Origin of the sequence: Salinibaculum sp. SYNS191, from assembly GCF_037338445.1 — an archaeon.
GTDB lineage: Archaea > Halobacteriota > Halobacteria > Halobacteriales > Haloarculaceae > Salinibaculum > Salinibaculum marinum.
Genome location: NZ_CP147838.1, coordinates 766589 through 875090, shown reverse-complemented (window position 1 = coordinate 875090; position 108502 = coordinate 766589). Strand labels below are relative to the sequence as shown.

Annotated in this window: 127 protein-coding genes, 1 tRNA gene and 1 pseudogene (2 of these 129 cut by a window edge); 64 read left to right on the top strand and 65 right to left on the bottom strand. The window is 65.5% G+C overall.

Translation table 11 applies throughout. The features are described 5' to 3' along the window. Together WDJ57_RS04755 and WDJ57_RS04750 are read right to left on the bottom strand one after the other, a co-directional pair. Positions 1 to 318, bottom strand: partial view of a hypothetical protein gene (locus tag WDJ57_RS04755; protein ID WP_338904371.1) — the 5' portion only. 273 nt of this gene lie to the left of the window's left edge; the window shows 318 of its 591 coding nt (coding positions 1–318); it begins with the start codon at positions 316 to 318; the stop codon falls past the left edge of the window. A 193-nt stretch (positions 319 to 511) separates the two neighbouring features. Beyond that, positions 512 to 1240, bottom strand: coding sequence for a hypothetical protein (locus tag WDJ57_RS04750; RefSeq protein WP_338904369.1), 729 nt, complete (start codon positions 1238 to 1240; stop codon positions 512 to 514). Between the two features lie 235 nt (positions 1241 to 1475). On the opposite strand from WDJ57_RS04750, the gene WDJ57_RS04745 reads away from it, so the two are divergent. Then, positions 1476 to 2198: a homing endonuclease associated repeat-containing protein gene (locus WDJ57_RS04745; protein WP_338904367.1), complete on the top strand. Its 723-nt coding sequence runs from the start codon at positions 1476 to 1478 to the stop codon at positions 2196 to 2198. A 129-nt stretch (positions 2199 to 2327) separates the two neighbouring features. Here WDJ57_RS04745 and WDJ57_RS04740 read toward each other — a convergent pair whose 3' ends face one another. After that, a complete protein-coding gene (locus WDJ57_RS04740; protein ID WP_338904365.1) occupies positions 2328 to 2930 on the bottom strand; it encodes a site-specific integrase in 603 nt (200 codons plus the stop codon). A gap of 367 nt (positions 2931 to 3297) precedes the next feature. Between WDJ57_RS04740 and WDJ57_RS04735 the strand changes: the two genes are divergently transcribed. After that, a complete protein-coding gene (locus tag WDJ57_RS04735; protein WP_338904363.1) occupies positions 3298 to 4269 on the top strand; it encodes an NAD(P)-dependent alcohol dehydrogenase in 972 nt (323 codons plus the stop codon). Positions 4270 to 4445: 176 nt separating this feature from the next. After that, entirely contained in the window at positions 4446 to 5435 is a 990-nt protein-coding gene (locus WDJ57_RS04730) for a hypothetical protein (RefSeq protein WP_338904362.1), read from the top strand. A 402-nt stretch (positions 5436 to 5837) separates the two neighbouring features. On the opposite strand, the gene WDJ57_RS04725 is transcribed toward WDJ57_RS04730, so the two are convergent. From WDJ57_RS04725 to WDJ57_RS04625, 21 genes are all read right to left on the bottom strand, one after another. Continuing rightward, positions 5838 to 8138: a hypothetical protein gene (locus WDJ57_RS04725; protein WP_338904360.1), complete on the bottom strand. Its 2301-nt coding sequence runs from the start codon at positions 8136 to 8138 to the stop codon at positions 5838 to 5840. Continuing rightward, the gene (locus WDJ57_RS04720) at positions 8131 to 9813 is read right to left on the bottom strand and encodes a hypothetical protein (protein WP_338904358.1); all 1683 of its coding nucleotides are present in this window, start codon (positions 9811 to 9813) and stop codon (positions 8131 to 8133) included. The genes WDJ57_RS04725 and WDJ57_RS04720 overlap by 8 nt, the downstream gene beginning before the upstream one ends. A 2-nt stretch (positions 9814 to 9815) precedes the next feature. Then, on the bottom strand, positions 9816 to 11084 hold the full coding sequence (locus WDJ57_RS04715; RefSeq protein ID WP_338904356.1) for a hypothetical protein: 1269 nt from the start codon (positions 11082 to 11084) through the stop codon (positions 9816 to 9818). Beyond that, positions 11081 to 11278, bottom strand: a complete 198-nt coding sequence (locus WDJ57_RS04710; RefSeq protein ID WP_338904354.1) for a hypothetical protein — start codon at positions 11276 to 11278, stop codon at positions 11081 to 11083. The genes WDJ57_RS04715 and WDJ57_RS04710 overlap by 4 nt, the downstream gene beginning before the upstream one ends. Continuing rightward, a complete protein-coding gene (locus WDJ57_RS04705) occupies positions 11278 to 11760 on the bottom strand; it encodes a hypothetical protein (RefSeq protein WP_338904353.1) in 483 nt (160 codons plus the stop codon). The genes WDJ57_RS04710 and WDJ57_RS04705 overlap by 1 nt, the downstream gene beginning before the upstream one ends. Then, complete coding sequence (locus WDJ57_RS04700; RefSeq protein ID WP_338904352.1) at positions 11736 to 12284, bottom strand: hypothetical protein; 549 nt, start codon at positions 12282 to 12284, stop codon at positions 11736 to 11738. Before WDJ57_RS04700 ends, WDJ57_RS04705 begins: the two co-directional genes overlap by 25 nt. Continuing rightward, positions 12281 to 12568 carry a hypothetical protein gene (locus WDJ57_RS04695; RefSeq protein ID WP_338904350.1) on the bottom strand — a complete coding sequence of 96 codons (288 nt, stop codon included), beginning with the start codon at positions 12566 to 12568 and terminating at the stop codon, positions 12281 to 12283. The genes WDJ57_RS04700 and WDJ57_RS04695 overlap by 4 nt, the downstream gene beginning before the upstream one ends. After that, on the bottom strand, positions 12565 to 13101 hold the full coding sequence (locus WDJ57_RS04690; RefSeq protein WP_338904348.1) for a hypothetical protein: 537 nt from the start codon (positions 13099 to 13101) through the stop codon (positions 12565 to 12567). Before WDJ57_RS04690 ends, WDJ57_RS04695 begins: the two co-directional genes overlap by 4 nt. Continuing rightward, positions 13101 to 13322: a hypothetical protein gene (locus WDJ57_RS04685; RefSeq protein WP_338904347.1), complete on the bottom strand. Its 222-nt coding sequence runs from the start codon at positions 13320 to 13322 to the stop codon at positions 13101 to 13103. Before WDJ57_RS04685 ends, WDJ57_RS04690 begins: the two co-directional genes overlap by 1 nt. A 31-nt stretch (positions 13323 to 13353) precedes the next feature. After that, the gene (locus WDJ57_RS04680) at positions 13354 to 13626 is read right to left on the bottom strand and encodes a hypothetical protein (RefSeq protein ID WP_338904346.1); all 273 of its coding nucleotides are present in this window, start codon (positions 13624 to 13626) and stop codon (positions 13354 to 13356) included. Next, on the bottom strand, positions 13623 to 13865 hold the full coding sequence (locus WDJ57_RS04675) for a hypothetical protein (protein ID WP_338904344.1): 243 nt from the start codon (positions 13863 to 13865) through the stop codon (positions 13623 to 13625). Before WDJ57_RS04675 ends, WDJ57_RS04680 begins: the two co-directional genes overlap by 4 nt. A 2-nt stretch (positions 13866 to 13867) precedes the next feature. After that, positions 13868 to 14734, bottom strand: a complete 867-nt coding sequence (locus WDJ57_RS04670; RefSeq protein WP_338904343.1) for a hypothetical protein — start codon at positions 14732 to 14734, stop codon at positions 13868 to 13870. After that, positions 14731 to 15177: a hypothetical protein gene (locus WDJ57_RS04665; protein ID WP_338904342.1), complete on the bottom strand. Its 447-nt coding sequence runs from the start codon at positions 15175 to 15177 to the stop codon at positions 14731 to 14733. The genes WDJ57_RS04670 and WDJ57_RS04665 overlap by 4 nt, the downstream gene beginning before the upstream one ends. A 1-nt stretch (position 15178) precedes the next feature. Then, the gene (locus tag WDJ57_RS04660) at positions 15179 to 15409 is read right to left on the bottom strand and encodes a hypothetical protein (protein ID WP_338904340.1); all 231 of its coding nucleotides are present in this window, start codon (positions 15407 to 15409) and stop codon (positions 15179 to 15181) included. Between the two features lie 7 nt (positions 15410 to 15416). Further along, positions 15417 to 16061: a hypothetical protein gene (locus WDJ57_RS04655; RefSeq protein WP_338904338.1), complete on the bottom strand. Its 645-nt coding sequence runs from the start codon at positions 16059 to 16061 to the stop codon at positions 15417 to 15419. A 77-nt stretch (positions 16062 to 16138) separates the two neighbouring features. Next, on the bottom strand, positions 16139 to 16375 hold the full coding sequence (locus tag WDJ57_RS04650; protein WP_338904337.1) for a hypothetical protein: 237 nt from the start codon (positions 16373 to 16375) through the stop codon (positions 16139 to 16141). 234 nt (positions 16376 to 16609) lie between these two features. Continuing rightward, on the bottom strand, positions 16610 to 17530 hold the full coding sequence (locus WDJ57_RS04645) for a hypothetical protein (protein ID WP_338904336.1): 921 nt from the start codon (positions 17528 to 17530) through the stop codon (positions 16610 to 16612). Positions 17531 to 17663: 133 nt separating this feature from the next. Further along, entirely contained in the window at positions 17664 to 18380 is a 717-nt protein-coding gene (locus WDJ57_RS04640) for a twin-arginine translocation signal domain-containing protein (RefSeq protein WP_338904334.1), read from the bottom strand. A gap of 1 nt (position 18381) precedes the next feature. Continuing rightward, positions 18382 to 19938 (bottom strand): S8 family peptidase, encoded by a 1557-nt coding sequence (locus WDJ57_RS04635; protein WP_338904332.1) that lies wholly within the window; start codon positions 19936 to 19938, stop codon positions 18382 to 18384. Then, on the bottom strand, positions 19935 to 22511 hold the full coding sequence (locus WDJ57_RS04630) for a hypothetical protein (RefSeq protein ID WP_338904331.1): 2577 nt from the start codon (positions 22509 to 22511) through the stop codon (positions 19935 to 19937). The genes WDJ57_RS04635 and WDJ57_RS04630 overlap by 4 nt, the downstream gene beginning before the upstream one ends. 2225 nt (positions 22512 to 24736) lie before the next feature. After that, positions 24737 to 25261, bottom strand: a complete 525-nt coding sequence (locus WDJ57_RS04625; RefSeq protein ID WP_338904329.1) for a hypothetical protein — start codon at positions 25259 to 25261, stop codon at positions 24737 to 24739. Positions 25262 to 25556: 295 nt separating this feature from the next. Here WDJ57_RS04625 and WDJ57_RS04620 point away from each other — a divergent pair, with 295 nt between their 5' ends. Next, a complete protein-coding gene (locus WDJ57_RS04620) occupies positions 25557 to 25700 on the top strand; it encodes a hypothetical protein (protein WP_338904328.1) in 144 nt (47 codons plus the stop codon). Positions 25701 to 25745: 45 nt separating this feature from the next. Here WDJ57_RS04620 and WDJ57_RS04615 read toward each other — a convergent pair whose 3' ends face one another. From WDJ57_RS04615 to WDJ57_RS04605, 3 genes are all read right to left on the bottom strand, one after another. Then, on the bottom strand, positions 25746 to 26237 hold the full coding sequence (locus tag WDJ57_RS04615) for a type IV pilin N-terminal domain-containing protein (RefSeq protein WP_338904327.1): 492 nt from the start codon (positions 26235 to 26237) through the stop codon (positions 25746 to 25748). Between the two features lie 341 nt (positions 26238 to 26578). After that, positions 26579 to 27403 carry a hypothetical protein gene (locus WDJ57_RS04610; protein WP_338904326.1) on the bottom strand — a complete coding sequence of 275 codons (825 nt, stop codon included), beginning with the start codon at positions 27401 to 27403 and terminating at the stop codon, positions 26579 to 26581. A 25-nt stretch (positions 27404 to 27428) separates the two neighbouring features. Further along, the gene (locus WDJ57_RS04605) at positions 27429 to 27839 is read right to left on the bottom strand and encodes a type IV pilin N-terminal domain-containing protein (RefSeq protein ID WP_338904325.1); all 411 of its coding nucleotides are present in this window, start codon (positions 27837 to 27839) and stop codon (positions 27429 to 27431) included. A 306-nt stretch (positions 27840 to 28145) separates the two neighbouring features. Here WDJ57_RS04605 and WDJ57_RS04600 point away from each other — a divergent pair, with 306 nt between their 5' ends. Next, a complete protein-coding gene (locus WDJ57_RS04600) occupies positions 28146 to 29165 on the top strand; it encodes a Cdc6/Cdc18 family protein (protein WP_338904324.1) in 1020 nt (339 codons plus the stop codon). Between the two features lie 154 nt (positions 29166 to 29319). Further along, positions 29320 to 29607, top strand: coding sequence for a hypothetical protein (locus WDJ57_RS04595; protein WP_338904322.1), 288 nt, complete (start codon positions 29320 to 29322; stop codon positions 29605 to 29607). 263 nt (positions 29608 to 29870) lie between these two features. Here WDJ57_RS04595 and WDJ57_RS04590 read toward each other — a convergent pair whose 3' ends face one another. Continuing rightward, the gene (locus WDJ57_RS04590) at positions 29871 to 30095 is read right to left on the bottom strand and encodes a type IV toxin-antitoxin system AbiEi family antitoxin domain-containing protein (RefSeq protein ID WP_338904320.1); all 225 of its coding nucleotides are present in this window, start codon (positions 30093 to 30095) and stop codon (positions 29871 to 29873) included. 347 nt (positions 30096 to 30442) lie between these two features. Between WDJ57_RS04590 and WDJ57_RS21580 the strand changes: the two genes are divergently transcribed. The 5 genes from WDJ57_RS21580 (at position 30443) to WDJ57_RS04565 (ending at position 33648) form a co-directional block, all read left to right on the top strand. Next, on the top strand, positions 30443 to 31084 hold the full coding sequence (locus tag WDJ57_RS21580) for a PadR family transcriptional regulator (protein WP_338906497.1): 642 nt from the start codon (positions 30443 to 30445) through the stop codon (positions 31082 to 31084). Beyond that, positions 31081 to 31269 (top strand): hypothetical protein, encoded by a 189-nt coding sequence (locus WDJ57_RS04580; protein ID WP_338904318.1) that lies wholly within the window; start codon positions 31081 to 31083, stop codon positions 31267 to 31269. The genes WDJ57_RS21580 and WDJ57_RS04580 overlap by 4 nt, the downstream gene beginning before the upstream one ends. Before the next feature lie 311 nt (positions 31270 to 31580). Then, positions 31581 to 31985 (top strand): hypothetical protein, encoded by a 405-nt coding sequence (locus tag WDJ57_RS04575; protein ID WP_338904316.1) that lies wholly within the window; start codon positions 31581 to 31583, stop codon positions 31983 to 31985. Beyond that, on the top strand, positions 31982 to 32611 hold the full coding sequence (locus WDJ57_RS04570) for a J domain-containing protein (protein ID WP_338904315.1): 630 nt from the start codon (positions 31982 to 31984) through the stop codon (positions 32609 to 32611). Before WDJ57_RS04575 ends, WDJ57_RS04570 begins: the two co-directional genes overlap by 4 nt. Next, positions 32608 to 33648 carry a site-specific integrase gene (locus WDJ57_RS04565; RefSeq protein ID WP_338904314.1) on the top strand — a complete coding sequence of 347 codons (1041 nt, stop codon included), beginning with the start codon at positions 32608 to 32610 and terminating at the stop codon, positions 33646 to 33648. Before WDJ57_RS04570 ends, WDJ57_RS04565 begins: the two co-directional genes overlap by 4 nt. A gap of 801 nt (positions 33649 to 34449) precedes the next feature. On the opposite strand, the gene WDJ57_RS04560 is transcribed toward WDJ57_RS04565, so the two are convergent. Beyond that, entirely contained in the window at positions 34450 to 36258 is a 1809-nt protein-coding gene (locus WDJ57_RS04560; protein WP_338904313.1) for a PAS domain S-box protein, read from the bottom strand. Positions 36259 to 36273: 15 nt separating this feature from the next. Beyond that, positions 36274 to 37053, bottom strand: coding sequence for a response regulator (locus WDJ57_RS04555; RefSeq protein WP_338904311.1), 780 nt, complete (start codon positions 37051 to 37053; stop codon positions 36274 to 36276). Between the two features lie 660 nt (positions 37054 to 37713). Between WDJ57_RS04555 and WDJ57_RS04550 the strand changes: the two genes are divergently transcribed. From WDJ57_RS04550 to WDJ57_RS04540, 3 genes are all read left to right on the top strand, one after another. After that, positions 37714 to 38184, top strand: a complete 471-nt coding sequence (locus tag WDJ57_RS04550) for a hypothetical protein (protein WP_338904309.1) — start codon at positions 37714 to 37716, stop codon at positions 38182 to 38184. Positions 38185 to 38254: 70 nt separating this feature from the next. Beyond that, positions 38255 to 38449, top strand: a complete 195-nt coding sequence (locus tag WDJ57_RS04545; protein WP_338904307.1) for a hypothetical protein — start codon at positions 38255 to 38257, stop codon at positions 38447 to 38449. Between the two features lie 49 nt (positions 38450 to 38498). Beyond that, positions 38499 to 38774: a hypothetical protein gene (locus WDJ57_RS04540; RefSeq protein ID WP_338904305.1), complete on the top strand. Its 276-nt coding sequence runs from the start codon at positions 38499 to 38501 to the stop codon at positions 38772 to 38774. A gap of 1 nt (position 38775) precedes the next feature. Here WDJ57_RS04540 and WDJ57_RS04535 read toward each other — a convergent pair whose 3' ends face one another. Further along, on the bottom strand, positions 38776 to 39117 hold the full coding sequence (locus WDJ57_RS04535) for a glutaredoxin family protein (RefSeq protein ID WP_338904304.1): 342 nt from the start codon (positions 39115 to 39117) through the stop codon (positions 38776 to 38778). A 47-nt stretch (positions 39118 to 39164) separates the two neighbouring features. Continuing rightward, a complete protein-coding gene (locus tag WDJ57_RS04530; RefSeq protein ID WP_338904303.1) occupies positions 39165 to 39410 on the bottom strand; it encodes a BolA family protein in 246 nt (81 codons plus the stop codon). Between the two features lie 105 nt (positions 39411 to 39515). Between WDJ57_RS04530 and WDJ57_RS04525 the strand changes: the two genes are divergently transcribed. Beyond that, entirely contained in the window at positions 39516 to 40691 is a 1176-nt protein-coding gene (locus WDJ57_RS04525; protein WP_338904301.1) for an inorganic phosphate transporter, read from the top strand. 4 nt (positions 40692 to 40695) lie between these two features. On the opposite strand, the gene WDJ57_RS04520 is transcribed toward WDJ57_RS04525, so the two are convergent. Further along, entirely contained in the window at positions 40696 to 41352 is a 657-nt protein-coding gene (locus WDJ57_RS04520) for a helix-turn-helix domain-containing protein (RefSeq protein WP_338904300.1), read from the bottom strand. Between the two features lie 131 nt (positions 41353 to 41483). Here WDJ57_RS04520 and WDJ57_RS04515 point away from each other — a divergent pair, with 131 nt between their 5' ends. Continuing rightward, positions 41484 to 41906, top strand: a complete 423-nt coding sequence (locus tag WDJ57_RS04515) for an SRPBCC family protein (protein ID WP_338904299.1) — start codon at positions 41484 to 41486, stop codon at positions 41904 to 41906. A 28-nt stretch (positions 41907 to 41934) separates the two neighbouring features. On the opposite strand, the gene WDJ57_RS04510 is transcribed toward WDJ57_RS04515, so the two are convergent. The 7 genes from WDJ57_RS04510 to WDJ57_RS04480 all read right to left on the bottom strand — a co-directional run bounded on the left by WDJ57_RS04510 (position 41935) and on the right by WDJ57_RS04480 (position 47164). Next, positions 41935 to 42435 carry an HTH domain-containing protein gene (locus WDJ57_RS04510; RefSeq protein WP_338904297.1) on the bottom strand — a complete coding sequence of 167 codons (501 nt, stop codon included), beginning with the start codon at positions 42433 to 42435 and terminating at the stop codon, positions 41935 to 41937. 66 nt (positions 42436 to 42501) lie between these two features. Beyond that, positions 42502 to 42975 carry an HTH domain-containing protein gene (locus tag WDJ57_RS04505; RefSeq protein ID WP_338904295.1) on the bottom strand — a complete coding sequence of 158 codons (474 nt, stop codon included), beginning with the start codon at positions 42973 to 42975 and terminating at the stop codon, positions 42502 to 42504. An 84-nt stretch (positions 42976 to 43059) separates the two neighbouring features. After that, positions 43060 to 43398, bottom strand: a complete 339-nt coding sequence (locus WDJ57_RS04500) for a lycopene cyclase domain-containing protein (protein ID WP_338904293.1) — start codon at positions 43396 to 43398, stop codon at positions 43060 to 43062. 34 nt (positions 43399 to 43432) lie between these two features. Then, positions 43433 to 43693: a hypothetical protein gene (locus WDJ57_RS04495; protein WP_338904291.1), complete on the bottom strand. Its 261-nt coding sequence runs from the start codon at positions 43691 to 43693 to the stop codon at positions 43433 to 43435. Positions 43694 to 43737: 44 nt separating this feature from the next. Further along, a complete protein-coding gene (locus WDJ57_RS04490) occupies positions 43738 to 46149 on the bottom strand; it encodes a heavy metal translocating P-type ATPase (protein ID WP_338904289.1) in 2412 nt (803 codons plus the stop codon). Positions 46150 to 46151: 2 nt separating this feature from the next. After that, positions 46152 to 46976, bottom strand: a complete 825-nt coding sequence (locus tag WDJ57_RS04485) for a sulfite exporter TauE/SafE family protein (protein WP_338904287.1) — start codon at positions 46974 to 46976, stop codon at positions 46152 to 46154. Between the two features lie 2 nt (positions 46977 to 46978). After that, positions 46979 to 47164 carry a hypothetical protein gene (locus WDJ57_RS04480; RefSeq protein WP_338904285.1) on the bottom strand — a complete coding sequence of 62 codons (186 nt, stop codon included), beginning with the start codon at positions 47162 to 47164 and terminating at the stop codon, positions 46979 to 46981. Between the two features lie 101 nt (positions 47165 to 47265). Between WDJ57_RS04480 and WDJ57_RS04475 the strand changes: the two genes are divergently transcribed. The 6 genes from WDJ57_RS04475 (at position 47266) to WDJ57_RS04450 (ending at position 51887) form a co-directional block, all read left to right on the top strand. Beyond that, entirely contained in the window at positions 47266 to 47499 is a 234-nt protein-coding gene (locus tag WDJ57_RS04475; protein WP_338904283.1) for a hypothetical protein, read from the top strand. 6 nt (positions 47500 to 47505) lie between these two features. Beyond that, positions 47506 to 48024, top strand: a complete 519-nt coding sequence (locus WDJ57_RS04470) for a cytochrome c oxidase subunit II (protein WP_338904281.1) — start codon at positions 47506 to 47508, stop codon at positions 48022 to 48024. After that, a complete protein-coding gene (locus WDJ57_RS04465) occupies positions 48021 to 49784 on the top strand; it encodes a b(o/a)3-type cytochrome-c oxidase subunit 1 (protein ID WP_338904279.1) in 1764 nt (587 codons plus the stop codon). Before WDJ57_RS04470 ends, WDJ57_RS04465 begins: the two co-directional genes overlap by 4 nt. Further along, positions 49781 to 49999, top strand: coding sequence for a hypothetical protein (locus tag WDJ57_RS04460; RefSeq protein ID WP_338904278.1), 219 nt, complete (start codon positions 49781 to 49783; stop codon positions 49997 to 49999). Before WDJ57_RS04465 ends, WDJ57_RS04460 begins: the two co-directional genes overlap by 4 nt. Continuing rightward, entirely contained in the window at positions 49996 to 50622 is a 627-nt protein-coding gene (locus WDJ57_RS04455; RefSeq protein ID WP_338904276.1) for a DUF7546 family protein, read from the top strand. Before WDJ57_RS04460 ends, WDJ57_RS04455 begins: the two co-directional genes overlap by 4 nt. 122 nt (positions 50623 to 50744) lie before the next feature. After that, positions 50745 to 51887, top strand: a complete 1143-nt coding sequence (locus WDJ57_RS04450) for a CBS domain-containing protein (protein WP_338904274.1) — start codon at positions 50745 to 50747, stop codon at positions 51885 to 51887. A gap of 157 nt (positions 51888 to 52044) precedes the next feature. Here WDJ57_RS04450 and WDJ57_RS04445 read toward each other — a convergent pair whose 3' ends face one another. From WDJ57_RS04445 to WDJ57_RS04435, 3 genes are all read right to left on the bottom strand, one after another. Continuing rightward, positions 52045 to 54564 (bottom strand): efflux RND transporter permease subunit, encoded by a 2520-nt coding sequence (locus WDJ57_RS04445; RefSeq protein ID WP_338904273.1) that lies wholly within the window; start codon positions 54562 to 54564, stop codon positions 52045 to 52047. Between the two features lie 159 nt (positions 54565 to 54723). Next, entirely contained in the window at positions 54724 to 55383 is a 660-nt protein-coding gene (locus WDJ57_RS04440; RefSeq protein ID WP_338904271.1) for a DUF998 domain-containing protein, read from the bottom strand. Between the two features lie 113 nt (positions 55384 to 55496). Further along, positions 55497 to 57722, bottom strand: coding sequence for a CDC48 family AAA ATPase (locus WDJ57_RS04435; protein ID WP_338904270.1), 2226 nt, complete (start codon positions 57720 to 57722; stop codon positions 55497 to 55499). Between the two features lie 171 nt (positions 57723 to 57893). On the opposite strand from WDJ57_RS04435, the gene WDJ57_RS04430 reads away from it, so the two are divergent. The 5 genes and pseudogenes from WDJ57_RS04430 to WDJ57_RS04410 all read left to right on the top strand — a co-directional run bounded on the left by WDJ57_RS04430 (position 57894) and on the right by WDJ57_RS04410 (position 61170). Then, entirely contained in the window at positions 57894 to 58322 is a 429-nt protein-coding gene (locus WDJ57_RS04430) for a universal stress protein (protein WP_338904269.1), read from the top strand. Between the two features lie 63 nt (positions 58323 to 58385). Continuing rightward, positions 58386 to 58769, top strand: coding sequence for a hypothetical protein (locus tag WDJ57_RS04425; RefSeq protein WP_338904267.1), 384 nt, complete (start codon positions 58386 to 58388; stop codon positions 58767 to 58769). A gap of 60 nt (positions 58770 to 58829) precedes the next feature. Then, positions 58830 to 59510: a CDGSH iron-sulfur domain-containing protein gene (locus tag WDJ57_RS04420; RefSeq protein ID WP_338904266.1), complete on the top strand. Its 681-nt coding sequence runs from the start codon at positions 58830 to 58832 to the stop codon at positions 59508 to 59510. 49 nt (positions 59511 to 59559) lie between these two features. Continuing rightward, positions 59560 to 60834, top strand: a pseudogene (larC, locus tag WDJ57_RS04415) (nickel pincer cofactor biosynthesis protein LarC); the annotation flags it as partial. A gap of 24 nt (positions 60835 to 60858) precedes the next feature. After that, entirely contained in the window at positions 60859 to 61170 is a 312-nt protein-coding gene (locus tag WDJ57_RS04410) for a DUF952 domain-containing protein (RefSeq protein WP_338906249.1), read from the top strand. An 18-nt stretch (positions 61171 to 61188) separates the two neighbouring features. On the opposite strand, the gene WDJ57_RS04405 is transcribed toward WDJ57_RS04410, so the two are convergent. After that, positions 61189 to 61917 (bottom strand): hypothetical protein, encoded by a 729-nt coding sequence (locus WDJ57_RS04405; protein ID WP_338904265.1) that lies wholly within the window; start codon positions 61915 to 61917, stop codon positions 61189 to 61191. 79 nt (positions 61918 to 61996) lie between these two features. Here WDJ57_RS04405 and WDJ57_RS04400 point away from each other — a divergent pair, with 79 nt between their 5' ends. The 3 genes from WDJ57_RS04400 to WDJ57_RS04390 are packed head-to-tail and all read left to right on the top strand — an operon-like array spanning position 61997 to position 64782. After that, a complete protein-coding gene (locus WDJ57_RS04400; RefSeq protein ID WP_338904263.1) occupies positions 61997 to 62383 on the top strand; it encodes a hypothetical protein in 387 nt (128 codons plus the stop codon). A 60-nt stretch (positions 62384 to 62443) separates the two neighbouring features. Further along, the gene (gene radB, locus WDJ57_RS04395) at positions 62444 to 63136 is read left to right on the top strand and encodes a DNA repair and recombination protein RadB (protein WP_338904261.1); all 693 of its coding nucleotides are present in this window, start codon (positions 62444 to 62446) and stop codon (positions 63134 to 63136) included. Between the two features lie 50 nt (positions 63137 to 63186). Further along, a complete protein-coding gene (locus WDJ57_RS04390) occupies positions 63187 to 64782 on the top strand; it encodes a hypothetical protein (protein WP_338904260.1) in 1596 nt (531 codons plus the stop codon). 2 nt (positions 64783 to 64784) lie between these two features. On the opposite strand, the gene phoU (WDJ57_RS04385) is transcribed toward WDJ57_RS04390, so the two are convergent. The 6 genes from phoU (WDJ57_RS04385) to WDJ57_RS04360 form a co-directional block, all read right to left on the bottom strand. Continuing rightward, positions 64785 to 65459, bottom strand: coding sequence for a phosphate signaling complex protein PhoU (phoU, locus tag WDJ57_RS04385; RefSeq protein WP_338904258.1), 675 nt, complete (start codon positions 65457 to 65459; stop codon positions 64785 to 64787). 63 nt (positions 65460 to 65522) lie between these two features. Beyond that, positions 65523 to 66191 (bottom strand): phosphate signaling complex protein PhoU, encoded by a 669-nt coding sequence (gene phoU, locus WDJ57_RS04380; RefSeq protein WP_338904256.1) that lies wholly within the window; start codon positions 66189 to 66191, stop codon positions 65523 to 65525. Beyond that, a complete protein-coding gene (gene pstB, locus WDJ57_RS04375) occupies positions 66192 to 67112 on the bottom strand; it encodes a phosphate ABC transporter ATP-binding protein PstB (protein WP_338904254.1) in 921 nt (306 codons plus the stop codon). Beyond that, positions 67105 to 69756: a phosphate ABC transporter permease PstA gene (gene pstA, locus WDJ57_RS04370; RefSeq protein ID WP_338904252.1), complete on the bottom strand. Its 2652-nt coding sequence runs from the start codon at positions 69754 to 69756 to the stop codon at positions 67105 to 67107. The genes pstB (WDJ57_RS04375) and pstA (WDJ57_RS04370) overlap by 8 nt, the downstream gene beginning before the upstream one ends. Then, complete coding sequence (gene pstC / locus WDJ57_RS04365) at positions 69753 to 70874, bottom strand: phosphate ABC transporter permease subunit PstC (RefSeq protein ID WP_338904251.1); 1122 nt, start codon at positions 70872 to 70874, stop codon at positions 69753 to 69755. Before pstC (WDJ57_RS04365) ends, pstA (WDJ57_RS04370) begins: the two co-directional genes overlap by 4 nt. 79 nt (positions 70875 to 70953) lie before the next feature. Next, complete coding sequence (locus tag WDJ57_RS04360) at positions 70954 to 72129, bottom strand: substrate-binding domain-containing protein (RefSeq protein ID WP_338904249.1); 1176 nt, start codon at positions 72127 to 72129, stop codon at positions 70954 to 70956. Positions 72130 to 72386: 257 nt separating this feature from the next. Between WDJ57_RS04360 and WDJ57_RS04355 the strand changes: the two genes are divergently transcribed. Continuing rightward, positions 72387 to 72542: a hypothetical protein gene (locus WDJ57_RS04355; protein ID WP_338904247.1), complete on the top strand. Its 156-nt coding sequence runs from the start codon at positions 72387 to 72389 to the stop codon at positions 72540 to 72542. A gap of 24 nt (positions 72543 to 72566) precedes the next feature. Here the strand turns inward: WDJ57_RS04355 and pstB (WDJ57_RS04350) are convergent, their stop codons facing one another. Genes pstB (WDJ57_RS04350) through WDJ57_RS04335 form a run of 4 tightly spaced genes read right to left on the bottom strand, consistent with a single transcriptional unit; the run spans position 72567 to position 77172 of the window. Then, on the bottom strand, positions 72567 to 73466 hold the full coding sequence (gene pstB, locus WDJ57_RS04350) for a phosphate ABC transporter ATP-binding protein PstB (RefSeq protein WP_338904246.1): 900 nt from the start codon (positions 73464 to 73466) through the stop codon (positions 72567 to 72569). A 3-nt stretch (positions 73467 to 73469) separates the two neighbouring features. Next, positions 73470 to 75170 (bottom strand): phosphate ABC transporter permease PstA, encoded by a 1701-nt coding sequence (gene pstA, locus WDJ57_RS04345; protein WP_338904244.1) that lies wholly within the window; start codon positions 75168 to 75170, stop codon positions 73470 to 73472. A gap of 25 nt (positions 75171 to 75195) precedes the next feature. After that, positions 75196 to 76125 carry a phosphate ABC transporter permease subunit PstC gene (pstC, locus tag WDJ57_RS04340; RefSeq protein ID WP_338904243.1) on the bottom strand — a complete coding sequence of 310 codons (930 nt, stop codon included), beginning with the start codon at positions 76123 to 76125 and terminating at the stop codon, positions 75196 to 75198. A gap of 51 nt (positions 76126 to 76176) precedes the next feature. After that, entirely contained in the window at positions 76177 to 77172 is a 996-nt protein-coding gene (locus WDJ57_RS04335; protein ID WP_338904242.1) for a PstS family phosphate ABC transporter substrate-binding protein, read from the bottom strand. A 340-nt stretch (positions 77173 to 77512) separates the two neighbouring features. Between WDJ57_RS04335 and WDJ57_RS04330 the strand changes: the two genes are divergently transcribed. Continuing rightward, complete coding sequence (locus tag WDJ57_RS04330) at positions 77513 to 78511, top strand: PhoU domain-containing protein (protein WP_338904241.1); 999 nt, start codon at positions 77513 to 77515, stop codon at positions 78509 to 78511. Here WDJ57_RS04330 and ppk1 read toward each other — a convergent pair whose 3' ends face one another. The 4 genes from ppk1 to WDJ57_RS04310 form a co-directional block, all read right to left on the bottom strand. Beyond that, the gene (gene ppk1, locus WDJ57_RS04325; protein WP_338904240.1) at positions 78512 to 80974 is read right to left on the bottom strand and encodes a polyphosphate kinase 1; all 2463 of its coding nucleotides are present in this window, start codon (positions 80972 to 80974) and stop codon (positions 78512 to 78514) included. A 1-nt stretch (position 80975) separates the two neighbouring features. After that, entirely contained in the window at positions 80976 to 81707 is a 732-nt protein-coding gene (locus WDJ57_RS04320; protein ID WP_338904239.1) for a metallophosphoesterase family protein, read from the bottom strand. Positions 81708 to 82013: 306 nt separating this feature from the next. After that, positions 82014 to 82451, bottom strand: coding sequence for a GNAT family N-acetyltransferase (locus WDJ57_RS04315; protein ID WP_338904237.1), 438 nt, complete (start codon positions 82449 to 82451; stop codon positions 82014 to 82016). Positions 82452 to 82574: 123 nt separating this feature from the next. After that, positions 82575 to 82949 carry a 30S ribosomal protein S8e gene (locus tag WDJ57_RS04310; protein ID WP_338904235.1) on the bottom strand — a complete coding sequence of 125 codons (375 nt, stop codon included), beginning with the start codon at positions 82947 to 82949 and terminating at the stop codon, positions 82575 to 82577. Between the two features lie 93 nt (positions 82950 to 83042). Between WDJ57_RS04310 and WDJ57_RS04305 the strand changes: the two genes are divergently transcribed. Both WDJ57_RS04305 and WDJ57_RS04300 read left to right on the top strand, forming a co-directional pair. Next, complete coding sequence (locus WDJ57_RS04305; protein ID WP_338904233.1) at positions 83043 to 83483, top strand: DUF2240 family protein; 441 nt, start codon at positions 83043 to 83045, stop codon at positions 83481 to 83483. Next, positions 83483 to 83809: a hypothetical protein gene (locus WDJ57_RS04300; RefSeq protein ID WP_338904232.1), complete on the top strand. Its 327-nt coding sequence runs from the start codon at positions 83483 to 83485 to the stop codon at positions 83807 to 83809. The genes WDJ57_RS04305 and WDJ57_RS04300 overlap by 1 nt, the downstream gene beginning before the upstream one ends. 3 nt (positions 83810 to 83812) lie before the next feature. Here the strand turns inward: WDJ57_RS04300 and WDJ57_RS04295 are convergent, their stop codons facing one another. Next, positions 83813 to 84469: an HAD family hydrolase gene (locus WDJ57_RS04295; RefSeq protein ID WP_338904231.1), complete on the bottom strand. Its 657-nt coding sequence runs from the start codon at positions 84467 to 84469 to the stop codon at positions 83813 to 83815. Between the two features lie 110 nt (positions 84470 to 84579). Here WDJ57_RS04295 and pyrF point away from each other — a divergent pair, with 110 nt between their 5' ends. The 3 genes from pyrF to WDJ57_RS04280 all read left to right on the top strand — a co-directional run bounded on the left by pyrF (position 84580) and on the right by WDJ57_RS04280 (position 87060). Further along, the gene (gene pyrF / locus WDJ57_RS04290; RefSeq protein ID WP_380630201.1) at positions 84580 to 85428 is read left to right on the top strand and encodes an orotidine-5'-phosphate decarboxylase; all 849 of its coding nucleotides are present in this window, start codon (positions 84580 to 84582) and stop codon (positions 85426 to 85428) included. A 61-nt stretch (positions 85429 to 85489) separates the two neighbouring features. Further along, positions 85490 to 86143 (top strand): sensor domain-containing protein, encoded by a 654-nt coding sequence (locus tag WDJ57_RS04285; RefSeq protein ID WP_338904229.1) that lies wholly within the window; start codon positions 85490 to 85492, stop codon positions 86141 to 86143. 95 nt (positions 86144 to 86238) lie between these two features. Further along, positions 86239 to 87060 carry an SIMPL domain-containing protein gene (locus WDJ57_RS04280; protein WP_338904228.1) on the top strand — a complete coding sequence of 274 codons (822 nt, stop codon included), beginning with the start codon at positions 86239 to 86241 and terminating at the stop codon, positions 87058 to 87060. On the opposite strand, the gene WDJ57_RS04275 is transcribed toward WDJ57_RS04280, so the two are convergent. Next, on the bottom strand, positions 87057 to 87266 hold the full coding sequence (locus tag WDJ57_RS04275) for a hypothetical protein (protein WP_338904226.1): 210 nt from the start codon (positions 87264 to 87266) through the stop codon (positions 87057 to 87059). The two genes, WDJ57_RS04280 and WDJ57_RS04275, sit on opposite strands and share 4 nt — an antisense overlap. A gap of 86 nt (positions 87267 to 87352) precedes the next feature. On the opposite strand from WDJ57_RS04275, the gene WDJ57_RS04270 reads away from it, so the two are divergent. The 3 genes from WDJ57_RS04270 to WDJ57_RS04260 all read left to right on the top strand — a co-directional run bounded on the left by WDJ57_RS04270 (position 87353) and on the right by WDJ57_RS04260 (position 90431). Continuing rightward, positions 87353 to 87895 (top strand): J domain-containing protein, encoded by a 543-nt coding sequence (locus WDJ57_RS04270; RefSeq protein WP_338904224.1) that lies wholly within the window; start codon positions 87353 to 87355, stop codon positions 87893 to 87895. A 37-nt stretch (positions 87896 to 87932) separates the two neighbouring features. Continuing rightward, entirely contained in the window at positions 87933 to 88634 is a 702-nt protein-coding gene (locus tag WDJ57_RS04265) for a phosphoglycolate phosphatase (RefSeq protein WP_338904222.1), read from the top strand. Positions 88635 to 88787: 153 nt separating this feature from the next. After that, positions 88788 to 90431, top strand: coding sequence for a GTPBP1 family GTP-binding protein (locus WDJ57_RS04260; RefSeq protein WP_338904220.1), 1644 nt, complete (start codon positions 88788 to 88790; stop codon positions 90429 to 90431). 10 nt (positions 90432 to 90441) lie between these two features. On the opposite strand, the gene WDJ57_RS04255 is transcribed toward WDJ57_RS04260, so the two are convergent. Genes WDJ57_RS04255 through WDJ57_RS04240 form a run of 4 tightly spaced genes read right to left on the bottom strand, consistent with a single transcriptional unit; the run spans position 90442 to position 92939 of the window. Continuing rightward, positions 90442 to 91116 (bottom strand): HAD family hydrolase, encoded by a 675-nt coding sequence (locus WDJ57_RS04255; RefSeq protein WP_338904218.1) that lies wholly within the window; start codon positions 91114 to 91116, stop codon positions 90442 to 90444. A 43-nt stretch (positions 91117 to 91159) separates the two neighbouring features. Continuing rightward, positions 91160 to 91648: a hypothetical protein gene (locus tag WDJ57_RS04250; protein WP_338904217.1), complete on the bottom strand. Its 489-nt coding sequence runs from the start codon at positions 91646 to 91648 to the stop codon at positions 91160 to 91162. A gap of 1 nt (position 91649) precedes the next feature. Then, positions 91650 to 92579 carry a methenyltetrahydromethanopterin cyclohydrolase gene (gene mch, locus WDJ57_RS04245; RefSeq protein WP_338904216.1) on the bottom strand — a complete coding sequence of 310 codons (930 nt, stop codon included), beginning with the start codon at positions 92577 to 92579 and terminating at the stop codon, positions 91650 to 91652. A 45-nt stretch (positions 92580 to 92624) separates the two neighbouring features. Further along, positions 92625 to 92939, bottom strand: coding sequence for a thiamine-binding protein (locus WDJ57_RS04240; RefSeq protein WP_338904214.1), 315 nt, complete (start codon positions 92937 to 92939; stop codon positions 92625 to 92627). 85 nt (positions 92940 to 93024) lie between these two features. Between WDJ57_RS04240 and WDJ57_RS04235 the strand changes: the two genes are divergently transcribed. The 4 genes from WDJ57_RS04235 to WDJ57_RS04220 all read left to right on the top strand — a co-directional run bounded on the left by WDJ57_RS04235 (position 93025) and on the right by WDJ57_RS04220 (position 97309). Then, positions 93025 to 93576, top strand: a complete 552-nt coding sequence (locus WDJ57_RS04235) for a HalX domain-containing protein (protein WP_338904212.1) — start codon at positions 93025 to 93027, stop codon at positions 93574 to 93576. Between the two features lie 70 nt (positions 93577 to 93646). Beyond that, on the top strand, positions 93647 to 94741 hold the full coding sequence (locus WDJ57_RS04230; RefSeq protein ID WP_338904210.1) for a radical SAM protein: 1095 nt from the start codon (positions 93647 to 93649) through the stop codon (positions 94739 to 94741). 131 nt (positions 94742 to 94872) lie between these two features. Further along, positions 94873 to 94943, top strand: a tRNA-Gly gene (locus tag WDJ57_RS04225). Between the two features lie 221 nt (positions 94944 to 95164). After that, positions 95165 to 97309, top strand: coding sequence for a PAS domain S-box protein (locus WDJ57_RS04220; RefSeq protein WP_338904209.1), 2145 nt, complete (start codon positions 95165 to 95167; stop codon positions 97307 to 97309). 34 nt (positions 97310 to 97343) lie between these two features. On the opposite strand, the gene WDJ57_RS04215 is transcribed toward WDJ57_RS04220, so the two are convergent. After that, complete coding sequence (locus tag WDJ57_RS04215) at positions 97344 to 97799, bottom strand: ferritin-like domain-containing protein (protein WP_338904207.1); 456 nt, start codon at positions 97797 to 97799, stop codon at positions 97344 to 97346. Positions 97800 to 98013: 214 nt separating this feature from the next. On the opposite strand from WDJ57_RS04215, the gene WDJ57_RS04210 reads away from it, so the two are divergent. The 20 genes from WDJ57_RS04210 to WDJ57_RS04115 all read left to right on the top strand — a co-directional run. Then, positions 98014 to 98859 (top strand): RNA methyltransferase, encoded by an 846-nt coding sequence (locus tag WDJ57_RS04210; protein ID WP_338904205.1) that lies wholly within the window; start codon positions 98014 to 98016, stop codon positions 98857 to 98859. A gap of 4 nt (positions 98860 to 98863) precedes the next feature. Beyond that, positions 98864 to 99874 carry a 50S ribosomal protein L3 gene (locus tag WDJ57_RS04205; RefSeq protein ID WP_338904204.1) on the top strand — a complete coding sequence of 337 codons (1011 nt, stop codon included), beginning with the start codon at positions 98864 to 98866 and terminating at the stop codon, positions 99872 to 99874. A 3-nt stretch (positions 99875 to 99877) separates the two neighbouring features. Beyond that, the gene (gene rpl4p, locus WDJ57_RS04200) at positions 99878 to 100618 is read left to right on the top strand and encodes a 50S ribosomal protein L4 (RefSeq protein WP_338904202.1); all 741 of its coding nucleotides are present in this window, start codon (positions 99878 to 99880) and stop codon (positions 100616 to 100618) included. Continuing rightward, positions 100615 to 100866, top strand: a complete 252-nt coding sequence (locus WDJ57_RS04195; protein ID WP_338904200.1) for a 50S ribosomal protein L23 — start codon at positions 100615 to 100617, stop codon at positions 100864 to 100866. Before rpl4p ends, WDJ57_RS04195 begins: the two co-directional genes overlap by 4 nt. Positions 100867 to 100868: 2 nt before the next feature. Then, positions 100869 to 101594, top strand: coding sequence for a 50S ribosomal protein L2 (locus tag WDJ57_RS04190; protein ID WP_338904198.1), 726 nt, complete (start codon positions 100869 to 100871; stop codon positions 101592 to 101594). After that, entirely contained in the window at positions 101591 to 102013 is a 423-nt protein-coding gene (locus WDJ57_RS04185; protein WP_338904197.1) for a 30S ribosomal protein S19, read from the top strand. The genes WDJ57_RS04190 and WDJ57_RS04185 overlap by 4 nt, the downstream gene beginning before the upstream one ends. Before the next feature lies 1 nt (position 102014). After that, the gene (locus WDJ57_RS04180; RefSeq protein ID WP_338904195.1) at positions 102015 to 102482 is read left to right on the top strand and encodes a 50S ribosomal protein L22; all 468 of its coding nucleotides are present in this window, start codon (positions 102015 to 102017) and stop codon (positions 102480 to 102482) included. Further along, positions 102482 to 103417, top strand: a complete 936-nt coding sequence (locus WDJ57_RS04175; protein ID WP_338904193.1) for a 30S ribosomal protein S3 — start codon at positions 102482 to 102484, stop codon at positions 103415 to 103417. The genes WDJ57_RS04180 and WDJ57_RS04175 overlap by 1 nt, the downstream gene beginning before the upstream one ends. Beyond that, entirely contained in the window at positions 103414 to 103641 is a 228-nt protein-coding gene (gene rpmC, locus WDJ57_RS04170) for a 50S ribosomal protein L29 (RefSeq protein WP_338904191.1), read from the top strand. Before WDJ57_RS04175 ends, rpmC begins: the two co-directional genes overlap by 4 nt. Next, on the top strand, positions 103641 to 103937 hold the full coding sequence (locus WDJ57_RS04165; protein ID WP_338904189.1) for a ribonuclease P protein component 1: 297 nt from the start codon (positions 103641 to 103643) through the stop codon (positions 103935 to 103937). The genes rpmC and WDJ57_RS04165 overlap by 1 nt, the downstream gene beginning before the upstream one ends. Further along, on the top strand, positions 103928 to 104254 hold the full coding sequence (locus WDJ57_RS04160) for a 30S ribosomal protein S17 (protein ID WP_338904187.1): 327 nt from the start codon (positions 103928 to 103930) through the stop codon (positions 104252 to 104254). Before WDJ57_RS04165 ends, WDJ57_RS04160 begins: the two co-directional genes overlap by 10 nt. Continuing rightward, on the top strand, positions 104254 to 104652 hold the full coding sequence (locus WDJ57_RS04155; RefSeq protein WP_338904185.1) for a 50S ribosomal protein L14: 399 nt from the start codon (positions 104254 to 104256) through the stop codon (positions 104650 to 104652). The genes WDJ57_RS04160 and WDJ57_RS04155 overlap by 1 nt, the downstream gene beginning before the upstream one ends. Beyond that, complete coding sequence (rplX, locus tag WDJ57_RS04150) at positions 104649 to 105011, top strand: 50S ribosomal protein L24 (RefSeq protein ID WP_338904184.1); 363 nt, start codon at positions 104649 to 104651, stop codon at positions 105009 to 105011. The genes WDJ57_RS04155 and rplX overlap by 4 nt, the downstream gene beginning before the upstream one ends. Beyond that, positions 105008 to 105790: a 30S ribosomal protein S4e gene (locus WDJ57_RS04145; RefSeq protein ID WP_338904183.1), complete on the top strand. Its 783-nt coding sequence runs from the start codon at positions 105008 to 105010 to the stop codon at positions 105788 to 105790. Before rplX ends, WDJ57_RS04145 begins: the two co-directional genes overlap by 4 nt. Next, positions 105787 to 106317, top strand: coding sequence for a 50S ribosomal protein L5 (locus WDJ57_RS04140; RefSeq protein ID WP_338904181.1), 531 nt, complete (start codon positions 105787 to 105789; stop codon positions 106315 to 106317). Before WDJ57_RS04145 ends, WDJ57_RS04140 begins: the two co-directional genes overlap by 4 nt. Then, complete coding sequence (locus WDJ57_RS04135) at positions 106314 to 106517, top strand: 30S ribosomal protein S14 (RefSeq protein WP_338904179.1); 204 nt, start codon at positions 106314 to 106316, stop codon at positions 106515 to 106517. Before WDJ57_RS04140 ends, WDJ57_RS04135 begins: the two co-directional genes overlap by 4 nt. Continuing rightward, positions 106514 to 106906, top strand: coding sequence for a 30S ribosomal protein S8 (locus WDJ57_RS04130; RefSeq protein WP_338904178.1), 393 nt, complete (start codon positions 106514 to 106516; stop codon positions 106904 to 106906). The genes WDJ57_RS04135 and WDJ57_RS04130 overlap by 4 nt, the downstream gene beginning before the upstream one ends. Positions 106907 to 106908: 2 nt before the next feature. Beyond that, positions 106909 to 107445 (top strand): 50S ribosomal protein L6, encoded by a 537-nt coding sequence (locus WDJ57_RS04125; protein WP_338904176.1) that lies wholly within the window; start codon positions 106909 to 106911, stop codon positions 107443 to 107445. A gap of 236 nt (positions 107446 to 107681) precedes the next feature. Continuing rightward, on the top strand, positions 107682 to 108356 hold the full coding sequence (locus WDJ57_RS04120; RefSeq protein WP_338906248.1) for a 50S ribosomal protein L32e: 675 nt from the start codon (positions 107682 to 107684) through the stop codon (positions 108354 to 108356). After that, on the top strand, positions 108353 to 108502 hold the beginning of the coding sequence (locus tag WDJ57_RS04115; RefSeq protein ID WP_338904175.1) for a 50S ribosomal protein L19e. It continues 300 nt past the right edge of the window; the window shows 150 of its 450 coding nt (coding positions 1–150); its start codon is at positions 108353 to 108355; its stop codon lies off the right edge, out of view. Before WDJ57_RS04120 ends, WDJ57_RS04115 begins: the two co-directional genes overlap by 4 nt.

The window sequence follows — 108502 nt, the reverse complement described above, 5'->3', positions numbered from 1 at the left end:
ATCATACCCAATAGTGATTGAATGTGCAATAGTGTCCTGGTTGAGAATAGAGAATGCCGGGAGTTCGTAAGGATCACCAGACCCCGCACTTTCTGGTGGGTAGATTTTGTCTTCTGGGGGCATCCAGTCGTATTTCCCGAAATAGCCAACTTGGTACCGCGAATCAACATTAACCCCCTGTCCCTCTACGACACCATCGTCATTATGATCACTTGTGAAATCAATCACCAAGCTACCAGAATCATAATAGACACGTTCGTCAGCTTTTGCTCCCGGTTGAAGCGTAATTAGGCCATTTGCATCATTCACGACATTCATGTTCGCGGAACGGTCCGCAGTCATCGTCGTAAACGCCCCCGTACCTATTGTAGCCGCCCCGCCCGCGGCGAGCGATCCGATTCCGATCAGGAACTTTCGTCTGTTTGTCATTGGTATTTGTAATATCAGGAGAGGGAACTGTCACTAACCGAACGCGAGCGTCTCAGTCTCTCCCTGAAGTTCTGATTTTGTTTTAGTTGGCGCTCACGGTGATACTTCCTTCCGCATCCACCGTACTGTCACCCGCTAAGACGACGAGCGCGACAGCAACGATCTCCCCGGCACCGACATCCTCGAACTCGATATACAACTCGTCGCTACCGTCGTCTATGTCTATGTCCATAGTCTCGCCAAGAGCCACGACGATCTCATCGTCAAACGTCAATCTGATATCGTGGGCTTGCGAGTCATTATTTTGCACTGTAAAGAAAGGTTCAATCACCGTGTTAGAGCCATCGCCAGGGAGGGAAGGAAGAGAACTGGCAGAACCCCAGGCGCGGGCAGTTTCCTTTTCAGTTTCGCCCGAGAAATGGGTTCCATACCACTCAGCATAACTATCGTCTTTGCTGTCAACGTCGAAGTAACCAGCTGCACCCGCCCCTTCACCACGATACTTTTCAATATCCCACGTTGCGTCCTCAGTTTCACCGAATTGGTATGTGGAGTCTTGGTTCACACCGTAACTCCCCTCATTGTTCCCGGCATCGCCATCGCCAATACTCGTGTTAATATAGAGTTCGCCGTTATCTTCCCAGACCTGTTCACCATCCGGAATGAGACTGACAAGACCGGATGAATCATTCACGACATTGATATTCGCACTCCGCTCTGCGCTCATCGTAGTGAACGCACCGGTACCCATTGCAGCCGCCCCGCCAGCGGCGAGCGATCCCATTCCGATCAGGAATTTGCGTCGTTCCATAGTTGTTCACCGCGCGCCTTACCGCAGCGCGCTTAGCAGGACAATCACTCCATTACCTCATTGTATTCAGGCCCAAGAGCGAGGTATTCCACCGTTTGAAGCAGATTCAGGCTCCCCCTGGAAGCCGTTCATCACGCCCGTGAAGCCAGTCATGGCTCCTTTGAAGAAGGGAATTTTACCGCTTCCTGGCAAACGACCAGTAGTAATTACACCAGTGACAGGGGAACACTTCTCTATGTCATCTCAACGGGAGCAGATGCTCCATGATTTACAGAGTTTGACTGACGACCTCGGGAGAGGACCACTTCCCAACGAAATAGAGAAACACAGTACTTACGCTATCTTCGATTACAGAGACGAGTTCGGTTCATGGGCCAATGCGCTTGATGCCGCGAATATTGACAAACCGACTGGCATTCGAATTCCAGATAATGCGTTACTCGCTGAAATCCGGCGGTTAGCGGAGGACCTCGACAAGACTCCCTCGGAGCGGAATATGAACAATCACGGCCATCACGGCATTGAAACGTACAAAAACAGATTCGAATCCTGGAACCAGGCTATCGAAGCCGCAGGGCTCGAACCGAACCCAAATCGTAATGAACGGTCACGCGAGGCCTTGCTGGCCGACCTCAGTGATGCAGCGGATGATCTAGGACGGTCTCCGACCCGTCGCGAGATGTCTGATTATACCGAGTACGACGTAGTCACCTACCGGAACCGATTTGGTTCGTGGAACGAGGCGCTTGAGGCTGCGGGACTGAAGCCACGAACAGCACAGGAGAAAGTCTCAGACAACGAACTACTGCGGGAATTGCAGCGCCTTGAAGAGGAACTTGGGAAGCCCCCGACAACGACTGAAATGAAAAAGATGGGTGAGTTTAGCCCGGGTACCTACTACAAGCGATTCGACACATGGACCGATGCGCTCGACACCGCCGGGTGTGATCAGTCGTAGGTGTAAACATACACGTCAAAATTTTTGTTTGAAATCTAAGTGAAATCTCGGGAAGACACATACAGTGTTGAGTGCATGAATTTGAGGATCTCAGCTGCATCTGGAAAACTTGAGTAATCCGCTCACCAATCAATCGACGGAAGCTTCAGCAAACGCTTGGTCGACGACCTCGGGCGTGGGCGCGTTCAGATACGGCTCGATGGCCGCGAACGAGTCCCAGCCGCCGACCTGCATGACCACTCGCGGGTTCATGTTCTCGTCCACCAGCAGGCGCTGTGCGAAACGCCGGCGGAGATCGTGACTGGAGACGTGCTCGAAGTCTGGGTCACCTGTCTCGTCGGCAGCCGCCTCTGCCGTCCGCTTCACCGCGGCACGGACGCCCCGCTCGGACAGATCGATAAAGGGGTCTCGTGGCGCGATGTTCTCGGCGTTCTGGTACTGCTGTAGTGCGCGCTCGACGTCGGCCGGTAGATAGGCGTCGCGGGGCTTGCCGCCGCTCCCGGTCGTGTCCTTCCCGCGTGGCACCCGGAGTCGGTACTGGCCGCTGTCGGTGGTCTTGATGTGCTCCGGTCGGACCTGCGGCATCTCGAACGCGCGAAGTCCGACGTACGCGCCGAGTTGGATGATGATGTCGTCGCGATAGCTGACCGTCGCTCGTCGCAGGTCCTCGACCTCGCTGTCGGTCAGCCAGACCTTGACCTCGTTGTCGGCACTGGTCGCTTCCAGACGCATGTTGCTTTGTTACCTTTCCGTCGCCTGGTATCTAGTGGTCGATACGAAACGCCGGGGTATCCGGCGTGATCACGCCGGAAACATGGGCTGCTTCGCAGGTTCGTTTCCGACTTGTGCGTGAAGTCGGCACTGGTAGGGATTAGCAACAGAACCCATAGATTCGAGCGCGAGGAGTCCGGCCGCTGTTAGAACTGCTGTGCGAGATACACCGTGCGTCTCGGTCATTGTCTCTGCACGCAGCGTACCGGAACCAGACCTGCCCAGTACAGCCCCCAACCGAGCACTCAACTTACGACACTCGCTGCCCTACTTCTTCTTCGAAATGCCGACGATTGCCACCGAACGAACGACTAAGACCGACACGAGAATGAAAGCCGTCGCAGCCAAAGAGTACGGCGGCCCGGAGGTCCTCCAACTCTACTCGGCGCCGAAACCCACCCCGGAGCCGGACGAGGTGTTGATTCGTGTCCGGGCGTCCACCGTCGGACCGGCCAACTCGGCCATGCGCGAGGGACGACCGTTCCCCGTCCGCTTCTTCAGCGGCCTCCGACGACCTACGTCAATCCCAGGCGACGCGTTCGCCGGGGAGATCGCGGCCGTCGGCAAAGCCGTCACCCACTTCACCGTCGGCGACCGGGTGTTCGGGACGACCGCACCCGAGTCGGGCGCGCACGCCGAGTACGTTTGTGTTCCCGAGGACGGCACGCTCGAACTGACGCCCCCGGGCGTGAGCGACGCCGAGGCCGCCGCGGTCGCCGACAACGGCCTCACGGCGATGCTTTTCCTCCAGGACGTGGCCGACCTCCAGCCGGGCCAGTCCATCCTCGTCAACGGCGCCTCGGGCGGCATCGGGACGTTCGCCGTTCAGATCGCCGCTCACATCGGCGCCGAGGTCACTGGCGTCTGCAGCACCAGGAACGTCGACCTCGTGCGCTCGCTCGGCGCCGACGCGGTCGTCGACTACACGACCACCGACGTCGCAGGAACAGGCGAGACGTACGATGTCATCTTCGACGCCGTGGGCAAGGGGTCGTTCGCGCAGTTCAAGGGCATGCTGAACCCAGGCGGGCTGTATGTGACGACGGTCCCGTCGGGACGAATCCTCTTCAACATGGCCCGGACGAGGCTGGTCGGCGACAGGCGGGCCGTCTTCGCGGCCACGGGGATGAAGTCGGCGGGCGTGCGGAGAAAATATCTCAAGGAGCTAAGAGAACTCCTCGACGCCGGGGAGATCCGCTCGGTGATCGGGCGACGGTACCCAATAGCGGAGATCGTCGAGGCACATCGATACGTCGACACTGGACACAAGCGCGGCACGGCCGTGATTACGCTCGATTGACAGGGTCCCCTCAGACGAGTACGACCAGATGCGCTCGTTCGTGACCCAATAGCGTCGTAATCCCGCCTGGTCGGACGATGTGGAGAACCCATCGGGAAGAACTGTCGAGCCATTTTGGTATTTTAGTGGGGCAGTGTGTCCAAGCACCCTTGTAGGGGCCAGTCCTACTCACCGCCATGTCTGTAGGCGGAACCTGGGCAAATCTCCGCGACGAATGTGACGAGCTTGATGGGGACGCAACCCTGTTGAGTCCACTCTCTGGAAAGCAGTTCACCATTACGAGCGTCCAGGACGCTCGGATCGTCATCCAATATGCCGAAAGCGGGGACAGCCAACCCCTCCAGCGCGACCAGTTCGAGACGCTGATCCGCCGCGTCGAAGACGCTCCTGGCGGGTTCGATATCGACCGCTTGCCGCCAGACGCTGATCCCTACGCGGCGGTGCTGACACTCCATCCACGGTTCGAAATCGACGCGCAGGCCGGCATGATTCGCGCGAGTGACAAGCCAACCGGCTCTCAGCGGGTCCCCGCCGAGGAGGAGACAGCCGCAGGTGACGAACGGGCAGAACCCGACCGCCCGGTCTATGCGGACCTGCTATTGCTCGTCGACGCGATGGAACGCCACGACGTCGACGACCTCGAAACGATGGAGACACCAGCGCTGGTTAATCTCTACACGCTTTTGTCTGATGTCCAGCGCGGCACTGACGACCTGCGCAAAGACGTGGCGGACCTCCTGCTGGACCGTGTTCATCACGACCAGCCAGTCCACGGTCAGTTCGGTTCCGTCCAGCGGACCAGTCGGGAATACCGCTCGCTCAAAGACGATCCGGACGTGCTGGCAACGCTCGAAGAAGCGGGTATCGACCGCGAGCGCGTGACCACAGTCGATGCCGACAAAGTCGACGAGGCCCTCGAGGTGACCGAACTCTCGCCCGAGGAGGTCTACGAGATCGACGAGAGCGAGTACGTTCGCAAGGCCGAGGTTGACGAAGACCGCAAAGAGACCCGACTCCAGGGACTCAAGGACCAACTCGCTGCGACCGACGACCCAGAAGCCGACGAACTGCGCGAGGAAATCGAAACGCTCGAAGCCCGAATCGACGAACTCACGCAGTTCTCCCCAGGACAGAAATTCCACACTCCATCCGGTGGCGAGACCTGACGTCGCCTGGTCGACAATCTGGGTTGTCAAACAAGACGGCACCGGGGTTCGTATCGCGTGGGGAGATTGCGTGGCCAACACTCCCATTTCATCCCTCAGAACAGTGGACAGACTCTGTTTGCCAGCTCGTCGAGGTCGAAACCCGATGATTGACCGGTTTCCCCCCGCTATATCCGGGTTCAGCCGGCGAAAATCGCCCCTCTCGAACTGTTGAGCGGGATATTGTCATGTATTTCCAGTCCGTCCACCCCGATCTCCCGATACACACGCGAACTTTAGACTGTATACCCTACGGCGGGACCCACGGGAACGCGGGAACGCGCATAAGCAACCCAATCCCTTCTTTCGATTATCCCTCTCTCATCGGTTGGGAAAGCCTGTGGTCGGCTGGGGAAAGTAACATCAGTCGAGATAGTCACGCCACGGGAAACTCAATGCTCTCTTCCCAGCGTTCGTCAGTTGATAGATGTCGCCACGCTTTGCAGCGATTCCCTGGAGCGGCTGTTCGCCACGGCTGAAGTAATTCCCGACGGTCGACCCGCTCTTGCCGCACTCGTCACCAATTTCAGCGTAACTCGTGTGCGTACCATCCCGAATCGCCCGGAGAACGTTGAGAAGTTCGTCGATCCGGCCTAAATCATAGTCGAGCCAGGTCTCCAGTTCCTGCGGAAACTCGTGTTGGTCACGGATCCGCTGCAGCAGACGCTCCCGTGCGTCCTGTTGCGAGAGCAGTTCGAGCTTCCGGTCAGTGTCGATGTCAACAGATTCGAGTAGCAGCGTGCTCGTGACCTGGTTTTCGCGACGTTGCTCGACTGCTGCCTCGAAACCACCAGCCTCCTCGACGTCGTCAGTCGTGAGATACCACTCGCCGGCATCTGGCGACCGGTCCGTGACCTTCGTCCCGGAGACATCGTACCACGGCCGCTCCCGTGTCGAGCGCGTCGCCACGCGGAAGCCCGCCGCTCGTCCGTACCGGTCGCGCCACGGGATGTCGCCCATCCCGAGGCCACAGTGCGCGCCGGCCCACTGAATCGGCCACTTCCAGGATCCGAGGTTGTAGATCATCCCCCAGCCCGTCGGATAGTCCTTCAGTTGGTTCTTCTGCCGCGGACTCAGGTTGTAGCCGGCGTTCTCAAGTGCCGTGATCTTCTCCGGCCCCAGCTGCAGCAGTATCTTGATCGGCATGTTCCCACGGACCGGCTTGTAGACGTCGTTGAGTTTCTGCGTCGAGCCGGCGATGAGGATGCGACGGCTGCCACCCTGTGACGAGAGGAAGAAGAACGTCTGCTGGAGGCTCTTGACGATGTGGGAGTGCGCACTGTCGCCAAGTTTCGACGGCGCGAGGTCCTTCAACTCGCGGATTTCCAGGGCTACTCGTGGGAGTCGTGGGTCCTGGTCGCGAGCGCGGTAGATGAGTTGGAGCCAGAGGTCCGTGAGCAGGTACTTCAGCGAGTCCGTGACGAAGTTCGCGTTGAGGACGGCCACACTCTCGTTGTCGGCGATGATCTCCCGCATGTCGATGTTCGTCTCTGCCCCAGAGTCCCGGAGCAGGCCCTCCGCGGCCAGCAGCATCAGCGACTCGGCGATGTTGCTCAGCAATTCGTCCTCGCCCATGTGGTACGAGTGCGTAGCATCCTCATCCTCGGCGTCGTCGAGGTCATCCTCGTCGCGCAGCCCCGTGACCTGGACTTCTGCCGTCGTCTCATCGGCGTAGGTCTGCAGCCGGTCGATGAGCGCCTCCACGGATCCATCTGCGCCACGCGCTTCCGAGAGTGCCTTCTGGATGCGGCGTTGCGTGGACTCCGACGAGATCTCTTCACCGGCGAGTTGTGCGACCAGTTCGGGCGACAGTGCGTTGAGGCCGATGGAGAACGGCTCGTGATTCGCCGGGAGTTTGTCGGGCAGCGACTCGACAGCTGGGACGAAGACCGTCGTCTCGTAGCCGCGTGGCTCCTGGCCGAACTCGTCGAGGACGTCGTGAATCGCCGGGTCTTCGTTCGGCAGGGCGATCATCGGCGTTTCGTTGCGACCGTCGTCGTACAGCGAGATCCACTTGTATCCGTGTTCCCGCTTGAGGTTCCCGCAGATGCGTGCGATGGTCGAGTCCTTCCCCTGGCGTGGATTCGCGACTGCCATGATGTGCTCGCAGTCCTTGTGTGGGATCTCGACTCTGGCGTCATCGAGGTCCTGCGTCGAGTCGGCACTGAGTCGCCGGCGGCCGATGGGCGTCTGCTCCCCCTCTCGAACCTTGCTGTTTGCCCCAGGCACGTCCAGTGTCTCCATGACGACTGCGGTGTAGCGGCTCTTGTCGGCGTACCCGCCGAGGTAGCCCAGTTCGCGTGCGACGTGCACGATCGCCCGGAACACACGCAGGCGATTGCGGGGTATCTCGCCCTTCCGGCGGTACTTCTTGAGCGTGACCCGGCTCCAGCCCGGGACATCGGTGTCTGGCTGGAGGGCGTCGTCGAGGTCACCGTCACGCTCCAGCAGCTCCAGCAACTCGGTCAGGAGGTCATCGACGTGGACGTCTGTGTCCCGCTTGCCCGTGAGTTTGCCCTCGATGGTCCGGATAAGCTTCCGGATGGCCGCCTCGCGCGTGAGTTCAGACTCGCGCTGGACGTGCTCGCGACGACTGGCGATGAGACGCTCAACGACTTGGTCGACGTCGTCGTCCTCTGGCTGGAGTTGTTCGTAGCTACTCACCTTCGTCACCCCCGTCGGCGCGGACAGGTGATTCTGTCACTCCGACAGCCATCTGGTCGGCGTCTCGCGTCTCCAGTGGGTGCGGCGGCATCTGGATTTTCGGCGACGGCGGCAGTTCGTAGCGTGGCTCTCGCGTGGCGTACTCGCGGAACAGCGCCGAGAACTCCGCACGGACCTGCGCCCGGTCGACCGGCATCGGATCCAGTGTCGACTCGACTGCGATGAGAGTCTGTGGGCCGTTCTCGGTGTCGACCGTGACCTCTACCTCGGTCAGCGCCCCTGGCACGAGGTCGTCGTAGGCCACGCGGACCAGGCCCGGGTCATAGCCCATGCCCTCGCGATAGATGCCGCCGGCGCGCTCTTCCATCCGATGCTCGACCGTGTCCTCGATCAACTGCTGTTTCGGGACGAGGCCGTACTGACTCTCGCGAACGCGGTCGATGAGTTCGAGCTGGATATCGTGGCGCTCCTGGTCGCGGAAGCCGGCGAGGTCAGGGTAGTAGTCCGCCAGTTGCTCGGCGTTTTTCTCCATGATCGACGGCGCGGCGTATCCGCGGTCGACCTTCTCGTGCGTTCGCTTCGCCAGGTCGCTGACGAAGCGGTCGCGATCGTAGCTGGCATAGCGGCGGCCGGCGAGCCAGCCGTAGTACGCAGTTGTCTCCTGCGTCTCGACCTCTTTGACCAGCGCCGCGACCATGCTCCAGTCTCTGCCCTCGGCGTCGTCGCGAAGGCTGTCGAGCCGGCGAGCTTCCTTCCGGCGATGGCGATAGTAGTTGACAGCGCCGACGAACAGCCCCAGCAGGGCGACCACTGGGTACCAGGCCAGACCGACCCAGACGCCCAGCAGCGAAAGGACGATCGTCGCCGTGACGAGGGCTGGCAGGAGGAACTGCCAGAGGATGTTCGAGAAGTTGATGGCCGACGCCAGGTCCAGCCGGTAGTGTTTGAGTTCCGTCCAGAAGCCGACGTCGTCGGTCGTGGGTTTTGGGTCCGGGTCTGTCTCGTGGTCGCCCGTCCCCGGCTGCAGTGGTCTGTGCTCGGTTAGCTCGTCATCGAGAACGTGTGACCACGCAGAGTTCTCCAGCCGCGTCACGAGCGACTGCGCCTCTCTCTCGGCAGCGTAGATGTCGTTCCACACTTCTCCCGGATCTGCGGCCGGCGTGAGCGTGTCGTCTTCGCCAGTCCGGAGCGTCTCGTCGATTCGGCGCTCGATGTCGGTGAGCGTGTCGTCCGCGGTCGCGACCACGCGTGCGGTCCCGTCGGGCGAGCGCGCCTCCGCGGCCAGGTGCTTGATGCTGCGTGTGTCCATGCCCGTCTGCGCGGCCGCCTGCTTGGCGTACCGGCCGCGGCGGAAGACGATGACCTTCCGCAGTAGCAGTGCGCCGACGATGACGTACGTCCAGGGCGAGGAGTAGACCGTTCCGACGAGGTTCAGGATCGGGTAGGCGCTGGTCTTCGTCGAGACACCGTTTACGAGAACGGCGATCAGGCCAACGACGGCGGCGACGAAGAGGACGATCGCTGCCAGGCCGACCAGTCGCTTCGCCCGTCGGCCGCGACTCCGTCGGAATGTGGAGGTGAGGAGCCAGCGGCCGCCGTAGTACAGTCCGAAGCCCACACCGGCCAGCACCAGCAGGCCACCGAGAACGAGGCCCACGGTATCGAGAAGCGCCACAGTCAGTCACCTCCGGACGGGCTGCCGCTGACGTCGAAGTCGTGGCGGCGGCCGTAGCCAGCGTTCTCGTCGAGTTGCTCCTGGAGGTCCCGAACCTGTTCGTAGGTCTCTCGGTACTCCAGCGCCATGCCGTACTTCGACATCATCCGATGCAGCGCGGCCGCCCCATGCGAGAGTGCAATCTCGACACTGGCGAGGCGGCCATCGCGAACGACGGGTTCGAGCCACGAGCCGTGAATGTTCGACGGCGAGAGGTCGTCGACGCCGCCGATGTGGTAGATCTCGCCCTCGTCCTTGTCCTTGACCGGGATACCCTGCCTGAAGAGTTCGGCCAACTCGTAGACCGTCGCGACGGTGTAGGCGTCGTCCCAGTAGACCTCGCCCATCGTCCCGATCTCGGACAGTTCGCTCAGATGTTCGTCAGCGGCCGTCGCGATAGCTTCCTGCCGGTCGAGTTCGATGCGTTCCCGCCGGCGCTGGCTCTTGCCTGGGTCTGACGAGATGATATCCAGGACGCGGCCGTGATTCCGGTACAGCCAGGTCGCCGCAAGTGCCGCGGCCATGATCGTGAATCCGAGACCCACAGGGTTGCGGATCCAGGTCCAGATCAGCAGCATCGCCTGGACGAACTTCTCCGAGAAGAAGTTCTGGAAGAGCTGGCTTCGCTCTTGCAGGTAGTCCAGGTAGTTCTGTGCGCCCTCTGGGTTTCGCTCGAAGCCTTCCTCCTCGGCGCTGTCGAGCATGTCCTCGACGAACGGTCGGTACCCAGTGAGTTCGCCACCCGTGACGCTGACGTTGGTCTGCGAGGCGTACAGCGACACTTCCTGCTGGCCGTCGGGATAGTACAGCCGCAGGTGATACAGCGACTGCTCGCCCGGCGACGCGCCCTGGCTGTACTCGACTTTCACGAGCCGACCGTCGGCGAGGAGGTTCGCCCGAGCGCCGGGCTCGACGATCTCCACCTGGTCGGCTGCCCGACCCAGCTCGAACGTCGCGAAGGGGCCGGTCGTTTCGATTCCCTCGGTCGTCTGTCGGGCCGAGAGGTAGTCTGCATCGTAGTGGACGGGGATGATGCGGACCGAGACCGTCGACTCGAAGCCATCCGACGGCGTTGCTGTCGGCGTCGCCGCAGTCGGCGTCTCCGTGGTCGTGGCCGTCGGCGTCGCGGACACGTTGCCCGCGGTCGCGTTCGCGGCCGCAGCGGGCACGGGCGCGAACGCAGTCATGCACAGGAGCGTGAGGACGGCCGCGAGTGCGACGACTCGTCTCACGAGTTGTCACCCCCATGACCACTAATTTCCATTTCAATAGTGAGGTCGACAGGATGTCCGTTTGATTCGATGACTTCATCAACTCGTTCAGCAACAGCAAGTGCGATTTCTCTAGCCGCCCGATTGTGGTCGTCTGGGCTTTCGATTGTTTCTTCAATAAAATCGAGAGTTGCTTTTTGGTCTTTGTTCGGCATCACTCGTCACCCCCGTTCGCGATGGCTTCGGCCGGATCCGGCCGGTGGCCGTTGGTGTTGTTGTCGTAGTGGTCGTTGAGGATCGGCGCGAACTGTTCAAGCAGTTGTCCGAGGTCTGTGATGAGGTCCTCGCGTTCGCTGTACTCCTCGTTCTTGATTTTCTTCCGGAGTTGGCGAATCTGGCGCATGAGTTCGGCGTTCGTCGCGCGGACGTTCTGGAGTTCGGCGTTGATGCGCTGGCGCTGTTCGCGGAGTTTGATGGCTTCCTCGCGGGAGAGTTGCCGCGGTGAGGAGTAGGTCTTGTCCGGCTCCGTCGCGCCGGTCAGGACCTGGTCGCCTTCCGCGTGCGTTCGGATGACGACGTTGCCGTCAGGACACTCCCAGGCGTGTTCCGGGACCATGTGCTCGACGATGTCCTCGGGGAGCGATTGGGACTCGCGGAGGCCACGCCGCTCTGCTACCTGGCGGTAGCGCCACGCCAATCCGAAGAGGCGCGAACTCGCGACTTCCTTGATGATTTCCGCGCCGTCGCGGAACTCCGGGAGTCAGTCATGAACGGGATGCGCTCGCTGTCTGGGTCGCCGCCTTCGCGTTCGTAGAAAACGTACGCGTACCGGACGCGGTCGCGCGACCAGCGCTCCAGCCAGAGGCCGCCGCCGATACCGATGAGGCCGATGGTCGCTGCAGCCATGCGGATGTCGACGACCTGCCCCAGTGGCTTGCCGCTCTGGAGGATCTGGTACATCAGCGCTGCCAGCGCGACCACCAGGACGACGATGGTCGCGACGAGCATCCGGGCCGGCCCGGGCAGTGCCTTGTAGCGGCGGCGGAGTGGGACCGACCAGTCCTCGGCGCGCTGCCGTGCAGAGAGGTTTGCGCGCTCGTCGCCGCTGTCAGTGTTCGTGGCGTCTGGTTCGAAGGTCCCGCGCTTGACCAGCCAGATGATGAACCCGATGCCGACGAGGAGTGTTCCGCCGACGATCAGGATCAACACGAGTGGGCTCACGTGTCAACACCTCCGAAGGGAGAGTCTCTCGTCCGTTGCAGTCGCCTGATGACGCGTACAGCGATCCAGAGTAGGACTGCTACGATGACCCAGGACAGCACCGAGACGACGAAGAGATACAGCTGGATGTAGGAACTCACACCGACATCGCTGAATGTGAACGTCGATGCGACGGCGAAGCCGAGTGAGTCGGCCACCGGGTTCACACCCACGACGAACAGCAGCAGATGTAGCGCGGTCGATGCAGCGAGGTAGTTCGCTGCTCTCTTCAGTTCCGATATCACACCTCAACACCTCCGTCATCGACCCGGAGATCGTCCGGGTCCTGGATGTCCTGTTGAGCCCTGTACAACAAGTCATCACCACGACGGACGAAGTCGGCGTGCTCTTCGTCCCACTCTTCGAGGAACTCGGGGATGCGCTTGCAGCCCGTGTCGATGGCCTGTTGCTGGAACACCTGTCGCTGCTGGGACTCCGTCTCGGCTTCGGCCAGGCGTCGCTCTCGAAACTCCGGTTCGACGGGGCCGACCAAGACCGGACAGGCGCTGCCGTAGTGGCGACAGTCCGAGCAGTCATCCGGGAACGCTTCGCCAGGGCTGTCGACCTCCGAGGAGTAGAACATCTCGTAGTCCGAGAGCATCTGCGTCAGGCGGCCGTTCATGAACTCGGCGATGGTGTCTGCGTCGACGCGCTCGTGACTCTCGTCGAGCCAGTCGTGGATCGCTTCGCGGAGGTCCGGATCGTCGACTTCGTTGCGGTAGTCACGAAGTTCGAGACGGATCTGCTCCAGCTCGGCGAGGTCGTCATCGTCGGGCATCAGAGCACCTCCTTTTCGATGACGTCGGCGACGGTCTCGACGAGTGACGAGCGGCGTTGCGGGACGACCAGGACACACGGCCCGACGACGCGCAGTTGCACGTCCAGGCCGGCGGCCAGTGGGTAGTCCGAGTCTGTGCGGATGTCTTTCGGGATGTACAGCCGGTGGTGCTGTTGACTCTCACCGAACGATTCGACTGTTGCTGCATGTTCGAGTGCCATTTTTCCAATCACGTTGGAAATGAGAAGTTCGCTACTGGTCGGGTGCGACCGCGTTCCGGACGAGGTCCTCTCGGAGTGAGAGGAACGCTGACGTCCCGAGGAACACGAACACCGCGATGACGATGCTGCCGACGATGACGAAGCCGCCGAGGATGAGCGACACCCCAGCGAGGACGAAAAAGCCGTTGCGGATGACCGACAGGGCATCACGGAAGGTGCCGCCGGTCGAGCCCCAGCGTGCGTACGCCAGCAGACCGACCGCGACGGAACCAATGATCGCACCGAAGATCAACCAGTTGCTCATCGGCGGTACCTCTCGTCGTCGGAGCCAGCGAGGCGGTCGCTGACTTGCTTTGCTTTCATGCCCGATTCTCTGCTCTTCTTGAGGTCGAACACCTCGCGGACGGCCCACGGCCCGGCCAGTGTGAGGACGAGCCACAGCGCGACGAGACCGGCGGCGAGCATCCAGCCCGCCGGCGTCACGAGCACTGGGAGCGCGATGAGGGCCGCACCCACGAGGATGATCCAGTATTTGCCTTGCATGCTCAGAACGGGAGTGAGTCGGCGAGGTCACCGAGGCCGTCCCAGCCGGCGGAGTAGCCCGACCACTGGTAGCTGATCTTCTCAGCGAAGGTCGGGTTCGCCGTCCAGCGGACGGTGGTGTCCTCGTTGTAGTGCAGTCGGAGGGCGTCCTCCGACGGTTCGGTGTAGTAGACCGCTGCTTCTGGGTCCTGGCCGACTGGTTGCCAGCTGCCGTCGGCCGTCCGGTACTCCGCGATCCAGTCGGTGACCGTCGCCGACGTGTTTGCACTCGTCAGCGGGACTGTCTTCCGGTTGCCGGGCTGGCCCTCGATCGTGTACGTGCGCTGGTCGAGGGCGTCGTCGCCGCGGAACAGACCGCTGATGCGGTCGACGATGCTGTTTGACTGGCGCTTAGTCTCGGTCACCCAGGCCAGCGTGACGACGCGAGCCTTGTTCGGCGCGAAGGCCGCGCTCTGGCCGGCCGCCAGGGTGAACGTGATGCGGGTGAACTCCGCACCGGTCGAGAAGTTCTGGACGGCGCGCCAGTCTGCTTCGACAGTCTCGTTGAGCGAGTCGACCGTTCCGAGGTCCGACGGCGTGACGATGTCGGCCGGGAGTTCGACCGTGAGTGTCGTGCAGTAGCCGTTCGGGTTCTCGCCGGCGACGCGAACGAAGCCCGTGCCGTCGGCGACGCTGACCTGCGTGTTCGACTCCGTGCTCGCGACGTCTGCCGTCTCGTTCCAGGTCGTCTCGGCGCTGGCCGTCCGGAACGAGTGTGTCACCGACTGGTCGCAGGCCGTCGTGGTCTCAGTCTGGGCAGTGGCGGGGACAGCCATCGCGACGGTCGCGATGATGATCAGCACCACGAGGAGTGTTCGTCTGGGCGTCATTCTCGGATCCACTTCGCCGGTTTGCTGCCCTGTTCCCGCAGGCCGTCGTAGCCGTCGTTGACCGCCGGGATCATCCGCAGGAGGCCGATGATGACCAGCGGGACGAACACTGCAACGGCGATGACTGTGAGGACGCCAAACGACGCGATCGTCAGCGAGAGTGCCAGCGCGGCCGCCGCGTAGATCTGCTCCCGTGGCGTCCCCGCGATAGCCCACTTCACGAGCTGGCCGTAGTAGCGGATCGGAGCCAGCACAGTGAACGCGAACCAGCCACGGGCGCGGTCCTCGAACCACTCTCGGTCCGAGAAGAAGTCCCGCCAGTTGCCGGCCGCGCCCCGCATCTGGCTCCAGACCCAGCCGACGAGCGAGCCGAGCGCGCCAACGACGGCCATCCCGGCCGCGGCGAGGCTGCCGAGAACGTTGCGGGCAGTCTCCGCCGGCATCTTACCAGCCCCGGCGCGAGAGTGCGTAGTGCAGCCCTGTGTTCGCCCCACCGATCAGGATGATGGCGAGCAGGAGCGAGCCCGTTGACCCCTGGCGACCCATCGCCGCGAACATCAGCAGTGCGACAAAGAACACCAGGCTGAACAGGAACAGGACGCCCAGGAACTTCCCGATTTGTTTGATTGCGGTGCTATCGACGCTGTCAGTTGCTTGCTGTAGTTTCGTACTCATGTGTGGTTCAGGTTAGTTTGAGGAACGAGCAGGACACGTCGGGCAGGTACTGCGTGTTGAGTTCGGCGAGGCGCTTGGTGTCGATATCCTCGCCAGGGATGACGTACGTATCCAAGACCGACCGTAGCTCCTCGATGGCCTTCGCGACAGCCTGGTCTTCGAGTTCGCACCTCTCGTCGACTGTGCGATCGGTCGTCGCGACCATCCCGCCGTTCGTGTAGTTGCCGTCGACGACGTCGGCGACCAGGTACCGCGTGTCGCTGCCACTCTCGTCGATGAACTCGATGGCAACGACATCGAAGTCCGTCGTCGCCGTCGTTCGGGCGTTGATGTACCGCTCGAAGGACTCGTTGTGCTCGTTGACGAATGTCTGAACCTCCTGTGCTGTCAGTTGTGCATCCGCCGTCTCGCCCAGGTTGAGGAGTCGCTGATAGCCGCCTTCGGCGGTTCCCTTGTAGCCAGCCCAGATCGTCTCCAGGCTGTCGATACTCAGCAGGCCGTCGTCTGTCTCGTTGTCGGCCGTTGACTCGTCGTCGCCGAAGATGCCGTCGAGGAAGCCGCCGTCGTCGGCCGCGACGCTGCCGACTGCGACGCCGGTCGTGGCGGTCGCGAGGACGAGCGCGGCCGCGAGGACGGTCGCCCGCCTACGCATGCTCGTTCCCTCTGTTGGTGCCACGAGCGCCGTCTCTCTCGGGCTCGTGGCGCAGTGTGTCTGTGTGCATGGTTACTTCAGTGGTCGATCGCCTTCGCCAGTCGTGACGTACCCAGATAGGCACGCTGCCAGTCCAGGATCGACATCACGACCTTGCGGCCCGGGATGGGGCTGCTTCCCAGCAACACCTGTGCGAGAATGTCCAGGATCGCGAACGGGAACACGATGACCAGGAACAGAATCGACACGGCGATGTTGACCGGGTACAGCAGGATCCCGAAGACGATTCGGATTGCGCCTGTTTTCCGTGACATGGTTGGTGCGTCTCCCCGGACTGAGCCGCGGAGACTCACGTGACGCCGGCTGGATTCCCTGCCCGGGATGCCGGCGTCGTCAGATGAACAGAGTGTGGCAGTCGGGACGGTTGCAGTGGGGTGTGTTGGGGTAGCAGTCAAGCCGGATACGATGCCTCCGAGCCGGGCAATGCCTGCGGCCCGTCGCGACCGGGCTGTCGACCGAATCGAGCGCAGGAAAGATGGAGTTGGCAGTTACCAGAACGCGCCGAAATCGCTGACCAGGGTCCACCAGCCGTACTTGTTGTTACCGACCGCACGGATGTCAACTGAGGAGTCGTCTGCAAACTCCTCGCCCAGCTCGACGCGGACGAGGTTCGCATCCTCGTCGTAGACGCCGTAGGTGCCCTCCGCGTCCGAGGGGGCGGAGTCGTAGAACACCTTGATCGGCGTGCCGTCGACGTAGACCTGCTGGGTCTTCAGCCAGTCGCCGCTCTCGACTTCTTCGGGGACGGCGTTGGCGAAGCGCTGCTGGACCGACGTGTCGGTATCGCCGGCCTCGTCTTCGAGCGTCAGGATGACGCTCGTGTTGTCGCCGTCGACTGTGACGTCGCTCTGGTCGAGTTCGGCGTTCTTGTCGACGCTCCAGTTGAAGCCGAAGGCACTGAAGCCGTCACTGCCGAACTCCATCGCCCCAGCGTCGCCCCGCAGGACGGTTCGCTCGTCCGTGTTTTCGAGGTACACCGTCGTGTTCGTCATGTCGCTACTGGTCGGGTCGTCCAGTGACGAGTTGTCGATGAATCGCAGCGTCACCGACTTGTTCTCGTTGGCGGCCATCGGCATCCGCTCGAAGTCACTCTCGGCGAAGGTCGTGTTGTAGTAGTACGTCGTCCCGTCGTCCCCGGTTTTCGTGAAGTAACCTGGATCCGACGCGTTCGTGACCGTCTTGATGACGGTGTCCGTCTCCGGATCGATGATACGAATTTCCGGCTTGGTCGTCGCATAGCTTGCCTGAATCGTCGAGAGGTTCACCCCGTCAGACGCGTTGAACGTCGTCTGCGTTTCGCCGTCCGCATAGGCGGAGGTCGTCGAGGTCACAGTCGTTTCGGAGTCGATACTCGGGGCTGCCATCGCGACGCCTGCCGTCAGCAGCAGGAGCGCGAACAGTGCAGCCACGCCTGTCTTGATTGAGTGTCGCATGAATCAGGATGGTTGGGTCGCAGTTGGTGAGCGAGCGATACAGTGGGCGTCTCTCGGCGGAGGCACCGGCGGCGGGGGCGGGGAACGCCTCCCGTGCTCCATCGGATGCTCATGTCAGGTCACTCTCCTGTGCGCCGCGCACGTCGATGCCGGTCGACTGTGAGATCCCCAGCAGCGTGTCCCAGTAGAAGGCCCGTCGAGAGTACCCGAACGTGCCGTCAGGCCACCAGTGCTTCCGCGACTTGACTTTCCAAGGGTTGAGCACGGCCGGTTCGTGGACATTCCAGCCGTTGCGGATCCACGGGCCGTAGCGGTCGTGCATGTCCGCGAGGTCGACCGTCTCGCCCACCTCTGTCGTCGCGACGTAGAAGTGATACGGGTTGACCGCTTTGAGTGTGGGGTGCGTCTCGCCAGTCGTCGGTACTGCGCTCGGATATGACTTGAGCAGGTAGTGGTAGCCGTCGACGTGTACGGATTCGATCGCTCCCGTCTCGTCGACCTCGACGTAGACGGGCTCCCGGTCGTACAGGTGTGAGTCTGCGCCAGAGAGTCCTTGCTGAGTAACGTAGTACGTCCAGTAGCAGGCCATCGTGGTACTCCTCTCCGTCGAGTCGACGCGCCAGGCGTACATCTTCGAGGGCTTGACATCCAGCGTTCGCGTGACCAGCCGCGGCTGGTACTCTGAGAGGAAGTCCTCGTCGTAGGAGATCGTCACGAAGTCCGGCTGGGTCTCGTAGGGATCGAGTTGGCTGGCCGTGACTGTTCCAGCGCCGGCGACGGCCCCGCCGGTGGCGATGGTCGTCAGGAACTCGCGGCGTGAGAGCATCTTAGATCCCTACCTGGATACGGCGCAGTGCCTGGAAGCGCCAGTCGAGCCCCAGCGAGCGGTTGGCCTGGTCTCTCCGTTGTGCAGGCTCTGTCCGAGCATCGGTCTGGCTGGTTCCCGACGTGTTGTCGGCGACGAGCTTCGCGGCGTCGACCATTCCCGCGCCGACCTCCGTCGTCCCGGCCAGTGGGATCGGCCGCGTCGTGTTCGTAACCGCCGACACGAACGCGTCGGTGTCGTTCTCCAGATCTGGCCGGGCATCGAGGCTGAGTGTTCCGACCGCCGCGACGATGGGCGTGCTCATCGACGTGCCCGACAGTGTCTCGTTGCGCCGGTAGCCGTCCGCGCTGAAGACCGGCACCGTGACGCGCATCCCTGGCCCGGCGATATCAGGGCCAGCGCCGCGAGTGGTCCCGGACGAGAGGTCCGAATAACCGTTGTCCGAGCCAGTCTGTGAGAAGTACGCCGGCCCAGCCTGTGAGGCATTGGTCGCGTTGGTCGCCGCGACGGAGACGATGCCTGGTTCGGGGACGTCCGACGGCGAGGCAATCTGGGCTGGCCGCGTCATGCGGGAGTTCCCGACCGCGATGAACGCCGCGGTGCCGTTGCCGGCGACGAAGTGTCGCAAGGCATCGGCCAGCGACTCGTCGTAGACGGCACTCCCGAGCGACATCGAGAGGAGGTCCGCGTCCTGTGCCTCAGCCCAGTAGATGCCGTCGACGATATCCGCGGTCGACCCGCTGCCGTCGTCGGCGAGCGTCTTGCCGACGAGATAGTCCGCGCCGAGAGCGATGCCGTCGTACGTGTTGTTCGTGGCGTTTGCGGCCATCGAGGAAAGGACCCAGCTACCGTGTCCGTTGCCGTCAGACACGTTCGCGTAGTCGTTGCTCGCGACGGCGGGCTGGTCGGTGACGAAGTTGCGAGCACCGACGATGCGTTGGCCGTACAGCGGGTCGTCGGTGCCGTTGACGACGTTCGCCCCCGTGTCGAGGACGGCGACGCGGACGCCGCTGCCGTCGGCTGCAACCTGGTCGGCGTTGAGGTCGGTCGCGACTGCGCCGATGGTCGACTGATTCGCGTCGCCGTCGAACGCGATGCCGTCGGTGTTGAAGCCACCGTCGACCAGCCAGTCCGACCGCGGGGCTTCGTAATCACTCTCGCTGGCGAGCGCGCCGACTGGCTCTGGGAGTGCATGCCGGTAGTTCGGGTCGACCGACTGGACGTACGAGCGCGATTGGAGTGGCATCGGGGCGATCGTTCCGCCGCCGAGGGCGACCAGTGGGTTCTGCAGGAGTGTCGGTGCGACGACCTCGTAGCGCGGCCCGGAGACGACTGCCGTGTTGTCAGCAGTCGCGTTCTCCACAATGCTGTAGCCGGGTGCCGATTCAGCCCAGGCCTGCAGACTCGCGAACTCGCCGTCGTCGTAGGTCACGAGGAACGAGGGTTGCCCGTCGGTGCCGTATTCGACGATGTCGCTGCTGCCGTCGGCCGCGGTCACCGGGACGGTGACTGTCGAGACGAGCATGAGCGCGGCGAGGGCGATTGCGCGACTGTTCATGGCATCACCTCCCGGCGGCGAAGGGAGACGAACAGCCACAAGCCACCGAGTGAGACGCCGACGCCGCCGAGGGCGTCGGTGAAGCCGCTGACCTGCAGCTGCAGTTGTGCCAGCTGCCAGCGGATCGACTCAACGGTGCTATCGACGAGGCCGCTGGGTCGGCGGATACTCAGGTCGACGGTGCCGCTGTCGTCGGTGTAGGTCCTGATGAGTGTCTGATTATCCATGTGTGTGACGCGTCCGAACTGCGTGCCGTCGGTCGTGATGGGGTTCTCCCCGCGGTAGATGTAGGTGCCGTCGTCAGGCGTCGCCTGGGCGTGGATGACGATCTCCGAGCGCGTGGTGACGCTCTTCCTCTCCTCGCCGCGGAGGACGCGCACCGTGAGGTCGCCCATCGGATTCTGGTCGATATCGCTGGTGTAGGCATGGATACTCGACGGGACGTCCTGTTGTCGACCGACGACAGCGGCGATGGTGATGTCGGTTCCGTCGCGCTGAATATCGCCGGCGTCGAGGCCGTCGCCGGCTGGTGCGTAGCGGCCGGTCGGCCCCGATTCCGCACGGATACTCGGCGGCCGGTTGACGTCGTTGGCAGCCGCCTTGATCGGGATGCGGCGGACGTACTGGTTGCCGTCGAGATCGCTGTAGGTCAACTCGACCAGGTGGCGGCCCTGGCCGGCCGTCGTGAACGAGGTCTGTCGGCCGTTCTCGATGCCTGTCGTCGACAGTGTCGAGCCGTCGGGGCCGTAGACCGTCGCGTCGGTCAGGTTGCGGTACGTCGAGTCTGCTGCCGGGTTGAGTTCGACGGTAACGCTGTCGTCTGGCCCTGGTGCGAGCGACGAGACGCGGACGGAGTTGACTGCCGGCGGGTCGGCATCGACGAGCGGATTGCTCACTCGTTCGGTCGCGCCGGCGATTCCGTCTGGCGTCGCCGCCAACCACTCGAATTGCACGCTGGTCGCATCGCCGAGTGGGAAGTCCTCGATGCGGACGACCGTCTCTCCCTGGCCGACTGTCGTTGCCGCGGACTGGTCGATGCTGATGTACTCCTCGGGGACTGGGCGGTCGGTCCCGTTGCTGAAGTGCGCGATGACGGCCACCTCTTCGGAATCGATCGGCCCGTCGAAGCGCGCCAGTGAGGAGACGGTTTCGGCGGCCGTCGAACTGTCTGTCTCCGTCGGAATCGAGTCGCGCGTCTCATCGATAGCCTGTTCCAGTGCCGCAATCCGCTGGGTGAGTTCGCCGTCTGTAAGGTCGCTGGCGTTGATGTCCAGGTTGATATCCTCCGTGGCGTTCTGGTTCTGGAGAAGATCCCGGACGCGCTGGTCGAGCTGGTCGTTGCGCTTCCGGAGGTCGTTGAGTTCGCTGTAGGCTTTTTCGAGGTCGTCGTGGGCGGTGCTCAGGTTGCCCACGAGGTCGGCGATGCGTCGCGACTGGTTCTCCACCAGGTTGCGCAGGCCGTCGATGCGGTCCTGATAGCGCGAGAGGTTCGTGGAGAGTGACGGCGAGGAGAACTCACGCAGTTCCAGGTCGACGTTGGACTCGGGGGGAGAGGCGCGGACCGAACTGGTTGGGAGATAGACCGACGACTGCACGTCTGTCGTGTCGTACAGCGTCCGGATATCGGCGAGCGTGATATTCTGTGGGTCCTTGCTCAGTTCGTCAAGTGGACCTTTGTAGGCGCTGACTCCCGCCGTGTTGACCGACGACGGGATCGTCACGCCCCAGGCACCGTTCTGATCGGTGACGGTCGTCGTGCGGTCGAACTCGTTGGCGCTGAGTTTGTCGGTGATGTAGCTGGCGCGGTCGGTCAGGCGGCCCGCCTCGTCTTCGAGTGTGTCGACGTAGCCTGAGAATAGGGAGTCGGGGCTCCCGACCATGACGACGTAGGCTGTCGCCTTGGTTCCCGCTGGGTAGATGCGGTAGAGGCCGCGGTCGAGTGTGGCCGTGGCGTACTCGTGGTCGCTGCCGAAATCGACGCTCTTGACGCGATTCAGTTCCAGCGTCGAGTTGCTGATGACGGAGCCGCTCGGGCCGAGTTGTTCGACGACGACGCGTCTGTCGCGCTGCACGCCCGGCAGTTGCTTGTCGACACCGTCCTGGATGAGTGTGTTGGCGGTCGGGTCCCAGACGCTGAAAGCCAATTTCTCGCCTGCGTCAGCTCTCAACTTGGGCGTCTCCAGCGTGGGTTTGTAGTCCCAGTCGCCGGCGTCGTGGACAGCGACGACCTCGGCGTCATCGTCGAAGACACCGCCCTGGCCCAGGATGTTCAGGTCAGGATTCCAGGCATCGGGAATTGGGTCTTCCGCGCGGTCGAGCAGGTCGCTGGCCTTCTGTCTGAGTTCGTCGGTGGACAGACTTGTATCAAGATGGTCGTAGTCGACACCGATCACCGTGACGGTGGCGTTGGCGACTGTTGAGTCGGATTGGTCGATGACACGTCCAGATAAATTATTGGCACTTCCACCTTCGCCACCAGAACTCAGGTCATTATTTGGAGCGCGGAAATCCCTTAAAACTCCAGATGTTGGGTTACTATTTTGATTATCTGCCCCTTCACTCCCCGCAACCATCATGACACTAAGGTCATGCGAGGTATCATATGCAATTGTATCACTCGCTATCTGGTTTGTCCTATCTACGTCAGAAAAGACCTTTACTGACACCTCTCCGTTAGTTTTATCGAGAGACAAGTTAATGAAATAACGGTCGCTCCCAATCCCTAACGCAGCTCCGGAGTTTGTCGTATTACCATTTGTTATTTCACGCAACTTGATAGACTTACCACCAGCACCTCCGAGGTCTCCCTGGTCAATGCCGATATAGTAATCAGATTTTTGTCTGGCTTTTGCGTCCGTTGACCACCCAGTTACCCACGAACTTGGATCACCATAATTAGTAACAGCAAAGCTATATTGCACTCTTTCCGGAGTCGAATTTACATAGTATGCGCTATCATCCTCATGTTGAATTTCGTTAATATTTAGAGTATCTCGATTAACAGGAGAATACACATTTTCACCATTCCTGTTTGTAGGGGTTCTAACGTCGAATTTAGAGCTTGATGAAGATGATTTAGAAACACTAATTTCCCCCAAATAAGCGTCTAAATAACCTGCACTCGATACGCTTCCACTTTTTTGTTGTACTGCATATAGATATTGGTATGACACATTACCAATATACGCTTCTGATGTTCCAATCAGGTCCGTGCGTTCACTATCATTGTAGGCGGAAGCAACCACTTTGTCCTTTGTTTGATTTATCTCAAGAGAAAAGTAAACATTTGCCCGGTTTGGGATATCAATTTCTGCACCTCGATTTATATTAGCTCCGTCAGTTTCGGAACGGGCTATAAATGTGTTCTCCAATCTAACGCCAGCGGATTGGTCAACATTTGACCACGAACCCTTGGTTTCAGATACACCAACTACAAAATTACTATGGTCTGCATGATTGTAGTAATTATATGTGAAATTAATAGTGTAATCATCATTTTTTGGCATTTGGACAGATGAGTTGGTTGACAGTAGCACATCGTCACCGCCAGTAGCGCCATGAACGATGACACTACTTTTATTATGAACGCTGAAATGATTATTTCCGTCACCACTCTCCTTAAACTTAGATAGGTCTATCCCGGTTTCAGATGAATAATTTTTAGTTTTCAGTGTTAGGTCACTGACGTCCCCATCCATATTTCCGTTATCTTGCCCATTTGACCCCTGACCCATTGCCGCATAGAGATAATCATACGAAACAGTAGGGTCATAATTTGCGGAGACAGATCCTATAACGTTTGTTTTACCTGAATCACTATAGACAGTCAAAACAGCAGTACCGTTATCACGATATGTTTCCATATCAGTATAATATCTATTGCCGCTGGTTAGAGAAATCGCTGAAGATTGAGATCGTCCATTCCGGTCCCATGTTCGCAAAATAATCTGATCACCGGCCAATCTCGCCACAGCGCCGTAGTTGACCCCCGACTCGGTAGTATCTCCTTGAGCGGCCCAACCAACATCAAAGGCGGCATTATCGGTATAATTGTCCACTTTGAAATTATATGAGAGAGTCGCGTTGCGTTTGATACCTGGCCCAACATCGTTGTAGACACGCCCGGTATCATCACCGTCAAGATTCGTGAAGCTAAGCGTTGACGAATTTTCAATCTGATAAACGCTGTTAGGATCCGATTCACTAAATTTAGTCAAATCAATATTGCTAGTTGTTTCAGCATTCGCAAGACCGATCAAACCGATATTTGAGGGAGCCAGTATCGCGGTGAATGGTGAGCCGATTGTAGCCATGACGACCAGTATCGCAATCCCCGAAGCAACAGTAGGTTGTCGGGTTACTCGCTTCCGCAAGAGCCAAAAAATCGCCGGAGCGGACACGATGACCGCCAAGACTAGAATTGACTCCCATGAGACGGTTGTCAGAGTTTGGGCCACCCAAATATCATTTACAGTATTGAGGATACCCAAACCTGCAAGCGTCCACATCCCGGCACGGGCGACGCTCTTGTAGCCCCAATTGGCGACACGCCAGAAGACGATGAACGCACTGACCGTCACGACCGGGATCAGCGCACCGACGCCGACCCAACCGACTGCGTCAATGAGCATGGCAGTAACAGGATTTCGTTCGACCGCAGTACCGTACACCTGAAACGTAATCGCGAACGGGATGGCTGACCCCAGCAGCGCCAACAGGAAGGCCATGCGCCGCTCGTGAGTGGAGAATGTCTCTGTCATTGTAAATTCACAATCTGCGAAAGTTGCGAATCGTGCTTTCAATCCTGTTCGCGCTCTCTGACGACGCGGATGAACTGCGCCAGGGCGTCGTGGGAGTTGTACTGCGGGTCGTGCCAGAAGCGGTCGAGGAGTTGTTCGTACTCCTCGATATGCGTGAGTCGAATCCCACGCTCTGAGAGGTAGTTCGCCGCGGCAGTCCGGTAGGTCTCGTAGTCGACTTCTGGTAGGCCCGTGCTGGTCGACTCGCCCCAGTTGATGTAGCCCGTCTCCGGGTTCCAGCGCCGACGGTGGCGGTGCTGGCGGTACTCGACGTAGCCGTGTGGCGTCTCGTGTTGTTTCGGGAGGTAGAATTCGGGGTCGGAGAGTTCGTCGCCGGTCTTCGCGCAGATCGGCGCGACGAACTCGGCGATGTGCTGGAACGCGATGTACTCGGCCGGGTCGGTGCCTTCGATCTCGTCGTGGCCGTTGGTGTCATCCTGGCCGGCGTCCAGCTCGCCCCAGAAGTCCTCCCGGCAGTGTCGATCCGGGTCGGTGACGGTCGCGAGTGTCTCTGTGGTGCTCATGGATGGGGGACAGAAGCGTGGCTAATCGGTACCCATCGCGGCGTTCCCAGACGCGCGCCGGCCAGCCACGAGCCGTGCATCCAGAGCGCCGGTGTATCCAGTGTGGGCCGCCCCGACAGGCCGTTAGTGTAGACCAGTGTCCGCACGCTTCTTAAATACTATAGACACTCTGATATTTGTGAGAGATTACTTCCAGCGGTCTCTACGCTCTCTCGAAGAGATGTACCTGCCGCAGGGAACATTTATACTAGATTGCCGAGAATACATAGGCATGGCTCACCGTCTGCCCGGTAGGATGAACAAAATTCGCGAACGCGGCGGGTCGATGGTCTACACGATCCCGCGCAGTATTGTCGACGAACTGGAACTTGAAGCAGGCGAAGAACCCGAAGTTGTCGAGTGGGACGACGACGAGCGCGAAGTGACGCTCTCCTTTTAGCTGCGCTCGTTAGTCTGTCGAAAGTGATTGAAAAGTGGTGCTCAGTTAGGCTTCTTGTGAGGCTATCTCACTGGACTGGTCGTCCTTCTCCCAGACGACTGAGAGGTCCCAGCCTGATGTGACGTTAACACTCATGTAATCTCCAGAGGAGATTTCATTCCCGCTTACGGATATATCAGCTAATACACTGCCTGTATTGGCGCTGTCTGTCCAGTTGACTCCATTTGATCCGTCTGGTGAACCGACATAATTACCAGCACTGTTATTGAAGCTACCACGAGTCACTAAGGTGGCTGGATCGATTGTGTCGCCACTCTGGTGGGCTATTTTGATCGTGACCCCGTCGTCGGTATTGATTTCTTCAAACTCAAACTGCGCACTTGGCGCGGCCTCGCTTGGGCCGAGCCCGAGCACGAACGACGCGATGACCGCAGCCAGGATCACAGTGATGGCGACCATCAGTATCACACCGATCACTGGACTGACTGCCCTATCTTCTCCGCTATGCAACTCCCGGATTGTTTCGCGTAATCTCATTGTATCAACCGTCCCTCGGCAACGGTGCATAACGGAGCGATGCCGAGGCTCGCCCCGGGGTTTCTCCTGCACTCGACTTGATGTGACAAGTCGATGCGTCGGGAACCCCAACGTACGCCCCGCGACTCGAACACGGGTCTCGCCACCTGGTGCGCATAGTGCAAACTCCTTGTCGCATTGGTATATATGTTTGCCGACTTGTTATCAGATGCGAAAACGTGAATGGCAGTTACAGAGCCAGAAAAAGCCTCTCTCAGGCCCATTTTCAGATATTGGAGATAAACCATCCTAGAGGTTTATATCGGATGTCGACCAGAACCTGCAAAATTTGATAGCAGGCCTCATCGGTGACAGAGTTCGGGTGGTCGGTCGAGAACGCGTGCGGCGTGGGGTGTGAGGAGGAATGTCGTCCCGTCGCCGCGCACGCTCCCTGGCACAGCCCACTCGATCAGGTCTTTGAGCTGCTGTCTGAACGCCGCGTCCCGCTGTTCCGCGAGTTGTACTGCAAGTCGCGTCTCCTTGGGTGGGTTTGTACCACGCAACCATACGTATGTTCGCAGGAATTCCATCCGGACATCTGCTGGCGCTTCATCCAAATACGAAGGTAGTGCGAAGTCTCGCTCAGCGTTTTTCGTGCCGACGGGTCCACCCAGCGCGGCCAGAAACCGTCCGAGAATCACGCCATCGACACCCGGCCGGAGGTCTGTCGCGCGACCCTCGCTGTCTACATTCTCTATGTCGATATCGGTGATACCCGCGCGTTTCAGCGCCGTGTAGGCGCATCGCATTGTCTCTTCCTCGACCGTGAACATGGGGGCGTACGTCTCCGTAGCGATTGAGCCGCCAGCAAATATCCACGCGACGAGAATATTGAATCCTTCAAACTGTTCGTCGTTCCACGAGAGATCGAGCCAGCCGTAGTCTTCTGCAGTCTGAATCGCGCGCACGGGGTCGGGGCGACTGTCCGATTCCATCCATGGACGAATGCGGCTGCGCGGCAGGTCCAGTGCGGACGCGACAGCTGCCGATCCTTTGTTCGGGTGCTCGGCTGTGTATTCGAGCACACGCTGGTACTCTTGGACGCGGCCCCACGGGTCGTCGTAGCGACCGCCCGCGTAGGTTGCAGCAAGGTGCTTCGAAATCTCTATCCTATCGTCGATCGGCATAAAAACCGCCTCAAAACAGTGTTAATCAGCCGCCGTACTCGTATTCGCGCAGGGTTGCCGAGTCCGTTCCTGCATCATTCTCCCAGATAATTCGAACTGTATCTCCGGAACTGACGCTATCGTTCGTTGTGTATGTGTCACCGGCGGATATCGTCCCACCACCCCAGTTATTCGCATCGTCAACGAAGGTTCCGTAGGTGACATTTATGTTGGCTGCGTCGAGGGTTGCACCACCAGTGTGGGTGATATCGATATTATTTCCATTCTCGACAAAATCAAAACTTGCCTGCGGCGCTGTATCGCTCACCTGGTCACCGAGACCGAGGACGAATGTTGCGATGACGGCTGCCAGAATGACGGTGATTGCGACCATCAATATCACGCCAATCACTGGACTGACTGCACCATCGTCGTTGCGAAGTTGTTGTAGCTTCATGGTTTCTCACGGACACACAGCGCATACGAGATGGGCCACAACTGCTAAGATAGTGGCCCGTGTTATTTGGACTTGCACACAGGATGGGTGCCATCCCAACCTGATGTCCTTCTCGTGATACTGCGTGTTCCTAGCCACGTGTAGACCATCACCTCATATAACAGTAAGGTCTTATTACCAGGTTTGATAGTTCGAAAACGTATATTTCGCACTCAGTTTCATAAATAAATAAGACGTTAACAGGTGAAAACCACTTTCACTCTGCTTGGCTCGCACTTACTTGTCTCTTATTGGAACGCTTTGAGTATGATAACTGACGCCCGAGCGCTCCGCCCGGAATACATCCCACGTGACCTGTACCACCGTGATGGACAGAAAGACGCACTGGCCTCGTGGCTCGATCCACTCACCCATGGTCGCTCGGGCGAGAACGCGTTTATTTTCGGCCCGACTGGGTCAGGAAAGACCACGCTGGCGAAGTACATCGCAAAGAAACTAGCGAAACAGACGTTCGACGTGCGCTGGGGCCTGGCGAACTGTATGTCGGATCCGACGCCTGCAGCGACGCTCGCCGAGATCGTGCGGGAGACCGACCTGGGGACGCAGCGCCCCGACGGCACCCCCCGCGCTCACTACATCCGGTTGCTCCGTGAGGCAGACTCGCAGATTCTTGCCATCATCGACGAGGTGAACGCGCTGACCGACCTCGCCCTGCTGCATGCGCTGTACGATGTCCCGGGCGTGACGCTGGTCTGCATCTGTGTCGACGAGGATTCGTTGTTCTCAGCCCCGGATATCAACTCGGAGACGCGGAGTCGGCTGCGGACGTTCCGAACGATGCATCTTGACCCGTATTCGCATGACGAGCTGGTCGACATCCTCGATTACCGTGTCGAATATGGGTTGATGCGCGACCGCGTCGCCGATGACGCGATTGACTACATTGCCGACCTTGCCGTCGGTAACGCTCGGACAGCGATTGCGTTACTCCGGCGGGCGGCCGAGGCGGCCAGTGCGGACGAGTGTCCCATTACGTCCGGGCTCGTCGACGACGTCCAGGAAGAGGCGCTGGCCGACGTGCGCGACCGCCATATTCGGTCGCTGGGGACGCACCAGCGCGCGATATTCGAAATTATTCGCGAAGCGGGGAGTTCGGGCATCCGAGCGACAGACCTTCACGGCCGGTACGCAAGCCGCGTCCAGGAGCCACGCGGCCAGAGTATGCGTCGGCGGTACCTCAACAGCCTCGAACGCTACGGCCTCATCGAACAGGCTGGAACCGGACGTGGGACACGCTACTGTGTCTTGCAAATCGAAGAAGCGTGAATCCGTGAATCGCCTGACAGCAGTGGAAGCGTGAATTTCCGTGAATCGGCGCTACGGGTTGTTTTCCTTTCTCTGAGTAGCTCTCCGGGCGAAATCGTGATTATCCGTGAATTTGCGCGGGAACCCTTTTACAAGGCCGGCGGTCGCTCCGGGTATGGCCTCTGTAGACCAGGCCTCCGCCGCGCGGTCGACGAGCAGGTACATGAACGGCGAGCAGTATCGCATCAGCGTCCAGGACGAGTATCGGCACCCAGAGTTCGACGCCCGCATCGACGTAATCCGCGTAGCTACTGACGAAGTCTGGACCTTTGACGTCAGCAACGGTGTCGCGCACCTGCAGACGACGAACGCCGGCTCCGGGCTGACCTCACTGCCAGAGTTACCAGAGTGGGTCGACCAGCTCGTGCGTGAACTCGACATCGAGGAGGTGGCGGTGCCGTGAATGGGCTATCTGATGCCCGAGGGTCATTCCCAGGAAGGTTTCGGGATGCTGTTTGGGCACCCCATCGTAACCAGCGACAGAGACTCTCAAAAAATATTGGCTCCCAAAGCGTTATACAAACATCAGGTCTAGTCAGTGCGTGCCCTGGGGGCCGAAATTGTGGATCGTCAGCTCGAACGCGGCTTACTCTTAGAACGGAACGATTGCGAGGTGATGTCAATCAGGGAAATCTGACACCGCGTCGGCTTCTATCTGTAGAACAGTCAGGAGCTTTCGGATTCTCCCTGAAGATATGCTTCGCCGTCTGGTGTAATTCGATAGTAGCCCCTCTTCACACGTTCTACCATCCCTTTATCAACAAGTTTGGAAAGACGACGATTGACTTCATCTCTGGATTTGTCGATGTTGATAGCGATTACCGCGGGCGACAGTATAATACCTGTCTCAGACAACAGCTCAAGGATTCTGTCGTCAATGGGCAACTGCATCCACCCCGGTGGTTGACGTGTGGAAGCCACTTTTTACCTTATTCAACGCCCGGTAACTTATCAGGTTCCAATAACGAATACGTGTGGTTAACCACATGGATTGATGTGAAGATTTATTATTCAGTCTCATTAATCCATGTGATACAGATCGACGCGACACTCCGAAGGGTGTCTCTACCCGGCGACACGCCGCAAAAACTCGCTGGGTGCGACACCGTGTCCCTACCACGGGTGTCGCGTCGGTCGGATCTCCGACCCATGGAAGACAACGACGCGCGACCGTTTCAAGGTTCGCACCGGCACGCGGTATCGACCGACGATCACCCAGTTCTCACCGAGATCCACTCATGAGTACCGACACCACCACGACCGACAGTACCGATACCACGACCACCTGGACGGACCTGTCCGCGTTCCAGCGCGACACGCTCGCCGTCCTGCAGGAGATCGACCACGAGGATGCCACGAGCTACGGGCTCGAAATCAAGCGCCGGCTCGAAGACCTCTACGGCGAAGAGGTCAACCACGGCCGGCTGTACCCGAACCTCGATCAACTCGTTCAGGCCGACCTGGTCGAAAAGAGCGACCTCGACGAGCGCACGAATCGCTACGCGTTGACTCACGCCGGGAAGCGCCTGCTCGAAGTGCAGGCCGAACATCTCGCGACGCTGACCGACATCTGCCAAGCCGAGGTCGTCGCCGACGGCGGGCAGGAGTTCGTCCCGGTACACTTCATCGCCTACGAGGACGACGCCGACTTGGAGATTGATGACAGCGGCGAGGATCCGACCGTCGCGAACCACGACGAGCTGGTCAACAGCGGCCAGACGTTCGGCGAGATCCGCATGATGTCCCGCGAGCACGCGGAGGAGTACGACCTCGATGTCGTCACCCAGGACGACGCGCTCTGGTGCGACGAGGTTGCAGACCTGGATATCGGCGAGGCCGTCCGGGTCGACGACCTGCGCGAGGAGGGCGCCGTCTCATGAATCCCGCCGACAGACTGCGCGAGGCCCGCAAACAGTGCGCCCTCGCGGCCGACGCCGAGGAGATGACTGAGATGCAACGCGAGACGGCTGGCCATCTGGCGGGCATCCTCGACCAGCTGGCCGGCAGCGTCGATGCGGTCCAGGAGGGCGGTCGTCCGGGCCGACGGTGGCCAGCCAGTGTGTGATTTCTGTGGCGACGACCACGAGACGCTGGCCGCTGCTTTGCGATGCTGTACCGAGCGGTTCCTTCCTGACGGCGAGAGTGTTCGCGCCGACGGCGGGCAGCAGGAGCTGACGAGCCAGCTATCGTTCCAGAGCCAGTTGCAGCAGACGAAGAAGTCGACGACGAGGACTGTGCGTACGAAGTCTGTGACTCTGCTGCAGACTATCGCGTGCAGTTGGAGAACGACTACCTCTTCTACTGCTGCCAGGAGTGTTCGCGCCGTAATCGCGTCTACGCGAGGGAGAACGACTTGCTGGAGAACAAGGTGCAGCCATGAGCCAGTCCAAAGGCGGCCACCCTGGCGCACCTCAGGCGGGCTCGGTCGTCCGCAACTATGCGGACCTCCTCAACTGGTTGCCTGACCCGCCGGAGACGTTTTTCATGGCCGATGTGCCAGAGGACTACGTTGGGACGATTCGCTCACTGTCCCACGACAGTGTCATCGCCAAGGAGGGCTGGGAGGCCTACGACGGTGAATCGATGCCGACCGAGAACAGCCGGCGTGTCTGGAAGGTCGAATCCTGGGCCAGCGAGCGCGCGGCTGAGATCGTCGCGAACCGCGACGCGATCTGTCCGTGCGGCCACGCCGGCGTCCAGAACTGCGGCGACCACTACGCCTGTAGTTTCGAAGCCTGCGACCAGGCGTTCGAGCGTGACGAGCTGGAGGTGGATAGATGACGAGCCAGCAGGACCGCACGGACGGAGCGGTCGACTGGCCGGCACAATTCGAACGGACGCCCGCGTCACAACGCGTCCACACCTCGAAGTTCGGCGTTACGTTCCACGAGGCACTTCGGCGCATCGAGACGGAACTACTGGATCGCGTCGGCGCTGATGATTGGCGCGTCTCGACGGCCGCTCCCCACCGGAAACAGGACGGGATGCCGTATGCGAACGCCAACCCGTCGGATCCAGCGGTCGTGGTCCGGTGGTCGAAAGATGGCCAGCAATTCGCCGTCGCCTGCGATCACTACACGGACTGGCGGGACAACGCCCGGGCGATTGGGCTGTACATTCGTGAGAAGCGCAAGATGTCTGACCGGCCGGTGACGACCGGGCAGTCCGAGTTCGCGACGGCGCGGCTGCCCAGCGGCAACGAAGAAGCCATCGTCGCCGACGCGCCGGCCGACCAGCCAGCGCCGCACGAGGTCCTCGATGTCACGCCGGACGCTCCCGAAGACGTCGTCGAGGCGGCCTACCGTCAGAAGACGAAGACTGCCCACCCCGACCAGGGCGGCAGCGCCGAGGAACTGAAGCGCGTCCGCCAGGCGAAGGAAGCGATGTTGGACGGAGGGGAGCGATGAGTGATGGCCGCGATCTCTCCCCACGCGAGGCAGCGGAGCGCTGGCTTGATCGTCGACGACCAGACGTTCGCGACTCCACGCTGTCGACGCTGTGGTACCGCCTCAAACTGTTCGTCGAGTACTGCGAGCGAGAAGGGTTCGACTCCATTCGTGACATCGACGGATGGGACATTGACGAGTATCAGCTGCATCGCCATCAGAACGCCAAACCTCTCACGCTTAACAAGGAACTCGGGACGCTCCGGCAGTGGCTGGAGTACTGTGTCTCGATTGGAGTCGTCGACGAGGCTGTCCCGACGGCTGTTGAGATACCCGATGTCGATCCAGCAGACCGCAGTGACGACACGATGCTGCCGCCAGAGCGTGGCGAGGCGTTACTCTCGTGGTATCGCGATAGTCCCCAGCGCGCGAGTCGCCCACACGCTCTCCTGGAAATCTTCTGGACCGTCGGCTGTCGGTCGGGGGCGCTACGGAGTCTCGATGTGCGAGATTTCAACGCCGACGAACAGTGGCTCCGATTCGAGCACCGGCCGGAGACCGGCACCGAGCTCAAGAAGGGTCGTCGTGGCGAGCGCTACGTCGGGTTGCTCGACGAGCCGACGGCCGTCCTTGCCGAGTTCCTGGATCGCGAGCGGATGGACATCTCCGACAGGTACGGCCGCTCGCCGCTCATCCCCAGCGAGGCAGGGCGACCGGCGGCTAGTACTATCCGCGATTGGTGCTACTTGGCGACGGTCCCCTGCAAGCACGGCCCCTGCCCGCACGAGAACGACCCGGCCTCCTGTGAGTATCTGTCGTACGTCACGGCAAGCGGATGTCCGTCAAGTCGGTCGCCCCACCAGGTGCGGACAGGCTCGATTACATGGCAGCTCTCCCGTGGCGTCCCGATTGAGGTCATTGCAGATCGGGTCAACTCCAGCCCAGATACCATCGAAGAACACTACGACAAGGAAGATCCGCGGCGCGAACTCGAAGTGCGCCGCCGCGGCCACCTCGACGCACTTTCACTTGACGATGACACCAGAACGCACGAGTAACGACAGTGGTATCGGTCCAAAACCAGGGGACGGCGATAGGTTCGTAGCCGAAATCTGCCCGAACCCATCCCAACTTAAATCCTTCAGGAAATTACTACCGGAAGTCACTTCTCGGATTGCAGTTCTGAGCCATGGCACCGACCCGTAGCGCCGCTGCCCTTCCGGTTCACTTGTCGGCGACCGCTGTCGCAGCCGATTCGGTCGCCCGTCGCCGTCGCAATTCGAACGATGCTGCTATGTCGGACCGTCCGGCGTCGAGTAAAATACGGTGGGGGAGATTGCGTCTGTGGTTGCTGGACCGTGCTTGAGAGGGGGTGTGAGGGGGCTCACCCACCGCACGTAGTGACTGCGAAGAAACACATAATAAATCTGGTGATGGCCGCTGAGCGATTGGCCGACTGTCGCGCCGGAGGCCATGGGTCGGATAGTGATGCCGCTCCGCCTGGCAGAAGTCGCCGCCAGAGCCGCTGGAACGACCGTCTATGCGGTCTCGGGGGTGCTGAGTCTCCAGACTGCACCGCAACTCCCGCATTCGAAGGTCTCACTCCCCTCTCCGTCTGGGTGCTCACTCGGCTCGCTCGCCCCGCACTTCGGACAGTACACTTCCCTCATCCCGAGTGTATATCTGTCAACGAAGTATATAGTATGTGCGGCTAACTGTCTAGGGACTCTATACGTACACCGAAAGGAGCGGGCAGCAAGCCGAGAGCAGGGACGGCGAGTCGGCTATCGACGCTGTCGCCCGGTCCGTCACCGAGCGGTCGCTGCTGACGGTGTCTCTCGGGCGGGCCACAGGCTCCGTCAGGGCCGTGTGGTCACCTCGAATCGCGCGCCACCGTCGGCGCTCTCGGTCGCTGCGACGGTCCAGCCGTGTGCGTCAGCGATGTCCTCGACGATTGCCAGGCCGAAGCCGGTTCCGGCGCTGCTGGTCGAATAGCCCCGGTGGAAGACGTCCTCCCGTTCGCTGGCCGGAATTCCGTCACCATCATCTGCGACAAAAAACCCGGCGTCGTCCCCGAGAGGGCCGACCCGGACTGTCACAGCGTCTCCGCCGTGTCGCACCGCGTTGGAGAGGACGTTCTCCAGCAGTTGTTGCAGCCGTGCCCTGTCTGCGTCGACGATGTCGTCTTCGAGCGTGGTCTCGAGTGTCGCCGTCTCGCTGTCGAGCGTTTCCCAGACGGTTGCGACCAACGGTGCCAGTCTCACCGGTTCGGTCTCCGCGACGACACGGCCCTGCCGCGCCAGCGTCAGCAGGTCGTCGATGAGCGTGTCCATCCGCTCGATGGCCGCCGCGGCGCGGTCGAAGTCCTCGCCGCGGCCGCTCCGGCGGGCGAGTTCGAGCGAGCCTCGTGCGACCGTCAGCGGATTCCGCAAATCGTGGCCCACGACCGCGGCGAACTCCTCGAGTCGTTCGTTCTGGCGGGTCAGTTCGCGCTCGCGCTCTTTTCGCTCGGTGATGTTGCGCGTCGCGCCGACGAGTTGCTGGACGGTCCCGTCGACGATGACGGGTGCAATCCGGGTCTCCCAGTAGAAGGCACCTGCCGGAACCGACACCCGCTCCTCGTATTCGAGCGGTTCGCGCTTGCGAACGCACTCGCGATACCTGCTGAGGATGCCGGTACCCTCCTCGTCGCCGAAGACGTCGTGGAGCGTGCGCCCACGGAGCTGGTCGTTCGAGAGTCCCGTATGCGCCTCGTAGGCCGGATTGATCCGTTCCAGTCGGTACTCGTCGGTCGCTTCGTCGACCGCGACCACGAAGAGTGCGTCCTGGGTGTTCTCGAACAGCGTCTCCGCGAACTCGGTCTCCTGTGCGCGGGACTTGAAGACGGAGACGTCCCTGATAGAGGCGACGATCTCGGAGGGGTTGTCCGGCGCGCTCGGGGCGAGCGCGACCTCGATGGGGAACTCGGAGCCGTCCTTCCGGCGACCCCAGAAGTCGCTGGCGCCCTCCACCGCTCGGCCGGTTTCAGTCGCGGCGTCCCAGCGAGCGCACAGCGGGTGTCCGTCGCGACAGCGGGCCGGCACGAGCACGTCGATCGGCTCACCGAGGAGGTCGCCGCGACTGTAGCCGAACAGCGCTTCGAGACGGTCGTTTATCTGCTGGACGCGTCCGTCGGCGTCGACGATAACGAGGCCGTACGGTGCCGAGTGCAGCAACGCGGCGACGCGGCGCTCGGCCCGGAAACTCCCGATTGCGTTCTCGACGGAGTTCGCCAGCACCCTGTACTGGTCGGGTTCGGACGTCTTCTGGAGGTACTCTGTCACGCCTTCCGAGATGGCATCGCTCGCGATCTCCTCGCTTCCCTGTCCCGTGAACAGGATGAAAGGGAGGTCGTCGTACTCCGATCGGACACGGTTGAGAAACGCCAGTCCGTTCATCTCGGGCATCTGGTAGTCGCTCACGACGCAGTCGATACCGTCCGTCGCCAGCATGTCGAGCGCCTGGGTCGGACTCGTCGCAGTAAGGGGCGCGAGTCGCTCGCTCTCGCGGCCGAGGAACGCCGCGGTCACCTCGACCACGTCGGGTTCGTCGTCGACACAGAGCACGCGCCACGGCTGACGCGTCTGGCCTTCCGTCTCGCCGCCGGGGCGGATACTCCCGTCGCTCATGTCCCCGGACAAGCGTTATCGGCGGTTGCGCTGCTGGTCGACGGCCCGACGGATGCGCGCGACCAGTCTGTCGTACTCGTCCGGGTCTGTCCCCTTCTGGACGTAGTCGGTGACGCCAGTCGTGATAGCCTCGCTGGCGAGTGCTTCGCTCCCCTTCGCGGTGAAAACGATGAACGGAATCGACCCATCTTCGGCGCGGACCGCTTTCAAGAGGTCGAGCCCGCTGATTGCGGGCATCTGGTAGTCGCTCACGATGCAGTCGAACGAGCCCTCCTTGAGTGTGCTCACGGCTTCGAGGGCGCTCGCCGCTGTCGTCACCGTCATATCGGCGTTCTCCCGTTCGATAAAGGCCGCTATCATCTCGGCCAGCCCCGGTTCGTCGTCGGTGAGCAAGACGTCGATCGTTCCCTGGTCGTCCCCGCCGGCAGCGGTCGCCGCGGCGCTCCCGACGCGGATGTCCCGCCGGACTGCGAGGTCCAGCCACTCGCCGATTTCGTCGTGGATACGGACCGACTCGACGACCCCCTCGTCGGGGTCGTACGTGACGAGCCCACCGGCCGCAAGTTTGGGAATGTGGGTGTGAACGAGCGAGGCAGCGATGCGCTCGGAGGAGTCTGTGTCGAGTTCGACTACCTCGTCGAGGACGTCGACGAGTTCGTCCACCGTGGCGGCCCTGTGCTGGCGAAGGTGAAAGAGGACGGTCCGCCGTCTCCGGTCGGCCAGCACCTCGAAAATGGTGCTGCTCGGGAGGTCTGTCCGCCGTCTGGTTCCGGACCCGTTGTCATCCCCGGTCATGTGAGGGAGGATGAACCAACCACACATAACCATAGTTCCGCGTTGCGTAGCGATACGACCGCATTCGTCCCGGATGTGTACCAGAGCGGTCGGCCCATGTGGCGTCGCCCCCTTCTGGAAACGGCCCGGAACGCACCACACTCCCGGGACCGGACACTCCGGGTCGACAGACGACGCGAGGAGGTGGCCCGGGGCCAGGAGCCAGTCAGCGGGGTGGCCGGAGAGACGAGACGCCCGGTTACGTGAGTGCCCCCACAGTGTGCGAGTGCGTGGACGGGCACCCAGAGCCAACTGTCGACGGTGCATCGGAAAACGATGGTGCTTGTAAATACATGCTACATCGCCGTCCTCTCCGTGCTCTCCGCGACCGGGTTTCGCGCCGGTTGACACTCCTTTGTCGACGGTCCGCTCGTCTTCCCGGGCGAGCCGTCGGCTGAGGACGGTGGAAGTCAGCAGCGAGCGAGTTCCAAGAGCCAAAGTGACAAGTTCACAGGCACGCTCGCTGCCGTGGTCTCACACCGGACTGCCGTGGGCCGATGTCAGAGACCAGTCGATAGGTGGAGTGCCAGTCATATATGTTCGTCGCTGACAGTCGCCCCGGGGCGGGCCGACGGATATCGGCCCCTATTAGAGTCTCCGGTCCGTTCGGAGTCTATACCGATGCCTGCACTCCAGACGGGGCTCTCACTCTCCGGGCGACTGCTGCTGGGCGGTGCTGCCGGGTTGCTCGCGACGCTGGTCATGGACCTGGCGATGCGTCGCCTCCCCGAGGGGACGACGCCCCCCTTCGTCGCGGCCGGCGTGCTCTCGGACGAATCGCTCTCGGGTGCCTCGGGACGGCTGGCGACGGCCGTCCACTACCTCGCCGGGACCGCCAGCGGCCTCGTGTTCGTCACGCTCGCGCTGGCCGCGGAGTCGCTGCTCGGACTGTCCCCGATTCCGTCGTTCGTCGCGGCCGCCATCCTCCAGTTGCCGGTCACCGTCGCCTTCTTCTCGTATCTGGTGGTGCCCGTCTACGGCCGCGTGCCGGCGGACCGCGTCGCCCGCGTCCGTCGCGACTGGGCGGTTTCGGCGACGGTCTACGTCGCCGCGCTGACTGTCCTCGTCGCGGCTCCGGTTCTGGTCGCCTGACGCGCACTCACCGCACTCGCACCGCGGTCGATGCGGGACGCTTAACACGTTCTCGGGCGCTGGTCACCACATGTCCCTCCCACTGCAGATTATCGGTGGCAGCGGTATCGGCGAACTGGTCATCTTGCTGGTCGTCCCGACCCTCGTCGTCGCCTTCGGCTCCTACGTCGGGGTCCTGATGGCGTTGCAGTCTTTCTTCGGGGCGTCGTCCTGGGAGGAGACGTCGTCCGGTGAGTCCGGCGAGTCCGGCGAGTCCGGCGAGTGACGGCACGGTCTTCGTCGCTTGTTTGTAGGAGTCGGTCGTAGGGCGTGGCGTGAGCGACGACGAAGACGACGACATCGAGGAGTATCTCGACCCGGAACTCGACCCGGTCGGCTCGACCGGCGGCTTCGAGCTCCCGGGGCCGCTCTCGGTCCCCGGTCTCATCACCGGCCTGCACTTCATGGCCGCGGCGCTGGTCCTGCCGGTCGCGTGGGTCTCGGTGCAAAACGGTGCCTACCTGCAGGCGGGGTTTTACTCGGTCCTGGCCGGTCTCATGGTGGCAGCGGGCGTCGTCGTGGGGCGTATCGCCGAGCGCCGGTACGACTGACTCAGGCGTCGAGCGTCTGGCCGAGTTCGCCCCGCTCGTGTAGCTGTTCGAGGATGTCGCTCCCGCCGACGAACTCACCGTCGACGAACGTCTGGGGAATCGTCTCGCGGTTGCTGTGGCGCTCCAGAGCCACGCGGTACTTGTCCAGCGCCTGGAGCACGTCTACTGTCTCCACGTCCTCGCGGTGTTGCTGGATGAGCGCCAGCGCCTTCCGCGAGTAGCCACACTGTGGCATCAACTCGTTGCCCTTCATGAACAGGACCACCTCGTTGTCCGCCAGCAGGTCGTCGACGCGCTCGTTGAGTTCCTCCTGGGAGTACTCGGATTCGGATTCGAATGCCATGGGACCTGTTAGCGTCGGTACGAGTATATGGGTTGTGCCTCCCGTCGCTACTCCTCGTACTCCTCGGGCGTGTAGGCGGTAATCTCGATGGCGTGGATGTCGTTTGTCATGTGCCCGTCGAGGGCGTCGTAGACGCGCTGGTGTCGGTCGACCAGTGACTCCCCCTCGAACACGGGCGAGACGATGACAGCCGCGAAGTGTGCGTCGTCGTCGGGGTTGCGCGGTGTCGTGACCTCCGCCGTCGCGTCCGGGACGCCCGCCTCGATGAGCGCCTCGACGTCGTCCGTCTGCATGGCCGGAAGAACGACCGGCGCGGGCAAAACGTTGGCGTCTGTCCGCTCGGGTGTCGGCGTTCCCGAACAGGGTGTTTTAAGCAGAGCCAGTTCGTTGCCCCCACCGTGACCGAAGTTCTGCTTATCATCGGCCTTTTCATCGCCGCATTCGTCGGATTCAACATCGGGGGCGCGAACACGGGCCCGGCCTTCGGCCCGGCGGTCGGGTCGGGCGTGCTGTCGAAGGTTCTTGCGGGGGCGCTGATGTCGCTGTTTTTCTTCGTCGGCGCCTGGACCATCGGCCGCCGGGTCGTCGACACGCTCGGTACGGAACTCGTCACCAGCACGACCATCTTCTCGCTGGAGGCAAACGTCACCGTCCTCTTTTTCATCGGCGGTGCGCTGTTTCTCGGCAACTACGTCGGCGTTCCCGCGTCCACGTCGATGACCGCCGTCGGTGCCATCGCCGGCCTGGGGCTGGCCGCGAACGAACTCGCCTGGGGCGTGATGGGTCGCATCGCGACCTGGTGGATCGTCGCGCCCATCATCGCCTTCTGGGTGTCCGGCGTCATCGGCCGGTACTTCTACTCCCAGCTCAACCGCCGCGTCGCGCTCGTCCAGAGCCAGGGTCCCCTCGTCACAATCGACCGGTCCGGGACAGTCCCCAGTGTCCGCCGCGGACCCAACACCAGCTATCGGGAACTCATCGGGACCAGCGTCGTCGTCGTCATCGGCTGTTTGATGGCCTTCTCCGCGGGCACGTCGAACATCGCCAACGCCATCGCGCCGCTGGTCGGGAGTGGCGACCTCGAAATGAACATCGGCATCATCTTCGGTTCCGTCGCCGTCGCCGTCGGCGCGCTGACCATCGCCCGCCGGACGCTGGACACGCTGGGCAACGACCTCACCCAGCTCCCCCTGACCGCGGCCATCGTCGTCGCCACCGTCAGCGCGACCATCGTCATCGCCCTGTCGGCCATCGGCATCCCCGCCAGTTTCGTCATCATCGCGACCATGAGCATCGTGGGTCTCGGCTGGGGCCGCGCGACGCGAACCACCACGGTCGCCGAGGGTGTCCGGGGCGAGGGCGGCACCGTCTCCGTCGGCGCACTGGCCGGCGACGAACCCGGCGAGGAACTGCCCGCTATCGGCGAGGAGGACCCCGAGGACATCCCGGAGGCGACGGAACTGTTCAACCCCTCGACCACCGCGCGCGTCGTCCTGATGCAGAACCTCGTCCCGATGATTGCGACCGTCAGCGCCTATCTGACGTTCCGCTTTCTCCCCATCTTCACCTTCTGAGGACTCAGCCCTCGTCCCCGTCACGCGACGGCTCGGACAGTTCCGCGGCGAACTGCTTGATTATCTTCCCCTCCGCGCGGTGTAGCGTCTCGCTGGCGGTCGACTTCGCGATGTCGAGCGTCTCGGCCAGCCCCGTCAGTGTTACCCGCCGCGGTGTGTCGTAGTACCCCTGTTCGACCGCGGCGAGGACGAGTCGTCGCTGGCGCTCGGTCAGTAGTTGCTCGTCGCCGAGGCGCTCCTGCACGTAGTCGACGGAGTAGGAGATGCCAAAGGCCTCCAGTTGCGACCCCAGTTCCGAGAGCCGGTCTGTCGGTGCCGTGACCTCCAGCACCGCCGTCCCGTCCCGAATCTCGAAGGGCATCTCCAGCGGCACGCCGGAGTCCCGGGCCGGCAGCAACAGCAGCGGCATCGTCGTCTCGAACTGCACCAGCGCTTCGCCGTCCGCGCGTTTCAGCACTTCCAGCGAGGTCACCTCCGCAACGTCGCGCATCTCCTGGAGCAGTCCATCGGGGTCCTCGCCGGTCAGTTCCGCCAGCCCGACCCCTGCGTCGGCGTCCGACAGCGCGGCGAGAATCCGAACCGTCTCTTCGGGGTGGTCCCGCGTGAGCCGCCCGAGCCATACCTCCTCGGGAATCGTGAGCCGCAACTTCGCCTGGGGCATCGGTACCCGAATATATTCGGGCCACTGTCACATCAGTGTTCCCGAACATATTCGGACTGCGCCACTCCGGCGCGGCCGGGGACGCACGTGTTCGGCACAGTCCTCAACTGGAACCGTCACGAAGCCCGCGCATGGAGACTGTCTCGCTCAGCCGGTCCTTCGAGGGGTCGGCCGCCGACGTCCGCGCGGCGATGACCGACCTTGGGCCGTTCATGGAGGCCGCCGGCTTCGACGAGGTGACAGTCGACGGCGACCGCATCGAGATAACAAACCACGTCGGCCTGCTGACGATAACTCTCTCCCTGCGGCGTCTCGACACCGGGGTCGCGCTCGCGTACGAACAGGTCGACGGCGTCTTCGACACGATGGAGACGCGGTACACGCTCTCGGAGGGCGAGGGCACCGTCACCGTCACCGCGACGACGGACTTCGAACTCGACGCGGCGCTCGTGGGTCCGATACTCGACGGGACCATCATCTCGCGCCAGCGCCGGAGAGAACTGACCGGCCAGTTCGACTACCTGGAACGGGTCGCGGCGACGCCCGCAGAATAGTCCCGACGCCGGGTGGGACGCCTTTCGGTCAGTCGTCGTCGGCCGCCGGGACCGTCGGTGCGTCGTCGCGCTCCCGGTCGTGGCCGGAGGTGTCGCGGTCCGCGAGTGCGTCGAGCCGGTCCGAGACCGTCTGGATGCCGTCCCCCTCGTGGGGGGTGACGTGCTGGAGGCGGCCGTCGACGTACTCCGCCATCGCCATGACCGGCAGCGAGACGGTCGTGAACTCCCCGCCGGTCAGCGTCGAGTCGACGGTCTCGGTCGGGTAGAAGCGCTCGACGGAGACGCCGTAGGCCGACGCCCACGATTCGAACTCGTCGACGGTCTCCAGGACCTCTCGCCCGAAGTCCGTCCGGGCCGCGAGCGAATCGGGCATGACCGTCTCGCCCCAGACCGTGACGTCGTAGCCGGCGATGTCGCCGCGTCGGTCGAGTCTGTCAAGCTGGTCGAGAATCGATTCGAGACGGTGCGTCGCGCCACTCGGTGTGAGCGACTGGACGTACAGTTCGACGGACGGTGGCTGCCTGTCCATTGCTCTCACCCGTTGTTGCATACCTATCGCTGAACTAACTAATAAATTTTCCCGGTGGGGGGCCGCTCAGTGCCCGACGACTCCGGGGTCGTCCGCTGACTCCTTCTGTCCGGCCAGTTGTTCGAGTCGGTCCTCGACGGTCCGAACGCCCCGGTCGCGCCGGTGCGGTGTGACTGCGACGATGTCGCCCTCGTCGTACTCCACCATCGCCGCCGTCGGCAGGCGGAGCGTCGCGTACGTCGTTCCGGTGATGGTCGACTCGGTTCGGCAGTTCCGGAAGACGCAGTCGAGCGAGACGCCGGCGTCGTCCGCCCACTCCCGGAAGCGACCCACCGCGTCCAGGAGTTCCCGACCCCGGTCCGTCTCGGTTGCGGGACTCGACAGTGCGACTGCCTCACCCCAGATGGTGACTTCGACCGACCCGACCTCTCCGGCCGCTTCCAGGTCGCGCAGTCGTTCGATGATTCGTTCCCGGCGGCCTGTCCGGGAGGCCAGTGACCTGACGTACAGTTCGACTCGTGGGGACGCTGTGGAGGACATCGGTCTCCTCTAGTAGTGCTGCCGACAGGACCATGAACCTCCCTAGGAGGTGTATATAGCACCCCCGGTCGGTATGGAGCCGGGTCAGCCCCCGGCCAGGGGACCGGGCAGGCGACCCGCCGCGTCGAGTTTCCGGAGCGTCTCGTGTGCGCCGACGACCATCGCGGGGACGAGAATCATGAAGATGTGTTCCTCTATCGGGATTCCGGCGAGTTCCACGCCGGTCCGCAGCGGAATCTCGAAGACGCCGACTTCGAGCGTGTACCAGTCCCAGACGTACGCGGGTGGGTACAGGATGAGCACGGTGCGGGCGGCCTGCCGGTACGCGTCCGCGTAGGCGACCAGCGAGAGGGCGATACCCCCCCAGAACAGTTCCGTGACGAGGTACGTGTACGCGCCGAAGACGGTGATATCTGGCAGCACAGTCCCCGTTGGACCGGACCCGGCCTAAAACTTCTCAGTGCCAGTCCGGGTCGACGTCCATCTGCCGGCCGCGGGCTTTGTGCAGACGACGCAGGAAGACGACGACGGCGACCAGCAGCAGGGTGAAAAGCGCCGGCGCGATTATCTTCCCGGCGAGCAGCGCCGGACCGACGGTCAGCGCCGCGACTGCGACTGTCAGCAGGACGGCGATTGCGATGCCGGCGACGCCGGCGTACTTGAGGAACGCGTCGGCGGTGTCTGTCTCCTGTTGTGGCAAGGCTGGGTTCTGGGCCATACGAACGTGTACGTCAAACACCTAAAAATAAGGGACCCCCATTTTCACTCGCTGGGAACGACGGACCGGCTCGAATTGAGCACGACGAGCGTGCTGCTGGCCGTCATCGCCAGCGCCGCGAAGAGGGGATTCAGCATCCCCGCCGCCGCGAGCGGAATCGCCACGGCGTTGTAGCCGAAGGCCCAGCCGAGGTTCTGCCGGACGCGGCGTTTGGTCCCTCCGGCCACGTCGAACAGCGTCGGCACCGCGTCGAGTCGTCCGCTCGTGACGACCGCGTCCGCGGCCTCGGCGGCGAGTTTCGTCCCCTGAGCGATGGCGATGCCGACGTCCGCGGCCGCAAGCGCGGGCGCGTCGTTCGCCCCGTCGCCGACCATCGCGACGCGGCCCCGTTCCTGCAGGCGCTGTATCGCGGCCACCTTCCCGTCGGGCGGGACGCCGGTGAACACCTCGTCCACGTCCGGGTGGTCCCGGAACTGCTCGGCCGCCGCGCTGTCGTCGCCGGTGAGCACGACGACGTCCCTGTCCTCGGCCGCCAGCGTGGTGACCGTCTCGTCCCACGAGGCGCGGGGTTCGTCGCTGACCACGAGCAGCCCCCTCACCGCGCCGTCCCACCCGACCAGCACCGGCACGGCACCGGCGGCGGTCGCCTCAGCGGCGCGCTCGCGGTACTCCGCTGGGACCTCCCAGCCCCGCTCGGCGAAGAGGTCCGGGTGGCCGACGACCGTCTCCGCGTCCTCGACTCTGCCGACGACGCCTTTCGTCTCGACGGCCACCGGCGAGTCCCCGGCGTCGACCGTCTCACTGTCCAGGGCCTGCGTCCCGCCGTCTGCCGCCGCGTCGCTGCCGCCGACGCTGAGACCCGCCGTCGGGTCCTCGCGTTCCTCTGCCGCGTGGGCGACGATTGCGTCCGCGACCGGGTGGTTCGAGTACCGTTCGAGCGCGGCCGCACGCGCGAGTACCTCTGTGTCGCCGTCGACCTCGGTGACGGTCATCGTGCCGCTGGTCAGCGTGCCCGTCTTGTCCAGCGCCACCACGTCCGTCTCCGGCAGCGTCTCGAACAGCGTGTCGGAGGCGACGACGATGCCCTCCTCGGCGGCCCGCTGGACGCCCGCCGCGACGGCGAGCGGCGTCGCCAGTCCCAGCGCACACGGACAGGAGACGATGAGGACCGTCAGACCCACCAGAATCGCACTGGTGACCGACCCGCCCAGCGCCAGCGTCGCGCCGGCGGTCAGCACCGCCAGCACCGTCACCAGCGGCACGAACACCGTCGCGAGTTTGTCGGCGAGCTTCTGGACGCCCGGCCGGGAACTCTGGATGTCCCACAGCATCCCGACGATGCGGTCCAGCGTGCTCGTCCCCTCCTCGCTCACGGCGACGACCAGCGGCGTGTCGGTGACGACGCCGCCGCCGACCACCTCGTCGCCGGGCCGCTTGGTGACCGGCAGCGACTCGCCGGTGACCAGCGCCTCGTCGACGGCCGCGACGCCCTCCTCGACGGTGCCGTCCAGCGGGACGCGCTCGCCCGGCCGGACCAGGAGTTCAGTGCCGGGGTCCACCTCCTCGACCGGCACCGTCTCGCCGTCGCGGGTCCGCGCCTCCGAGACGCGCTCGGCGGTCAGATCCGAGAGGAGGCGGATGGCAGACCGCTTGACGCGGTCCTCGTAGTAGTTGCCCGCGGTCACGACGAGGACGATGGCCACGGTCACGTCGAAGTAGACGTCGATGCCGCCGGTGAGGGTGACCGCCGTGCTGTAGACGTAGGCGCTGGTCGCGGCCAGGGCCACCAGCAGGTCCATGTTCGGCTGGCCGGCCCGCAGGCTGACGTACGCGCCGCGCAGCAGCGGCCAGCCGGTGTAGAACAGGACGGCGGAGCTGAACAGCCAGATCTGGCCGAGCAGGTACGCCCGCCCGAAGAACCCGAACTCGACGACGGGGTCGAACCCGAAGTGCTGCGGGTAGATGAAGAGGACGTACCACATCATCGTCATCATGCCGAAGAAGCCGCCGCCGGCGAGGAAGCGGGCGACCTGGGCGTCCTCGTTTTCGGGTTCGGTGTCGACGGCCTGCTCGCGGGCCTCGTAGCCCGCCCCGGAGACGATGTCGGGCAGGTCGTTCTCGGCCACCTCGTCGGGGTCGTAGACCACCTTCATCGTATCCGTCGCGTAACTGGCGGCCGCGCCGTTCACCCCCTGGTGGTCGGTCGTCGTCGACTCCAGGAACACCTCGCAGGTCGAGCAGTGCATGCCGTCGACCGAGAGGTAGGCGACCTCGCCGTCGGCCTCCTCGGCGTCGGCGCTGTCGAGCAGGTCCTCGGGGTCGGCGTCTTCGACGTCCACGTCGTCGAGTGCGCGCGCGACCTGGAGACAGCCCTGGCAGCAGAACTCACCGTCGACGTCCCCGGCGGTGACGGGCGGGTCGGGCACCTCCAGGTCACAGAGTGTACAACCTGTCATGGTCACAGTGGCTGGTAGAACGGCACGTCCGGATAGGGGAGGTCGACGCCGAACAGCATTAAGCCGTGTGCAAGCGGCAGGTAGCCCAGGGCGAGGAAGGCGACGCCCATCGCGCGGTGCAGGGTCCGGCGGCGGCCGACCGACAGCGACCCGAGCGCCAGCCCGTAGGCCAGCAGCGTCGGAATCGTCCCCACGCCGAGCAGTCCCAGCGCGAGCGCGCCGCGCACGGGGTCGCCGATGGCGAAGGCGTAGAGGTAGGCCGGGTACAGGATGGGACAGGGCAACAGCGCGTGGACGGTCCCGAGGCCGACGATACCCGTCGACCCGGCGAGCCGGTCGACTTTCGCGGTCAGCAGGCCGGTCAGCCTGCCGAAGACGCGGCCGAGCCCGGGCAGTCCCGTGAGGGTTGCCGTCGCGGTGGTTCCCCGGAGCAGGTAGCCCGCGCCCGCGGCGAGGATGAACAGGCCGACGAGGATGCCGACGCCGCCGCGGACCGGCGTGGCGATGAGGTCGATGGTCGCCGCGGTCCCGACGAGGAGGCTCCCTGCGAGACCGAGGACGCCGCCGACGGCGGTGTAGCCGACCGTCCGCCCGAGGTTGAACAGGCCGTGCTGGCGGACGTCGAACAGCGTCACCCGGTCGCGCTGCGCGCCGGCGCGCTGTGCGGTGATTCGGTCGGCGTAGGTCGTCACGAGCGGGCCACACATCCCGAGACAGTGCGCGCCCGCGAGCGCGCCGACAACGAGAAAGAGGAGCAAGTCGGCGTCACCGGACACGGTCCCGGCCGACGGCAGCGCGAGTGCGATGCCGGCCGCCAGGTTGACCATCCCTACGCTCCGTTGGGCTCGTGGTGGCCCTCGTGGGGCGACATCGCGATAGCGAGACTCCCAGCGATGAGGAGCACGTTCACCAGCGACACGACGACGACCCAGTCGGACCGCAATACCGTGAAGACCGCTACCGGCAGGAGTGCAATCAGCGCGAGCAGTCCAACCAGTCTGGGGGAGACGCTCATGGCACCATGTTATAGCCCGCTTTTATAAGATAGTTCTGCCCATTCCAGCCTTCTGGGAATGCAGACGTTGGATTAATAAGCCGAACAACTGAGGGACTTCTATGAACAGTGGTGCAACCGCGCCAGCCGAACGGACCGAGGCACCTGACGAGACAGAGCCCAGTGTCTCGGCACCAACAGACCAGGCTGAGATAGAGAGAGAGTTGTCCCACGAGGAGTTCGATCCCAAGGGAACGCTGACGCTGATACTGATTTACTTCCTCGTTCTCACGCTCATGTGGGTATTCATGTACTTCGTGGAGTTCCTCGGCAACGACCTGATTGTAGTGGGGTGACAACGAATGCACATACATCGGTACGAAAAACTGTGGCTGGGGCTATCGCTGCTGCTCATCGTCGGGTTCATCGCCACCATCACGTACGGTGCCGTCGGTGCGGGCGTCACGATGGTCGACAACGGCGAGACGCTGAATCCGAACGACCTCGGCGACCACCCGAAGTTCGGTGACCCCGGCGTCGAGCAGGTCGGCCCCAACGAGTACGACGTCTACGTCGTCGCCCAGCAGTTCGTCTTCCGGCCCGGTACCACCATCGCCGGGCAGCCGCCTATCACCGTGCCCGCCAACAGCACGGTCAACTTCTACATCACCTCCGCCGACGTCATTCACGGGTTCTCCGTCGTCGGGACCAACGCGAACACGATGGCCATCCCCGGCGAGGTCGCCGAGGTGACCGTCGAGGTCGGGGGTCCACAGGAGTACGGCATCGTCTGTCACGAGTACTGCGGCCAGGGCCACCACAACATGGAGGGGCTGATGCAGGTGGTCCCCGAGGACGAATACAACGGGAGTGAACAATGAGCACGAAAACGAACAAGTCGACGTTCATGGACCGCTTTCCGGAATCGGCAGCGATTACGAGACAGGCCTTCCTCGTCGCGTTCGTCGCGCTGGGACTGGGGGCGCTGTTCGGCATCATCCAGGCGCTGCACCGGACCAACGTGCTCCGGGTGTTCCCCTCCGGTGACTACTACACCCTCCTGACGGCCCACGGCGTCCTGCTCGCCATCGTCTTCACCATCTTCTTCCTGGTCGGGCTGTTCCAGTGGGCGATTACCCGCAGTCTCGACCGCCCACCCGTCAACATCACGTTCACGAAGACGTGGCTCGGCCTGATGTCGCTCGGTTCGGCGACGGCCGGTATCGTCATCCTGCTCGGCTTCATCAAGGAGATTGGCATCAGCGCTGACGTGCTCTTCACGTTCTACGCGCCGCTGCAGGCCCACCCGCTGTTCTACGCGGGCCTGACCGTCTTCATCGTCGGGACCTGGCTGGCCGGCGTCGACTGGTTCCGCAGCTGGCTGCGCTGGCGCAAGGACAACCCCGACGAGCGCATCCCGCTGCAGGCCTTCATGGTGCTGACCACGATGATTATGTGGTACATCGCCACCATCGGGGTCGCCATCGCCGTCCTCTTCTTCCTGCTGCCGTGGTCGCTCGGCCTCATCGAGACGGTGAACCCGCTGCTGACCCGGACGCTGTTCTGGTTCTTCGGCCACCCGGTCGTCTACTTCTGGCTGCTGCCGGCGTACCTGCTGTGGTACACCGTCATGCCGAAAATCGCCGGCGGCCGCCTGTTCAGCGACCCGCTCGCGCGCGTCGTCTTCATCCTCTTCGTCCTGCTGTCGACGCCGGTCGGCATCCACCACCAGTACGTCGACCCCGGCATCGCGGAGGGCTTCAAGTTCATCGCGATGGTGAACACGATGTTCCTGCTGCTTCCCAGCCTGCTGACGGCGTTTACCGTCGTCGCCAGCATCGAACACGGCGCTCGCCAGCGCGGCGGTTCCGGCTATCTCGGCTGGCTGAAGGCCCTGCCGTGGCGTGACCCCGCGTTCACCGGGATGGCACTCGCGGGGCTGATGTTCGCCGCCGGCGGCTTCTCCGGGATGGTCAACGCCGGCATGAACATCAACTACCTCGTCCACAACACGCTGTGGGTCCCCGGCCACTTCCACCTCACCGTCGGCACCGCGGTCACGCTGACGATGATGGCCGGCACCTACTGGCTGTGGCCCCAGATCACGAACAAGAGCATCTGGTCCCGGCCCATCGCGCTCGCGCAGGTCGTCATGTGGTTCGGCGGCATGGCGCTGATGTCCAACGCGATGCACGTCGCCGGCCTGTACGGCGTCCCCCGGCGGACGGCCGAACCGCAGTACCAGAGCTTCAACTTCGAGTCCATCTTCGGCACCGTCGGCGAACTCCGCATCCAGATTGCCATCGGCGGCACGCTGCTGTTCCTCTCGTCGGTGCTGTTCCTCTCGAACCTCGCCCTCTCGTGGGGCACGCCCAAGCAGTCCGGACTGGGACAGACGCTCCCGGACCCGCTCTCGGGCCCCGACGACAGCCCGCGCGTGCTCGACAACATGAAGCTGTGGGCCGGCCTCGCGCTCCTGCTCGTCGTCCTGGCGTACGCGCTCCCGCTCGGTGCCATCGTCGCGGACAGCGGCCTGCTGGGTCCGGGCGGCGACGCCTACCCGGCGCTGGTCGACGGGATACGGACGGTGACGGCCGTGTTCGGTGACACAGTCGCTGGACTCGCGGGGGTGCTGCCATGAGTGCTCCCTGGCTCGCCAGGACCCGCGGCGGCATGTTCGTCGCGCTCGTCATCGTCGGTGCCATCGGCTGGGAGATTCGGACGGTGCTGGGGATGTTCTTCGGCATCGACCTCCCGGCGACGCCGTATCTCATCGTCATGATCGGTCTGCTGAGCGTGTTCGGCGTCATCGTGGACGTCTACCGGAGCGCGAACAGCAACGCAGTCGGACGATGACGGCCGTCCGGGACGTCACTCCCGACCTGCCGCGCCACTGGGTCCTCCTCGCGGCAGCAGTCGGTGCGACGCTGGGCTACGGGCTGGCCGTCGACCCGGTCATCCACTCGCCCGCCCAGTTGCTGTATCCGGTCGTCTGGACGGCAGCCAGCGTGGCCGCGCTGTGGGCGGTCCGCGACTCGCTGGGTTCGGTTCGCCCCCTCGCCGCCGCCGTCGGGGCCGGGTACACGGTCCTGCTGGTGTGGACCGCGGGACTGCTCTCCGCGGCGGTGGGGCCGCCGAACGTGACTGTCCACCTCGCGATGCCCGGCTGGGGGCCGGCAGTGGCCTACACCGGTCCGTTCGTGACTCTGCGGCTCGTCCCGTTCCTGGTCTTCGGCTACGCGACGCTGGGCGTGCTCGTCGCACTGGCCGTCCACCAGACGCTGCGGGCGACGGCGGCGGGGTTCCTCGGGCTGTTCGCCTGCGTGAGCTGTACCGCGCCGCTTCTGGCGGGCATCGCCGGCTCCCTCGGCGCGGGCTCGCTGGCCGCGACACTCACCCACGCGCAGTATCCCGTGGCGACGGTCGCCTTCCTCGTCTCTGCCGGCGCGCTCACTGCGGTCGTCCGCCGGAGCGGATAGCCGCTGGCCGCCCCGTTCGCTGGGGCGGTCGCGCCGCGTTGGCCCGCCGGCATCTACCGGTGTGTGGGAAGATGTACCAACTTTGATTATGCCGCGTGGCCAACCCTCAGATTGGGATTACGATGGATATTGCTGATATCGCGACCAGCGAATACGTTGCTGTTGACGCCGACCAACGCCTCGGGAAGGTGCGCTCTATCTTCGAGCGCGACAACCCCAAGGGAATTATCGTCACCGAAGACGGCGAGTACGCGGGCATCATCACCCAGAAGCAGCTCGTTCAGTCCCACGTCGAGGACAACGCCAAGGCACAGGCGCTGACGCGGTCCGCGCCGAAGGTGAACCGGACCGACGACGTGCGAGAGGTCGCACGCGTCCTCGTCGAGGGCAACTCGAAGCTCGCACCCGTGTTCGAGAGCGACCGTCTCTGGGGTATCGTCACCGAGGACGCCATCCTGGAGGCCGTTCTGGAGAACCTCGACGCGCTGGACGTCGAGGAGATATACACCACCGACGTCGTCACGGTCACCGAGAAGACCCACATCGGGCAGGCTATCAACCACTTCCGGGAGCACGGCATCTCCCGCCTGCCGGTGCTCGACGAGGACGGTTACCTCTCCGGCATGGTCACCACCTACGACATCGTCGAGGTGGTCGTCCGGGACATGAACAAGAGCACGCGCGGGGAGCGGGCCGGCGACATGGACCGCATCCTCGACATTCCGGTCTACGACGTGATGAGCAGCCCCGTCGCGACGACCTCCTACGAGGAGAGCGTCCGCGAGGCCGTCTCCCGCATGCTGGACAACGACTACGCGGGACTCGTGGTCACGCCGGAGGCCGACGACCGCATGGTCGCCGGCATCATCACCAAGACGGACGTGCTCCGCGCGCTGACGTTCACCGAGGAGGACCACATGGACGTCCAGATTACCAACATCAACCTGCTCGACACCATCTCCCGCGAGGAGATTCGCCAGCGCATCGAGGAGGTCGCTGACAAGTACCAGCAGATGCAGGTCCAGCACGCCCACGTGCGTTTCCACGAACACAAGGAGAAGATGCGCGGCACGCCGCTCATCCAGTGCCAGATTCGCCTGCGCACCAACAAGGGCCAGGCCGCCGGCTCCGGCGAGGGCTACGGCGCGGACAGCGCCTTCCGCGTCGCCATCGACAAGCTCGAACGGAACGTCCTCGAACTGAAGGGCGTCCTCGCCGACGAGGAGTACCGCGGTCAGCTCCTCCGGAAACTGGGCGAACTGTAGACTCTCACGGCGTTCGACCGGACTCTCCTCTCTCTGTTCTCGCGAGACTCGACCGGGCTGGACTGGAGCAGGCGGTCACCCCGAGTGCCGTCCCGCGTGCGCCGAACGTGTCGCAGTCGAGACGTACGGAGGTCGGCCGGAAGGGGACTGAACGCGCTCAGTCCTGTGGCATCGGGTCGGCGGTGCTGTCGGGTGTCGGCGTCTCGACGCCGCTGTACCGCGACCACAGCAGGAGCAGGCTGGGGAGCACCAGCACGCTCGCGAGGAACGCGGTCACCAGCGCGATGACGACGATTGCGCCGAAGCTCTGCAACTGGGCCTGTGGAACGAGCGAGATGGTAGCGAAGGCACCGGCCGAGGTCAGCGTGCTCCCGAGCAGGGCCCCGCCAGTGCCGGTGACGGCCGCCTGGAGGGCGGCGATGGGCGGCTTGCCCGCGCGGAGTTCGTCGGCGAAGCGGTCGCCGACGTGGATGTTGTAGTCGACGCCCATCCCGATGACCAAACTCATCAGCAGGGCGGTCAGCAGCGTCAGCGGAATCCCGAGCAGGTACATCCCGCCGATGACGAGGCCGACGACCAGCACTATCGGCACGGAGACGACAGCGCCGAGGGTCGCACTGCCGTGCATGTACCGGAACACGAGCGTCAGCGTGAGGACGACGGCCGCCAGCGCGACGACCATCGTCATGATGATGCCGCCGACGATCTCGTCGAGGACGGCGGTCTGGACGCTGAGCCCGCCGGCCGCCGTCGCCGTTCGCGCGCCCTCACCCTCCATGACGGCCGCCCCGTCTTCGAGTTCGGGGACGACGTCGGTGGCCTCCGAGTAGTCGCCGTTGAGTGCCATCGTCACGAGCAGCGACCGGTACTCGCCGTCGGTCCGTTCGAGGACCTGGCTCGCGACGTCGGGATTGGCCGCGTAGAACGCGTCGTACAGTGATTCGAGGTCGGTGTCCGGGACGCCGTTGCCGTTCGTGTCGGCCCGCTGGAACGCGGCGGCGAAGTCGTCGTTCTGCCGGGCGACGGCCTGCATCGCCGTGACCGGGGACCGCACCGCCTGCGTTCCGGGCTGGTCGATGAGCACGCCCTCGTCTTCGATTCTCTGCACCCCGGCGGCGACGTCTTCGAGCGTCCCGTCGCTGGTCACGTCGTCTTCGACGAGTATCTGCGACTGGAAGGCGTCGGCGGCGCTGGCGGGCTGATAGACCTCGTCGATGTGGGCCGACTGCCCGGGGACGTCGCCGGTCTCCCAGCCGACGGGACCGGGGAGTTGCTGTTTCCACTCCGCAACGTCGCCGTCGGACTGCTGGTAGCTCTCCTTGTCGAGGCTCGCCCACGCGACGCCGCCGGCCGCGCCGACGAGGACGGCGACCACCAGGACGACGGGGGCCGCCCGCCGCGCGAGGGTCACGCTCCCGCCGAGGACCGGCCGGAGGTAGCGGCCGTGCCCGAGTGGCTGTTTGCGCCGGTCTATGCCGACGCGTTCGAGCACGCCGTCGATGCTTATCTTCAGGGCGGGGACGACGGTGGCAAAGAGGACCAGCGCCGAGACGACACCGAGCGTGATAGTGATGCCGAGGTCGCGGATGACCGGGAGCGGGTTCGCGACGTTGGCCATGAACCCGATGGCGGCGGTCACCGTGACCAGCACCAGCGCCGTCGCGACGAGGCGGACGCCGCGACTCATCGGCTCGCGGATGCCCTCGTCCTCGCCACGCTGTTCCCGGTAGCGGTTGAACACGTGGAACCCGAAGTCGATGCTCAGGCCGGTTATCAGGACGACGGGGACGATGCTCATGGTGCCCGCCTCGACGCCGAGCCAGCCGAGCAGGCCGAACATCCACAGCACCGACAGCAGGACGCCGCTCATCCCGACCACCACGTCGACGAGGTCGCGGTAGGCGAAGGCCAGCACGAGCAGGACGAGCAGCAGGGCGACCGGCAACACCAGTTCGACCATCTCACCGAAGAAGTGCTGGCGGTAATCGGCCCACGCGTCCGCGTTCACGACGAAGAAGCCGGCCGACTGGCGCTTCTCGCTGGCGTCGTACAGGGCCGTTCCCGCCGCGTCTCTGGTCTCGTCGGCAGTCCGGGTGTCCAGCGTGACCAGCATCCGCCGGTCCGTGGCAGCCGCACTCCCCTGGTCGTGGTCGGCGGGGAGAAAGCGGGCCGCTCGCGGGTCGTCGGACAGAGTCCGTTCGACGAGTCGTTCGACCTCGGAGGCGCTCGCACGCTCGAGGGCGCGAATCTGCTCTGAGAGCGTCGCGCCACGGTCGCCCGCTGCCCGGGTGGCGACCAGGTTCGAGAGGCCGACGATGCCGTCGCCGTGGAGTGCTGCGGCGACCGACTCGTTGTCCCGGACCGACTGCTGGTACCGCAGTCCCGCCAGCAGCGACTCTTTCGACAGGACGTTCCCGCCGTCGTCGCGGACGTAGACGGCTCTCACCGAGCGGTTCGAGCGCTGAGTGTCCGCGGTGTAGTTGTTCTGGATGTACTGGGACTTCTCGACGCGGTCGATTCCCTGGAACTGGTCGGTGGTGCCGCCGGCCTGACTCGCCATGTCAATCTGGGGAATCCCGGCGAGGACGCCGGCCGTCAGCAGGACCATCACCAAGAGGACGATGCGATTGTGCTTCGTGACGAAGTCGGTGCTTCGCTGGAGGGCTCGTCGTAACATCTGCGTGTTTGGTCCTTTCTCACCGACGTCCGTATAACGCGAGACAGAATTACAGCCGGCGCATTTCGGCAGTAAGTTTATATGTCAGGAAGTGTCGCCGGCCAGTATTTGCCGGCGGAGGGACCGTGGAGCCGGTCCCACGGGTCGGGCCAGGGTCGGTCACTCGGTCGGTCCGGCAGTCTGTCCGGTCGTTTCGTCGGTCCCCAGCAGGTAGCCGCCGTAGGCGACCAGCCAGAGCATGACCGGGTAGACTATCATCCGCTCCGTGCCGCCGTGGCCGATGGGGCCGAAGACGGCCGTGTTCCCGCTGTCGCCGATGACCATGAGGACGACGAAGGCGAGGCCCAGCAGGCCCGCCAGCGCCGAGAGCGCCCGCATCACGCCGTCGACCTGGGTGGCGACGGCGAGCGCCTGGACGTTGAAGAAGACGAACGCCAGCAGCGCGAACAGGCTGTGGAGGTCGCCCGCGTCCAGCGGGAAGAGTCCGGTCCCGACTGCGCCGAGGCCGGCGACGGCGAAGACGCCGAGTAACCACCGCTTGCCGTGGCCGCGGTAGAGGACGTATCCGCCGACGACGTTCAACAGGCCCACGACGACCAGCGAGGCGTTGAACAGCAGCGCGGTTTCGCTGAAGACGCCGAGGTCGCTGATTGCACCGGCGTTGAAGTCGTAGTTCGGTGCCATCGCCGCGGCGAGCATGATGACGGTCATGAACTGCGCGGACAGGGCGATGAAGGCGATGCCCGCCAGCCGACGGCTCTCGCCGGCCGTCTGCCGCATCATTTCGCTGGCCTGTTCTGTCGTCTGATATTCGGTCATGTGTGATTCACCGTCTAAAAGTTGGTCGGACAACACGATAGCTTCGTAGGGTGTTTCCCGAGATGTGAGAAGAATCCGTGCCACGTAATCGCACGACAGCAAAGGGTTGGGCCCTATTGGAACCCGATGCGGCCGCCGCTGCGCCGGCCCTGCGGTTCGGGGCCGCCGCCCTTGAAGTCGTCCTGCATCTTCTCGTAGTAGTCACGGATGTCGTCCGTGATGGTCGGCCGGACGTTCTCCATGGCCTTCCGGAAGTGGCGCATCTCCACCTCCTCGGCTTTCTCGTCCTCGCGCAGCGCCTCGATTGCGGCCTCGCGGCCGATGGACTCCAGGTCGGAGCCGACGAACCCTTCCGTGAGTTCGGCGAGTTCCCGCAGGCTGACGTCGGGGGCCAGCGGCGAGTCCTCGGTGTGAATCTTGAGGATCTGCTCGCGACCCTCGGTGTCGGGTTCGCCAATCATCACGAGGCGGTCGAACCGGCCCGAGCGGATGAGCGCCGGGTCGATCATGTCCGGCCGGTTGGTCGCGCCGATGACCATCACGTCCTCCATCTCCTCCAGCCCGTCGAGTTCCGTCAGGAGCTGGTTGACGACGCGCTCGGAGACGTTCGAACCGACCTCGCCGCCGCGGCCCGGTGCCAGCGAGTCGAGTTCGTCGAAGAAGATGACCGTCGGCGCGACCTGCCGGGCCTTCCGGAAGGTCTGGCGGATGGCCTTCTCCGACTCGCCGACCCACTTGCTGAGCAGCTGCGGCCCGCGCACGCTGATGAAGTTGGCGTCGGTCTCGTTGGCGACGGCCTTGGCCATCAGCGTCTTGCCGGTGCCGGGCGGTCCATAGAGCAGGACACCGGACGGCGGGCTGATACCCATGCGCTCGAACCGCTCCGGGCTGTTCATCGGCCACTCGACGGACTCGCGGACCTCGTTTTTGGCGTCCTCCAGGCCGCCCACGTCGTCCCAGCTGACCTTCGGCAGTTCCACGAGGACCTCCCGCATCGCGCTCGGACTCACCTCGTTGAGCGCGCCGCGGAAGTCGTCGCGTTTGATTATCATCCGGTCGATGAGACTCGGCGGGATGTCCTCCTCGTCGAGGTCGATCTCCGGCAGGTACCGCCGTAGCGCCTTCATCGCCGCCTCCTTGGTCAGCGACTCGATGTCTGCACCGACGAAGCCGTGCGTTTCGGTCGCCAGTTTGTCGAGGCTCACGTCGTCCGACAGCGGCATGCCGCGGGTGTGAATCTGGAGAATCTCCTCGCGGCCCACCTCGTCCGGGACGCCGATTTCGATTTCGCGGTCGAACCGGCCGGGTCGGCGAAGGGCGGGGTCGACGCTGTCGACGCGGTTCGTCGCCGCGATGACGATGACCTGGCCCCGCGATTCGAGGCCGTCCATCATCGTCAAGAGTTGGGCGACGACCCGGCGCTCGACCTCGCCGGTCACGTCCTCGCGTTTCGGCGCGATGGAGTCCAGTTCGTCGATGAAGATGATAGACGGGGCTTCCTCGCTGGCGTCCTCGAATATCTCCCGGAGTTGCTGCTCGGACTCGCCGTAGTACTTCGAGATGATCTCCGGCCCGGCGATAGAGAAGAAACTGGCGGAGGTCTCGTTTGCCACGGCCTTCGCGAGCAGGGTCTTCCCGGTGCCGGGCGGCCCGTGGAGTAGCACCCCCTGTGGCGGCTCGATGCCGAGTTTCTTGAATATCTGGGGGTGTTTCATCGGCAGTTCGACCATCTCGCGGACGCGCTGTATCTCCTTCTGGAGGCCGCCGATGTCCTCGTAGGTGATGCCGCCGCCGGTCTTCTCGAACCCGGAGATGGGCTCCTCGCGGAGTTCGACGTCGGTGTCCTCGGTGATGAGGACGACGCCCTCCGGTTCCGTCTCGACGGCGATGAGCGGAATCGCCTGGCCGGGCGAGCGCATGAACGGGTGGTTCGTCGAGGACATCACCGGGACGATGTCGCGCTCGACGACCGGCCGCTTGAGTATCTGCCGCTTGACCATGCCAGCGGCGTCGGAGCCGAACTGGACGCTGGCCTCCTCCGGCGGGGCCAGCACGAGCGTGTCCGCCTTCTCTGCTTCTGCCTTGCGTATCTCGACGCGCTCCCCGATTCCCACGTCGGCATTTTGTCGCGTGAAACCGTCGATGCGGACCGTGTCAGTGTTCCAGTCCTGCCGGTCCGCGCGCCACACCTTCGCCGCCGTAGTGTCACCACCCTCTATCTCGATGATGTCGCCGGGCGAGAGTTTGAGGTGCAAGAGCGTGTCGGGGTCAAGGCGAGCGATGCCGCGACCCGAGTCGTTTGGGTAGGCCTTCGCCACCTCTAGCTGAACTTCATTCATTGTAGACTGGGATGTGTTGACACTCGTGGATGCCCGGAGATATGCTTTTTGCTACCGGCGGGGTGTCCGGGCAATCGCAACCCCGTCGGCCCGCCCATCTGTCTGTCCGCTCGTCTCACTCGGTGGGACACCCGGTTAGATTCATTACCCTCCCTGCAATACACCTCCGATATGGTCTTTCTCGTCCCTTTCGACGGGTCGCCAGACTCCGAAGCCGCCCTCGCCCGCGCCGTCGAGCACGGTCAGGCGCTGGGTGAGGACGTCGTCGCGGTCAGCATCATCCCGACCGGCACGGCCTACGCCGAGCGGCGCAAGTGGATCCAACCGGACGAGGACTTCGCCGCCGAGACGGCCAGCGCCGAACTCCGGCGGAAGATAGCCGAGACGACCGACGACGCAGAGCGCAACTTCTCGGAGTCCGGGGCTTACTCCCCCGACGACGGTCTGACCGAGCGCGTCCGTCAGGTCGCCCGCGACGTCGACGCCTCCGTCCTCTTCGTCGGCGCGAGCGGGGACGCCTCGGACGACCGCCTCAAGACCCCCTTCGGTGAAGTCGTCAGCGACGCCGAGTACGACATCCACGTCGTCCGCACGGCCTGAGAGGCTCAAACGCCCGTTTGAGCCATCAGGAGGCCTTTTTCTGTCCGGAACCTTCGTCGGAGTATGCAACAGTCCCAGCACCGCACCGGTCGGCCGACCCGGCCGGACCCCGGCGAGACCGCGGCCGACTCGCTCGCGGACCCCACAGAGGCCGCCCCGACCGAGGACATCCACATCCGCAACTACGACGTCCAGCACTCCTATCGGGTCCGCGTCACGGTCACCGACGGACGCGAGACGGTGTTCGCACGCCGGTACACCCTCGACCCGGGCCAGTCCACCAGCGAACGCGACATCGTCGACGCGGGCACCTACGACGTGACCGTGGCACTCGACTCCCACCGGTCGGCGCGGACGCGCTGTCGCCTCGCGGATTCACCCGACGACACCGCCCTCGTCGAGGTCGGAAACGGCATCGTCAGCGTCTCCCAGGGACTGTACCGGTAGGTCCCGGGCGTTCGGCCAGCGACCCTCCACGTCTAAGCCGGAGCCGTGCGTATCGTCCACATGGAAGAGGACGTTCACGAGTACGATGGCGAGGACGTCGCGGTCTCGTTCGACTCGAACCGCTGTATCCACGCCCGCGAGTGCGTCGAGGGGCTCCCGGCCGTCTTCGACGTGGACCGCCGCCCCTGGGTCGACCCCGACGGGGACGACGCCGAAGCGGTCGCCGCGGTGGTCGAGCGCTGTCCAACTGGCGCGCTCCACTACGAGCGACTGGACGGCGGTCCCGGCGAGCGCGTCCCGGACCGAAACGTCGTCACCGTGGTCGAGGACGGCCCGCTGTACCTCCACGGCGACGTCGACGTCCAGACGGTCGACGAGGAGTCCGTGTTGCGGGACACCCGCGTCGGCCTCTGTCGCTGCGGGCACGCCGACAACAAGCCGCTGTGTGACAACAGCCACAACCGGGTGTTCACTGCCAGTGGCGTCGACCCCGGGGACGCTGTGCCAGACCCCGACGCGGACCCAGAGGGCGGTGACGAGACCGGGGCCGAACCCCTGCGGGTGACGCTGGTCCGGAACGGCCCGCTCCGTCTGGAGGGGCAGTTCACGCTCCGGACCGGCGATGGCGACCCGACCGAACACTCCCGGGCGACGCTGTGTCGCTGCGGGGCGTCCGCAGACAAGCCGTTCTGTGACAACTCGCACACCGGCATCGACTTCTCCACCGGCGAGGGGGAGTGACGTCCTGGCAGTCGACAGTGTATTGTCCCGCGCGGGCCTGCGCTCGTGTATGCGAACCATCGCACTCGACGGCCGGATGGGCGCCAGCGGCGACATGCTGCTCGGTGCGCTGCTCGCCGCCGGTGCCGACCGCTCGGCGCTCGCGCCCGTCGAGGACGCACTCGACGTGCGCTACGAGGTCGGGACGACCACGAAACGGGGCATCAGTGCGACCACGGTCGACGTGCGACTCGTCGACCCCGACGAGGACGGAGGCGCAAACCACCACACTCACGACGAGGACGACCACGCGGACGGCGACCACGCGCATGCAGACCACGACCACGTCCACGCGGAGGGTCACGGCCCGAGTCGGACCTACGCCGAAGTCGTCGACATCGTGGCCGGGATGGACCTCCCCGATGGCGTCGAAGCCGACGCGAGGGCCATCTTCGAGATACTGGGCGAGGCGGAGGCGGCCGTCCACGGGACCGACCTCGACGACACGCACTTCCACGAGGTGGGTACCGACGACGCCATCGCCGACGTGGTGGGCGTGTGTCTCCTGCTCGCCGACCTCGACGTCGACCGCGTGGTGACGACGCCGCTGTCGGTCGGCGGCGGCGAGGTGTCGATGTCCCACGGCACCTATCCCGTCCCCACGCCGGCAGTCGTCAACGTCGCCGAACGCGCCGACTGGCAGTTCGAAGGAGGACCGGTCGACGCCGAACTGCTCACGCCGACCGGCGCGGCCATCCTCGCCCACGTTGCGGAAGGCGTCGACGCTCTGCCACCGCTGACGGTCACCGCCTCGGGCTACGGTGCGGGTACCTACTCCTTCGACCAGCATCCGAACGTCCTCCGCGCCATCGTCGGCGAGCAGTCGGGCGACCTCAGCCGCGACAGCATCACCGTCCTGGAGACGAACCTGGACGACGCGGCCCCGGAACTGCTCGGCGGCCTCCAGGAGACGCTGACCGACGCCGGCGCGCTGGACGTCTCTATCGTCCCGCTGACGATGAAGAAGTCTCGCCCCGGCCACCTCGTGAAGGTCGTCGTCAAGCCCGAGGACGCACAGCGGGTCGCGCGGCGACTGGCCGAGGAGACCGGGACGCTCGGCGTCCGCGAACACGGCGCGGGGCACCGCTGGGTGGCCGACCGCGAGCGGGTGACGGCGACCGTTGCCCACGAGGGAACCAGATACGAGGTGGCGGTGAAGGTGGCCAGCGCCGACGGCGAGGTGTACGACGTCAGCGCGGAGTACGACGACGCGCTCGCCGTCGCGAACGAGACGGGACTGCCCCTGCGGGACGTCTCGCGGCGGGCGGAGGCGGCGGTCCGCGACGGCCGCGCCGACCGACTCGTCCACATCCTGGAGGGCGATGCCGACCCCACCGGGGACAGTCCCTACCGCGACCCGTCGCTGGACAGCGAGGGGTTCATCCACTGCTCGACGCCGGCGCAGGTGGTCACCATCGCGCAGACGCTGTACGCTGACGCCGAGGACCTCCGGCTTCTGGTCGTCGACCCCGACCGACTCGACGCGCCGGTGAAGTACGAGGAGATGCCACAGGGCGGCTACGCGCACGTCTACGGCCCGATAAATGCCGAGGCAATCGCGGACGTGGTGCCGTTCCCGACGGAGGACGGCCGCTACGTCCTCCCCGAGGAACTGCAATAGCGTCGCCCGCCGCGTCGCTCACTCCTCGCCGTGTTCGTCCAGGGCCTCGCGGATGGTGAGGTCGCCGACTGCGACCTTCCGCGCGAGCGTCTCGTCGATGGCGCGGTTCGCCTCGCTCTCCTCGCGCGAGCGGTCCTTGATGCGCTGGAGTTCGCCCGCAGTCGGCTCGATATCGCGGCTCTCGATGCGCTCGCCCTCGATGCGGGCGATGTTGACCGCCGCCAGCACGTCGCCCATCCCGCGGGTCCCGGCCCCGAGATAGGGCGTCGTCCCGCTCTCGTCGACGAGTTCGACCGGCGCGTCGATGTCGTCGATGATGCGCGACCCGACCAGACGCGCGCCGTCACCGATGCGGACCAGCGGGTCCGTCGCGTCCGCGAGTTCCTCCCCGACGACCTCGGCGGCGCGGTCGGCCGGCACCTGGAACGTGGCGACCACCATGTCGCCGACCAGCACCGCGATTCCCGGCCGCTCGCCGGGGTCGATGCCCACGACGGTCCGTCCCTCGCCGCCGCGCAGCAGCGTCACGACCTCCTCGACGGCCTGCCGGGGGGCGTCGGGTCTCGCCACGACCCGCGCCACGCCTGCCGGGACGTCGACTTCGTCGTCGGGGCCGGTCACCAGCACTGTCGTCCGCTCGGGAACGTCGTCGCCGGGCTCGACCGTGGTGAACTCCACGCCCCTGCCGCGCAGCTCCGTGACGATGTCGTGGTAGACCTCGAAGTCCTCGGTGGCGACGACTATCACGCCCCTCACTTGGCGACCGGCCTACTTACATCTCCCCCGTGTCCGCAGGTTTTTGACCGCCGCCCGGCAAGGTCGGACGATGACGGGCGGCCGCAACGCCAAGGGACACCTGCTGCTGGGTGTGCTGGTCTTCTTCGGCATCCTGGCCGCCACGCTCGGCGTCGAACTGGCGGTCGTCGCACTGCTCGCGGTCGGCCCGGTCGTGACCCTGGCCGCCCTGGTCGGCGTCGCGGCGGGGGTCCTTGTCCCCGATTCTGTCAGCGGCCTCCTGGTCTCTGTGCTGTTCTCGCTTTTGACGGTGCTCGTGCTCGTCGGTCTGGCCGTCAGCCGGGGCACCGACGTCGGCAGCCTGCTGGTGCTGTTCGGGCTCGTCGTCGACTTCCTCGCCGGCCTCGGAACGGTCCTCTCTGTCACCACGCCCGACGACACGGAGCGCCCGACGCCCGGCCCACCCCACGGCTTCTGACCCTGACCCGGTTCGGGCCGAGGCGAGGCCTTTTAACTCGGTCCGGTCCAAGCCAGACACGTGACAGACCCGATACCGACTGGTTGCGACGCGGTCGACGACCTGCTCGGCGGCGGCTTCGAGCGCGGGGCGGCGACCCAGGTGTACGGTCCGCCGGCCGCGGGCAAAACCAACGTCGTCCTCTCGGCGGCGATGGAGGTCGCCGCCGCCGGCCAGTCGGCGCTGTACGTCGACACCGAGGGACTCTCGCTGGACCGCCTGGAGCAACTCGCCGCGGGCCACGCCCGCGCGGACCAGACCGTCGACGACCTCGCCTCGCGCATCATCATCACCGACGCGCTCTCCTTCGAGGAACAGCAGGAGGCCGTCCAGGACGCCGCGGAGTTCGCCGAGCAGGTCGACCTCATCGTGCTGGACAGCGCGACCGGGTTCTACCGCCTGCGGCGGACCGAACAGGCCGAGGGCGAGACGCTGCGCGCCGTCGCCCGCCAGATTACGCACCTGCTCTCGCTCGCCCGCAAACACGACCTCGCCGTGGCCTTTACCAACCAGGTGTTCACCGACCCCGACTCCGACCAGGCGCGGGCGCTGGGCGGGCACACGCTGGACCACTGGTCCGGCGTCATCCTCCGCCTGGACCGGTTTCGCGGCGGCAACCGGCGCGCGACGCTGGAGAAACACCACGCCCGCGAGGCCGGCGCGACCGGACAGTTCCGCATCGTCGAGACGGGACTGGCCGACGCCGAGCGGTGACGGTCGGACCCCCACGAGGCTTATGTCCGTGGGCATAGAACTCGTTCCCGATGACAGCTCCGCCCTCCACTGACAGACGCAGTCTCCTGCAGACGAGCGCCGCCCTCCTCGGAGTCGCCGCGACCGGCGGGCTCGCCGGCTGTCTGGGCGACTCGGGCTCGGACTCCCCCGACGGCCAACGCGACGGCGACACCGGCCGCGTGGGGTACGTCCCCGCGATGGCCTCCGGCGTCGGCTACGTCGACGTCGAGACGTTCCTCGCCGACACGGCGCTCCGGGACGGCATCGATCGGAGCATCGCCTCGCTCACCGAATCGGCCGCGTTCAGCGAGCAGCAGACCCTCGACGGGTGGCTAGATACGGTGGCCGCCGACACCGGTTTCGACTTCCGACAGATGCGCGAAATCCTCGGGTTCCACCGCGTCGCCGACCGGGAGGAGAGCGGCGGCGGTGTCGTCCTGTGGACGGACTGGTCGAAATCGACGCTGCTCGACGAGTTCGGCGGTGAGGACGGCACGCTGACCGAGGAGACGTACCGCGGGACGACGCTGTACTCCCCGGAGGCCGGCGGGCCGCTCGCGGACCTCGGCGACGGCACGTACGCCATCGGAACCGACGCGGCCGTCCGGAGCGTCGTCGACCGCCGTCAGGGGGACGACGACGGGCTCTCGGGCCAACTCCGCTCGGTCTACACCGGCACCCGCGGCATGGGCCGGTATGCCGCGGCAGTCCCCGAGCGGGCCTTCGCCGGACTTGGTGTCGGCGAGGTGGACACCGGGACCCTCTCGGCGGTCGAGACGGCCGCGACGTCCGTCTACAGGGACGGCTCCAGCCGCGTCGTCGACGTCTCGATGGTCGCGTCCTCGGCGGACGCCGCGGAGGACGTCCGCAGCACGCTCCTGGGCGGGAAACAGCTACTCCTCGACCGCATCCAGCAGCTACAGTCGGAGGCCTCGGGTAGCGGGGGCCGCGTCGAGCAGTTCTACCTGACCGGTGCGTCGACGTATCTGGAAGACGCCACAGTCGCCCGGGACGGGTCGACGCTCACGGTCAGGTACGCCGCCCCGCCGGCGGAGTTCGCCCGGAACAGCCCGGTGACGTTCCTCTTTGGCGGCGTCCTTCTGAACACCGCGGGGTTCGTCCAGTCGTCGACCGAGGAGACCGGGGAGGGGTCGGCCGAGCAGGTTTCCAGCCGGCTTCGGCCGGTCAGGGGCGTCGGCACCGACGTCGCCGACGGGTCGGTCGGGACCGTCGAACTCGTGGTGGCCCCGACGGGGGGCGAGTCGCCCATCGACATCCGGGACGTCGTCGTCCGCTGGGCCGACGAGTCGGAGGCCTACACCCTCGTCCACGCCGAGGCGGACGCCGACGGCGCGACCGGAACCTACGGCGTGTCGAGCGTCGCGGACGACGACGGCTCGATAGCGGACAGTGGCGTGGTGAACGCGCCCGCCGACCGCGCGCGGCTCCGGTTCGACGTCGGCCAGCGCGACACCGTCCCGGGGGTCGACTCGGGCGCAGTGCCGGCACTGGAGGCGGGCGAGCGGGTGACCCTCCACCTTATCACCGGGTCGGGTGCGAGGACGGCGGTGGTACTGACGGTGCCGGAGACGCTGGCGGGAGAAGGGACAGTCAGGCTCCTCTAGGTCTAGTAGAGCAGGTCGTCGTCGTTCTCGACCATGTAGAGGGTGCGCGCGGCGATGTTGACCGCGTGGTCGCCGACGCGTTCGAGGTCCCGGATGGTCAACAGCAGTCGGTGGACGTCCCGCATCAGGCGTTCGACCTCTTCCTCGCTCTCGGTGTCCTCGCGCTCGATGAGTTCACGGGCGACCGTCTCGGAGGCGCGCTCGCACTGCTCGTCTAACGCGTCGTCGGCCTCGGCGATGGCGTAGCAGGCCTCCGCGTCCGCCTCGGCGTAGGCGTCCATCGCCGCCTCGACCATGTCGATGGTCTCGGAGCCGATCGCCTGGACGTCGACGTCGGGGAAGACGCTCTGCTGGGCTTCCAGCGTGTAGTCGCCGAGGTTGGTGGCGAGGTCGCCGATGCGTTCGAGGTCGGTGATAATCTTGAACGAGGCGGCGACGAAGCGGAGGTCGCCGGCGACCGGTTGCTGGAGCGCCAGCAGGTCGATGCAGTCCTGTTCGAGGTCGAGATAGAGCTGATTGATCTCGTGGTCGCCCTCGATGACGTCCCAGGCCAGGTCCTCGTCCTTCCGGTCGAGGGCGTCCAGTCCGGTCCGGAGCCGTTCCAGGACGACCTCGCTCATGTACAGGACGTCCTCGCGGAGTTCGTCGAGTTGGTCCTGATACCCCTCTCGTGGCATGCTCGTGGGTGTGCCGTCCCGAGGTATATAGGTTATGTTCGCCCCAACACTTCGATTGAGGCCTCAGTAGAGGAGTTCGTCGCTACTTTCGACCATGTAGAGGGTGCGGGCGGCGACGTTGACCGCGTGGTCGCCGACGCGTTCGAGGTCCCTGACTGTCAGCAGGACGCGCTGGGCCGACGAGAGCGTCGCGTCGACCGGCGTCTGGTGGTGGCGCTGCTCGACGAGCCCCCGGACCAGTCCGTCCGCGGCCTCGGCACACAGGTCGTCTATGGCGTCGTCGCGCTCGGCGACCTCGCGGCAGAGGTCGGGGTCCTGCCGGGCGTAGGCTGTCAGCGCGTCGTCGAGTTGCTCGGCGACCCGGTGGCCGATGGCGGCCAGGCGGTCCCGCGGCGGTCCCTCCCTGTTCATCTCCAGGACGTACCCGCCGAGGTTGGTGGCGAGGTCGCCGATGCGTTCGAGGTCGGTGATAATCTTGAACGAGGCGGCGACGAATCGGAGGTCGCCGGCGACGGGCTGTTGCAGCGTCAGGAGGTCGATGCAGTCGGACTCGATGGCGAGGTACTGCTCGTTGACCTCCGCGTCGCCGTCGCGGACGTACGCGGCCAGGTCCGGGTCGTGGTTCTCGATGGCGGCGACCGCACGGCGCAGGCGCGCCGCGACGGTCTCGCCGAGGGCGAGCACGTCGTCCTGGAGGTCGTCGAGGTCCTCCTGGAAGGACTCCCGTGGCATCTACCCGAACTTGCCGGTGATGTAGTCCTCGACGCGCTGGCTCTCCGGACTCTCGAATATCTTGTCCGTGTCGTCGTACTCGGCGAGTTCGCCGCCGGTGAGGAACACGGCCGTCTGGTCGGAGATGCGTGCGGCCTGTTGCATGTTGTGCGTGACGATGACCACCGTGTAGTCCTTCGCCAGTTCCTCCACCAGGTCCTCGATTTTCGAGGTGGCGATTGGGTCCAGCGCGGAGGCGGGTTCGTCCATCAGGATGACTTCCGGGTCGACGGCGAGACAGCGCGCGATGCACAGGCGCTGCTGTTGTCCGCCGGAGAGACCGAGCGCGTTGTCCTCCAGGCGGTCGTTGACCTCGTCCCAGAGGGCGGCCTGTTTGAGCGAGCGTTCGACGAGTTCGAGTTCCGCCTCGGTGTCGTCGCGGCCGAACAGGCGGGCGAGCAGCCCCTTGTTGATGTCGCCGTGCTTGCGCGGGCCGTAGGAGATGTTCTCGCGGATGGACTTCGGGAACGGGTTGGGGGCCTGGAAGACCATCCCGACGCGCTTGCGGAGTTCGACGAGGTTCGCGTTGGGGTCGTAGACCTCCATCCCGTCGAGTTCGACCGAGCCCTCGACGCGGGCGGACTTGATTCGGTCGTTCATGCGGTTGAGACACCGCAGGAACGTGGACTTGCCACACCCCGACGGCCCGATGAGCGCGGTGACGCTGTTCTCGGGAATCTCCATCGAGACGTCCTTGAGCGCGTGGTCGTCGCCGTAGTAGACGTCGAGGTCCTCGACGGTGAGTTTCGGGGGTCCGTCGAAGCGGTACTCCGTCCAGTCCTCGCGAATCTGCTCCTCGCTCTCGCCGCTGGTCGTCGTCTGCGTCTGTGCGCCTGTGCCCGTCTCCGTGTCTGTGTCCGTGTCTCCGATTGCGTTACTCATAGTCGAGTTTCCTCCTGAAGTACTTCCGAGCGATGATACCGACGGCGTAGAACGACAGCACGACCATCAGCAGGATAAAGGCCGAGGCCCACCCCATAGACTGGGAGCCGCTGACGCCCGCGCCGATGACGCCCCACACCTGCGTCGGCAGCGACGCCGACGCCTGCGTGAGCGCGTCGTTGACGATGAAGGGCGGCTGGTCGAGGATGCGGAAGCCGCCGAGCACGTCGATGGCTTCCGTCGCGTTCAGCGTCGAGCCGAGCACCAGGATGAGCGGTGCCGTCTCGCCGGCGATGCGGCCGACGCCGAGGATGACGCCGGTGATGACGCCCGGCATCGCCGCCGGCAGGACGACGCTGCGGACGGTCTGCCACTGGTCGACGCCCAGCGCGGCGCTGGCGTCGCGGTACTCGTCCGGGACGGCCAGAATCGCCTCCCGGCTGGTGATGAGCACCAGCGGCAATAGCATGAACCCGAGCACCAGTTGCCCCGCAATCAGCGACTCGTCGCCGCCGAGTCGCGGGATGAGGAAGGCGGCACCGAACAGCCCGAAGACGACGCTGGGCGTGCTCCAGAGGGCGTTGGTCGCCACCTCGACGACGCTCGTGAACTTGCCCTGTTCTGCATATTCCGTCAGGAAGACGGCCGCGCCGACGCCCAGCGGAATCGCAAAGAGCGACGCACCGATGACCAGCCAGACCGTGCCGACCACGGCCGGCAGGATGCCGCCGGGGACCTCCCCCAGCGGGATGTACGGCGACATCGTCATCGGCCACGACAGCGTCCCGGTGGTGCCGATGGTCACGCCGCCCAGCGTGAAGTCAGCGCCGGTCAGCGCGACGTGCAGCGCCATCAGGACGACGAAGCCGACGGTGGCCGCGAGGGCGAGCACAATCTGGTCGCCGAGAATCCGCCCGGTGAGGCTCTTCTCGGCCGACCGCCGGGCGAGGGTGAGGGCGACGGCCGTCACGAGCGAGACGCCGGCGGCGGCCATCGCCACCATCGGCACGAGGTTCGCCGGGCCGACCACGGGATTCACGCCGGCGGTCGGTTCGAGGAAGACGACGGCCGCGAGCAGGGCGAGGCCGCCGAAGACGCCAACGGGGAACAGCTGTGCGCGCTCCCGGGCGGTCTCGGCCATCGACCCGTCGCCAGCGAGCGTCCCGGCCAGGGGGAGCAGTGCCAGCGCGCCCGCGCCGAGGGTACTGACGACGACGGCGGCCAGCCCGAGCGTGTCGGCGAGCGGGAGGCCGAACGGCTGCTTGCCGAGTACCACGAAGGCGACGTTCAGGACGGCCAGCGCCGCGACCGCGAGCGGGACCGCCGTTCTGACCGGGGCGAGGCGGTCGATGTCCCCGCCGACGTTACGGAGGCTCCCGTACTTGCGGAGCAAGTAGACGAAGAGGAGCAGGCCGGCGACGAGGACGAGGAGGGTCCCGACTTTCGCCGTCGGGGTGACAGACACCGCCGTGTCGAGGACGACCTGCTCCCGGTTGACGAGGACGGTGTAGGTAAAGGGGAACTCCACGGCGTCGCCGGTCAGGACGACCGACAGCAGCAGCGCGGCGAGCGAACCGATTGCGGCCAGGGGCAGCACGCGGAAGAACTGCCGGGCACCGCCGTGCCACTCGTCGGAGCCCGCCGGCGCTCGCGCCCGGTTGAGCGCGAGCACGAGCAGCGGCGCGAGCAGGACGAGCGCCGACGGCGCGCCGATAGCGAACCCGTGGAAGGCGTAGCCGACGCCCTTGACGGTGACAAAGAGGACGATGGAGACCATCACCGCGACCATCAGGAAGGCGTTGAGGTTGATGACGAAGAACGCCCCGAACTGGCGCCCGCGGGCACCGAAGCCGGCCCGGCTCTTCGCGGCGGCCCAGCTCCCCAGCAGGGAGCCAAAGAGGGCAAAGAGCGGGATGACCGTCCCGCCGGTGAAGCCGCCGTTGATGGCCTCGGGGTTCCACTCCCAGCCGAGGCCGATGGTCGCCGTGGTGACTGTCAGGCCGAGGACGCCGACGATGACGGCGGCCGGCAGCGTCGACCCGAGGTCTTCGCGGGGCACGACGGCCAGCACCAGCAGGCCGACGCCGCCGCCGAGGGCGACGGCGACCCACGCCGGGGAGTCGAACCCGACGAGCGTGCCGCCCAGCGCCGCTCCCAGGAACAGGCCGACGATGCCGAAGACGACGCCCGCGAGCAGGCCGGCGGTCGCGTTCGGTTCGGTGTCGACGAGTTCCAGCCGGGAGGTGACCCCCGCCGTGGCGACGGCGACGGCCTGGACGAGCAACATCAGTCCGAGCGCCGTCGCCAGCGTCATGTCGACGGCGTAGGTCACTACCGTCAACCCGACGAGGCTGACGAGCGCCCCGAGGGCGATACCCCGCACGCGTCGGGAGGTGACCGGGACGACGTTGGTGTAGGAGAACAACCCGACGAGGCCGACGCCGCCGACGGCGACGGCCAGCATCGTGAGGAACAGTTCACCGAGTGCCGCGCCGCTCGTGTCGAGCGCGACCACCTTCCCGAGGGTGAGCATGCCGAGCGTGAACTCGACGACGCTGAGCGCGATTGCGCTGTCCAGCCCTCTGTCGTAGCGGTTCGACTCCTCGGCGACCAGCGCGTTCCGGTCTGCGTAGCCCTCGCTCATTGTTGCCCCTTCAGTTTCGCTTCCATCCGTCGTTCGATGTACTGTGCCACGATACTCATGCTGGCGACGATGGCGAACAGCATCACGCCGGCGACGAACAGCACGTCCAGCGTGCTCGCGGAGGCGTCACCGTAGGACGTGGCGATGCGGCTCGTCAGCGTGACTCCCTGGCCGAAGATGTCGTACAGCGGTTCCGGGAAGCCGGTGCCGGCGGCCATGATCGCGGCGACGGCCATCGTCTCGCCGATGGCCCGTCCCAGCCCGAGGATGATGGCCGCGGAGATGCCGGAGAAGGCCGCGGGGATGGAGATGCTCTTCATCGTCTGCCACTTCGTCGCCCCCATCGCGACGGACCCGTCGCCCATCGAATCCGGGACGCTGGAGATTGCGTCTTCGGCGACGGAGACGACCGTCGGCAGCGCCATCACGCCGACGACGGTGCCGGCGATGAGGAAGCTAGCGCCGTCGTCGAGGAAGGCGTCCTGGATGAAGCTGTTCAACACGGCGAAGCCGATGAACCCGTAGACGATAGAGGGGATGCCGGCCAGGATCTCGACGGCCGGCTTGATGACCTCCCGCAGACCGTCGCTGGCGACTTCGGCGATGAAGAGCGCGCCGAACAGGCCCAGCGGGCCGGCGACCAGGCCGGCTATGATGGTCACGATGACCGTCGCCCAGATGGCCGGAATCAGCGAGTAGGCCCCGCTGCCGGGATTCCAGAACGATTCGGCCGTCGGCAGCACGTTCTCCAGCCAGAAGAACCACCGAATCCCCCCCTCCTGGATGGGGACGGTCAGCAGTCCGATTCCGTGTCTCTCGACCGCGGGCCAGGCACTCGCAAAGAGGAAGTACGTGATGAAGCCGACGGTCAGCACCGTCAGGACCGTCGCGACGAGTGTCAGCAACCGTGCGACCTCCGCCTGGTAGGTCGCCCAGCCGACCGCCGTGACCAGCAGGAAGGCGGCCAGCACCGGGAGTGCGAAGGCCGGCCGGAACAGGAAGACCAGAATCGTCGCCGCCAGCGTGCCAGCCGTGGCGGCGGTAGTCAACAGCGACCCCTCTGTCGCGTCTCCGCCGATGAGTATCTCGCGCGCGCTCGTTGTCAGCCCGTCTCTCATTGTGTCTGTCTCAAAAATCTAGTGTCCTTGCTGTGTGACCGGGGCGTTTGACGGCAGTGGACTCGAATGCGCCCGGCGTCTACGCGTCCGTCGGCTCGGGGAGCTTCGCGAGCTCCTCCTCCTGGCGACGGCCGCCGAGCGCGAAGTAGTTGTTCGGCTTGACGAAGGTGTCCTGCCCGAAGTCGCTCAGAATCATCCGGATGAAGGCGGCTTCCTTCTTCGAGGTGCCCTGCCACGTGTAGCAGTGCAGGTCACGCGAGAGCGGGTAGGCCTTCGAGTCCAGCCCGTTCTGGTCGTCCTGGTACGAGTAGGTCGTCCCTTCCCACTCCAGGGCGACGGGGGCGAGGCCGTCCGTGTCGATGAAGGCCAGCGCCAGGTAGCTGATGGCGTTATCGGCCTGTGCGATTGCCTGCGCGAGGCGCTGGTTCTGCCCGAAGCGGTTGGCGACCGTCGTCTCGGCCTCGGGGTCGTTGAAGACGTTGCTGACGAAGGAGGTCCGCGTCCCGGAGCCCTTGACGCGGGCGAGGACGCGCATCTCCTTGTCCGGGCCACCGACTTCGCTCCAGTTCGTGATGCGGCCCTTGTAGATGTCCTTCAGCTGCTGGCCGGTGATCTTCTCGACGCCAGCGTCGGCAATCTCCTGGGAGACGACCAGCGGCTGGCCGTCGACGCCGACGACGTGGTCGACGAAGTCGTCGTAGGAGTCACGGTCCGGCAGTTCGTCCTCGACGTTGCCGGAGGAGTTGCCGATGTCGTGTTTGCCGTCGCGGACCTTCTCGACGCCGGTCCCGGAGTGGGACAGGCCGACCGTGACCGTGAACGGCGGTCCCTCGTCGCCAGCGGGCTCGAAGCCGTAGAGGCCGGCCCAGTAATCTGCGAGGTTCTTGTCCGTGTCGATGTCGTACTCGCCGTGGGGCCAGTATTCGGTGTCGGAGGCCGGCCGGTTCGCGTTCCAGTACGACGAGCCCGTGTTCGAGATGGGGTACACCGTCGAAGACCCGCCGGACTCCAGCGGCGACGTGTCCATCTGGTTGCTGGTGTCGCTGGTTTCGGTCTCCGTCTCGGTGTCTTCCGAACTGCTGCCACCGTCAGCGCCGCTGCCACCGTCGGACCCACTGCCACCGTCGGAACCGTCCGAGCCGTCTCCGTCCGCGTCCTCGCTGGAACAGCCCGCCATCGCGGCCGCACCCGCCGCGCCTGTCCCGATGAGGAATTTCCGTCGCGATACGCCGTCAAGACGCCTGTCTTGCGTCATCGCCTGGATATCGAGGATAGGTAATAAAACTCGTTTATAATAGCTGAACGTCTGTCTATTGGCGTAACTTTGCCGTTCGTGGGGGGACGTGACCCTACGAACTGGTATATACTGCTCCCGAACCGAACGTAGACTCCTGCGACCACCAGCAACTGCCCAGTTCGGCCCGCTCCAGTGCTCTCCGGCGGTGCTAACAGATTCACGTCAGTTCTACAGATACGTTTATATCACGAGCGAGCGTCCGCTCCCCGAGCATAATGTCGAGCGACCGCGGTCAGTCAGTCTGTCGACGGTGTGGTGAACGAGCCGAGACCGGCGGGCAGCCACCGGGCCGGCCACAGTCGGACCCGCTGGTCGTCAGCGAGTGTCCCAACTGCGGCGCACTCTTGAGCATCGGCGGCCATCCCTGGTAGAAATTCGACTCGGACGCGCGGACCCTATCCGAACTTGCCGGTGATGTAGTCCTCGACGCGCTGGCTCTCCGGGTTCTCGAAGATGGACTCCGTGTCGCCGAACTCGACGAGTTCGCCGCCGGTCAGGAAGACGGCGGTCTTGTCGGAGATACGCGCGGCCTGTTGCATGTTGTGGGTGACGATGACCACCGTGTAGTCCTCGGCGAGTTCCTCGATGAGGTCCTCGATTTTGGAGGTGGCGATGGGATCCAGCGCCGAGGCGGGTTCGTCCATGAGGATGACGTCGGGGTCGACGGCGATGGCGCGGGCGATGCAGAGACGCTGCTGTTGCCCCCCGGAGAGGTCCAGCGCGCTCTTGTCGAGCTGGTCGGACACCTCGTCCCACAGGGCGGCTCGCTTCAGTGCCGTCTCGACTTTCTCGTCTAAGTTGTCGTCGTCGTCCTGGATGCGCAGGCCGTAGGCGACGTTGTCGTAGATGCTCTTGGGGAAGGGGTTGGGGTGCTGGAACACCATGCCGATCTGCCGGCGCAGCGCCACGGGGTCGACGTCCTCGTCGTAGACGTTCTTGCCCTCGAAGTAGAGTTCGCCCTCGACGCGGGCGGTGTCGATGAGGTCGTTCATGCGGTTGATACACCGCAGGAACGTCGACTTGCCACAGCCGGAGGGGCCGATCATCGCGGTGACCTGCTTGGCGGGAATCTCCATCGAGACGTCGTCGAGCGCCTGCACGTCGTCGTAGAACACGTCGAGGTGGCGCGCCTCGATGACCGACCGGGCGGTGGCCGTCGACGCCGACTCCGACCGGCCCTCGACGTCGATGCTGGAGTCGACCAGCGGCTCGCCCGACGGGTCGGGGGTGGATGCCGTCTCGGCTGTCTGTGGGTCGGTGCCGCCGTCCGTCCGTGGTGTGTCGTTGTCTGTCATGGTTCAGGACTCCCGCTGGTACTTGTTCCGGATGACGATGGCCGTCCCGTTCATCAGCAACAGGACCGCAAGCAGCGTGACGACGCCGGCCGCCAGCACGCCGTGACGGAAGGCCGGGTCCAGTTGCGTCGACCAGGAGAAAATCTGGCGGGGCATCGCCGCCCCCAGGTCGAAGAAGCCGTTCGGCGCGAGGCGCACCGACGCGGCCAGGCCGACCATCAGCAGCGGTGCCGTCTCGCCGATGGCCCGGCCCAGCGCCAGGATTGTCCCGGTGAGGATGCCCGGCATCGCCTGCGGGAGGACGACGTTCCGGACCGTCTGCCACCGCGTCGCGCCCATGCCGTAGGAGGCCTGCCGGTGGGAGTCGGGCACCGCGCGGATGGCCTCCTGGGCGGAGATGATGACGATTGGCAGGATGAGCAGACCGACCGCCAGCGCGCCGACGATGACCGAGCCAGTCGGCATGTTGATGAAGCGGATGAAAAGCGCCAGCGCGAGCAGGCCGTAGACGACGGAGGGGACGCCGGCGAGGTTCCCGATGTTGATCTCGATGAGCGTGACGATCCGCCCGACCGGCCCCGACGACGGGGCGTACTCCTCCAGGTAGATGGCCGCGCCGACGCCGACCGGGAAGGTGGCGACGATGATGACCACCATCATCATCACCGACCCCACGAGCGCCGGATAGATGCCCGCGTCCGCCGGCGTCCGCGACGTGGCGTTCAGCAGGAAGCCGAGATCGAGCCACGGGTCCGGTGGCGCGAAGCCGAGTTGCCGGACCAGGAACGCACCCAGCAGGACGCCGACGACGAGGACGACGGGGAAGACCAGCCCCTGCGTCCCTTCGTCGCGGCGAACGACGCCCTCGACGTAGAATGCCAGCGGCGGGACGGTGAGGGAGGTCAGGATGACCCACCCTTCCACGCCGGTGCCGACTATCGGGCCGAGGACGAACCCGGCCGCGGCGAGGACGACGGTCCCGCCGAGCAGGAGGAGTCCGTCGCGGCGATTGCCCCGCCGTCGGCCAATGAAAAGGGCGAACAGCCCGGCGACGGGGACCGTCAGCGTCAGCACCAACAGCAGCCAGTCGGCGGGCAGGACCGGCACCATCATGATGAGTTCCCGGAGGCTCGTGATGCGAATCTGAAGCACCGGCCCCATGCCGAGTTGCGTCGTCGCCCAGTTCACGACGGTGTTGAACTCCGCCGGCGGGAGCCCGAAGACGGCGACGGTCGGGGCGAGGATGATGACGCCGAGGCGTTCGAGCGCGGCCCGGGGGCGCAGTCGGCCGTGAGCGACGATGGCTCCGACGCCCACTGCCGTCGACACGGCCAGCGCGAACAGTTCGATGACCGAGATAAGTTCGACGATGACCACGAGCAGGGCACCGGCGACGAGCGTTCCGACGATGGGGATGCCGGTCGTCGAGTAGGCCACCTCGCCGGCGGGGTCGTCGAGCCGGTAGTAGTACGCCGCAAGCCCGACGACGGGGACGACCAGCGTCAGGAAGTAGACGAGGTGCCAGCCGGGGTCGGCCGACAGCGGGCGGAACGCGTCGGCGGCCACGAACAGCAGCAGGACGAGGACGGTCATCAGCGCGAACGACGTCGCGGCGAGACAGACGGCCTCGAAGGCCTTGCCGCGGATGCGGCTGATGCCGCTCTCGCCGGTGCCGAAGCCGACGTCCTGTTCGGGCGCGGCCATCAGTGGCTCACCTCCGTCGGTCGCGTCATTCGTACTCCTCCCTGTACCGGGCGGCGATGCGGTTGCTCGCGAGGTTCATGAGGAACGTGATTGCAAAGAGTGTGAGGCCGATGGCGAACATGCTCTTGAAGCCGGCCTCGCTGACGACGTCCGCGCCGTTGATCTGGACCATCGCGGCTGTCATCGGCTGGTTGCCCTGCAAGAGGTTCGACAGCGGGTCGGAGAAGTCGATGAGCCGCGAGCGACTCCCCATGGCGACGACGACGATCATCGTCTCGCCGATGGCACGTGACAGCGCCAGGATGAACGACGAGAAGATGCCGGAGACGGCGGCGGGGATGACGACGCCGGTCGACACCTCGAACTTCGTCGCGCCCATGCCGTAGGCGGCCTGGCGCAGCGAGTCGGGGACGGCGCTCATGGCGTCCTCGCTGAGGCTGGAGACCATCGGGATGATCATGATGCCGACCATGATCGAGGCGCTGAGCGTGTTGAAGGTGTTCAGTGGCACTCCGACCCCCTGCAGGAACGGGGTCACGTACACGAGCGCGAAGATACCGTAGACGACGGTCGGGATGCCGGCGAGCACCTCCAGGGCGGGCTTGAGAACCGAGCGGGCGCCGTCGCTGGCGTACTCGCTGAGGTAGACCGCGGCGGCCACGCCGACGGGCAGGGCGATGAACGCGGCGATGACCGTCACGAGAATCGTCCCGCTGACCAGCGGCAACACGCCGTACAGCCCCCTGTCGAGCAGGAACTCGGTCCCGGTGAAGAAGTCGATGGGGTTGACAATCCCGAAGAAGTCGAGCGCGTCACGCGCGAGCAACACGACGATGCTGAGCGTCACGAAGATAGAGAGACTGGCGCACAGAAAGAGGACGTATCTATATATCCGCTCCCGCGCGGCCCGGCCGGCGGGACGGGACGTTATGTCACGGTCCGTCTCTGTACTCATTGTGAGGTGGTCTGTTGGTTGGGTACGTAAATAGAACGGTTCTCTGTAGGTCTATTTACCGGCCACTTCTTCGAGTTTGCTGAGGTTCTCGTCGCGCTGTTCGGTGCTGGAGGGAACGTAGCCGATGTCCTGGACGTTGTCCGTCTCGGCGCGTTCGAGGTAGAACTTGACGAACTCGTAGACCGCGTCGCGCTGGAGTGCGGACTCGGAGACGTAGAGGTACAGCGGTCGGGCCATCGGGTAGGAGCCGTCCTTCGCGTTGGGGAGGCTGGGAGCCGTACAGCCCTGGCCGCCGTCGACTTCCAGCGCCGTCACGAGGTCGGAGTTGGACTTGTAGTAGGCGAAGCCGAAGTAGCCCATCGCGTGTGGGTTGTCGCGGATACCCTGGACGATCTGCTCGTCCTCCTCGGTGGGCTGGTGTCGCGTCGTGTGGCGGTAGTCCTCGCCGATGATGTTCTCGTTGAACCAGTCGAAGGTCCCCGAGGTGCTGGCGGGGCCAAAGAGGGTGAACTCCTCGTCGGGCCACTCGGAGCGCACGTCGGACCACTTCGTCGCGCCGTCCTCGCGCCATATCTGGGACATCTCGTCGGGCGTGACGCAGTCGACCCAGTCGGCGTCGTTGTTGACAGCCATCGTCACCGCGTCACCGGCGATCTGGAACTCGACCGGTTCGACGTCGTTGGAGCCGCACTGCTCCGTCTCGCTGTCCTTGATGGGGCGGGACGCGCCGTTGATGTCCGACTCGCCCGGACAGAAGTGGTTCGCGAAGCCGCCACCGGTCCCCGTCGAGTCGACGGTGACGTTCACGTCGTTGTTCTCCATGAACGCCTCGGCGAAGGCGTCGGAGATGGGGAACACCGTGCTGGATCCCTTGACGATGACCTGGCCGGAGAGGCCGTCGCCGCCGGAGGAGCCACCGCCGCCGTCGCCCCCGTCGCCACCGTCGCCTGTCTCCTGGGTACAGCCAGCCAGAGCCAGCGCACCCGCCGCACCTGCGCTCGTCAGGAACGCCCGTCTCGATACACTCCGCGCGTACTCCTGTGACATCAATTGAAGTTGGTAGAGGGGTTAATAAACATTCTACTATTAATTCTATAGCTGTCTCCCTAATCTATATAGATATACCCCTGTGAACTGTTCGTACACCACTCGGACATAGTTGAAATCTATGCTCTCAGAGCGTATTAAAGAGTCTAAAGAAGATTTTTGGCACGTTATCGGTCGGTGCGAAAATCCTGGGAGGCACTGCTTTCTGAATAGTGCTGAAACGGCGTAGACTCCGATTTTCACGCGCTTCAGCGGTGTTTTCGCACGTGCTATGTTCTTGCTCAAACGAGTATATAGAATTAGGTTCTTTTATTACAGAGCAGCATCGAGAGTTGGATGTATGGAGACGCGCAAGGTCCAGGTGACCGGCGGTTCGACGTACACCGTCTCGCTCCCGAAGGGGTGGGCGACGGACAACGACGTCAGTGCAGGGAGCATCGTCGAGTTCCACTCGGAAGAAGACCTCCTCCTGCTCTCGCCCAAGCGCGAACAGGAGCGCGTCGAGGGCAGTCTCGACATCACGGGGCTGGACACCGAACACGAACTGACGCGCGCGGTGATGACCATGTACGTCAGCGGGTTCGACGTCATCCGGCTGGAGACCAGCCGCATCACGGCGACGCAGCGACGGGTCATCCGCGAGGCCACGCAGGGTCTCGTCGGACTGGAGGTCATCGAGGAGACGTCCGACCGCGTGGTGTTGCAGGACCTGCTCGACTCCTCGGAGCTTTCGGTCCACAACGCCATCACGCGCATGCGCCTGGTGAGCCTCACGATGCTCGAAGACGCCATCGAGGCGCTCATCACCGACGACGACGAACTCGCCCACGACGTCAAGGAGCGCGACGACGACGTCGACCGCCTCTGGTACATGGTGTCGCGGGTGTTCCGCACCGTCCTCCGGAACCCGACCGCCGCGAACGAAATCGGCTTCCCGCGGGACACGGTCTTCGACTTCCAGTCCAGCGCCCGCCAGCTGGAGCGCATCGGCGACCACGCGACCAAAATCGCCGACCTCGCCCTGGAGGTCGACGAACTCCCCGACAGCGCCGCCGACCCGCTCCGCGAACTCCTCACGGAGGCCACCCAGGTCCCCGAGACCGCGATGGACGCACTGCTCACCGACGACCCCGACGAGGCGACCGACCTCGCCAACGACGCCCGCGCCCGCATCCAGGACGTCGAATCCCTCGTGCGCGACGTCGACAAGGAGGTCCGCGAGTTCGACCCGCAGTACGCGCAGGTACTCGGCCTCGTCGTCGACTCGCTGTCACGGACCGCCGACTACGGCGGCAACATCGCCGAGAGCGCCCTCCAGAAAGCCGCGCCCCGTCCCTGACTACTCCTCGCGGTCGGCCGGGTCCGTCCCCGCTTTGCCCGACTCCTCGTAGTACCGTTCGATAGCCTTCGCCGCACCGCGTGCCGTCTTCCGGTAGACCCGGTCACCGTCCGGCGTCCGCACGGCGTAGCTGTACGTCGCGCTGTCGGGCTCGTACCACTTCTCGCGGTGCGCCCGCAGGACCTGCGGCAGCGCCGCCGTGGCCGTCTCTGCGTCGTCGGTCCCGCCGTCGACCGCCGGGTGCTCGCCGTCCGCCGCGCCGTCGTCCGGGACCGCTGCCTCGTCGGTCGCCGGTTCGACGAGCAGGCCGTTATCCGGGACGTCCGTGAGACACGGCATTCCGCGAGTCACGTCGTCGCGTTCGCTGGCAGCCTGCGCCTCACGCATCAGCGCGGCCTGCGTGTCGACGAGGGACTCGTCGTCGTCGGGCCGGCGCTGCGTGTAACTCCCGTCGCTCTCCATCTCCCAGACGCGGCGGTTGTCCGCCTGCATCACGTCGAGGACGTGCCGGAGTTGCTCCCGGATGGCGGGGTCCTCGACGGGGGTGACGGCCTCGACGCGACTGTCGAGGTTCCGGGTCATCCAGTCCGCGGAGCCGATGTAGTACTCGGGGTCGCCCGCGTTCTCGAAGTAGTAGATGCGGGAGTGTTCGAGGAAGCGGCCGACGACGCTGTAGACGTCGACGGTCTCGCTGATGCCCGCCAGGCCGGGCCGCAGGCGACAGATGTCGCGCACGAACAGGTCGATGTCCACGCCCGCCTGCGAGGCTTTGTAGAGTTCGCGGACGATGTCGGGGTCCTCCAGTCCGTTCACTTTCGCCACGATGCGCGCGGACCGGCCCGCGCGGGCGTGAGCGGCCTCCCGGCGGATGAAGTGGGTGAACTGCTCGCGCATCGTCACCGGCGCGATGAGCAACTTCCGGAACTCCTCGTCCAGCGCCGGCCCGGTGAAGAAATTGAACACCTTCAGCAGGTCCCGGCCGATGTCCGGGTCGCTGGTCAGCAGGCCGAGGTCGACGTAGCCCTTCGCCGTCTCGGAGTGGTAGTTCCCGGTGCCGACGTGGGAGTAGGTCCGCACGCTGTCGCCCTCCTCGCGGACGACCAGCGCCGTCTTGGTGTGCGTTTTCAGTCCGACCGTGCCGTAGGCGACGTGGATGCCGTGTTCCTCCAGAGTGCGGACCCACTCCAGGTTGTTCTGCTCGTCGAAGCGGGCCTTGAGTTCGACCATCACCGCCACCTGCTTGCCGTTCTCCGCCGCGTCGATGAGCGCCTGGATGACCTGCGAGTCGCTGGCAGTGCGGTAGATGGCCGCCTTGATGGCGAGCACGTCCGGGTCCGAGGCCGCTTCGTCGAGAAAGCGCTGGACGGTGTCCGTAAAGGAGTGGTAGGGGTGGTGCAGGAGGATGTCGCCGCGGTCTATTTCCTCGAAGACGCTGTCGTCGTCGCTCTCGCCCGCGAGGCTGGCGGCGTCGTAGCGCTGGCCACGGGCCAGACGGGGGTGCTGGACCGGCGTCCACGGGTCCGGTTTCAGTTCCGGCCTGTCGAGGTCGGTCAGTTGCTCGAAGTCCCGGAAATCCAGCGGCGCGCGCAGGTCGAACACCTCCCGCTCGGCCAGGTCCAGTTGCGCGACCAGCGTCTCGCGGACCTGCTCGGGAGCGTCCGCTTCGAGTTCCATCCGCACCACCGTCCCGAAGCGGCGCTGTTCGAGCACCTCCTCTATCATGTCGATGAGGTCCTCCGCGACCTCCTGGTTGCGCCGGACCTCGGCGTTGCGCGTCAACCGGAACAGGGCGGCGTCGACCACCTCGACGCTCGGAAAGAGCAGGTCGAGGTTCGCGCGCACGACGTCCTCGATGAGGACGTACCGCTGGTCGTCGTCACCGAGGGGCACCAGCCGCGGCCGGTTCGGCGGAATCTTCACCCGGGTGAACGTCGCCTCCTCCTCGGCGTGGTGCCGCGTCAGCACCGCCAGCGAGAGGCTCCGGTTCGAGATGAACGGGAACGGGTGCGCCGGGTCGAAAGAAAGCGGCGTCAGGGTCGGCAGGACGGACTCCTCGAAGTACGTCCGCATGTTCGCGCGCTCGCTCGCGGTCAGGTTCTCGTAGTCCAGTATCTCGACGCCCGCCTCCGCGAGCGCCGGCCGGACGGTCTCGTGGTAGCACGCGGCCTGCTGTTCGAGCATCGGTGCGGCCTTCTCCAGTACCGCCTCCCACTGCTCGCGGGGCGTGCGGCCGTCGACGGTGCGCTCGGTGACGCCCGCCTCTATCTGCTGTTTCAGCCCACCGACACGCTTCATGAAGAACTCGTCCATGTTCCGTGTGAAGATGGCGAGAAATCGCACCCGCTCCAGAAGCGGCGTCCGGTCGTCCAGCGCCTCGTGGAGCACCCGCTGCTGGAAGGCGAGTTCGCTCAGCTCCCGGTTCAGGTACAGCGAGGGGTCCGACAGGTCGTCGCGTCCGTCCATCTTACTCCGTGACGGGTTCGGCGGGCCGCGGCGAGACGATGCTGTCGTCGCTGCGCGACCGGTAGGTCTCCGGTGGTTCGACCGTGACGAACTCCCCGGCGCGCCAGTCGTAGGCGGTCAGTTCGCCGCCGTAGACGCACCCGGTGTCGAGTCCGACGGCGTAGGGCGTCTCGAAGGCCTCTGCGAGGACCGTGTGCCCGAAGAAGACCTGCGGGCGCTCGCTCCGGCGCTCGAACCAGTACGGCCGTTCGTAGCCGCCCCCGGTCAGCGAGCGCGTGTTCAGGACGTCCTCGGGGGCGTGCTCGGAGAGGGGTTCCCGGTGGTCGATGCCGCCGTGGACGACGAGGACGTCCTCCCACGAAATCGCGAGCGGGAGCGTCTCGATGTACGACAGGTCCTCGGCGTCGAGCGCGGGGTCGGACTTCGACCCGTCGAGGAGGCCCTGCTCGTTGTTGCCCCGGACGGTCAGGACGTTCTCGCGCTCGCGGACGAGCGCCAGCGCGCCCTTGCTGTCGGGTCCCTTCCGGACCACGTCGCCGACGCAGACCACGAGGTCGTCCGGCCCGACGTCGAGTCTGTCGAGCAGTCGCTCGAAGGTCCGGCGACAGCCGTGGACGTCGCCGACGACGTAGATGTCCGCCCACGCGTCGGCGTCGATGCGGCGGTGCTCGCTGGCGACCTGGTCCGAGAACGTCCCTGGCGACTCTGCACGTGCCTGTCCGCGTCGTGTCATCTGACGGTTCCTACTGGCACTACGCTGTATACCGTTTATATTACTGGTGGGGTCCGGAGGGTACCGGTCAATACCGCTATATAGCTGCGATGTGGGAACGAGTCACGTTGGGGTCACACTTAGCGACGCTTAAGAGAACTCCTCCACCACCGTTGGATGGCGTGCTCGTTGCAGTCGTCCAGCCCGTCCGCACGACCAACCAGCCTGTGTCAAGCACGTCCTGACGGCAGACCCGTCAGCCCGCCAGCCCGTCTCTCTCTTTCCGTCTCCGTCCGCCTTTTCCGTGTCTCACCACCCGCCTGCTCCTCACTCCGCCAGTTCGAGCGTCATCCGCACCAGTTCCTCGGTCCCGCCTTCCGGTACGTCGAGTCGCGGCTCCATCAACTCGAACCCGACGGACTCGTAGAACGGGACCAGCCCCTGGCGACACAGCAGCGAGAGGCCGACGACCGACTGGAGGTCCGGGTGGTCGACCACCGCGTCCAGCAGCGTCTCGCCGAGTCCTTCCCCGCGGCGGTCGGCGGCGACGATGACGTCGTAGACCGTCGCGTAGTACGTGTAGTCGGTCAGCACCCGCGCCGCGGCGACGAGGTCACCGTCCGTCTCGACGCCGACGGCCACCTCTGTCTCCGCGAGCGCGGTGCGGACGTCCTCGACAGAGCGGTCGGCCCACCACTCGTAGTCGCGGTAGAGCGCCGTCAGTCGCGCCGCGTCCGCCGGTGTCAGGTCACGGACCTCGGTCATCGTCGGAGGCGGACGCGCCAGCGCAAAACTGTTTTCGGTGGTGTGGCAACGACCCGCACTGGCGGACCTGTCGGTCATCGGCGGTCGAGAGCGACAGTAGAACCGGGAGGGGGGGGGGGCCGTCTACTCCTCGACGAGGACGGCGTTAATCTGGCCGTCCTGGCCGGGGCGGGAGGTGACGCGGGCGCGACCCTCGCTCGTCTCGATGATAGCGCCCTTCGTGATGATGTTCCGGCGGACGTAGTTGGGGTTGGAGTCGTTCTCGGTGACGTCCTCGATGTCGGCGGCGACGACTTCGCCGTCGATTGCGACGCTCGCGGTGTCCTGTGCGATGGTGCGTACCTTCTCGGTGTTCCCGCGGGCGTCGACGGTCTTGAACTTCGCGTCACCGACCTGGGTCTCGGTGAACTCCGAGCCCAGCTGGTGTTTCTTCTTCTTGTTGGCCGGGCGTCGGCGGCCACCGGTGCGCTTGCGAGGGGACGGTCCCTGGTACTTCATACCCGTGGAATGTATCAGCGGCCACTTGAACCTCTCGAAAGCCGCGGCGGTGTGACGACAGATTTAGAACCCTCCCGGCCGCCCGCTTCCACGATGAGCCTCCGCCGCGCCGTCGCCGCTCCATTCCGCCAGCGCGGCGTCGACCGCCTCACAGAGAGCGAGTTCGTCGTCGCGCTGTCGCTGGACCGCGACTGGTTCTCGCCCGACCAGGCCCAGCGGCTCGTCGACGTCGCCACCGGCGAGGGCCTGCTCGACCGCGAGGACGACGACATCGTCGCCACCTTCGACACCGGCGGCGTCGACGTCCCCGACGGCTTCGTCCCCGACGAGTCCGTCCTCCAGCAGCGCAGCACCTTCGAGCGGGTCCTCGACGCGCTCGTCGACGCCGGCGTCCAGAAGCAGGAGGCGGTCGCAGAGATAAATCGACTCCAGGCGGACCTGGGGCTCGCAATCGAGGCTGCGGCGGTGCTGTACGCCCGCCGGCAGGGCCTCGACGTGACCGACCTCGCCGCGACTGCCCGGGAGGACCTCTGATGGTCGAGGACGTCGTCGACGACCCGACCCGAATCGCCCAGTTGCTCGCCTCGGAACTGACCGGCCTGGAGACGGGTCACCTCGCCGCCGTCTCGGTGACCGATGCCGACCGCTCGGCGGCGCCGTCCCCGGACGGAACGCGAGCCTACGGCGTCGTGTACGACGGCGAGCAGATTGGCGATGTGGGTCTGTTCCCGGACGCGGCCGTGCTCGAACTGACGCCGGAGGGGCCGGACGAGACGGTCCGGTACGAAATCGAGACCGGTGCCGGCGTCAAGGGCGCGGTCGACTGGCTGCGCGACGCGCTCGCCGACCGCCAGCCCTGACGGTCAGGGGAGCCGCGTCTGGTGACAGAGGAACTGCTGGAGTTGCGTCGTCAGGTCGTCGCGGTCGACGTAGGCGTCCGCCTCGGGGGCGCGCTCGAAGCGGTCGCCCATCACCTGCACGGCGACCATCCCGGCTTCTTTCGCGCCCCGGATGTCCGCCTCCGGGTGGTCCCCGACGAACACCGTCGCTCCGGGCGCGACACCGAGTTCGGACAGGACCGCCTCGAACGTGCGCGGGTCGGGCTTGCCGGCCGGCAGCGACCCCGTGATGACCACGCTGTCGAAGTACTCCTCCCAGCCAAGTCGGGCGAGTTTCCCCTGCTGAGCGCGCACGGGGCCGTCTGTGAGCAGGCCCAGGCGGAACCGGCGGCGGAGGTCGAGCAGGAGGTCGGCAGCCCCCTCGACCGGCACCAGCGCCTCCTCGACGGCACGGCGGTACGCGCTGGCGACGGTGTCCGGGTCGCCCTCGTCGACCAGCGCGTCGAAAATCGGGGCGCGCGTCTCGCTTGCGAGGTCGGCTCCGTGTGCGTCGAGGTACTCCGCGCGGTCGATGGCGCGAACGCCGGCGGCGTCGGTCGCCTCGTCGAGGAGTGTCTGTCGGTCCCGGTCGGGGACCGCGAGCGTGTAATCGAGGTCGAAGACGACCGCAGCCAGCGTCATTGCAGGCCGATAGGAGCGGACAGGATTTCAGTGTTGCCAGTGGGGGCGGCGGGCAGCGCCGGGCTCGCAGAACGGAACACGGCAGTTTTATTCGCCAGTCGCGCCGACCGATGGCTATGTTCTTCGACAGGCTCCGCGAGCGCATCGAGGCCGTCGACAGCGTCGTCTCGGTGGGTCTGGACCCCGACCCGGCTCGGCTCCCCGACAGCGTCGCCGACGCCGACCTCCCCCGGTGGGCGTTCAACCGGCGCATCATCGACGCCACGCACGAACACGCCGCCTGCTACAAGCCCAACGCCGCCTTCTACGAGGACGCCGACGGCTGGCGGGCGCTCCGGGAGACCATCGCCTACGCCCACGGCAAGGACGTCCCGGTCCTGCTCGACGCCAAGCGCGGCGACATCGGCAACACCGCCCGCCAGTACGCGAAGATTCTCGACGACGACGAGGGTCCCGCGGCCGACGCCATCACCCTCAACCCCTACCTCGGACGGGACTCGCTGGACCCGTTCCTCCAGCAGGCGGAGAAGGGCATCTTCGTCCTCTGTCGGACCTCGAATCCGGGCGGGGCCGACCTCCAGGACCTCGAACTGGCCTCCGGCGAACCACTCTACGAGCGCGTCGCGGCGCTCGCCGACCTCTGGAACGAGCACGGCAACGTCGGCCTCGTCGTCGGCGCGACGGCTCCGGAAGAACTCGAAGAAGTCCGCGACATCGTCCCCGACGTCCCCTTCCTCGTGCCGGGTGTCGGGGCCCAGGGTGGCGACGCGGAGGCCGCCGTCGAGTACGGCCTCGCCGAGCGCGAACCGGGAGAGACGCCGGTGGGACTGGTCAACTCCTCGCGGGGCATCATCTTCGCCGGCGAGAGCGCGACGGACCCCGACGCCTACTTCGACGCCGCGGGCGACGCCGCCAAACGCCTCAAGCGCCGGCTGAACCAGTACCGAGAATCGGGCTGAGCGGCACTTCTGGGAAGTTTCGCTGGTTTTAGGGGCAATCGTGTCATCGTGTCGAACGACCATGTCCGCCCACACCACCTCCACCGGTTCCCCGCAGTCTCTCCCCGACAGACTGCTCGGGCCGGTAACCGACCGACAGACCTACCGGAACCTCGTGTACGTCCTCCTGCGGTTCCCGCTCGGCGTCGCGTACTTCACCGTCTTCCTCACCGGCCTGACCGTCGGCCTCGCGCTGACGCCGCTTCTGGTCGGTATTCCGCTGCTCGTCGGCGTTCTCGCCGGCGCGACGTTCGCCGCCGCCTTCGAGGCCCACCTGGCCCGGGAACTGCTCGGCGTCGACGTGAGCTACGAACCGCTGACGCCCGCCGGCGACTCCCTCGTCCCGTACGCGAAGGAACTCGTCACCGACGTCCGGACGTACCTGCTCGTCGCGTACTTCTTCGCCACGTTCGGCATCGGCCTTGCCACCTTCGTCGCCGTCGTGACGCTGGTGGTACTGGCCGCCGTCCTCGCCGTCGCGCCCCTGACCTACTGGCTGCCCTTCACCGAGTACAGACTGTTCGTCGTCGATGGCGTCGGCCGTGTGGCAATCGACACGCTCCCCGAGGCACTGGTCGCGAGCGCCGTCGGTATCGCCCTGTTCGTCGTCGCGTTGCACGCCTTCAACGTGCTCGCCCGGGTCCTCGGGGCGGTCACGAAGACAGTGCTGTCCTGAGCTAGTCACTCTCTACCGTGGGTATATCGGGTGCTTTCGCGCCGCCGTCAGGATAAGCCGCGTATAACAAACCAGCTCTCTGCCCCGCTTCTCCTATGGGACGCCAACTCGTTGCGCTCGTCGTGGTCGGTCTCTTTCTCGCCGGCCTCGTCGGCATCGGTCTCGGAGCCTCGCCCGGAGGGCCAGTCGAACAGGTCGACGGCGGCAACGCCAGCACGGCGACGATATCGGTCTCCGGCGACGGCACCGTGACGGCGGAACCCGACCAGGCAGTGGTCGCACTCGCGGTGACGGCGACCGGCACACAGCCGAGTGCGGCGACGGAAACCCTCGCCAACGAGACTGCCGGCCTCCGGGACGCGCTCCGGGCGACGCCGCCGGTCAGCTCCGTCACGACGACCGGCTATCAACTGTTCGAGCGCGAGGAGAACCGGACGCGGTCGTACGTCGCACGGCAGTCCTTCGAACTCGTGGTCGACGACCCCGATGTGGTCGGCCGCGTGGTCGACATCGCCGTCGCGGCAGGTGCAACCTCGGTCGATGGCGCCTCCTTCACGCTCTCCGAGGACCGCCGACGGGAACTCCGCGAGACCGCGCTCGACCGTGCCGTCGAGGACGCGCGGGCCGAGGCGACGACACTCGCCGCGAGTTCGAACCTGGTGCTCGGGCCGGTCCGCTCCCTCTCGACGGGCGGCGACGGGGTCGGTCCCGTCGCCGAGACGGCACTGCGGGGCGGCACGGTCATCGACCAGGGACCGGTGACGGTCCGTGCCACTGTCCAGGTGACCTACGCCGCCGAGCCGGGCCCGACGGTCGAGCCGACCCCGACCGCGGGGCCGGCAAACGGGACTGTCGGCACCGAGCAACCCGCGACGGCGACCGCAGCGACCGACGTGCCAGCGACCGAGGACGGCTAGAACCGGTAGGTGTCGACGCCGTCCGGCATGTCCTCGCTGCCGGGGATACGCTGTCGGTCCTCGCCGTCGGTGAGGGCCGCGGCACACTCGATGCACAGCCCCAGGTCGTCGTCGAAGTGCCGGCCGCAGACGAGTTTGCTACACCTGTCGCAGGCGTGCTCGACGTCCGCCCGGTTGCAGACTTCACACGGACTGGAGACGCTCATGCGAGCCGCTAGCACGCCCACGGTTGTGAACCCTCCGCCGCGGGACAGGCGAGAGGCTTACAGGGGTCCCGCCCCAACGGAGTAGCGTGCACGAGAACCGACTTGTGACAGGGCTCGCGGGAGCCTTCGCCCTCATGACGGCGGTCCTCGCAGTCGGTGCCATCTTCGCCCCGCCGCTTCTCATCCCTGCCCTGCTCTTTGCCGCCGTGACGTACTTCATCTACTACCAGGCGAGCGGTCGCCTGCTGAACCGCGTCTACCGCAGCGTCGAACAGCAGGCCGCCACGGGCAGCGACCCCGGACGGGGCGGCTTCGGTGCCGGACCGCGCGAGGAGTGGACGCCGCCGCGGGAGGAGCAACGCCGCCGGGCACGCCAGCGGGTCCGCGGCCGGCGCCAGCGCGTCCGTCAGGAGGCCCGCCAGCGCCGGGGCCGCAGCGGGCAGCCCCGTCAGTCCGGCCCGACGCCGCGCGAGGCGTCGCAGGTGCTCGGCGTGTCCCCCGACGCCGACGAAGGGACCGTCAAACGCGCCTATCGCGAGCGCATCAAGGAGGTCCATCCGGACGCCGACGGCGGCGACGAGGAGGCGTTCAAGCGGGTCCAGGCGGCCTACGAGGTCCTGACCGACTGACCGGAAACGGCAAACCGTTCGCCCCCGACCAACGCCCATGGACGTACCTTCGCCGCCAGCGGACGCCCCGCCGCTGGTCGTCGACATCGACGGAACGCTGACCGACGAGAGCCGCGCGGTCGACCCGCGCGTGTTCCCCGTGCTCCACGAGTGGCCCGCTCCCGTCGTCGTCGCCACTGGGAAGTCGATGCCGTACCCGGTCGCGCTGTGTGACTTCGTCGGCATCGAGACGGTCGTCATCGCCGAGAACGGCGGCGTCGTCCTCGTCGGCCGGGACACGCTGCGCATCGAGGGGGACCGCGCGGCGGCCGACGCGGTGGCCGCGGCGTACCGCGAGGCGGGCTACGACCTCGGCTGGGGCGAGGCCGACCTGGTGAACCGCTGGCGCGAGACCGAAGTGGCGGTCAGCCTGGACTCGCCGCTGGAACCGCTGGCCGACATCGCCGCCGAGCACGGCCTGGAGGTCGTCGACACCGGGTTCGCCTACCACGTCAAGTCGCCGGCCATCACCAAGGGGACCGGGCTGGAAGCGGTCGCCGAGGAACTGGACCTCGCTCCGGCGGACTTCGCCGCCGTCGGCGACTCGGAGAACGACGCCGCGACGTTCGAACGCGCTGGCCTCTCGATTGCCGTCGCCAACGCCGACGAGACGGCCCTCGCCGCGGCCGAGTACGTCACCGACGCGCGCTACGCCGACGGGTTCCTGGAGGCCGTCGAACGGATTGGCACGGCCCGGTGATACCAACGGCTGGCTGCCGATTGCTGTGAGATACATTCACACTCTATCCCGAACAGTTGCGTCTGTCGCGCTCGATACTGTTCCGGTGTCTGCACGCCTGAAACGCACGAATCCCGGGGAAGGCTTATGTTCTGGGGGCGGCAAACCACGCCCATGCGCCCCGACCGGGCCGTCCTCGACCGCGCTATCGAGCGCGGCGAACAGGAGGGCGGCAGCGTCGAGTTCAAAGAGCGACTCACGAAAGACCTGCACCTCGCTGACGGGCGTCTCGAAAGTCTGGCCGCCCAGCTGCGCCACCGGGTTCTCTCCGGCGACGGCGAGGCGACCTACGTGGTCGGCGTCACCGACGACGGCGGCATCGCCGGCATCGAGCCCGACGCCTTCTCCGAGTCGATGGACGTCCTCTCGCTGCTGGCCGAGGAGGCCGGCGCGCACATCGACGAGGTCCAGACCTGGGGGGTCGATGCGGACGGCACCGCAGACACCGACAGCGACGGGTCCGCCGGGGGCCTCGTCGGCGTCGCCACGATAACCGAAGGGACCGTGATGGACGACGACGAGCACATCGTCGTCGGCACCGCCGGCCACGTCGACCACGGCAAGTCGACGCTGGTGGGTTCGCTGGTCACCGGCCAGGCCGACGACGGCGAGGGCGGCACGCGCGGGTTCCTGGACGTCCAGCCCCACGAAATCGAGCGGGGGCTCTCGGCGGACCTCTCCTACGGCGTCTACGGCTTCGACGAGGACGGCCCGGTGCGGATGGACAACCCCCACCGGAAGGACGACCGCGCCCGCGTCGTCGAGGAGGCCGACCGTCTGGTCTCCTTCGTCGACACCGTAGGCCACGAGCCGTGGCTGCGAACCACGATTCGCGGCCTCGTCGGGCAGAAACTCGACTACGGCCTCCTCACCGTCGCCGCCGACGACGGGCCGACGAAGACCACCCGCGAGCACCTCGGCATCCTGCTGGCGACGGAACTGCCGACCATCGTCGCCATCACGAAGGCCGACGTCGTGGACGACGAGCGCATCCACGAGGTCGAACGCGAGGTCGAACGCCTGCTCCGGGACGTCGACAGGACGCCGCTGCGTGTCGACCGCCACGGCGTCGACGCGGCCATCGAGGAGATAGACGAGACGGTCGTCCCGGTGGTCACGACCAGCGCCGTGACGACGCGCGGGCTGGACGACCTGGACGAACTGTTCGAGCGCCTGCCCAAGACCGGCGACGGGGCCGACCGCGCGCAGTTCCGGATGTACGTCGACCGCACGTACAAGGTGACCGGCGTCGGGGCCGTCGCCTCGGGCACCATCCAGTCCGGCAGCGTCGAGGCGGGCGACGAACTACTACTCGGGCCGATGCAGGACGGCTCCTTCCGCGAGGTCGAGGTCCGCTCTATCGAGATGCACTACCACCGCGTCGACGAGGCACGGGCCGGCCGCATCGTCGGCATCGCGCTGAAGGGCGTCCGCGAGACGGAAATCGAGCGCGGGATGGTCCTGGTCCCCCGCGAGGCCGACCCCGACCCGGTCCGGGAGTTCGAGGCGGAGGTCATGGTCCTGAACCACCCGACCCGCATCGGGGACGGGTACGAACCGGTCGTCCACCTCGAAACCATCAGCGAGGCCGGCGTGTTCTCGCCCGAAGGCGGGCAACTCCTGCCCGGCGACACGGGCCGCGCCCGCGTCCGCTTCAAGTTCCGCCCGTACCTGGTCGAGGAGGGCCAGCGGTTCGTCTTCCGCGAGGGCCGCTCGAAGGGTGTCGGGACCGTCCGCGACGTCACTGGCGTGGAGTGAGGCGGGTCCACTACCAGAGGTCGGTGAGATCGGCAATCGACTCCAGGACGTAGTCCGGTTCGGGGTCCGGCGCCGTCGGGTCCTGGTCGCCGGGGAACCACGCGGCACCGACGCCAGCGGCCCGTGCGCCGGCGACGTCGGACCCGAGCGAGTCGCCGACGTGGAGGGCCCGCTCGGGCACGACGCCGAGGTGGTCGAGCGCCGCGTGGAACGGTTCGGGGGACGGCTTGGCGGGGGTGTCGTAGCCGGCGTAGACGACCGTCTCGAAGTAGTCGGTGACGCCCAGGCCGGCGAGTTTGGCCGTCTGCATCTCCGGTGCGCCGTTGGTGACGGCGGCCAGCGGAACCTCGCCGTGCAACGCGTCCAGCGTCTCGCGTGCGGCGTCGACGAAGCGGACGTTCGTGTGGTCGCGCTCGTCGGCGAAGACCCGCGCGACGGCCCGGCCGACGTCGGGGTCGTAGCCGCGCTCGCGGGCGAAGGTCGAGAAACACCGCTCGCGGAGGTCCGCGACGCTGTCGCTCTCGTCGGTGAACTCGCCGTAGCGGTCGTTGTACTCCGCGGCGGTGAAGAAGTGGTCGACGCCCACCCGCTCGAAGGCGACGTCGAGGATGTCCGCGCCCGTGCGCCGGTACTCACAGAGTGTGTTGTCGACGTCGAACAGCACCGCGTCGAGCCGTCCAGTCATCGAGCGACCGGAGGGGCGACAGCGGCAAAAGCCCGCCGCTCTCTCACGGGTCGGTCGCGACGTAGCCGCCGTCGACGGACGCGGCCAGTCCGAACGTCTCCGCCCACGCCAGCAGGTTCGCGGCGCGTTCGCGCCACTCCGCCTCCCAGTCGGCGTACTGGGAGCGCTCCCACCGCGGCACGCCGTCGCGAATCGCCGCGAGGGCGTCCGCCGCGTCGAGGGGGCCGTCGCTGTCGGCCAGCGCGTCGACTATCTCCCGCGCGCCGTAGACGTTCGCCAGGAACGCTTCCCGGAGTTGTTCGTCGGTGACGTCACCGCGGACGCGGTGGAAGCCGTGGCTGGCCTCTTTCGCGAGGCCGAGCGCCTGCAGGAAGGTGAGCAGTTCCCGCGCGCGGTCACGCGAGGGTACGTCCGTCCGGTCGCGGATGCGCGTACAGCAGTCCTCGACGCTGCCCGGGACCAGCGGCAGCGCGTCGCGGGCGGCCAGCAGCGCCTCGCGACTCCGCGGTTCGGGGACTATCTTGTAGCGCATCTCAGTGGAAGCTCTCGGCCAGGACGTCCTCGTGCGTGTCGCCGACGACGTGCGTCTCGCCGCCGAGGACGTCGACTGTGACCTGCGCCGGTCCGAAGAGGTCGACGGGCAACTCGCTCATGTCCCAGTCCACGCCGGCGAAGATGTCGGCGAATGGTTGGCCGTGGTCGTCTGCGGCCGTCGAGACGACTTCGTCGAAGCGGTCGAAGGGCTCCTCGACGACGAGGTGGGCCTGCCCGCCGTAGGCCAGCGCGTCGTTGGTCCGGGCCATCGCCGTCTCCTCGTCGTCGGCGACCGGTGCGACGGGGGCGGAGCCGGAGACCGAGAGGACTTCGAGCGGGTCGTAGCCGAGTTCCGACAGGCGGAAGGTGGCGAGTTCGGCCGCGCGGGCGGCCGCGACGACGCTGCCGGTGATGGAGGCCGTCGAGAACGCCGGCAGGAACACGCCGCTCTCGGGGACGCCGGTCCGCTCGGCGACCGCCGCGGCGACGGCCTCGTCGGGGAGCGTGTCCGATTCGACGGCCAGCACGGCGAAGTCGGCGTCGTCGGCGTAGCCGACCCGCGCGTAGATGTCCTCCTCGGCGACGATGGCGCGGGCGGGGCCGCTCCCAAGTCCCTCGAAGTCGTCGACGCTGAGTTCCCAGCCGGCCTTGCCGGCACAGAGCAACCCCAGTGCGGGGTGGTCGGTCGACAGTTCGACGTGGGTGGTGGGTGCGCCGGCTACCTCGTCCATGCGGGTCTGGACTGTCGCGAGGCCGGCGGTCTGTATCTCGGCCAGCAGGAGGCCGGCCTCGACGGCTCCGGGGACCGCGACGCCGAAGTCGATGACGGCGGCGTCGCCCTCCAGCGCGTGGACGTCCAGGGTGAGTTCCTCGGCGAAGTCGATGGCCTCGTCGACGAGTTCCGTGGCCATCCGGTTGAGACTCTCCATACCCCGCCTTTCGCCCCGCCTCACTTAAGAACTCGCGGACGCCGGTCAGTCCGGCCCGCCCCGCGCGTCCCGACCCAGGCGCTCCTCGACGGCGTCGACCTTCTCGCGCATCGGCGCGTCCGTCGCCCGCTTGTCGTCGAGTTTCAGGAAGGTGACCACGCGGTCGCTGTCGACGGCCTCGTGGGCGGCCTGAGCGGCCGCAAAGAGCGTCGCCGCGTCCTCCGCCTCCAGCAGGGTTCCCATCGGCGTCGTCTCGTAGCTGACCGGATGGTCCTCCAGCGCGTCGACGGCCTTCGCGATTTCCGGTGCCATGCTCCCCTCGACTTTCGGCGAGACGGTCAGGAAGCCACTCGCTGTCATGCGCGAGGCTACGGGGGCGGGGGTGGTACCTCTGACGGTGGCCCAGCCCAAGCAGTTATGATAGTTCTCTCCGAGTGACTCGACCATGGGCGGTGACACGGCGACGGTCCTCGTCGCAGCCGAGGCGGGAGCGCTCGCGGACCACGCCGAGCGCGCGCTGGCGGACGACCACGCCCTCCGGCTGGCGGAAAACGGCGGCCAGACCCTCTCGAAACTCGACGATGGCGTCGACGTCCTGCTGCTCCACCGCGGGGTCCCCGGCATCTCCGGCGACCAGGCGCTCGACGAGATAGACGCCCGCGGGCTCGACTGCCGGGTCGCGCTCGTGACCGCCACAGCCCCGGAGTTCGACGTCGTCGCGGCGGGGTTCGACGACGTCCTGACGGCACCGGTCGACACGGCGGACCTGCGCTCGACCGTCGAGCGCCTGCTCGCGCTGAACACCTACGAGCAGAAGTATCAGGAACTCAGTTCGAAAATCGTCAAGCGCAACATCATGGAGGTCGAGCGGACCGAGGCGGAACTCACCGACAGCGAGCGGTTCGCGGAACTGCAGGCGCGCATCGAGGAACTGGAACGCGAACTCGCCGAACTGCAGGCCGAACGGGAGTTCGACGAGCGCCTGCTGCCGACGTAGGATGGTCCGTCGATAAAGACCCGTGGTACTTCCCCTCTCCGTTGACCGTCGGCGAGCGGGTACGACCGGTATGCACGACCACGGCCACAGTGGCGACTCGTCGGCCCACCCCGGCACGGGCGGGCCAGGCCACGGCAGAGACTACGACCGCACGCCGCTGATTCTCACCTGGGAGGTCACGCAGGCCTGCGGGCTGACCTGTGACCACTGCCGCGCGGAGGCACAGGAGGAGCGCCATCCCGACGAACTCACCACGGCAGAGGGCGAGGCCCTCATCGACGACGTGGCGTCCTTCGGCGACCCCGGCCCAATTCTCGTCCTCTCGGGCGGCGACCCGCTGGAGCGCCCCGACCTGTTCCACCTCGTCGAGTATGCCACCGCGCAGGGCATCCCGACATGCGTGACGCCCGCGCCGACGGACAACCTCGACCGCGAGACCGTCGCCCAGCTGGCCGATGCGGGGGTCAGACGCATCGCGCTCTCCCTCGACGGGGCGACCGCCGCCGCACACGACGGCTTCCGCGGCGAGGAGGGGTCCTACGAGGCGGTCTTCCGGACGGCCCGGCAGGCCCGCGAGGTCGGCCTCCCGATTCAGATAAACACGACCGTCACCGCGGCGACCGTCGATTCGCTGCCCGACATCGCCGACATCGTCGCGGACCTGGGCGCGGCGATGTGGGAGGTGTTCTTCCTCGTGCCCGTCGGCAACGGGACGGACCTCGAACCGCTCTCGCCACCGGCGAGCGTCGAGCTGATGGAGTGGCTCTACGAGCGCCAGCGCGGCGCGCCGTTCCGGCTCATCACCGTCGAGGCACCGCACTACCGCGTGGTCGCACAGCAGGTCGATTCGGACGCCCGCGTCGGTTCGACCCGGGCCGGCCGCGGGTTCCTGTTCGTCAGCCACACCGGCGAGGTGTACCCCTCGGGGTTCCTCCCCCGCTCGGCCGGCAGCGTCCGGGAGGCGAGCGTGGTCGACGTCTACCGCGAGTCCCAGCTGCTTCGCTCGCTCCGGGACGCGGATGGGTTCGCCGGGCGGTGTGGCACCTGCCCCCACCGGTCGGTCTGTGGCGGGTCGCGGTCGCGCGCCTACGCCGCACACGGCGACGCGCTGGCGAGCGACCCGCTGTGTCCCGGACCCGAGCGCATCGCGTCGCTGGTCGGGTGACCCCGGGGCGAAAACCCCCGGCCCGCGCCGTTTTCGGAACCCTTTTATCTACCATCGACAGTACGTAGTAATGCAACGTGCTGGTGGTGAGCAGACGCGGTGCGTCTGTGCGCACAGCGCGGATGCAGTGAGCGCTGGTGGTGTAGTGGTATCACAGGACCCTGCCACGGTCCTAACCCGAGTTCAAATCTCGGCCAGCGCACTTCTGTGGCGAGCAACCTGACGAGCACCGCGTAGCGTTTCCTCGTCTCCTTGCGAACCGCGGAGAATAATAGTTGGGTGGCTGAAACATCCCTCGTGCCAACGGTCCACACTGGTAAACTGGCCGTCGGCGAGGTCGGACCTGAAACAGCATTGACAGCAACGAGGGCACGGCACTGACACTCCCATAACACTTTGTCGGCTGGCGTGCAAGAGCGGACGATGACCGAGTCGATCCGGATTCTCCACGTCGACGACGACCCCGCGTTCGGCGACATGGCCGCGGAGTTCCTCGAACGGGAGGACGAGCGGTTCGACGTCACGACGGCGACCGACGCCAGCGAGGGACTGGAGCGGCTCGGCGACGCCGTCGATTGCGTCGTCAGCGACTACGACATGCCGGGTCCGACCGGCATCGACTTCCTGGAGACCGTTCGCGAGACCCGCCCGGAACTGCCGTTCGTCCTGTTCACGGGGAAGGGAAGCGAGGAGGTGGCGAGCGAGGCGGTCTCCGCCGGCGTCACCGACTACCTCCAGAAGGAACGCGGCACGGGGCAGTACACGGTGCTCGCGAACAGCATCGCCAACGCCGTCGAGCAGTACCGGTCCAAGCGGGAACTCGAAGCCAGCCAGCGGCGCCTCTCCCTGTTCATCGAGCAGTCCCCGCTCGGCGTGCTGGAGTACGACGAGAATTTCGAAATCGTCGGGCTGAACGAGGCCGGGCAGGACATCCTCGGCTACTCGGAGTCGGACCTGCGCGGGGAGACGTGGGAGACACTCGTCGCCAGTTCGAGCTACGAGAACGTCGACGAGGTCACGTCGGCTCTGGCGGAGGCCGAGGGCGGGTACCACAGCGTCGACGAGAACGTCCGCAAGGACGGCGAGCACATCACCTGCGAGTGGCACAACCGCGTCGTCACCGACGACGAGGGTGAGGTCGTCGCCGTCTTCTCGCTGTTCCAGGACATCACCGAGCGCATCGAGCGCGAACGCCGTCTCGAACGGACCTCGGCCCGCCTGGAGGCGCTGTTCGAGAACTCGCCGGACATGATAAACGTCCACGACACGGACGGGAACATCCTCGACCCGAACCCCCGGTTCAGGGAGAAGACGGGCTACGACGCGGGGGAACTGGCCGACATGAAGGTGTGGGACGTGGACCAGCAACTCGACCGGGACGAGGCCGCCGACGTCTGGGCGGAGATGGACGCCGGCGAGAGACTGCGTCTGGAGAGCGTCTACCGGACCCGGGACGGCGAGACGTTCCCCGTCGAGTTGCACGTCAGACGGCTCAACCTGGCCGGCGAGGACCGCTTCGTCGTCATCAGCCGGGACGTCTCCGAGCGCCGGGAACGCGAGCGCGACCTCGAACGCTACCGCGAGTACACCGACCGCATGCTCGACGCCATCGACGACCTGTTTTTCATCTACGACGCCGAGGGCACGCCACAGCGCTGGAACGAGAGCTTCGCCGACGTGACCGGCTACCCCGACGCGGAGATACCGTCGCTGAACGCCGTCGACTTCGTCCCCGACGACTACCGGGAGGCGGCGGCGGAGAACTTCGAGGCAGTCCTCGAAACCGGCCACGCACGCCTCGAAGCGCCGGTCCTGGCGGCGGACGGCTCGACGACGCCCTACGAGTTCGTCGCGAACCGCGTCGAGCATCCCGACGGGCGCCCGCAGGTCGTCGGCATCGGCAGGGACGTGACGGTCCGCCGGGAGCGCGAACGGGACCTCGAACGGCAGAACCGGCGCCTCGAAGAGTTCGCCAGCGTCGTCAGCCACGACCTCAGAAGTCCGCTGAGCGTGGCCGAGGGGAACCTCGAACTGGCTCGCGAGAACCGCGACAGCGACGAGCTACAGTCTGTCGCGCGCGCACACGACAGGATTCGCTCGCTCATCGAGGACGTCCTGACGCTCGCTCGCGAGGGCAATCCCGTCGAGACCGTCGAACCGGTCGGGCTCGCGGAGACTGCCGAGACCTGCTGGAAGACCGTGGAGACCGGCGACGCGACGCTGGCCGTCGAGACCCAGTCCACGGTGCTGGCCGACCGGAGCCGCCTCCGCCGGATGTTCGAGAACCTCGTGCAAAACAGCGTGGACCACGGCGGCCCGGGCGTGACTGTCACCGTCGGAGACGTAGAGGGGGGATTCTGCGTCGCGGACGATGGACCGGGCATCCCGCCGGAGAAGCGCTCGGAGGTGTTCGAGCGCGGCTACTCGACCTCCGAAGACGGTACGGGCTTCGGACTCCGCATCGTCGAACAACTCGCCGACGCTCACGACTGGGAAGTCAGTGTCGCGGCCAGCGACGCCGGCGGCGCGCGGGTCGAGTTCACCGGCGTCACGTTCGTCGACCGCTAGTCCCGCCGTCCTCCCCTTCGAGACCCGATTCAGTTCAGTCGCTCTGGTACTCCTTCTCGAAGCCGCGGAACTCGGTGCGGTGGGCCTCCTCGTCGGCGAGAATGGTCACGGCGAGGTCCTCCGTCACCGGGTCGTCGGCCTCCCTGGCGGCCCCGATGAGGTCGCGGTAGGTGTCGATGGCGTCTTCCTCGGCGTCGAGCACGCCGCGGATGACCGAGAGGACGTCCGTCGAGTTCTCGGGTGGTTGCAGCGAGTCCTGCCGGGCCGTGAACTCCGCGGAGCCCGGGGGCCGGGCGTCGAGTTGCTTGAGCCGCTGGCCGAGCTGTTGGGCGTGGGTCAGTTCCTCCTGGATGTCCGCCTGGAGGCTCTCCTTTATCTCCTCGGCGCGGACCCCGTCGAGGACGATGGCGTTTGTCTGGTAGTTCATCACGGTCTCCATCTCGTCCCCGTAGGCCGCCCTGAGGAGTTCGATGACGCGGTCAGAAGACATGACACCTGACGGTTCGCTCTCCACCGTAATGTGTGTTCTGCCAATCAGTAACTGGTTGCGTTGTTCTCGACAGACGGTTACAGTTTATTGCCCGTTTTTCAGGGTATCGGGCCATGTGAACGCGTCTCACCGTGCTCGAGAAACGGGCACTTTTTAAGTGCGGATGGGAGATGTATCGGCACAGTCTAGTGGCGCGACGTGGAAGCGTCACGGCATGACAGTCAGCGTGCTCGTGCCGACCTCCCTCGCCCGGGAGGCCGAGGACAGACGCGAGGCGACTCGCAAACTCGGCTACGTGGCCCGTGCGGCCACCGTCTTCCGGGTCGACCGGCTCACGGTCTACCCCGACCCCGACGGGAAGGGGAAGTGGGAGGACGGGTTCGTCGAAACCGTGCTGCGGTACGCCGCCACACCCCCCTACCTCCGAAAGGAGGTATGGGACAGGCGGGACGAACTGGAGTACGCCGGTGTCCTGCCGCCGCTCCGCGTCCGTTCACAGACCGGCTCCGGATCCGAGGGTTCGGGGTCGTTAAGACAGGGAATCGTGACCGAGGTCGGTGCTGATGGGCACGTCCGGGTCAATTGCGGACTGCAACACCCGATCTCCCTCCCCGTCCCCTCCGCGATGGAGGTCGGAGAGGGGGAGCGTGTCACCGTCAGGGTCTCTTCGAGAGAGCCGGTCCGGGCGAAACTCGTCGGCGAGTCCCCTCCGGGGTTCGCCGTCGACGCCGCGGACCTCGATTCGGCGCTCGCACGCGACGACGCGGGACTTGCCATCGCCGCTTCGCGGTACGGCGAGGAACTCGGCGTCGCACGTCTCGGCCAGCTGGTCGAGGCGATATCGGCGAGCGGCGACCCGGAACTAACCGTCGCGTTCGGTGCACCCGAGCGGGGGCTCCCCGCCATACTGGGTCTGGACCCGGACGCACTCGGAGCGGACCACGGCGAGACAGGCAGATTCGACCTCTGGCTGAATACGGTTCCGAACCAGGGCAGCGAGGTGGTGCGAACGGAGGAAGCGATGTTCGCCACCCTCGCCTGCCTGACCCTCAAGGAGTGAATCCATGCCACAATCAAGCAGACCACGCAAAGGCTCGCTGGGCTTCGGCCCGCGGAGCCGCGCGTCCAGTGAGACGCCGCGGTTCAACAGCTGGCCCGACGACGACGGCCAGCCCGGGCTTCAGGGCTTTGCCGGCTACAAGGCCGGTATGAGTCACGTCGTGATGATCAACGACGAGCCCGACTCCCCCCGCGAGGGGATGGAGGAGACTGTCCCCGTGACAGTCGTCGAGACGCCCCCCAACCGGGTCGTCGCGCTTCGAGCCTACGAAGACACGCCGTACGGCATGCGCCCGCTCACGGAGGTCTGGGCCGACGAGTTCCACCCGGAACTCGACCGCGCGCTCAACACCCCCGAGGAGCACGATGCCGAGGCGGCAGAGGAACAGATACGAGACGCACTCGACGCCGGCGACGTCGCGGACGTGCGCGCGATCACGCACACCGTGCCCGGCGAACTCGACGGCGTCCCGAAGAAGAAACCCGACGTGATGGAGAACCGCGTCGGCGGCGGTTCCGTCGCCGACCGCGTCGACTTCGGTCTCGAACTGCTCGCGGAGGGCAGCTACAACGTGACCGACGTCTTCCGCGCCGGCGAGTACGCCGACGTCGCGGGCGTCACGAAGGGCAAGGGGACGCAGGGTCCCGTCAAGCGCTGGGGCGTCCAGAAACGCAAGGGCAAACACGCCCGCCAGGGCTGGCGCCGACGCATCGGCAACCTCGGCCCGTGGAACCCCAGCCGCGTCCGGTCGACCGTGCCCCAGCAGGGGCAGATGGGCTATCATCAGCGAACCGAGCTGAACAAACGGCTCATCGACCTCGGCGACGAGGGAGCCTCCGTCAACGGCGGCTTCATCAACTACGGCGAGGTCGACGGCTCGTACGCGCTGGTGAAGGGCTCGGTGCCCGGACCGGAGCAGCGGGTCGTCCGCATGCGCCCGGCAGTGCGTCCGAACGACCAGCCGCGCCTCGACCCCGAGGTGCGCTACGTCTCAGAGGAGTCGAACCAGGGATAAACTATGCAGGCAACAGTACGCGACCTGGACGGCGCGGACGCGGGCGAGGTCGACCTCCCCGACGTCTTCGAGACGGCCTACCGACCGGACCTCATCCGGAAGGCCGTCCTCGCCGCCCAGGCCAACAGGAAGCAGGACTACGGTTCAGACGAATACGCGGGCCTGCGGACGCCCGCAGAGTCCTTCGGCAGCGGTCGTGGCATGGCCCACGTCCCGCGCGAGGGCGGCCAGGCACGCCGCGTGCCCCAGGCTGTCGGTGGGCGCCGCGCCCACCCGCCGAAGACCGAGAAGGACCGCGGCCTCGACATCAACGACAAGGAGCGCCAGCTCGCCGTCCGGTCGGCCCTCGCGGCCACCGCCGACGCCGAGGTCGTCGCCGAGCGCGGTCACGCGTTCGACGACGTGGAGCTCCCGCTGGTCGTCAGCGACGAGTTCGAGGACGTCCACAGGACGCAGGAGGTCGTCGACGTGCTCGAAGCACTCGGCGTCTACGCCGACATCGAGCGCGCGGACGAGACGACCATCAAGGCCGGCAAGGGCTCGGCCCGCGGCCGCAAGCGTCGTCGCGCGAAGTCGATTCTGTTCGTCACCAGCGAGGAACCGTCGCGTGGCGCTCGCAACCTCGCGGGCGCGGACGTGGCGACCGCACAGGAGGTCAACGCGGAAGACCTCGCACCCGGCGGACAGGGCGGTCGACTGACCGTCTTCACCGAGAGCGCCATTGAGGAGGTCGCATCGCGATGAGCGTCATCAAGTACCCGACGGTCACCGAGAAGGCCGTCGACAAGATGGACTTCGAGAACAAGATGCAGTTCATCGTCGACACCGACGCCGAGAAGGCCGAAATCGTCGCCGACATCGAACAGCAGTTCGACGTCGAAATCGAGAAGGTGACGACGATGGTGACGCCACAGGGCGAGAAGAAGGCGACCGTCCTGCTCACCGACGACTACGACGCACAGGAAATCGCCAGCCGCATCGGGGTGTTCTGACCATGGGACGACGAATTCAGGGACAACGACGCGGCCGCGGCTCGCCCACGTTCCGGGCGCCGTCGCACCGCTACAAGGCAGACCTGTCGCACCGCAACGTCGAGGACGCGGACGTCGTCTCCGGGACGGTCGTCGACATCGAGCACGACCCGGCACGGAGCGCGCCCGTCGCCGCCGTCGAGTTCGAGGACGGCGACCAGCGCCTCGTGCTCGCGCCGGAAGGCGTGGGCGTCGGCGACCAGATTCAGGTCGGCGTCTCCTCGGCGATTGAGCCGGGGAACACGCTCCCGCTCGCGGAGATTCCGGAAGGCGTCCCGGTCTGTAACGTCGAGGCCAACCCCGGCGACGGCGGGAAGTTCGCCCGCGCGTCGGGCGTCAACGCGACGCTGATGGCCCACGACCGCAACGTCGCGGTGGTCCAGCTACCCAGCGACGAGGTCAAGCGCCTCGACCCGCAGTGTCGGGCGACCATCGGCGTCGTCGCCGGCGGCGGCCGGACGGAGAAGCCGTTCGTCAAGGCCGGAAACAAGTACCACAAGATGAGAGCCCGCGGGACGAAGTGGCCGACTGTCCGCGGTGTTGCGATGAACGCCGTCGACCACCCCTTCGGTGGCGGCGGCCGGCAACACCCCGGCAAGCCGAAGTCCATCTCGCGGAACGCACCCCCGGGCCGCAAGGTCGGGGACATCTCCTCGAAACGCACTGGTCGAGGTGGTGACAGCGAATGAGTTCAGAATATCAAATCGGCCACGAGGGTGAGTTCACCTACCGTGGTCACACGCTCGACGAGTTGCAGGAGATGACACTGGAGGAAGTCGCGGAACTGCTCCCCGCACGCCAGCGGCGAACTATCGAACGCGGTCTGTCCGTCGACCACGAGAAGCTCCTGGAGAAGGCACGCGACGCCGAGGAGGAGCAGACGGCGAACAACCCGATCCGGACACACCTGCGGGACATGCCGATCGTCCCGGAGATGGTCGGGCTGACCTTCGCGGTCCACAACGGGCAGAGCTTCGAACGCGTCAAGGTAGAGCCGGAGATGCTCGGGCACTACCTCGGCGAGTTCCAGCTGACCCGCACGTCGGTCGAGCACGGACAGGCCGGCATCGGAGCGACACGCTCCTCCAAGTTCGTGCCACTCAAATAACATGGGAATCAGCTATTCAGTCGACGCGGACCCGGACACGACGGCCAAAGCGATGCTCCGGGAGCGTCAGATGAGCCACAAGCACAGCAAGGCCATCGCCCGCGAGATCAAGGGCATGACCGCGGCCGACGCGGTCGAGTACCTGGAAGCGGTCATCGCCGGCGAGCGGTCCGTTCCCTTCCGCCAGCACAACTCGGGCGTCGGTCACCGCAAGGACATCGACGGCTGGGACGCCGGCCGTTTCCCCGAGAAGGCCTCGGAGGGCTTTCTCGACCTGCTGGAGAACGCCATCGGCAACGCCGACCACCAGGGCTTCGAGGGCGAGGAGATGACGATCAAGCACGTCGCCGCCCACAAGGTCGGCGAGAACCAGGGCCGCAAGCCCCGCGCGATGGGGCGGGCCTCGCCGTGGAACTCCCCAGAAGTGGACGTCGAACTCATCCTCGAAGAACAGGAGGGCGATGAATAATGGCCGACGAACAGCAGTTCATCGACAACGGCCTCCAGCGCACGCAGATTGACGAGTTCTTCCAGAAGGAACTCGGCCGCGCCGGCTACGGCGGCATGGAAGTCGCCAAGACGCCGATGGGCACGCAGATCGTGCTCAAGGCGGAAAAGCCCGGCATGGTCATCGGCAAGGGCGGGAAGAACATCCGGAAGATCACGAACACCCTGGAGACGGAGTTCGACCTCGACGACCCGCAGGTCGACGTCCAGGAAGTCGACGAACCGGACCTCAACGCCCGCATCGTCGCGGACCGCCTCGCCAACGCGCTCGAACGCGGCTGGTACTTCCGCAAGGCCGGTCACACGACCATCGACCGCATCATGGAAGCGGGCGCACTCGGCGCGGAGATCGTCCTCTCCGGCAAGGTTACGGGCGCACGCTCGCGCGTCGAGAAGTTCAACCGCGGCTACATCAAGCACAACGGCGAGCCCGCCGAGGAGATTGTCGACCACGGCATCGGTACGGCAGTGATGAAACTCGGCACCATCGGGGTGCAGGTGAAGATCATCCCGCCGAACGCCGAACTGCCCGACGACTTCGAAATCTACGAGGACGTCGACGTCTCGGACTACGTCGAGGAAGCCGAGGGCGTCGACGAACTGCTCGCCGGCGAGCCCGACGAAGAAGCCGAGGAGGGCGAGGAGCCGTCTATGGGTGCCCCGCCGGAAGAGGCAGAGGAAGCCGCCGAATCGGCCGAGTCGGCCGAGGAGGTCATCGAGGAGGAAGTCGTCGACGACTTCGAAGACCCGGAGGTCCCCGACGAGGCCGACGTCGAGGAGGAACTCGACGACCTCGCGGCCGACGTCGACGAGGAACTCGACGAGGAGACCGAAGCCGAAGCGGAAGAGCTGATGGACGAGATGGACGAGGACGAGCAGGAGGGTGACGAGGAATGACGATTCTCCACGCCGAGGAAATCCGCGACATGACGCCCGCAGAGCGCGAGGCGGAGCTGGAGGACCTCGAGACGGAACTGCTCAACGACCAGGCCGTCAAGGCCGCCGGCGGGATGCCCGAGAACCCCGGGCGCATCAAGGAACTCCGCCGGGCGATCGCGCGCATCAAGACGATACAGCGAGAAGAGGGCGACCTCGACGAGGTCGCCGAGGAGGCAGCGTAATGCCACTGACACCCGAGACGCTCCCGCGACACGAACTGGTCGGGCTGACGGTCGAAGTCGTTTCGGCCTCGAACCCCGACCTCGTCGGCATCGCCGGCGACGTGGTGCTGGAGACGACGAAGACGCTGGGAGTAGAGGGAGACACTCGGGTGTTCCACGTGCCGAAGGCCGACGCGACCTTCGAGTTTGCCATCCCGCGCGGTGACCGCACGCAGATGGTCACCGTCGAGGGGTCGAAACTCGTCGCGCGACCGGCACGACGCACGGAACAGACAGGTGATTCACAATGGCGCTAGGATTGAACGTAGCGAACCCGGAGGAGACATGCTCCGACGAGAACTGCCCGTTCCACGGCACACTGGGTGTCCGCGGGCAGACGCTCGACGGTGAAGTCGCCTCCACAGACATGGAGAAGACCGTGGTCGTCGAACGGGAGTACGACGTACCCGTCCCGAAGTACGACCGCCTGATGAAACGGCGCAGCCGCGTCCCGGCTCATGCACCCCCGTGCATGGACCTGGAGGTCGGCGACACGGTCACGATAGCAGAGACACGACCGCTCTCGAAGACCAAATCCCACGTAGTAGTCGAGGTTCACGGAGGTGACGAGTGATGGAGGCACTGAAGGCCGACGTCACGCAGGGCCTGGAGAAGGGCTCGCTGGTCACCTGCGCGGACAACACGGGCGCGCGTGAGCTGAAGATAATCAGCACGCACGGCTACTCCGGTACCGTCAATCGCCACCCGAAGGCCGGCCTCGGTGACAAGGTCACGGTCTCGGTGACGAAGGGCACGCCGGAGATGCGCCGCCAGGTGCTCGAAGCTGTCGTCATCCGGCAGCGCAAGCCCATCCGCCGCCCCGACGGCACGCGGGTGAAGTTCGAGGACAACGCGGCCGTCATCATCGACGAGAACGAGGACCCGCGCGGGACCGAGCTGAAAGGTCCCATCGCGCGGGAGGTCGCGGAGCGGTTCGGAAGTATCGCGTCGACAGCGACGATGATAGTATGACACGACAACCACGCAAGCAGCGGAAACAGACGGCACAGGCCCCGCTGCACGAGCGCCAGTCGGAGGTGCGCGCGACGCTGTCCGACGACCTCCGCGAGGAGTACGGACAGCGAAACGTGCGCGTCAACGAGGGCGACACCGTCGAGGTGTTGCGCGGCGACTTCGCCGGCGAAGAGGAAGAAGTCGTCAACGTCGACCTCCGCGAGGCGGTCGTGCACGTCGAGGAGGTCACCCAGGAGACCGCCGACGGGGAGGAAGTCCCGCGTCCGCTGGACGCGAGCAACCTCCGCGTGACGTCCCTGAACCTCTCCGACGACGAGCGGCAGGCCCGCCTGGAATCGGAGGAGGATAGCGCATGACGAAACACCAGAAACGACTCTCGGTCCCGAACAGCTGGCCTGTCGAGCGGAAGACGGACACGTTCACCGTCAAGGCCGACGCGGGTCCCCACGGCGAGGCAGGGGTGCCCCTGCTCATCATCCTGCGGGACGTGCTCGGTTACGCCGACAGCCGCAAGGAAGCACGGTACGCGCTCAACCAGGACAACGTCGTCATCAACGGCACGCCGGTCTCCGACGAGGAGCGGCCTGTCGGGATGTTCGACATCCTGGCCTTTACCGAGCGCGAGGAGTTCTACCGCGTGTTCCCCGGCGAGGGCGGTCGGCTGTCGCTGACCCCCATCGACGAGGACAGCGCGCAGTCGAAGCTCGGCAAAATCGTGGGCAAGCGCAACGTCCCCGGCGGAGAGGTCCAGTTGACCCTCCACGACGGACAGACGCTGCTGGTCGACGAGGACGCCGGCTACAGCGGCGGCGACTCGGTCGTCGTCGCCAACGACGACAACGAAGTCGTCGCCCACTTCGAGTACGATGTGGGTGCGCTCGTGACCGCGGTCGACGGTGCCCACGCGGGCGACATCGGCCGCATCGAGGAGATTCAGGTCACGCCCGGTAGCGCCCAGAACAACGTCCTCGCGACCCAGGAAGACATTCCCGGCGTCGCCGACGAGGGCGGCTTCGAGACCGTCGAGGAGTACGTCGTCGTCATCGACGAGAACTTCATCGAGGGCGATGCGGAGGACGCCGCCGAGGAGGCGGCGGCCGCCGAGGACGACGAGGACGGAGGTGACGACGAATGAGTTCGGAGACCGAGAGCGGTGAGTTCCACGAGATGCGGGAACCCCGCGTCGAGAAGGTCGTCGTCCACATGGGCGTCGGCCAGGGCGGTGTCGAACTCGCAAACGGCGAGGAGATTCTGGCGGAGGTCACGAGCCAGCAGCCGGTCCGGACCACCGCAAAGGAGACCGAACCGGAGTTCAACATCCGCGAAGGGGACCCCATCGGCGCGAAGGTCACGCTACGTGACGAACTCGCCGAGGAGTTCCTGGAGACGGCGCTGCCGCTCGTGGACATCTCGGCCTCGCAGTTCGACGACACGGGCAACTTCAGCTTCGGCGTCGAGGAACACACGGAGTTCCCGAGCCAGGAGTACGACCCGACCATCGGTATCTACGGGCTGGACGTGACGGTCAACCTCGTCCGGCCGGGCTACCGGGTCGCAAAGCGGGACAAGGCCTCGCGGCCGATTCCCTCCGGACACCGCCTGGACGTCGCCGACGCGGTGGCGTTCGTCGAGAACACCTTCGACGTGGAGGTCGAACAATGAGCGAGAGCGAGACAGACGCCGACAACGGCGACAGCGAGGCGGAGCGCACCGGCGAGCAAGCCGCGAAACGCACGGGACAGCTACGAGCGTGTCAGCGCTGTGGCCGCGAACAGGGACTGGTCGGCAAGTACGACATCTACCTGTGCCGGCAGTGCTTCCGCGAGGTGTCTCGAAGCATGGGGTTCAAGAAGTACTCATGACAGGAACAGACCCACTCGCCAACGCGCTCTCGGCGCTGAACAACGCAGAGAGTGTCGGGCATCTCGACCAGACGGTACAGCCCGCATCGAACGAAATCGGCTCGGTACTCGAGGTCTTCTACGACCGCGGGTACATCGGCGGCTTCCAGTACGTCGACGACGGCAAGGCCGGCGAGTTCGACGTCGAACTGAAAGGCGCAATCAACGAATGTGGCCCGGTCAAGCCACGCTACTCCGCGACGGCCGACGAGTACGAGAAGTGGGAGAAGCGGTTCCTCCCCGCCCGTGACTACGGGACGCTCGTCGTCACAACCTCACGTGGCGTCATGAGCCACTACGAGGCCCGCGAGGAGGGCGTCGGCGGCCAGGTCATCGCATACGTCTACTAACAATGCCACGAACAGCACTCCAGACACCGGACGAGGTGAGCGTCGAGGTGGACCATCTCGACCTCACCGTCGAGGGACCGAACGGCAGCGTCACGCGCCGCCTCTGGTATCCGGACGTCTCGGTCACCGTCGACGACGACGAGGTCGTCATCACGAGCGACGCCGAGGACGCCAAGACGAAGTCGACGATGGGCACCTTCGAGAGCCACGTACGCAACATGTTCCACGGCGTGACCGAGGGCTGGGAGTACGAGATGGAAGTCTTCTACTCTCACTTCCCGATGCAGGTCAGCGTCGAGGGCGACGAGGTCGTTATCGAGAACTTCCTCGGCGAGCGTGCCCCGCGACGGACCGAGATTCACGGCGACACGGAGGTCGAAGTCAGCGACGAGCAGGTGACGCTGCGCGGACCAGACATCGAAGACGTCGGGCAGACTGCCGCGGACATCGAGCAGTTGACGCGCGTCCAGGACAAGGACGTTCGCGTCTTCCAGGACGGCGTCTACATCACACAGAAACCGAAGCGAGGTGACGCCTGATGGCAGACGACGAACCCGAGGAGGAAGTCGCCTTCGAGGACTCCGAGGAGGAGACCGAGGCGGCCGAGACAGAACAGACCGACGAGGAAGCGACCGACGAACAGGTCGACGAGGCCGACGTCGAGGAGACGGGGGCCGAAGACGAGGCTGCGGAAGTCGAAGAAGACGACGAAGAGGCCGAAGAGGCCGAAGCCGACGACGAAGAAGAAGTCGACGAAGACGAAGGACCGGCGGAGCTGACGGACATCAGCGGCGTCGGCGAGTCGAAGGCGGACGCGCTCCGCGAGGCCGGCTACGAGTCCGTCGCGGACATCAAGTCGGCGAGCCAGAGCGACCTGGCCGAGGTCGAGGGCGTCGGCATGGCGCTCGCGGCCCGTATCAAGGCCGACGTCGGTGACCTCGAAGTCAGCGAGGACGTCGAGGCGGCCGTCGAGGAGGAAGCGCCCGAGGAGGAACCCGCCGAGGAAGTCGAGACCGAACTCCGCCCGCGCGGACTGGTCGAGAAGACCCCGGACCTGGACGAGGAGGCCGAGCGCCTGCTCGCCCAGCGCCGGCGCGAGGGCAAGCCGCAGTTCAACCGGCAGGACCACCACAAGAAAAAGCGCGTCGGCACGTCGTGGCGGCGCCCGCGCGGCCAGCTCTCGAAGCAGCGCCGCGGCGTCAAGGGCAAGGGCGACACCGTCGAAGCCGGCTTCCGGACCCCCGAAGCGGTCCGCGGCCTGCACCCGTCGGGCTTCGAGGAGGTCTACGTGCACAACGTGGACGACCTGGAGGGCGTCGACGGCGACCGTGAGGCGGTCCGTATCGCCTCGAAGGTCGGTGGCCGCAAACGCGAACGCATCGAGGAGGCAGCACAGGACCGCGACATCCGCGTCCTGAACCCCACCTACGAGGAGGTCGAAGTCGAATGACTGACCTGAGTGCACAGAAGCGACTGGCCGCAGACGTGCTCGACGTCGGGAAGAACAAGCTCTGGTTCGACCCCGAGGCACAGGGTGACATCGCCGAGGCCATCACGCGGGAGGACATCCGCGAACTGGTCGACGACGGCGTCATC

Coding starts and splice junctions, on each gene's coding strand:
- WDJ57_RS04750 (WP_338904369.1), bottom strand. CDS start 1,240: ATGGAACGACGCAAATTCCTGATCGGAATGGGATCGCTCGCCGCTGGC.
- WDJ57_RS04745 (WP_338904367.1), top strand. CDS start 1,476: ATGTCATCTCAACGGGAGCAGATGCTCCATGATTTACAGAGTTTGACT.
- WDJ57_RS04740 (WP_338904365.1), bottom strand. CDS start 2,930: ATGCGTCTGGAAGCGACCAGTGCCGACAACGAGGTCAAGGTCTGGCTG.
- WDJ57_RS04735 (WP_338904363.1), top strand. CDS start 3,298: ATGAAAGCCGTCGCAGCCAAAGAGTACGGCGGCCCGGAGGTCCTCCAA.
- WDJ57_RS04730 (WP_338904362.1), top strand. CDS start 4,446: ATGTCTGTAGGCGGAACCTGGGCAAATCTCCGCGACGAATGTGACGAG.
- WDJ57_RS04710 (WP_338904354.1), bottom strand. CDS start 11,278: ATGCCGAACAAAGACCAAAAAGCAACTCTCGATTTTATTGAAGAAACA.
- WDJ57_RS04690 (WP_338904348.1), bottom strand. CDS start 13,101: ATGCCCGACGATGACGACCTCGCCGAGCTGGAGCAGATCCGTCTCGAA.
- WDJ57_RS04685 (WP_338904347.1), bottom strand. CDS start 13,322: ATGGCACTCGAACATGCAGCAACAGTCGAATCGTTCGGTGAGAGTCAA.
- WDJ57_RS04680 (WP_338904346.1), bottom strand. CDS start 13,626: ATGAGCAACTGGTTGATCTTCGGTGCGATCATTGGTTCCGTCGCGGTC.
- WDJ57_RS04675 (WP_338904344.1), bottom strand. CDS start 13,865: ATGCAAGGCAAATACTGGATCATCCTCGTGGGTGCGGCCCTCATCGCG.
- WDJ57_RS04670 (WP_338904343.1), bottom strand. CDS start 14,734: ATGACGCCCAGACGAACACTCCTCGTGGTGCTGATCATCATCGCGACC.
- WDJ57_RS04665 (WP_338904342.1), bottom strand. CDS start 15,177: ATGCCGGCGGAGACTGCCCGCAACGTTCTCGGCAGCCTCGCCGCGGCC.
- WDJ57_RS04660 (WP_338904340.1), bottom strand. CDS start 15,409: ATGAGTACGAAACTACAGCAAGCAACTGACAGCGTCGATAGCACCGCA.
- WDJ57_RS04655 (WP_338904338.1), bottom strand. CDS start 16,061: ATGCGTAGGCGGGCGACCGTCCTCGCGGCCGCGCTCGTCCTCGCGACC.
- WDJ57_RS04650 (WP_338904337.1), bottom strand. CDS start 16,375: ATGTCACGGAAAACAGGCGCAATCCGAATCGTCTTCGGGATCCTGCTG.
- WDJ57_RS04640 (WP_338904334.1), bottom strand. CDS start 18,380: ATGCTCTCACGCCGCGAGTTCCTGACGACCATCGCCACCGGCGGGGCC.
- WDJ57_RS04635 (WP_338904332.1), bottom strand. CDS start 19,938: ATGAACAGTCGCGCAATCGCCCTCGCCGCGCTCATGCTCGTCTCGACA.
- WDJ57_RS04630 (WP_338904331.1), bottom strand. CDS start 22,511: ATGGTTGCGGGGAGTGAAGGGGCAGATAATCAAAATAGTAACCCAACA.
- WDJ57_RS04625 (WP_338904329.1), bottom strand. CDS start 25,261: ATGAGCACCACAGAGACACTCGCGACCGTCACCGACCCGGATCGACAC.
- WDJ57_RS04620 (WP_338904328.1), top strand. CDS start 25,557: ATGAACAAAATTCGCGAACGCGGCGGGTCGATGGTCTACACGATCCCG.
- WDJ57_RS04615 (WP_338904327.1), bottom strand. CDS start 26,237: ATGAGATTACGCGAAACAATCCGGGAGTTGCATAGCGGAGAAGATAGG.
- WDJ57_RS04610 (WP_338904326.1), bottom strand. CDS start 27,403: ATGCCGATCGACGATAGGATAGAGATTTCGAAGCACCTTGCTGCAACC.
- WDJ57_RS04605 (WP_338904325.1), bottom strand. CDS start 27,839: ATGAAGCTACAACAACTTCGCAACGACGATGGTGCAGTCAGTCCAGTG.
- WDJ57_RS04600 (WP_338904324.1), top strand. CDS start 28,146: ATGATAACTGACGCCCGAGCGCTCCGCCCGGAATACATCCCACGTGAC.
- WDJ57_RS04595 (WP_338904322.1), top strand. CDS start 29,320: ATGGCCTCTGTAGACCAGGCCTCCGCCGCGCGGTCGACGAGCAGGTAC.
- WDJ57_RS04590 (WP_338904320.1), bottom strand. CDS start 30,095: ATGCAGTTGCCCATTGACGACAGAATCCTTGAGCTGTTGTCTGAGACA.
- WDJ57_RS21580 (WP_338906497.1), top strand. CDS start 30,443: ATGAGTACCGACACCACCACGACCGACAGTACCGATACCACGACCACC.
- WDJ57_RS04580 (WP_338904318.1), top strand. CDS start 31,081: ATGAATCCCGCCGACAGACTGCGCGAGGCCCGCAAACAGTGCGCCCTC.
- WDJ57_RS04575 (WP_338904316.1), top strand. CDS start 31,581: ATGAGCCAGTCCAAAGGCGGCCACCCTGGCGCACCTCAGGCGGGCTCG.
- WDJ57_RS04570 (WP_338904315.1), top strand. CDS start 31,982: ATGACGAGCCAGCAGGACCGCACGGACGGAGCGGTCGACTGGCCGGCA.
- WDJ57_RS04565 (WP_338904314.1), top strand. CDS start 32,608: ATGAGTGATGGCCGCGATCTCTCCCCACGCGAGGCAGCGGAGCGCTGG.
- WDJ57_RS04560 (WP_338904313.1), bottom strand. CDS start 36,258: ATGAGCGACGGGAGTATCCGCCCCGGCGGCGAGACGGAAGGCCAGACG.
- WDJ57_RS04555 (WP_338904311.1), bottom strand. CDS start 37,053: ATGACCGGGGATGACAACGGGTCCGGAACCAGACGGCGGACAGACCTC.
- WDJ57_RS04550 (WP_338904309.1), top strand. CDS start 37,714: ATGCCTGCACTCCAGACGGGGCTCTCACTCTCCGGGCGACTGCTGCTG.
- WDJ57_RS04545 (WP_338904307.1), top strand. CDS start 38,255: ATGTCCCTCCCACTGCAGATTATCGGTGGCAGCGGTATCGGCGAACTG.
- WDJ57_RS04535 (WP_338904304.1), bottom strand. CDS start 39,117: ATGGCATTCGAATCCGAATCCGAGTACTCCCAGGAGGAACTCAACGAG.
- WDJ57_RS04530 (WP_338904303.1), bottom strand. CDS start 39,410: ATGCAGACGGACGACGTCGAGGCGCTCATCGAGGCGGGCGTCCCGGAC.
- WDJ57_RS04520 (WP_338904300.1), bottom strand. CDS start 41,352: ATGCCCCAGGCGAAGTTGCGGCTCACGATTCCCGAGGAGGTATGGCTC.
- WDJ57_RS04515 (WP_338904299.1), top strand. CDS start 41,484: ATGGAGACTGTCTCGCTCAGCCGGTCCTTCGAGGGGTCGGCCGCCGAC.
- WDJ57_RS04510 (WP_338904297.1), bottom strand. CDS start 42,435: ATGGACAGGCAGCCACCGTCCGTCGAACTGTACGTCCAGTCGCTCACA.
- WDJ57_RS04505 (WP_338904295.1), bottom strand. CDS start 42,975: ATGTCCTCCACAGCGTCCCCACGAGTCGAACTGTACGTCAGGTCACTG.
- WDJ57_RS04495 (WP_338904291.1), bottom strand. CDS start 43,693: ATGGCCCAGAACCCAGCCTTGCCACAACAGGAGACAGACACCGCCGAC.
- WDJ57_RS04490 (WP_338904289.1), bottom strand. CDS start 46,149: ATGACAGGTTGTACACTCTGTGACCTGGAGGTGCCCGACCCGCCCGTC.
- WDJ57_RS04485 (WP_338904287.1), bottom strand. CDS start 46,976: ATGGTCAACCTGGCGGCCGGCATCGCACTCGCGCTGCCGTCGGCCGGG.
- WDJ57_RS04480 (WP_338904285.1), bottom strand. CDS start 47,164: ATGAGCGTCTCCCCCAGACTGGTTGGACTGCTCGCGCTGATTGCACTC.
- WDJ57_RS04475 (WP_338904283.1), top strand. CDS start 47,266: ATGAACAGTGGTGCAACCGCGCCAGCCGAACGGACCGAGGCACCTGAC.
- WDJ57_RS04470 (WP_338904281.1), top strand. CDS start 47,506: ATGCACATACATCGGTACGAAAAACTGTGGCTGGGGCTATCGCTGCTG.
- WDJ57_RS04465 (WP_338904279.1), top strand. CDS start 48,021: ATGAGCACGAAAACGAACAAGTCGACGTTCATGGACCGCTTTCCGGAA.
- WDJ57_RS04460 (WP_338904278.1), top strand. CDS start 49,781: ATGAGTGCTCCCTGGCTCGCCAGGACCCGCGGCGGCATGTTCGTCGCG.
- WDJ57_RS04455 (WP_338904276.1), top strand. CDS start 49,996: ATGACGGCCGTCCGGGACGTCACTCCCGACCTGCCGCGCCACTGGGTC.
- WDJ57_RS04450 (WP_338904274.1), top strand. CDS start 50,745: ATGGATATTGCTGATATCGCGACCAGCGAATACGTTGCTGTTGACGCC.
- WDJ57_RS04445 (WP_338904273.1), bottom strand. CDS start 54,564: ATGTTACGACGAGCCCTCCAGCGAAGCACCGACTTCGTCACGAAGCAC.
- WDJ57_RS04440 (WP_338904271.1), bottom strand. CDS start 55,383: ATGACCGAATATCAGACGACAGAACAGGCCAGCGAAATGATGCGGCAG.
- WDJ57_RS04435 (WP_338904270.1), bottom strand. CDS start 57,722: ATGAATGAAGTTCAGCTAGAGGTGGCGAAGGCCTACCCAAACGACTCG.
- WDJ57_RS04430 (WP_338904269.1), top strand. CDS start 57,894: ATGGTCTTTCTCGTCCCTTTCGACGGGTCGCCAGACTCCGAAGCCGCC.
- WDJ57_RS04425 (WP_338904267.1), top strand. CDS start 58,386: ATGCAACAGTCCCAGCACCGCACCGGTCGGCCGACCCGGCCGGACCCC.
- WDJ57_RS04420 (WP_338904266.1), top strand. CDS start 58,830: ATGGAAGAGGACGTTCACGAGTACGATGGCGAGGACGTCGCGGTCTCG.
- WDJ57_RS04400 (WP_338904263.1), top strand. CDS start 61,997: ATGACGGGCGGCCGCAACGCCAAGGGACACCTGCTGCTGGGTGTGCTG.
- WDJ57_RS04390 (WP_338904260.1), top strand. CDS start 63,187: ATGACAGCTCCGCCCTCCACTGACAGACGCAGTCTCCTGCAGACGAGC.
- phoU (WP_338904258.1), bottom strand. CDS start 65,459: ATGCCACGAGAGGGGTATCAGGACCAACTCGACGAACTCCGCGAGGAC.
- phoU (WP_338904256.1), bottom strand. CDS start 66,191: ATGCCACGGGAGTCCTTCCAGGAGGACCTCGACGACCTCCAGGACGAC.
- pstB (WP_338904254.1), bottom strand. CDS start 67,112: ATGAGTAACGCAATCGGAGACACGGACACAGACACGGAGACGGGCACA.
- pstA (WP_338904252.1), bottom strand. CDS start 69,756: ATGAGCGAGGGCTACGCAGACCGGAACGCGCTGGTCGCCGAGGAGTCG.
- pstC (WP_338904251.1), bottom strand. CDS start 70,874: ATGAGAGACGGGCTGACAACGAGCGCGCGCGAGATACTCATCGGCGGA.
- WDJ57_RS04360 (WP_338904249.1), bottom strand. CDS start 72,129: ATGACGCAAGACAGGCGTCTTGACGGCGTATCGCGACGGAAATTCCTC.
- WDJ57_RS04355 (WP_338904247.1), top strand. CDS start 72,387: ATGTCGAGCGACCGCGGTCAGTCAGTCTGTCGACGGTGTGGTGAACGA.
- pstB (WP_338904246.1), bottom strand. CDS start 73,466: ATGACAGACAACGACACACCACGGACGGACGGCGGCACCGACCCACAG.
- pstA (WP_338904244.1), bottom strand. CDS start 75,170: ATGGCCGCGCCCGAACAGGACGTCGGCTTCGGCACCGGCGAGAGCGGC.
- pstC (WP_338904243.1), bottom strand. CDS start 76,125: ATGAGTACAGAGACGGACCGTGACATAACGTCCCGTCCCGCCGGCCGG.
- WDJ57_RS04335 (WP_338904242.1), bottom strand. CDS start 77,172: ATGTCACAGGAGTACGCGCGGAGTGTATCGAGACGGGCGTTCCTGACG.
- WDJ57_RS04330 (WP_338904241.1), top strand. CDS start 77,513: ATGGAGACGCGCAAGGTCCAGGTGACCGGCGGTTCGACGTACACCGTC.
- ppk1 (WP_338904240.1), bottom strand. CDS start 80,974: ATGGACGGACGCGACGACCTGTCGGACCCCTCGCTGTACCTGAACCGG.
- WDJ57_RS04320 (WP_338904239.1), bottom strand. CDS start 81,707: ATGACACGACGCGGACAGGCACGTGCAGAGTCGCCAGGGACGTTCTCG.
- WDJ57_RS04315 (WP_338904237.1), bottom strand. CDS start 82,451: ATGACCGAGGTCCGTGACCTGACACCGGCGGACGCGGCGCGACTGACG.
- WDJ57_RS04310 (WP_338904235.1), bottom strand. CDS start 82,949: ATGAAGTACCAGGGACCGTCCCCTCGCAAGCGCACCGGTGGCCGCCGA.
- WDJ57_RS04305 (WP_338904233.1), top strand. CDS start 83,043: ATGAGCCTCCGCCGCGCCGTCGCCGCTCCATTCCGCCAGCGCGGCGTC.
- WDJ57_RS04300 (WP_338904232.1), top strand. CDS start 83,483: ATGGTCGAGGACGTCGTCGACGACCCGACCCGAATCGCCCAGTTGCTC.
- WDJ57_RS04295 (WP_338904231.1), bottom strand. CDS start 84,469: ATGACGCTGGCTGCGGTCGTCTTCGACCTCGATTACACGCTCGCGGTC.
- pyrF (WP_380630201.1), top strand. CDS start 84,580: ATGGCTATGTTCTTCGACAGGCTCCGCGAGCGCATCGAGGCCGTCGAC.
- WDJ57_RS04285 (WP_338904229.1), top strand. CDS start 85,490: ATGTCCGCCCACACCACCTCCACCGGTTCCCCGCAGTCTCTCCCCGAC.
- WDJ57_RS04280 (WP_338904228.1), top strand. CDS start 86,239: ATGGGACGCCAACTCGTTGCGCTCGTCGTGGTCGGTCTCTTTCTCGCC.
- WDJ57_RS04275 (WP_338904226.1), bottom strand. CDS start 87,266: ATGAGCGTCTCCAGTCCGTGTGAAGTCTGCAACCGGGCGGACGTCGAG.
- WDJ57_RS04265 (WP_338904222.1), top strand. CDS start 87,933: ATGGACGTACCTTCGCCGCCAGCGGACGCCCCGCCGCTGGTCGTCGAC.
- WDJ57_RS04260 (WP_338904220.1), top strand. CDS start 88,788: ATGCGCCCCGACCGGGCCGTCCTCGACCGCGCTATCGAGCGCGGCGAA.
- WDJ57_RS04255 (WP_338904218.1), bottom strand. CDS start 91,116: ATGACTGGACGGCTCGACGCGGTGCTGTTCGACGTCGACAACACACTC.
- WDJ57_RS04250 (WP_338904217.1), bottom strand. CDS start 91,648: ATGCGCTACAAGATAGTCCCCGAACCGCGGAGTCGCGAGGCGCTGCTG.
- mch (WP_338904216.1), bottom strand. CDS start 92,579: ATGGAGAGTCTCAACCGGATGGCCACGGAACTCGTCGACGAGGCCATC.
- WDJ57_RS04240 (WP_338904214.1), bottom strand. CDS start 92,939: ATGACAGCGAGTGGCTTCCTGACCGTCTCGCCGAAAGTCGAGGGGAGC.
- WDJ57_RS04235 (WP_338904212.1), top strand. CDS start 93,025: ATGGGCGGTGACACGGCGACGGTCCTCGTCGCAGCCGAGGCGGGAGCG.
- WDJ57_RS04230 (WP_338904210.1), top strand. CDS start 93,647: ATGCACGACCACGGCCACAGTGGCGACTCGTCGGCCCACCCCGGCACG.
- WDJ57_RS04220 (WP_338904209.1), top strand. CDS start 95,165: ATGACCGAGTCGATCCGGATTCTCCACGTCGACGACGACCCCGCGTTC.
- WDJ57_RS04215 (WP_338904207.1), bottom strand. CDS start 97,799: ATGTCTTCTGACCGCGTCATCGAACTCCTCAGGGCGGCCTACGGGGAC.
- WDJ57_RS04210 (WP_338904205.1), top strand. CDS start 98,014: ATGACAGTCAGCGTGCTCGTGCCGACCTCCCTCGCCCGGGAGGCCGAG.
- WDJ57_RS04205 (WP_338904204.1), top strand. CDS start 98,864: ATGCCACAATCAAGCAGACCACGCAAAGGCTCGCTGGGCTTCGGCCCG.
- rpl4p (WP_338904202.1), top strand. CDS start 99,878: ATGCAGGCAACAGTACGCGACCTGGACGGCGCGGACGCGGGCGAGGTC.
- WDJ57_RS04195 (WP_338904200.1), top strand. CDS start 100,615: ATGAGCGTCATCAAGTACCCGACGGTCACCGAGAAGGCCGTCGACAAG.
- WDJ57_RS04190 (WP_338904198.1), top strand. CDS start 100,869: ATGGGACGACGAATTCAGGGACAACGACGCGGCCGCGGCTCGCCCACG.
- WDJ57_RS04185 (WP_338904197.1), top strand. CDS start 101,591: ATGAGTTCAGAATATCAAATCGGCCACGAGGGTGAGTTCACCTACCGT.
- WDJ57_RS04180 (WP_338904195.1), top strand. CDS start 102,015: ATGGGAATCAGCTATTCAGTCGACGCGGACCCGGACACGACGGCCAAA.
- WDJ57_RS04175 (WP_338904193.1), top strand. CDS start 102,482: ATGGCCGACGAACAGCAGTTCATCGACAACGGCCTCCAGCGCACGCAG.
- rpmC (WP_338904191.1), top strand. CDS start 103,414: ATGACGATTCTCCACGCCGAGGAAATCCGCGACATGACGCCCGCAGAG.
- WDJ57_RS04165 (WP_338904189.1), top strand. CDS start 103,641: ATGCCACTGACACCCGAGACGCTCCCGCGACACGAACTGGTCGGGCTG.
- WDJ57_RS04160 (WP_338904187.1), top strand. CDS start 103,928: ATGGCGCTAGGATTGAACGTAGCGAACCCGGAGGAGACATGCTCCGAC.
- WDJ57_RS04155 (WP_338904185.1), top strand. CDS start 104,254: ATGGAGGCACTGAAGGCCGACGTCACGCAGGGCCTGGAGAAGGGCTCG.
- rplX (WP_338904184.1), top strand. CDS start 104,649: ATGACACGACAACCACGCAAGCAGCGGAAACAGACGGCACAGGCCCCG.
- WDJ57_RS04145 (WP_338904183.1), top strand. CDS start 105,008: ATGACGAAACACCAGAAACGACTCTCGGTCCCGAACAGCTGGCCTGTC.
- WDJ57_RS04140 (WP_338904181.1), top strand. CDS start 105,787: ATGAGTTCGGAGACCGAGAGCGGTGAGTTCCACGAGATGCGGGAACCC.
- WDJ57_RS04135 (WP_338904179.1), top strand. CDS start 106,314: ATGAGCGAGAGCGAGACAGACGCCGACAACGGCGACAGCGAGGCGGAG.
- WDJ57_RS04130 (WP_338904178.1), top strand. CDS start 106,514: ATGACAGGAACAGACCCACTCGCCAACGCGCTCTCGGCGCTGAACAAC.
- WDJ57_RS04125 (WP_338904176.1), top strand. CDS start 106,909: ATGCCACGAACAGCACTCCAGACACCGGACGAGGTGAGCGTCGAGGTG.